The organism is Ferruginibacter profundus (assembly GCF_054783275.1).
The window spans coordinates 1,150,269-1,265,611 of sequence record NZ_BAAGQW010000001.1 but is presented as its reverse complement, the minus strand read 5'-3'; the positions used below and the strand labels follow the sequence as shown (position 1 = coordinate 1,265,611).

108 protein-coding genes and 1 other RNA gene (2 of these 109 cut by a window edge) are annotated in these 115,343 nt (G+C 40.1%); 60 read left to right on the top strand and 49 right to left on the bottom strand.

From position 1 onward, the window contains the following. The 6 genes from ACYVM0_RS05360 to ACYVM0_RS05335 all read left to right on the top strand — a co-directional run. Window positions 1-846, top strand: the 3' portion of a protein-coding gene (locus tag ACYVM0_RS05360) for an MFS transporter (protein ID WP_460553603.1). Its footprint begins 447 nt before the window's first position; 846 of the gene's 1,293 nt are visible here — the last part of the coding sequence; the start codon falls outside the window, past its left edge; it ends in the stop codon at window positions 844-846. Window positions 847-863: 17 nt separating this feature from the next. Further along, entirely contained in the window at window positions 864-2,573 is a 1,710-nt protein-coding gene (locus ACYVM0_RS05355; protein WP_460553600.1) for a hypothetical protein, read from the top strand. 94 nt (window positions 2,574-2,667) lie between these two features. Then, window positions 2,668-3,699 (top strand): DUF6807 domain-containing protein, encoded by a 1,032-nt coding sequence (locus ACYVM0_RS05350; RefSeq protein ID WP_460553597.1) that lies wholly within the window; start codon window positions 2,668-2,670, stop codon window positions 3,697-3,699. 150 nt (window positions 3,700-3,849) lie between these two features. Further along, window positions 3,850-4,473: a hypothetical protein gene (locus ACYVM0_RS05345; protein ID WP_460553594.1), complete on the top strand. Its 624-nt coding sequence runs from the start codon at window positions 3,850-3,852 to the stop codon at window positions 4,471-4,473. Window positions 4,474-4,558: 85 nt separating this feature from the next. Further along, entirely contained in the window at window positions 4,559-6,142 is a 1,584-nt protein-coding gene (locus ACYVM0_RS05340) for an aldehyde dehydrogenase (NADP(+)) (RefSeq protein ID WP_460553591.1), read from the top strand. Window positions 6,143-6,159: 17 nt separating this feature from the next. After that, window positions 6,160-7,197 (top strand): phosphotransferase enzyme family protein, encoded by a 1,038-nt coding sequence (locus ACYVM0_RS05335; RefSeq protein WP_460553588.1) that lies wholly within the window; start codon window positions 6,160-6,162, stop codon window positions 7,195-7,197. A 4-nt stretch (window positions 7,198-7,201) separates the two neighbouring features. Here the strand turns inward: ACYVM0_RS05335 and ACYVM0_RS05330 are convergent, their stop codons facing one another. Beyond that, on the bottom strand, window positions 7,202-7,993 hold the full coding sequence (locus ACYVM0_RS05330) for a DUF4846 domain-containing protein (protein ID WP_460553585.1): 792 nt from the start codon (window positions 7,991-7,993) through the stop codon (window positions 7,202-7,204). A 75-nt stretch (window positions 7,994-8,068) separates the two neighbouring features. Here ACYVM0_RS05330 and ACYVM0_RS05325 point away from each other — a divergent pair, with 75 nt between their 5' ends. From ACYVM0_RS05325 to ACYVM0_RS05315, 3 genes are all read left to right on the top strand, one after another. After that, on the top strand, window positions 8,069-9,235 hold the full coding sequence (locus tag ACYVM0_RS05325) for a sigma-54-dependent transcriptional regulator (RefSeq protein ID WP_460553582.1): 1,167 nt from the start codon (window positions 8,069-8,071) through the stop codon (window positions 9,233-9,235). Between the two features lie 194 nt (window positions 9,236-9,429). Then, window positions 9,430-10,935 carry a S26 family signal peptidase gene (locus ACYVM0_RS05320; protein ID WP_460553579.1) on the top strand — a complete coding sequence of 502 codons (1,506 nt, stop codon included), beginning with the start codon at window positions 9,430-9,432 and terminating at the stop codon, window positions 10,933-10,935. A 143-nt stretch (window positions 10,936-11,078) separates the two neighbouring features. Next, window positions 11,079-11,564 carry a cytidine deaminase family protein gene (locus tag ACYVM0_RS05315; protein WP_460553576.1) on the top strand — a complete coding sequence of 162 codons (486 nt, stop codon included), beginning with the start codon at window positions 11,079-11,081 and terminating at the stop codon, window positions 11,562-11,564. Between the two features lie 70 nt (window positions 11,565-11,634). Here ACYVM0_RS05315 and ACYVM0_RS05310 read toward each other — a convergent pair whose 3' ends face one another. Next, window positions 11,635-12,147, bottom strand: coding sequence for a methylated-DNA--[protein]-cysteine S-methyltransferase (locus ACYVM0_RS05310; protein WP_460553574.1), 513 nt, complete (start codon window positions 12,145-12,147; stop codon window positions 11,635-11,637). 95 nt (window positions 12,148-12,242) lie between these two features. Then, complete coding sequence (locus tag ACYVM0_RS05305) at window positions 12,243-12,572, bottom strand: tRNA-binding protein (RefSeq protein WP_460553571.1); 330 nt, start codon at window positions 12,570-12,572, stop codon at window positions 12,243-12,245. A 55-nt stretch (window positions 12,573-12,627) separates the two neighbouring features. On the opposite strand from ACYVM0_RS05305, the gene ACYVM0_RS05300 reads away from it, so the two are divergent. Continuing rightward, a complete protein-coding gene (locus ACYVM0_RS05300) occupies window positions 12,628-13,074 on the top strand; it encodes a GNAT family N-acetyltransferase (RefSeq protein ID WP_460553568.1) in 447 nt (148 codons plus the stop codon). Between the two features lie 11 nt (window positions 13,075-13,085). Here the strand turns inward: ACYVM0_RS05300 and ACYVM0_RS05295 are convergent, their stop codons facing one another. From ACYVM0_RS05295 to lon, 4 genes are all read right to left on the bottom strand, one after another. Beyond that, entirely contained in the window at window positions 13,086-13,664 is a 579-nt protein-coding gene (locus ACYVM0_RS05295) for a hypothetical protein (RefSeq protein WP_460553565.1), read from the bottom strand. 119 nt (window positions 13,665-13,783) lie between these two features. Then, entirely contained in the window at window positions 13,784-14,077 is a 294-nt protein-coding gene (locus tag ACYVM0_RS05290) for a DUF952 domain-containing protein (protein ID WP_460553562.1), read from the bottom strand. After that, window positions 14,058-14,942: a transglutaminase-like domain-containing protein gene (locus ACYVM0_RS05285; protein WP_460553559.1), complete on the bottom strand. Its 885-nt coding sequence runs from the start codon at window positions 14,940-14,942 to the stop codon at window positions 14,058-14,060. Before ACYVM0_RS05285 ends, ACYVM0_RS05290 begins: the two co-directional genes overlap by 20 nt. Before the next feature lie 441 nt (window positions 14,943-15,383). After that, window positions 15,384-17,783 carry an endopeptidase La gene (gene lon / locus ACYVM0_RS05280; protein ID WP_460553556.1) on the bottom strand — a complete coding sequence of 800 codons (2,400 nt, stop codon included), beginning with the start codon at window positions 17,781-17,783 and terminating at the stop codon, window positions 15,384-15,386. A 252-nt stretch (window positions 17,784-18,035) separates the two neighbouring features. Between lon and ACYVM0_RS05275 the strand changes: the two genes are divergently transcribed. The 3 genes from ACYVM0_RS05275 (at window position 18,036) to miaA (ending at window position 21,234) form a co-directional block, all read left to right on the top strand. Next, complete coding sequence (locus ACYVM0_RS05275) at window positions 18,036-19,451, top strand: CCA tRNA nucleotidyltransferase (RefSeq protein WP_460553553.1); 1,416 nt, start codon at window positions 18,036-18,038, stop codon at window positions 19,449-19,451. Window positions 19,452-19,556: 105 nt separating this feature from the next. Next, window positions 19,557-20,135 carry a plasmid pRiA4b ORF-3 family protein gene (locus tag ACYVM0_RS05270; RefSeq protein ID WP_460553550.1) on the top strand — a complete coding sequence of 193 codons (579 nt, stop codon included), beginning with the start codon at window positions 19,557-19,559 and terminating at the stop codon, window positions 20,133-20,135. A gap of 199 nt (window positions 20,136-20,334) precedes the next feature. Beyond that, window positions 20,335-21,234, top strand: a complete 900-nt coding sequence (gene miaA / locus ACYVM0_RS05265; RefSeq protein ID WP_460553547.1) for a tRNA (adenosine(37)-N6)-dimethylallyltransferase — start codon at window positions 20,335-20,337, stop codon at window positions 21,232-21,234. On the opposite strand, the gene ACYVM0_RS05260 is transcribed toward miaA, so the two are convergent. The 3 genes from ACYVM0_RS05260 to ACYVM0_RS05250 all read right to left on the bottom strand — a co-directional run bounded on the left by ACYVM0_RS05260 (window position 21,182) and on the right by ACYVM0_RS05250 (window position 24,031). After that, window positions 21,182-21,592: a hypothetical protein gene (locus ACYVM0_RS05260; RefSeq protein WP_460553544.1), complete on the bottom strand. Its 411-nt coding sequence runs from the start codon at window positions 21,590-21,592 to the stop codon at window positions 21,182-21,184. The genes miaA and ACYVM0_RS05260 overlap by 53 nt on opposite strands. A 69-nt stretch (window positions 21,593-21,661) precedes the next feature. Continuing rightward, window positions 21,662-23,242: a hypothetical protein gene (locus ACYVM0_RS05255; protein WP_460553541.1), complete on the bottom strand. Its 1,581-nt coding sequence runs from the start codon at window positions 23,240-23,242 to the stop codon at window positions 21,662-21,664. Between the two features lie 96 nt (window positions 23,243-23,338). Beyond that, the gene (locus ACYVM0_RS05250) at window positions 23,339-24,031 is read right to left on the bottom strand and encodes a hypothetical protein (RefSeq protein WP_460553538.1); all 693 of its coding nucleotides are present in this window, start codon (window positions 24,029-24,031) and stop codon (window positions 23,339-23,341) included. A 203-nt stretch (window positions 24,032-24,234) separates the two neighbouring features. On the opposite strand from ACYVM0_RS05250, the gene proS reads away from it, so the two are divergent. From proS to ACYVM0_RS05235, 3 genes are all read left to right on the top strand, one after another. Beyond that, window positions 24,235-25,713 carry a proline--tRNA ligase gene (gene proS / locus ACYVM0_RS05245; RefSeq protein WP_460553535.1) on the top strand — a complete coding sequence of 493 codons (1,479 nt, stop codon included), beginning with the start codon at window positions 24,235-24,237 and terminating at the stop codon, window positions 25,711-25,713. A gap of 101 nt (window positions 25,714-25,814) precedes the next feature. Further along, window positions 25,815-26,264 carry a hypothetical protein gene (locus tag ACYVM0_RS05240; protein WP_460553532.1) on the top strand — a complete coding sequence of 150 codons (450 nt, stop codon included), beginning with the start codon at window positions 25,815-25,817 and terminating at the stop codon, window positions 26,262-26,264. Between the two features lie 22 nt (window positions 26,265-26,286). Then, window positions 26,287-26,730 carry a hypothetical protein gene (locus ACYVM0_RS05235; RefSeq protein WP_460553529.1) on the top strand — a complete coding sequence of 148 codons (444 nt, stop codon included), beginning with the start codon at window positions 26,287-26,289 and terminating at the stop codon, window positions 26,728-26,730. 20 nt (window positions 26,731-26,750) lie between these two features. Here ACYVM0_RS05235 and ACYVM0_RS05230 read toward each other — a convergent pair whose 3' ends face one another. Further along, complete coding sequence (locus tag ACYVM0_RS05230; RefSeq protein WP_460553526.1) at window positions 26,751-27,524, bottom strand: RDD family protein; 774 nt, start codon at window positions 27,522-27,524, stop codon at window positions 26,751-26,753. A gap of 111 nt (window positions 27,525-27,635) precedes the next feature. On the opposite strand from ACYVM0_RS05230, the gene ACYVM0_RS05225 reads away from it, so the two are divergent. The 7 genes from ACYVM0_RS05225 to truB all read left to right on the top strand — a co-directional run bounded on the left by ACYVM0_RS05225 (window position 27,636) and on the right by truB (window position 34,453). Then, window positions 27,636-28,658, top strand: coding sequence for a stage II sporulation protein M (locus ACYVM0_RS05225; RefSeq protein WP_460553523.1), 1,023 nt, complete (start codon window positions 27,636-27,638; stop codon window positions 28,656-28,658). Next, window positions 28,651-29,451, top strand: coding sequence for a hypothetical protein (locus ACYVM0_RS05220; protein ID WP_460553519.1), 801 nt, complete (start codon window positions 28,651-28,653; stop codon window positions 29,449-29,451). Before ACYVM0_RS05225 ends, ACYVM0_RS05220 begins: the two co-directional genes overlap by 8 nt. A gap of 8 nt (window positions 29,452-29,459) precedes the next feature. Further along, a complete protein-coding gene (locus ACYVM0_RS05215; protein ID WP_460553516.1) occupies window positions 29,460-30,653 on the top strand; it encodes a DUF4350 domain-containing protein in 1,194 nt (397 codons plus the stop codon). 2 nt (window positions 30,654-30,655) lie between these two features. Further along, on the top strand, window positions 30,656-31,633 hold the full coding sequence (locus ACYVM0_RS05210) for an AAA family ATPase (protein ID WP_460553513.1): 978 nt from the start codon (window positions 30,656-30,658) through the stop codon (window positions 31,631-31,633). Window positions 31,634-31,650: 17 nt separating this feature from the next. Continuing rightward, window positions 31,651-32,994: a DUF58 domain-containing protein gene (locus ACYVM0_RS05205; protein WP_460553510.1), complete on the top strand. Its 1,344-nt coding sequence runs from the start codon at window positions 31,651-31,653 to the stop codon at window positions 32,992-32,994. Between the two features lie 30 nt (window positions 32,995-33,024). Beyond that, window positions 33,025-33,582 carry a GNAT family N-acetyltransferase gene (locus ACYVM0_RS05200; protein ID WP_460553507.1) on the top strand — a complete coding sequence of 186 codons (558 nt, stop codon included), beginning with the start codon at window positions 33,025-33,027 and terminating at the stop codon, window positions 33,580-33,582. A 61-nt stretch (window positions 33,583-33,643) separates the two neighbouring features. Continuing rightward, window positions 33,644-34,453 carry a tRNA pseudouridine synthase B gene (gene truB, locus ACYVM0_RS05195; protein WP_460553505.1) on the top strand — a complete coding sequence of 270 codons (810 nt, stop codon included), beginning with the start codon at window positions 33,644-33,646 and terminating at the stop codon, window positions 34,451-34,453. 15 nt (window positions 34,454-34,468) lie between these two features. On the opposite strand, the gene tamL is transcribed toward truB, so the two are convergent. Continuing rightward, window positions 34,469-36,964 (bottom strand): translocation and assembly module lipoprotein TamL, encoded by a 2,496-nt coding sequence (gene tamL / locus ACYVM0_RS05190; RefSeq protein ID WP_460553502.1) that lies wholly within the window; start codon window positions 36,962-36,964, stop codon window positions 34,469-34,471. Window positions 36,965-36,982: 18 nt separating this feature from the next. Between tamL and ACYVM0_RS05185 the strand changes: the two genes are divergently transcribed. Further along, entirely contained in the window at window positions 36,983-37,726 is a 744-nt protein-coding gene (locus ACYVM0_RS05185; protein ID WP_460556296.1) for a TrmH family RNA methyltransferase, read from the top strand. A gap of 118 nt (window positions 37,727-37,844) precedes the next feature. Here the strand turns inward: ACYVM0_RS05185 and ACYVM0_RS05180 are convergent, their stop codons facing one another. Further along, window positions 37,845-39,092, bottom strand: a complete 1,248-nt coding sequence (locus ACYVM0_RS05180; RefSeq protein ID WP_460553499.1) for an ABC transporter permease — start codon at window positions 39,090-39,092, stop codon at window positions 37,845-37,847. 231 nt (window positions 39,093-39,323) lie between these two features. Between ACYVM0_RS05180 and ACYVM0_RS05175 the strand changes: the two genes are divergently transcribed. From ACYVM0_RS05175 to fsa, 3 genes are all read left to right on the top strand, one after another. Continuing rightward, complete coding sequence (locus tag ACYVM0_RS05175; protein WP_460553496.1) at window positions 39,324-40,505, top strand: type IX secretion system plug protein; 1,182 nt, start codon at window positions 39,324-39,326, stop codon at window positions 40,503-40,505. A 141-nt stretch (window positions 40,506-40,646) separates the two neighbouring features. Beyond that, window positions 40,647-40,745, top strand: an RNA gene (gene ffs / locus ACYVM0_RS05170) — signal recognition particle sRNA small type. A gap of 35 nt (window positions 40,746-40,780) precedes the next feature. Beyond that, window positions 40,781-41,434: a transaldolase family protein gene (fsa, locus tag ACYVM0_RS05165; protein WP_460553493.1), complete on the top strand. Its 654-nt coding sequence runs from the start codon at window positions 40,781-40,783 to the stop codon at window positions 41,432-41,434. A gap of 126 nt (window positions 41,435-41,560) precedes the next feature. Here the strand turns inward: fsa and ACYVM0_RS05160 are convergent, their stop codons facing one another. From ACYVM0_RS05160 to ACYVM0_RS05150, 3 genes are all read right to left on the bottom strand, one after another. Further along, window positions 41,561-41,965: a hypothetical protein gene (locus tag ACYVM0_RS05160; RefSeq protein ID WP_460553490.1), complete on the bottom strand. Its 405-nt coding sequence runs from the start codon at window positions 41,963-41,965 to the stop codon at window positions 41,561-41,563. Window positions 41,966-42,104: 139 nt separating this feature from the next. Further along, window positions 42,105-42,461: a hypothetical protein gene (locus ACYVM0_RS05155; protein ID WP_460553487.1), complete on the bottom strand. Its 357-nt coding sequence runs from the start codon at window positions 42,459-42,461 to the stop codon at window positions 42,105-42,107. A gap of 62 nt (window positions 42,462-42,523) precedes the next feature. Next, entirely contained in the window at window positions 42,524-43,105 is a 582-nt protein-coding gene (locus ACYVM0_RS05150; protein ID WP_460553484.1) for a Crp/Fnr family transcriptional regulator, read from the bottom strand. A gap of 108 nt (window positions 43,106-43,213) precedes the next feature. Here ACYVM0_RS05150 and ACYVM0_RS05145 point away from each other — a divergent pair, with 108 nt between their 5' ends. Beyond that, window positions 43,214-44,221: an acyl-ACP desaturase gene (locus tag ACYVM0_RS05145; protein ID WP_460553481.1), complete on the top strand. Its 1,008-nt coding sequence runs from the start codon at window positions 43,214-43,216 to the stop codon at window positions 44,219-44,221. Between the two features lie 7 nt (window positions 44,222-44,228). On the opposite strand, the gene ACYVM0_RS05140 is transcribed toward ACYVM0_RS05145, so the two are convergent. The 3 genes from ACYVM0_RS05140 to ACYVM0_RS05130 all read right to left on the bottom strand — a co-directional run bounded on the left by ACYVM0_RS05140 (window position 44,229) and on the right by ACYVM0_RS05130 (window position 46,200). After that, window positions 44,229-44,642 carry a DUF1801 domain-containing protein gene (locus ACYVM0_RS05140; protein ID WP_460553479.1) on the bottom strand — a complete coding sequence of 138 codons (414 nt, stop codon included), beginning with the start codon at window positions 44,640-44,642 and terminating at the stop codon, window positions 44,229-44,231. 95 nt (window positions 44,643-44,737) lie between these two features. Beyond that, on the bottom strand, window positions 44,738-45,001 hold the full coding sequence (locus tag ACYVM0_RS05135; protein ID WP_460553476.1) for a 4Fe-4S dicluster domain-containing protein: 264 nt from the start codon (window positions 44,999-45,001) through the stop codon (window positions 44,738-44,740). 2 nt (window positions 45,002-45,003) lie between these two features. Further along, window positions 45,004-46,200, bottom strand: a complete 1,197-nt coding sequence (locus tag ACYVM0_RS05130; RefSeq protein WP_460553473.1) for a geranylgeranyl reductase family protein — start codon at window positions 46,198-46,200, stop codon at window positions 45,004-45,006. 353 nt (window positions 46,201-46,553) lie between these two features. Between ACYVM0_RS05130 and ACYVM0_RS05125 the strand changes: the two genes are divergently transcribed. From ACYVM0_RS05125 to ACYVM0_RS05115, 3 genes are all read left to right on the top strand, one after another. Next, on the top strand, window positions 46,554-47,432 hold the full coding sequence (locus ACYVM0_RS05125; protein WP_460553470.1) for a DUF4382 domain-containing protein: 879 nt from the start codon (window positions 46,554-46,556) through the stop codon (window positions 47,430-47,432). 141 nt (window positions 47,433-47,573) lie between these two features. After that, window positions 47,574-49,889 (top strand): GH92 family glycosyl hydrolase, encoded by a 2,316-nt coding sequence (locus tag ACYVM0_RS05120; protein ID WP_460553467.1) that lies wholly within the window; start codon window positions 47,574-47,576, stop codon window positions 49,887-49,889. A 57-nt stretch (window positions 49,890-49,946) separates the two neighbouring features. Continuing rightward, entirely contained in the window at window positions 49,947-50,732 is a 786-nt protein-coding gene (locus tag ACYVM0_RS05115; protein WP_460553464.1) for a ThuA domain-containing protein, read from the top strand. A gap of 2 nt (window positions 50,733-50,734) precedes the next feature. Here the strand turns inward: ACYVM0_RS05115 and ACYVM0_RS05110 are convergent, their stop codons facing one another. Further along, window positions 50,735-51,550, bottom strand: a complete 816-nt coding sequence (locus ACYVM0_RS05110) for a VOC family protein (RefSeq protein WP_460553461.1) — start codon at window positions 51,548-51,550, stop codon at window positions 50,735-50,737. Window positions 51,551-51,709: 159 nt separating this feature from the next. On the opposite strand from ACYVM0_RS05110, the gene ACYVM0_RS05105 reads away from it, so the two are divergent. From ACYVM0_RS05105 to ACYVM0_RS05085, 5 genes are all read left to right on the top strand, one after another. Further along, a complete protein-coding gene (locus tag ACYVM0_RS05105; RefSeq protein WP_460553458.1) occupies window positions 51,710-51,985 on the top strand; it encodes an ArsR/SmtB family transcription factor in 276 nt (91 codons plus the stop codon). A gap of 100 nt (window positions 51,986-52,085) precedes the next feature. Beyond that, entirely contained in the window at window positions 52,086-53,426 is a 1,341-nt protein-coding gene (locus ACYVM0_RS05100) for a TolC family protein (RefSeq protein ID WP_460553455.1), read from the top strand. A gap of 45 nt (window positions 53,427-53,471) precedes the next feature. Then, complete coding sequence (locus ACYVM0_RS05095) at window positions 53,472-54,617, top strand: efflux RND transporter periplasmic adaptor subunit (protein WP_460553451.1); 1,146 nt, start codon at window positions 53,472-53,474, stop codon at window positions 54,615-54,617. Between the two features lie 48 nt (window positions 54,618-54,665). After that, window positions 54,666-57,860 (top strand): efflux RND transporter permease subunit, encoded by a 3,195-nt coding sequence (locus tag ACYVM0_RS05090; RefSeq protein WP_460553448.1) that lies wholly within the window; start codon window positions 54,666-54,668, stop codon window positions 57,858-57,860. A gap of 126 nt (window positions 57,861-57,986) precedes the next feature. Then, window positions 57,987-59,432, top strand: a complete 1,446-nt coding sequence (locus ACYVM0_RS05085; RefSeq protein WP_460553445.1) for a gliding motility-associated C-terminal domain-containing protein — start codon at window positions 57,987-57,989, stop codon at window positions 59,430-59,432. An 8-nt stretch (window positions 59,433-59,440) separates the two neighbouring features. On the opposite strand, the gene ACYVM0_RS05080 is transcribed toward ACYVM0_RS05085, so the two are convergent. From ACYVM0_RS05080 to ACYVM0_RS05070, 3 genes are all read right to left on the bottom strand, one after another. Beyond that, the gene (locus tag ACYVM0_RS05080; protein ID WP_460553442.1) at window positions 59,441-60,013 is read right to left on the bottom strand and encodes a pentapeptide repeat-containing protein; all 573 of its coding nucleotides are present in this window, start codon (window positions 60,011-60,013) and stop codon (window positions 59,441-59,443) included. Window positions 60,014-60,114: 101 nt separating this feature from the next. Then, entirely contained in the window at window positions 60,115-60,612 is a 498-nt protein-coding gene (locus ACYVM0_RS05075; protein ID WP_460553440.1) for a hypothetical protein, read from the bottom strand. An 80-nt stretch (window positions 60,613-60,692) separates the two neighbouring features. Further along, on the bottom strand, window positions 60,693-61,016 hold the full coding sequence (locus ACYVM0_RS05070) for a hypothetical protein (RefSeq protein ID WP_460553437.1): 324 nt from the start codon (window positions 61,014-61,016) through the stop codon (window positions 60,693-60,695). 211 nt (window positions 61,017-61,227) lie between these two features. On the opposite strand from ACYVM0_RS05070, the gene ACYVM0_RS05065 reads away from it, so the two are divergent. Then, entirely contained in the window at window positions 61,228-62,559 is a 1,332-nt protein-coding gene (locus tag ACYVM0_RS05065) for a DEAD/DEAH box helicase (protein ID WP_460553434.1), read from the top strand. Between the two features lie 8 nt (window positions 62,560-62,567). On the opposite strand, the gene ACYVM0_RS05060 is transcribed toward ACYVM0_RS05065, so the two are convergent. Then, entirely contained in the window at window positions 62,568-64,277 is a 1,710-nt protein-coding gene (locus ACYVM0_RS05060; protein WP_460553431.1) for a tetratricopeptide repeat protein, read from the bottom strand. 203 nt (window positions 64,278-64,480) lie between these two features. Between ACYVM0_RS05060 and ACYVM0_RS05055 the strand changes: the two genes are divergently transcribed. Then, window positions 64,481-66,229 (top strand): tetratricopeptide repeat protein, encoded by a 1,749-nt coding sequence (locus tag ACYVM0_RS05055; protein ID WP_460553428.1) that lies wholly within the window; start codon window positions 64,481-64,483, stop codon window positions 66,227-66,229. Between the two features lie 24 nt (window positions 66,230-66,253). Here the strand turns inward: ACYVM0_RS05055 and ACYVM0_RS05050 are convergent, their stop codons facing one another. Next, on the bottom strand, window positions 66,254-66,754 hold the full coding sequence (locus ACYVM0_RS05050) for a hypothetical protein (protein WP_460553425.1): 501 nt from the start codon (window positions 66,752-66,754) through the stop codon (window positions 66,254-66,256). 440 nt (window positions 66,755-67,194) lie between these two features. On the opposite strand from ACYVM0_RS05050, the gene ACYVM0_RS05045 reads away from it, so the two are divergent. Further along, complete coding sequence (locus tag ACYVM0_RS05045; RefSeq protein ID WP_460553422.1) at window positions 67,195-68,862, top strand: right-handed parallel beta-helix repeat-containing protein; 1,668 nt, start codon at window positions 67,195-67,197, stop codon at window positions 68,860-68,862. 188 nt (window positions 68,863-69,050) lie between these two features. Further along, a complete protein-coding gene (locus ACYVM0_RS05040) occupies window positions 69,051-69,305 on the top strand; it encodes a hypothetical protein (protein ID WP_460553419.1) in 255 nt (84 codons plus the stop codon). Window positions 69,306-69,401: 96 nt separating this feature from the next. Here ACYVM0_RS05040 and ACYVM0_RS05035 read toward each other — a convergent pair whose 3' ends face one another. The 5 genes from ACYVM0_RS05035 to ACYVM0_RS05015 all read right to left on the bottom strand — a co-directional run bounded on the left by ACYVM0_RS05035 (window position 69,402) and on the right by ACYVM0_RS05015 (window position 74,486). Further along, window positions 69,402-71,807, bottom strand: coding sequence for a S9 family peptidase (locus ACYVM0_RS05035; RefSeq protein WP_460553416.1), 2,406 nt, complete (start codon window positions 71,805-71,807; stop codon window positions 69,402-69,404). A gap of 196 nt (window positions 71,808-72,003) precedes the next feature. Next, entirely contained in the window at window positions 72,004-72,633 is a 630-nt protein-coding gene (locus ACYVM0_RS05030; RefSeq protein ID WP_460553413.1) for a hypothetical protein, read from the bottom strand. Next, window positions 72,633-73,166, bottom strand: coding sequence for an RNA polymerase sigma factor (locus tag ACYVM0_RS05025; RefSeq protein ID WP_460556293.1), 534 nt, complete (start codon window positions 73,164-73,166; stop codon window positions 72,633-72,635). Before ACYVM0_RS05025 ends, ACYVM0_RS05030 begins: the two co-directional genes overlap by 1 nt. Before the next feature lie 68 nt (window positions 73,167-73,234). Beyond that, window positions 73,235-74,080, bottom strand: coding sequence for a hypothetical protein (locus ACYVM0_RS05020; protein WP_460553410.1), 846 nt, complete (start codon window positions 74,078-74,080; stop codon window positions 73,235-73,237). Window positions 74,081-74,090: 10 nt separating this feature from the next. Beyond that, the gene (locus tag ACYVM0_RS05015) at window positions 74,091-74,486 is read right to left on the bottom strand and encodes a BACON domain-containing protein (RefSeq protein WP_460553407.1); all 396 of its coding nucleotides are present in this window, start codon (window positions 74,484-74,486) and stop codon (window positions 74,091-74,093) included. Window positions 74,487-74,687: 201 nt separating this feature from the next. On the opposite strand from ACYVM0_RS05015, the gene ACYVM0_RS05010 reads away from it, so the two are divergent. Next, window positions 74,688-75,137, top strand: a complete 450-nt coding sequence (locus tag ACYVM0_RS05010; protein WP_460553403.1) for a lipocalin-like domain-containing protein — start codon at window positions 74,688-74,690, stop codon at window positions 75,135-75,137. 65 nt (window positions 75,138-75,202) lie between these two features. Here the strand turns inward: ACYVM0_RS05010 and ACYVM0_RS05005 are convergent, their stop codons facing one another. Continuing rightward, window positions 75,203-75,832 (bottom strand): NAD(P)-dependent oxidoreductase, encoded by a 630-nt coding sequence (locus tag ACYVM0_RS05005; RefSeq protein WP_460553400.1) that lies wholly within the window; start codon window positions 75,830-75,832, stop codon window positions 75,203-75,205. Between the two features lie 342 nt (window positions 75,833-76,174). On the opposite strand from ACYVM0_RS05005, the gene ACYVM0_RS05000 reads away from it, so the two are divergent. The 13 genes from ACYVM0_RS05000 to ACYVM0_RS04940 all read left to right on the top strand — a co-directional run bounded on the left by ACYVM0_RS05000 (window position 76,175) and on the right by ACYVM0_RS04940 (window position 87,104). Then, on the top strand, window positions 76,175-77,593 hold the full coding sequence (locus tag ACYVM0_RS05000; RefSeq protein ID WP_460553397.1) for an anthranilate synthase component I family protein: 1,419 nt from the start codon (window positions 76,175-76,177) through the stop codon (window positions 77,591-77,593). 81 nt (window positions 77,594-77,674) lie between these two features. Next, window positions 77,675-78,265 carry an anthranilate synthase component II gene (locus tag ACYVM0_RS04995; protein ID WP_460553394.1) on the top strand — a complete coding sequence of 197 codons (591 nt, stop codon included), beginning with the start codon at window positions 77,675-77,677 and terminating at the stop codon, window positions 78,263-78,265. Between the two features lie 30 nt (window positions 78,266-78,295). After that, window positions 78,296-79,288, top strand: coding sequence for an anthranilate phosphoribosyltransferase (trpD, locus tag ACYVM0_RS04990; protein WP_460553391.1), 993 nt, complete (start codon window positions 78,296-78,298; stop codon window positions 79,286-79,288). A gap of 85 nt (window positions 79,289-79,373) precedes the next feature. Further along, window positions 79,374-80,171, top strand: a complete 798-nt coding sequence (gene trpC / locus ACYVM0_RS04985; RefSeq protein WP_460553388.1) for an indole-3-glycerol phosphate synthase TrpC — start codon at window positions 79,374-79,376, stop codon at window positions 80,169-80,171. Next, window positions 80,168-80,797, top strand: coding sequence for a phosphoribosylanthranilate isomerase (locus tag ACYVM0_RS04980; RefSeq protein WP_460553385.1), 630 nt, complete (start codon window positions 80,168-80,170; stop codon window positions 80,795-80,797). Before trpC ends, ACYVM0_RS04980 begins: the two co-directional genes overlap by 4 nt. Window positions 80,798-80,916: 119 nt before the next feature. Then, the gene (locus ACYVM0_RS04975; protein WP_460553382.1) at window positions 80,917-81,540 is read left to right on the top strand and encodes a phosphoribosylanthranilate isomerase; all 624 of its coding nucleotides are present in this window, start codon (window positions 80,917-80,919) and stop codon (window positions 81,538-81,540) included. Window positions 81,541-81,550: 10 nt separating this feature from the next. Further along, window positions 81,551-82,336, top strand: a complete 786-nt coding sequence (locus tag ACYVM0_RS04970) for a hypothetical protein (protein WP_460553379.1) — start codon at window positions 81,551-81,553, stop codon at window positions 82,334-82,336. 182 nt (window positions 82,337-82,518) lie between these two features. Then, window positions 82,519-82,839: a CPCC family cysteine-rich protein gene (locus tag ACYVM0_RS04965; RefSeq protein WP_460553377.1), complete on the top strand. Its 321-nt coding sequence runs from the start codon at window positions 82,519-82,521 to the stop codon at window positions 82,837-82,839. Between the two features lie 156 nt (window positions 82,840-82,995). Continuing rightward, window positions 82,996-84,171: a tryptophan synthase subunit beta gene (gene trpB / locus ACYVM0_RS04960; protein WP_460553374.1), complete on the top strand. Its 1,176-nt coding sequence runs from the start codon at window positions 82,996-82,998 to the stop codon at window positions 84,169-84,171. Between the two features lie 136 nt (window positions 84,172-84,307). Next, window positions 84,308-84,688, top strand: coding sequence for an endonuclease domain-containing protein (locus tag ACYVM0_RS04955; protein ID WP_460553371.1), 381 nt, complete (start codon window positions 84,308-84,310; stop codon window positions 84,686-84,688). Window positions 84,689-84,800: 112 nt separating this feature from the next. After that, window positions 84,801-85,163: a hypothetical protein gene (locus ACYVM0_RS04950; RefSeq protein WP_460553368.1), complete on the top strand. Its 363-nt coding sequence runs from the start codon at window positions 84,801-84,803 to the stop codon at window positions 85,161-85,163. Between the two features lie 2 nt (window positions 85,164-85,165). Then, window positions 85,166-85,936, top strand: a complete 771-nt coding sequence (trpA, locus tag ACYVM0_RS04945; RefSeq protein ID WP_460553365.1) for a tryptophan synthase subunit alpha — start codon at window positions 85,166-85,168, stop codon at window positions 85,934-85,936. Between the two features lie 46 nt (window positions 85,937-85,982). After that, window positions 85,983-87,104, top strand: coding sequence for a redoxin domain-containing protein (locus ACYVM0_RS04940; RefSeq protein ID WP_460553362.1), 1,122 nt, complete (start codon window positions 85,983-85,985; stop codon window positions 87,102-87,104). Between the two features lie 187 nt (window positions 87,105-87,291). Here ACYVM0_RS04940 and ACYVM0_RS04935 read toward each other — a convergent pair whose 3' ends face one another. The 10 genes from ACYVM0_RS04935 to ACYVM0_RS04890 all read right to left on the bottom strand — a co-directional run bounded on the left by ACYVM0_RS04935 (window position 87,292) and on the right by ACYVM0_RS04890 (window position 95,452). Further along, window positions 87,292-88,053 (bottom strand): hypothetical protein, encoded by a 762-nt coding sequence (locus ACYVM0_RS04935; protein WP_460553359.1) that lies wholly within the window; start codon window positions 88,051-88,053, stop codon window positions 87,292-87,294. A 4-nt stretch (window positions 88,054-88,057) separates the two neighbouring features. Then, window positions 88,058-88,609, bottom strand: coding sequence for an SMI1/KNR4 family protein (locus ACYVM0_RS04930; RefSeq protein WP_460553356.1), 552 nt, complete (start codon window positions 88,607-88,609; stop codon window positions 88,058-88,060). A gap of 24 nt (window positions 88,610-88,633) precedes the next feature. Next, a complete protein-coding gene (locus ACYVM0_RS04925) occupies window positions 88,634-89,158 on the bottom strand; it encodes a hypothetical protein (protein ID WP_460553353.1) in 525 nt (174 codons plus the stop codon). Window positions 89,159-89,208: 50 nt separating this feature from the next. Further along, on the bottom strand, window positions 89,209-89,928 hold the full coding sequence (locus ACYVM0_RS04920) for a pyridoxine 5'-phosphate synthase (RefSeq protein WP_460553350.1): 720 nt from the start codon (window positions 89,926-89,928) through the stop codon (window positions 89,209-89,211). A 111-nt stretch (window positions 89,929-90,039) separates the two neighbouring features. Further along, window positions 90,040-92,250, bottom strand: a complete 2,211-nt coding sequence (locus tag ACYVM0_RS04915) for a putative Ig domain-containing protein (protein WP_460553347.1) — start codon at window positions 92,248-92,250, stop codon at window positions 90,040-90,042. A 39-nt stretch (window positions 92,251-92,289) separates the two neighbouring features. Continuing rightward, window positions 92,290-92,754 carry a hypothetical protein gene (locus ACYVM0_RS04910; RefSeq protein WP_460553344.1) on the bottom strand — a complete coding sequence of 155 codons (465 nt, stop codon included), beginning with the start codon at window positions 92,752-92,754 and terminating at the stop codon, window positions 92,290-92,292. A 60-nt stretch (window positions 92,755-92,814) separates the two neighbouring features. Continuing rightward, on the bottom strand, window positions 92,815-93,240 hold the full coding sequence (locus ACYVM0_RS04905) for a hypothetical protein (RefSeq protein ID WP_460553341.1): 426 nt from the start codon (window positions 93,238-93,240) through the stop codon (window positions 92,815-92,817). An 85-nt stretch (window positions 93,241-93,325) separates the two neighbouring features. Continuing rightward, window positions 93,326-94,090: a hypothetical protein gene (locus tag ACYVM0_RS04900; protein ID WP_460553338.1), complete on the bottom strand. Its 765-nt coding sequence runs from the start codon at window positions 94,088-94,090 to the stop codon at window positions 93,326-93,328. A gap of 113 nt (window positions 94,091-94,203) precedes the next feature. After that, on the bottom strand, window positions 94,204-94,923 hold the full coding sequence (locus tag ACYVM0_RS04895) for a YARHG domain-containing protein (protein WP_460553335.1): 720 nt from the start codon (window positions 94,921-94,923) through the stop codon (window positions 94,204-94,206). A gap of 88 nt (window positions 94,924-95,011) precedes the next feature. Next, a complete protein-coding gene (locus ACYVM0_RS04890) occupies window positions 95,012-95,452 on the bottom strand; it encodes a hypothetical protein (protein ID WP_460553332.1) in 441 nt (146 codons plus the stop codon). Window positions 95,453-95,582: 130 nt separating this feature from the next. On the opposite strand from ACYVM0_RS04890, the gene ACYVM0_RS04885 reads away from it, so the two are divergent. Beyond that, window positions 95,583-96,083, top strand: coding sequence for a YqgE/AlgH family protein (locus ACYVM0_RS04885; protein ID WP_460553329.1), 501 nt, complete (start codon window positions 95,583-95,585; stop codon window positions 96,081-96,083). 61 nt (window positions 96,084-96,144) lie between these two features. Here ACYVM0_RS04885 and ACYVM0_RS04880 read toward each other — a convergent pair whose 3' ends face one another. The 4 genes from ACYVM0_RS04880 to ACYVM0_RS04865 all read right to left on the bottom strand — a co-directional run bounded on the left by ACYVM0_RS04880 (window position 96,145) and on the right by ACYVM0_RS04865 (window position 101,134). Then, on the bottom strand, window positions 96,145-96,618 hold the full coding sequence (locus tag ACYVM0_RS04880; protein WP_460553326.1) for an anthrone oxygenase family protein: 474 nt from the start codon (window positions 96,616-96,618) through the stop codon (window positions 96,145-96,147). Window positions 96,619-96,666: 48 nt separating this feature from the next. Continuing rightward, the gene (locus tag ACYVM0_RS04875) at window positions 96,667-97,473 is read right to left on the bottom strand and encodes a helix-turn-helix domain-containing protein (protein WP_460553323.1); all 807 of its coding nucleotides are present in this window, start codon (window positions 97,471-97,473) and stop codon (window positions 96,667-96,669) included. Window positions 97,474-97,651: 178 nt separating this feature from the next. Continuing rightward, window positions 97,652-98,161: a YybH family protein gene (locus ACYVM0_RS04870; protein WP_460553320.1), complete on the bottom strand. Its 510-nt coding sequence runs from the start codon at window positions 98,159-98,161 to the stop codon at window positions 97,652-97,654. A gap of 180 nt (window positions 98,162-98,341) precedes the next feature. After that, a complete protein-coding gene (locus ACYVM0_RS04865; RefSeq protein WP_460553317.1) occupies window positions 98,342-101,134 on the bottom strand; it encodes a T9SS type A sorting domain-containing protein in 2,793 nt (930 codons plus the stop codon). A gap of 253 nt (window positions 101,135-101,387) precedes the next feature. Between ACYVM0_RS04865 and ACYVM0_RS04860 the strand changes: the two genes are divergently transcribed. Then, window positions 101,388-101,789 carry a cupin domain-containing protein gene (locus tag ACYVM0_RS04860; protein ID WP_460553314.1) on the top strand — a complete coding sequence of 134 codons (402 nt, stop codon included), beginning with the start codon at window positions 101,388-101,390 and terminating at the stop codon, window positions 101,787-101,789. An 8-nt stretch (window positions 101,790-101,797) separates the two neighbouring features. Here the strand turns inward: ACYVM0_RS04860 and ACYVM0_RS04855 are convergent, their stop codons facing one another. The 3 genes from ACYVM0_RS04855 to ACYVM0_RS04845 all read right to left on the bottom strand — a co-directional run bounded on the left by ACYVM0_RS04855 (window position 101,798) and on the right by ACYVM0_RS04845 (window position 107,003). Then, a complete protein-coding gene (locus tag ACYVM0_RS04855) occupies window positions 101,798-105,475 on the bottom strand; it encodes a sensor histidine kinase (protein ID WP_460553311.1) in 3,678 nt (1,225 codons plus the stop codon). Window positions 105,476-105,892: 417 nt separating this feature from the next. Continuing rightward, window positions 105,893-106,492, bottom strand: coding sequence for a hypothetical protein (locus tag ACYVM0_RS04850; protein ID WP_460553308.1), 600 nt, complete (start codon window positions 106,490-106,492; stop codon window positions 105,893-105,895). A 4-nt stretch (window positions 106,493-106,496) separates the two neighbouring features. Next, on the bottom strand, window positions 106,497-107,003 hold the full coding sequence (locus tag ACYVM0_RS04845; protein ID WP_460553305.1) for an RNA polymerase sigma factor: 507 nt from the start codon (window positions 107,001-107,003) through the stop codon (window positions 106,497-106,499). Window positions 107,004-107,214: 211 nt separating this feature from the next. Here ACYVM0_RS04845 and ACYVM0_RS04840 point away from each other — a divergent pair, with 211 nt between their 5' ends. Both ACYVM0_RS04840 and ACYVM0_RS04835 read left to right on the top strand, forming a co-directional pair. Then, window positions 107,215-108,342 carry a DUF2911 domain-containing protein gene (locus tag ACYVM0_RS04840; protein ID WP_460553302.1) on the top strand — a complete coding sequence of 376 codons (1,128 nt, stop codon included), beginning with the start codon at window positions 107,215-107,217 and terminating at the stop codon, window positions 108,340-108,342. Window positions 108,343-108,440: 98 nt separating this feature from the next. Next, window positions 108,441-109,055, top strand: a complete 615-nt coding sequence (locus tag ACYVM0_RS04835) for a hypothetical protein (RefSeq protein ID WP_460553299.1) — start codon at window positions 108,441-108,443, stop codon at window positions 109,053-109,055. A 39-nt stretch (window positions 109,056-109,094) separates the two neighbouring features. On the opposite strand, the gene ACYVM0_RS04830 is transcribed toward ACYVM0_RS04835, so the two are convergent. After that, window positions 109,095-110,996: a choice-of-anchor X domain-containing protein gene (locus ACYVM0_RS04830; RefSeq protein ID WP_460553296.1), complete on the bottom strand. Its 1,902-nt coding sequence runs from the start codon at window positions 110,994-110,996 to the stop codon at window positions 109,095-109,097. Window positions 110,997-111,161: 165 nt separating this feature from the next. Between ACYVM0_RS04830 and ACYVM0_RS04825 the strand changes: the two genes are divergently transcribed. Continuing rightward, a complete protein-coding gene (locus tag ACYVM0_RS04825) occupies window positions 111,162-112,223 on the top strand; it encodes a hypothetical protein (protein ID WP_460553293.1) in 1,062 nt (353 codons plus the stop codon). Window positions 112,224-112,477: 254 nt separating this feature from the next. Continuing rightward, window positions 112,478-115,343, top strand: partial view of a DUF7379 domain-containing protein gene (locus tag ACYVM0_RS04820; protein ID WP_460553290.1) — the 5' portion only. It continues 2,480 nt past the right edge of the window; the window shows 2,866 of its 5,346 coding nt (coding positions 1-2,866); its start codon is at window positions 112,478-112,480; the stop codon falls past the right edge of the window.

Genomic DNA, 115,343 nt, shown 5'->3' with positions numbered 1-115,343 from the left:
ACATTGTTTTATACCATTATCTCTGTTATCATTCCTATTACCATTGGCTTGTTCATCGATGCCCAGATAAGTGATGCACAAAAACACACCGCTTACCTGTTGATAACAGGAATTGTGTTTGTTATTACTATCTTGGCATCAATAGTTTGTTTCAGGGGTACTTTTAAAAATCCCGGGGAGAAAAAATATATCTTTTTTAAATTTCATCCGCTTTGGTATAAGCTTTTAACATTAGCCTCATTAAAAGGATTGGCGCAGGGATTTTTAGTAACAGCTCCTGCAATGCTGATATTGAAATTTTTTGGTAATGAAGGCGCTTTAGGTTCGGCCACTTCAATAGGCGCTGTTATTGCTGCTATCATCATGTATGTATTAGGCCGTATCTCCAAACCATCCGACAGGATAAAAATATTTGCCGCCGGTCTTTTATTATTTGCCGCCGGTGCTGCTATTAATGGCGTTCTCTTCAGCCAGGTGGGGGTGGTGATATTTATTTTATTATTACTGATCGCAAAACCATTAATGGACCTGGCTTATTTTCCTATTCAGTTCCAGGTTATTGATATTGTTTCTAAAATAGAGAAAAGAAGTGAGTTTGCTTATATCTTAAACCATGAAGCCGGATTATATGTAGGCCGTTTCTCCGGCGCAGCAACTTTTCTGCTGATGGCAAAATATGGTTCTGCTGATATTGCCTTACGATATGCGGTGATCATCATTGGAGTATTGCAATTGTGTTCCATCTTTGTGGCAAAAAACATCATCGCACAGGGAAAAATTCTAACTTCAGGTGAAAGTCCTGCAGATAATAAAGTTCTCTATGAAGTAGCTTCAGACATTGCTTAATTAAAAATAGATTATTCATGAAATTCAATATTAAAATTGCTGCCTTCTTTTTGTTTTCAGTAACCGGTGCAATGGCGCAGGTACAACAACAGGCTATTCCCCGTGTTGATGCCATGCCTAACCTGCCATCGCCTTTACAGATCATTGATTACAAAAAAATGTCGTTGAATTTTGATAAGACGGTGTATGATTTTAATGCCACAGGCAAATTCTGGCCCATGGTATGGATCGACAGCAGCAAGAAAAATTTTCCGCAAAATGTAGTGGGTTTATATACTGCTGTTGCAGATGTGCGCCAGGGCATTAATAACAAAGGGATGTTTCATGAAGCACTGGCCACTATGGGTGCTACGCTGGGTGCCAGTTTGGTAGGTATCGATAAAAGTAAACAGCAGTACAATTATGTAGGCATGTTGAAAAATTATTTTAATAAAGAAACGGGCTGGGATATTATGATGAACAATACCTGCCCCGAGGTAGCGTTGCTTGGCGGCGGCTATGGGCGTGACTGGTGGTACGATGTTTATCCTAATGTATTGTTTTATGCTATCTGCGATAAATATCCCAAAGAACCGGGCTTTACAGCAATTGCAAAAAGCATTGCAGAAAAATTCTATGCAGCAGATTCAATATTAAACGGCAATTACGAATGGTCATATTTTGATTATGGCAAAATGCAACCCATGAAAAACCAGATCTGTGCTCAGCCCGATGTGGCAGCAGGGCATGCATGGGTATTGTATGCGGCCTATAAAAAATTTGGCGATGCAAAATATTTAAAGGGAGCTGTCAGTGCTTTAAATGCATTGCAATCGCAATCACATAACCCTACTTACGAGGTATTGATGCCCTTTGGTGCTTACCTGGCGGCAAGAATAAATGCAGAGCAGGAAAAAAATTACGATGTCAATACAATGCTGCACTGGAGTTTTGACGGTACAGCCATCTGCCGGGAAGGATGGGGCGTGCTGGTGGGCCGATGGAACGATATTGATATTTCCGGTATCGTAGGCAGTACTGCAGATCATGGCGGTTACGGCTTTTTAATGAACACTTACGATGCCGCATGGCCGCTGGTGCCCATGGTACGTTACTACCAGTCCTACGCCACTGCTATTGGAAAATGGATGCTGAATGCAGCCAATGCCGCAAGATTTTTTTACCCGCAGTACATGCCCGATGATCATGAAACCATTCCGCAGTTGGCAGCAGTTACTAAGGGTGTAATTGGTTATGAAGGCATCATCAAAAGCTCTTCGCACCCGGGAAATGAAAATTTAAAAGGCCCTGTAGCGCAGGGAGATGGCCCGCTTTGGGTGCCCGGTAAAAATCCTGATGAATCTCAGTTCAGTGTTTATGGCAGCGGCCATGCTGGTATCTTCGGGAGCATTATTACAACGACTAATGTAAAGGGGGTATTGCAATTAAATTTATTAGCCACAGATTTTTATCATGATAAAGCATACCCTTCGTTTTTATATTACAATCCTTATACCACCGGCAAAACCATTATGATAAAAACGGAGCCCGGTAAAAAAGTTGACTTGTATAATACTGTTACAGGAAAATTTATAGCCCGTAATATTGTTTCTGCTGCTTCCATACAATTGGCACCGCAAAATGCAGCAGTTATCATCTGCGTTCCCGCCAATGGTAAAATAACTTATGCTGCAAATAAAATGCTGGTGAACGGCATTGTGGTGGACTATATGTTCAGCAAAAAATAACATAAGCAGGGTGCACTGATTAAATCTTTACATTTGTAATGGCTTTATGCATTGCCTGCAGTTACGGGCATTCTCTTACCATTATGTTGCTGATATGAAAAAAACACTGCTGCTTTTATTGGGTACAATTTCCGGTTTTTGCGCAATGGCTCAAAAAGGATTTACCATAACAGAAAAAAAAGATGCCAAAGAAGTTGCCATTGAATTCAATGGTAAATTACTTACTGCTTATTGCTATTATGATTCCGGCAGAAAGCCGGTACTTTTTCCGGTAAACACCATTGAAGGCATCACCATTACCCGGCAATATCCATTTCATATTGTACCCGGCGAAAGAACAGATCATCCCCATCACACCGGTATCTGGTTAAATTACGAATCTGTAAACGGCCTTGATTTCTGGAATAACTCTACTGCCATTGCACCCGAAAAAAGAAACCAGTATGGAACGATACGGCATCAGGAAATCATCAGCAAAAGCACAAAAAATAATGCAGCTTCTCTTACTGTAAGTGCCGTATGGATAAGGCCCGATGAAAAAATTTTACTGAATGAAGCCACCACTTTTAATTTCGCTGTAAACGGAAAAGACTTTGTCATCGACCGTATTACAAAATTAACGGCGACTGATACAACAGTTATTTTTAAAGATGTAAAAGATGGCATGCTGGGTATCAGGGTGGCTAGGGAACTGGAATTGCCCTCCAAAGAAAAAAGCAGTTTCATTGATGATAAGAATAACATTACCACAATACCACCATCCGGCGCCGGTGTTACCGGTATGTACTATGGCAGTAATGGATTAAAGGGAGATTCGTTGTGGGGCACCACCGGAACGTGGGCAATGCTTACAGGTGTAAAAGAAGGTAAAAATATTACGATCGGTATTATCGATCATCCGGCAAATATTGGCTATCCTACATACTGGCATGCCAGGGGCTATGGATTATTTGCTGCCAATCCCTTGGGCAGAAAGATATTCAGCAACGGAAAAGAAGAACTCAATTTTTCTCTGGTACCCCATAAGTCGGTTACCTTCAGGTACAGGATAATTGTACATTCGGGAGATTTTTTAACCAAAGAAGAAATGGATAAACAGGCTGATGCCTTTGGGAAAATAAGGTAAAAAGGCTTTTGTTTAAATTAAATGCCATTTATCCTGCAAATTTTTAAAAGGCGTTTGCAGTAAGAGGAATTCTTTTGTTAAAAACTCAACTTCAGCTTCAAACCAAAACAAATTCACCCAATTTCCCTTAGGTTTGCAAAAAAAATACAAATGAAGAAAATAGCTGGTTTAGTTGTGATTATGTTTTGCAGCTTTGCTGTAACAGCACAAACCGATTTAAAGAAAAAAATTGTAGATAGTACCTGTGCCTGCCTGAGCGAATTACCCGACATCAGCAAAAAATCGCAGGAAGAACTGCAAATGGCCATCGGGCAGTGTATGATGAAAAAATCACTGGAGGATTTTATGGCACTTGCGCAGGAACGCAATATCGAAATGACTGATGCCGAAGCGATGCAGAAACTGGGTGCCGAAATAGGTATGGACCTGATGAAGGCAGACTGTAAAGCAATGACTGAGATCATGATGAAAATGGCACAAAGCCAGATGAAATCTCCCAGCCCCGAAAAAGAAGAAGTGATCAGGGATACCCGTATGGTAAAAGGAAAGGTTACCAACGTGGAGGTGAAAGATTTTATTTACATCACGGTATTGTCCGGCGCCAAATCTACACAGCTGGTGTGGAGCGATTATGTTACCAATGGTAATAACTACGCTAAAAATCTGTTGTCACTTAAAAACAAATCGGTAGAGTTTTCTTATATTGAAAAAGAAGTGTACAGCACAAAATCAAAAGCTTATATCAACGTAAAAATGATCTCCGGAATAGAATAATCTTTCTGTTGAAACGAATAAAAAAAATAGCCCGTTTAAAAAATGGGCTATTTTTATGTTCAGTAAGCCTTCAATAATTAATACTATGACAATAACAGGAAATAATTTAATCGGCAATACCTTATCTGCCTCAGGCACTGAAATATTCTCAGCCGTTAACCCCACAACTGGCGCAATGCTGCCCGGCGGGTTTCACCTGGCTACTGCAGCCGAAGCCACAGCAGCTGCAGCAAAAGCCACAGCAGCATTTAAGTTATACAATAAAAAATCAGTAGAAGAAAGAGCTGTTTTTTTAGAAACCATTGCAGCAGAAATTTTAGCTGTGGGAGATCAGCTGATTGACCGTGCCATGGCCGAAAGCGGCCTGCCTGCGGCAAGGCTAACAGGAGAGCGTGGACGCACTATGATGCAGCTGAAAATGTTTGCACAATTATTAAGGGAAGGGTCGTGGGTAGATGCAAGAATAGATACTGCCATACCCGACAGGCAACCATTGCCCAAACCTGATTTACGCAGCATGCTTACACCGCTTGGCCCCGTGATGGTTTTTGGTGCCAGTAATTTTCCTTTTGCTTATTCTGCTGCCGGTGGCGATACGGCTTCTGCATTGGCGGCCGGTTGCCCGGTAATTGTAAAAGCACATCCGTTGCATCCCGGTACCGATGAAATGGTGGCACAGGCCATCATCAGCGCAGCAAAGAAAACCAATATGCCCGATGGTGTTTTTTCATTGGTGTGCTGCAACGAAGCCACAGCTATACAACTGGTAAAAGATCCTGCCATTAAAGCAATAGGTTTTACAGGTTCAAGAAAAGGCGGTATGGCAATTTATGATGCTGCTGTTAACCGTCCGGAACCTATTCCTGTATATGCAGAAATGAGTGCAGTGAATCCTGTTATTTTATTGCCGGGTGCCCTTGCTGCCAATGCAGCCGGCATTGCACAAGGCTTTGCCGCTTCGGTTAGTATGGGAGTGGGACAGTTTTGTACTAACCCGGGCCTTGTATTTATGGTGGATGATGATAACGCAAAAATATTCCTGCAATCATTGGCAGTACAAATTGAAAAGATCGCTCCGGCAACAATGCTCAGCAAAGGCATATATACCGCTTGTAATGATGGTGTGCAGCAATTAAAGGCAGCAGCAACAGTAGCAGCAGAAAGCAAAGCAATAGCCGATGCAAATAAAACAGAAGCAGTACCGCATATCTTCAGTGTTACGCAAAAGGAATTTATCGCCAATAAAAATTTATCGCATGAAGTTTTCGGGCCGGTAAGCCTGGTCGTATTATGCAGCAATACCGGCGAGATCTGCGAAGCCTTGCAAGGTTTAGAAGGACAATTAACTGCTAGCGTTCATGCCAATGCCGCAGATGAAGCTTACCTGTTACCTGTAATTGACCTCATGAAAGAAAAAGCAGGAAGAATATTATTCGGGGGTTTTCCTACAGGGGTGGAAGTGTGTGATGCGATGGTGCATGGCGGCCCTTTTCCTGCCACCACCGATTCCAGGTCAACCTCCGTAGGAACAGCGGCTATACTGCGTTTTGTAAGGCCCGTAGCGTACCAGAATTTTCCGCAACCGCTATTGCCCGATGCATTAAAAGATAACAATCCGCTTAATATCCTGCGTATAATTAATGGCAGCTACTCAAGGGAAATAATATAAAATGATAATTGATCATAATGATTGCAACCGTTTTAAAAGAATATGGTTTTGATAAAGATGCCTGTACTGTGCAGGCTTTTGGCAGCGGACTTATCAACAGCACCTGGAAAATAATAAGTGGTGATAAGGCCTATATACTGCAACGCATCAACCACAAAATATTTACACAACCGGAATATATAGCCCGCAATATTCAGCTGGTAGCAGAATATTTACAGCAGCATTATCCCGGTTATTTATTTGTGGCACCACTTAAAACAACAACGGCAAAGGAAACGGTATTTTGTTTTGATGATGGCTATTTCAGGATGTTTCCGTTTGTGCAGCATTCCCATACCATTGATGTGGTTTCAAAACCAGCGCAGGCTTATGAAGCTGCCAGGCAATTTGGAGCCTTCACCAAAAAACTAATCGGCTTTAATGCCGCTCTCTTAAAAATTACATTACCCGATTTTCATAATCTCACATTACGGTTCCGGCAATTTGAAAATGCATTGATCAGTGGCAATGCAGAAAGGATAAAAAATGCGGCCGGGACTATTGCAGTAATTAAAACCTATAAGAATATTGTTGATGAATTTGAAAAAATAAAGCACGACCCGGATTTTAAAATACGTGCCACACATCACGATACCAAGATCAGTAATGTGTTGTTTGATGAACAGGATAAGGGGCTCTGTGTAATTGACCTGGATACAATGATGCCGGGTTATTTTATCAGTGATGTGGGAGATATGCTGCGTACGTATTTATCACCCGTGAATGAAGAAGAAAAAGATTTTACCAAAATTGAAATAAGGAACGACTACTTTACTGCCATTAAAAAAGGATACCTGGATGAAATGGATGATGAATTGACAGCAAAAGAAAAACAATCTTTTGTATATGCAGGTAAATTCATGATCTATATGCAGGCCCTTCGTTTTGTTACCGACTATTTAAATGATGATGTGTATTATGGTGAAAAATATGCCGGGCATAATTTGATACGGGCAAAAAATCAATTAGTGCTGTTGGAAAAATTATCGGCAAAAGAAACTACAGGTAACATATAAAAATTTACCAGCGTTTCAATTCGTTCTGGTAAAACCAAAACTCCGGTGTTATAATTCTTTTTACCTCATTTACTGCATACCATGGCGAAATATTTTCATTGAGCGGGTTAACCAGGATATGAATATCCTGTGCCGGCATATAACTCTGTGCCAGCATAAACATCTTTTTGCCTGCTGCATTTTGTGCAACATCCATCACAATTACTGCATGGCCCGGAAAGCCGCCCCGTATCAATACATCACCGGGTTGTATGCCTGAAAAATCAGTAACTGTATTTAATTGTTTGGCTAAAGAGGCTGAGCCACACATGCCAAAAACTTTTTGCATATAAGTCATAAAATTTGCCCTGGTATAGGGCGCATGAAATGCATATTCTGTAAGTTCGTTGTCAGTAAAATGTATGGCAGCATATTCTTTTCGGGCAAAAAGATATTCTGCCCTTAACCGCATTACTGCATCGGCACATTGCTGCAGGTCTTTGTTGGGCACAGAAATGTCGAGCACAGCATACTGCGCCAGCTGATTCACTTTGGCCCTGCCATCAAATAAATACACGGTCTTATTTTCTTTTAAAGGTACATTTCGCAGCCAGCCGGCAAAAGAATTGCTATCGGCAGGTACTCTTGTAAAGCTGTCTGGTAATGGAATAGCAGCAATGGTATGAAACGGGTTTTTACTTGTTGCTTTTACTATTTCGGGCTGGCCGCCACCTGATTTATTTGCTGATGAGCTTGCTGTATTGTTACAAGACTGCGAAAGCAACAAACAAAAAAATAACAGCGGTTTAAAGGGCATAAAATGCTAATTTTGACGTTAACGGGTACAGATGCGAAAACGCATCAACTCCACATAAAAATTTTGTTAAAGCGTATGGCAACTATTTTAATTATTGATGACGAAAAGGCGATCAGGAAAACTTTAACCGAGATCCTTAGCTATGAAGGCTATAAAATTGATGAAGCCAGTGATGGCGAAGAAGGTTTAAAACGTTTCAGCGAAAAAGCCTATGATATTGTATTATGCGATATCAAAATGCCCAAACTGGATGGTATTGAATTTTTAGAAAAAGCAAAAGAGATCAATGGCGATGTGCCGGTGATCATGATCAGCGGCCATGGTAATATTGATACCGCTGTGGAAGCAGTAAAAAAAGGGGCATTTGATTATATCAGTAAACCACCGGATCTCAATCGTTTACTGATCACCCTACGTAATGCGGTAGACAAACAAAGCCTGGTTACCGAAACCAAAGTGCTTAAGCGCAAGGTGAGCAAAGTGCAGGAAATGATCGGTGAAAGTGATCCCATAAAAAGAATAAAGGAAACGATTGAAAAAGTTGCACCAACCGATGCCCGTGTTTTGATCACCGGCGAAAATGGTGTGGGTAAAGAATTGGTGGCAAGATGGATTCATGAAAAAAGCAACCGCAACACCGGCCCCATGGTGGAAGTGAATTGTGCTGCTATCCCATCTGAGTTGATAGAAAGTGAATTGTTTGGCCATGAAAAAGGTTCGTTTACTTCTGCGGTAAAACAACGTATTGGTAAATTTGAAACGGCCAATGGCGGTACTTTATTCCTGGATGAAATTGGTGATATGAGTTTAACGGCACAGGCAAAAGTGTTACGTGCCTTGCAGGAAGGAAAAATTACAAGAGTAGGTGCAGAAAAAGATATTAATGTGGACGTCAGAGTGATCACCGCTACCAATAAAGACCTGTTGAAAGAAGTAGATGATAAAAATTTCCGGCTGGATCTCTATCATCGTCTTGGCGTGATCATTATACACGTACCATCACTAAACGACAGGAGGGCAGATGTGCCTTTGCTGGTGGATTATTTTCTCGATATTATTGCGGCAGAATATGGCCAGCCTAAAAAAGCGATTGACCAAAAAGCCATGGATGCATTGCAACAACACAACTGGACGGGTAATATCAGGGAACTGCGTAACGTGGTAGAGCGCCTGATCATACTTTCAGCCAAAACCATTTCTCTGGAAGACGTTCAGAATTATGTACTACCAAAAAGTTCATAGTTCATGGATGATCGTTCAAAGTAAAAGGGGAAGTGAAATAGTAACAGGGGCCTCTCTGAAGAATGTATTTCCATGAACCATCAACTATGAACAATGAACTGCTCTGTTAACGAACTCCCAACAAATTATGAACGGTTTTAGCCTTTAAAATATATTATGGTACTTTTGGCACTCAAAAAATATAAAAAATAACTATGGGTTGGATAATTTTTATTGCTGCTGCATTAGGCTGGCATATTGGTTTATACGGGATGTTTAAAAAAGCAGGCATTGATGGCTGGAAGGCTTTTGTTCCTTTTTACAATACCTGGTGCATGGTGCAAAAAATGGAATTACCCAAATATTGGTTCTTCCTCCAGCTGATACCTATTGCAGGCCAGTTTATCACCATCTGGATAGCTATAAAATTTGTAGAGCATTTTGGCCGCTTCGGTTTCTGGCATCATGCGGCTACCGTGTTGTTGCCTTTCATATATTTCCCTTATTTAGGATTTTCAAAAGGAGAAAGATATGCCGGCATACCTGTGGTGAAAAATTACAAAAAATCTGTTGCAAGAGAATGGATAGATGCAGCTGCCTTTGCAGTAGTAGCGGCAACACTAATAAGAACTTTTGTTTTTGAAGCCTATGTTATTCCAACACCTTCCGAAGAAAAAACATTATTGGTAAACGACTATTTGTTTGTAAGTAAATGGGCTTATGGTCCTCGTATTCCCAATACACCGGTGGCAATGCCTTTTGTACATCATACCATTCCCGGTTTAAATGTAAAATCTTATGTGGAGTGGATCCATATTCCTTATACAAGATGGTTTCCTTCTCCGGTAAAAAGAAATGATGCGGTAGTATTTAATTTCCCCGCTAATGATACATTGATCAATGACCCGGAACAAAAATTTGGTTCGCAAACTACTTATTATGAAGCAGTGAGGGCCTGGGGCAGGGAAAAAGTATGGACAGATTATGGAAGTATGATCATTACAAGGCCGGTTGATAAAAGAGAAAATTTTATTAAACGTTGTGTGGGTATTGCAGGTGATACCATTGAGATTGTAAATGGAAATCTTTTGATCAATGGTAAACCACAGGATTATTTCCCTAATGCACAAAGGCTTTACAAAGTGGTTGACCCAAAGAAAACACCAACTGATGCCGAGAGCTTAGCTAAACTGGGTATTCATGTAAGAGAATCACAGGATGATGTTACATCAAGAGGAGGGGCAGATGTACTAGTAAATATTACCAATGAAGAATGGAAAAATTTATCACCTGAAAATGCTGCAAGGTTTGCATATTATTATGAAGGGCCGGATGGAAGATTATTTCCATATTATGATCATGCTGATTCATTGCATGTATGGAGTGCAGACAACTATGGTAAACTCTGGATACCGAAAAAAGGTGCTACCATTTCATTAACTCCTGATAATATTATCCGTTATCGTCGCTGTATTGAAACTTATGAAGGAAACGAATTTGTACAGCAGGGTGCAAAGGTATTCCTGAATGGAAACGAAGCCACTTCATACACTTTTAAAATGGATTACTTCTGGTTGATGGGAGATAACAGGCATAACTCATTAGACAGTCGCTTCTGGGGTTTTGTTCCCGAAGATCATGTTGTGGGTAAAGCATCTTTGATCTGGTTCAGCTGGGAAGGTGGCCCGAGATGGAAACGTATTTTCCGTTGGATAAAATAATACCGTAGGAATTCGCCTTTGGCGAATTCAAAAGAACACGCCGCAGGCGTGATCATACAGAAAATTTTCGTATATTTAATACATCAAGTCCTTACTGGCAGTAATGCAGTAAGGATTTTTTATCTGTAATAAAATCTAACAGTATGAACCAGGAACAATATAATTTTTCATTTGATGTATACAATTCCATTGATGAATTAGCGGCAGAAGATGCAAGGCTTGTAACCGAAGCCAGGAAAGTTACAGCCAATGCGTATGCGCCCTATTCTCATTTTAATGTGGGCGCTATTGCACAATTAAAAAACGGGCAAACTGTAACCGGCACCAACCAGGAAAACGCAGCTTACCCCGTTGGTATTTGTGCCGAAAGAGTGCTGTTGTCTTCTGCAGCCACCTTATTTCCCGGTATTGCAATTGATACATTGGCCATCAGCTACGACAATAAGAACGGTAAAAGTAATCATCCCATTTCGCCTTGTGGTGTTTGCCGCCAGACCTTAGCTGAATATGAAGAAAGAGTAAAACAACCTATACGCCTTATCTTAAGCGGGCAGGAAGGGAAAATTATCGTTATTAAAAAAGCAAGTCAGCTATTGCCATTATCTTTTGGCGGAGAGGATATGAAGTAACGATACTCCCGCAGGTATCACCAATTTCCGTTGGAGTAAATCTGCGGTATCTGCGTGATCAGCGGGCACATTAAAAAAGCTGCTGCACCCCATACGCATACTTCGCTTCATGCTCCAGCAGCCATTTTTTTCGCCACAGGTCTCCGCCATACCCAACAAGACTGCCATTGCTTCCAATTACCCTGTGACAGGGAACAATAATTGAAACATGGTTGGTGCCATTGGCTGTACCCACAGCCCTGATGGCTTTTACGTTTCCAATTCTTTTACTCAATTCCAGGTAGCTGATCGTTTTGCCATAAGGGATATGGCATAATGCTGCCCACACGGTTTGTTGAAAGGCGGTGCCTTCCTGAGCGATGTCTATTGTAAATGCCATGCGACTGCCTGCAAAATATTCATCTAATTGAGTGATGCAATGCTGAATTACGGTGGATGGAGGTACCGTAAAATTGATATCAGCTTCATTTACAGCATTACCTTTCCAGCTATTGCAGAATAATAAATGTGATAGCGAATCGCCATTGCTTCTCAGCTCTAATACACCAACAGGTGATTGATAATAGGCAATGTTGGTACTCATTTGTGATTTTTTAATTTTATTCAGGTGTCGCGTCTGTTACAACCGTCAGACACCTAATGCTAAAAGGGCCTAACGGCCCGGAGCCGTCCCGACCCTTAACCGATCTTGCAACCATTCTTTACCTGCAACGATGGCTGTAATAACACCACATCGTTGCTTTCGTTATATACCCCCAGTACCAGGCATTCACTGAAAAAATTAGCGATCTGTTTTACCGGAAAATTTACTACTGCAATTACCTGTTTGCCCACCAGTTTTTCTTTTTCGTATAAAGCAGTAATTTGTGCCGATGATTTTTTAATACCCAGTTCACCAAAATCAATCGTTAATTGAAAAGAGGGTTTCCTGGCATTGGGAAAATCGTTCACCTCTGTAATCGTACCTGCTCTTATATCTACTTTTTCAAAATCACTCCAGCTGATCATTGTATTTTTTTTATTATAAATAAATGAAGTAGTATTGAAAACTAAATTAAGTAAAATGCCCGTAGTAATAAAAAAAGCAGGCCTGGAAGATGTAAAACTGGTAGCGCCCTTATTCAATGCTTACCGTATATTCTATAAACAACCTTCTGATGAAAGTGCTGCAGCCGATTTTTTGTGGCAAAGATTATTGAATAAAGAATCCGTGATCTTTATTGCTTTTGATGATGATATTGCTGTCGGCTTCTGCCAGTTGTTTCCTGTCTTTTCATCTGTAGGTTTAAAACGCAGCTGGTTGCTGAACGATCTGTATGTAAACGAAACAGTAAGAGGCAAGGGAATTGCCGCTGCTTTATTGCAAAAGGCAAAAGAATTTGGCATTGAAACCAATTCAAGATGGCTGATGTTGCAAACCGGTGCTGATAATCTTACAGCACAATCAGTGTACGAAAAGAATGGCTGGAAGAGGGTGGAGGATTATTTTTATGAGTTGGGGTTGGAATGAAAATAGTTGATTTATCCCCTGGCTTTTTCCAATTCACTTTTAATTAGAGTATAAAATTTTTCAACAGTTACTTTTGAAAACCAATATTCTTCATTAAGTTTTGATTCAACTGCATAGGGAAGATTTGTTATGCTGTCAACTTTTTCTTTAACAGCTAATAATAAATCAAGCGGTTTTGCTTCCCCCATCGCAATAAATTCAAAATCATCAAGTAAGTCACCTGCAACAGTATTATCGGCTATTGCAATTATATACGCAAAAAGGTAACTTCTTTCAGCAATAATACTTTTACTTTGATTAAGTTTGTCTCCTTGTACTAATGCAGTTGCAATGATTAATAGTTGTTCTGGTGTCCAGTTTATCAGGTCGTTTTCTAAAGCCGTCCAGTCAAAATGTTCAAATGCTATTAATTCGTTTATAATTAAGCTATTTCCTCCGGAACACCAATAGTCACTATCTGAATCTTCATTTTCAATAATGATATCATAAACTTTTAAAACCCTTCTATAAGTAGATTTTGTTTTTGACCTGGTTCTCATTTTTTTATGAAATGCATCATAATCCGGATTATTGTCAGATGTGTATTCCATTGAAGTTTTCTGTTAGCAGGTTTTAATTTATTGTATGTGGCTCGTTGCAAACATGGCCCCGACGAAGATAACAGCGAAGATCGACTGTATAAGCGCCAATCCTGATTACCAAGTCCTTCTCACCACTTCGTAATATCCACCACTGCATCCAGATTTATCCTGCCGTAAATATGCGGAAACTCTTCATTAATAGAAGGTGCTAATTCAAAAATATGTGGCGACTCTAATTTGCCTTCATCAATATGTAATATTAAAAGGTCGGTTTGATTGGCATAGTATCTTTCAATTACGCCCTGCACCTGCTCTTTCATACTGGCATGTATAAAACCTTCTTTAGCTAAAGAGGGATGCTCGTAAAAGCCCTGTGCAACAGCTTCCTGCCATTGCGGGTAATTAACTACGTGGTATATCATTATCTAATAAATAAGACAGTGAAAGTAACTCGTCCATCTTGTAGCGGTTACGGTCGTTATCAAAACATTTACTCAGTTCTTCCAATAAAAACTGGATAATTCTTTTATTGCTGAGTTGACGGAAATAAGAATTGGTTGGCGGAACGGAAATGCGTTTAAAATAATTCTCTACATCTTTATGGCTATACATTTGCCCGTTCAGAGGGTCAATATAAAAATTTATTTTTTCAGATGAATGGCCAACAGGATTTAACAGGTCATGCTGCTGATCAAAATACGCCATGATGAATTGCCGGGGAATATTGATGGCTTTTACCGGCACATCCAGCATTTCGCAAAGCACTAAATAGATGATACCATTGTTTACCGCATTACCTTTTTTACTTTCCAGGCCTTTGTTAATTAAATAATCATCAGGATTATTGTAGGCAAATTCAACGCCCTTTTGTTTGTAGTAATTGTACAATATACTGGTGATAACGTTGATCTGTTCCAATGGTGTAAGATAGCTGTTCAGCTCCAGCCAGATATTTCGTTTCAGTTTTTCTATCTCCTGGTACACCGTATTATTATTTAAATCGGGATAATGATATTTTGCCACCAGCAATGCGCCTTGCAACAGATCGGCATCACCTTCAGCCCAGGCAGTAAAATCATTGGTAAGGTCGCGGAAATGCAAACGGTGAATCAGTAATTCAATTCTTTCCTGCAATTCTTCATTGGTAGTACTCTCCCAAAGGTTTTCCAGGTTGGGTATAATTGCTTTACCAAATGAAATAATTTTATCGCTTACGGTGCTGTAAACAAATTCATCCGGGTCGTCGATCAAATGGAGTAAGGCTGATATTTCTTTGTTTTCCTTCATCGGTAATTGAAATTCGGAAAAGGAAACTGAATAAAGAAGTTAAAATTTTCCACAACCGTTATTAACTTTAATAGAACACGGATTGAACGGGTGAAACGGATGATACCGGATTTTTTCTGCTTTACAAAAAAGTTGGACTATTTAACCAGCATTGTATTCTGCGTACCAGAAAAAAACTACTAAGCATGTCGAAATATTATCCTTTTTAAAGTGCGGTGAGTTCAATTGCAGCGTTTAAAGAATATCATTTTTTTATCCATACGATCCGTGTGCCCTAAAAAAATTCCCCCCGAAGAATCGGCGGGAATTTCTTTAACCCTTAAAACAACCAACATGAAACATGCTGATAATTGTAAAACATCAGATACGAGGTTTTGTTTGTAAAGGTTTTATATTTTTAAAAATACTTTGTTAATCTGGTAAATATTAAATGTTTCAACATTATACAAGTGCCAGTTCAAGTACCTGTTGCATGGTTTTTACATAATGAAATTTAATGCCTTTAATATACTGGCTGTTGATCTCTTCCACATCCTTTTCATTTTGCCAGCACATAATAATTTCTTTTAACCCTGCACGCTTTGCTGCCAGTACTTTTTCTTTAATACCACCCACGGGCAATACCTGGCCACGTAAAGTAATTTCACCCGTCATGGCTAAGTAAGGTTTTATTTTACGTCCTGTAAAGGCACTTGCCAATGCAGATAACATGGTGATGCCTGCGCTTGGCCCGTCTTTAGGCACAGCACCTTCAGGCACATGAATATGAATATCTTTTTTATTAAAAGTTGCAGGATCGATATTTACTTTTTTGCAATTGGCTTCTAAATAAGTTAATGCGGTGCTGGCGCTTTCCTTCATCACATTGCCCAGGTTGCCGGTTAATTTTAATTCGCCTTTGCCTTCGCTCAATTGTGTTTCTATAAAAAGAATATCACCACCCACATAGGTCCAGGCAAGGCCTACCGCTACGCCGGGCATATTGGCAATTTTGTACAGGTCATTGCTGTATCTTGGTTTGCCTAATATTTTTTCAATATCATTATTGGTGATGGTGGCTTTTAATTTCCCTTTTATCACCAGTTCTTTTGCCTGGTAGCGCATTACGCTGGCTAACTGACGGTCAAGTTCTCTTACGCCACTTTCTCTTGTATAATCTTCAATAATTTTTTGGAGTACGCTATCGCTTAATTTAAAACTGCTTTCGCTTAAGCCATGCATTTCTTTTTGCTTGGGCATTAAATGCCTTTTAGCGATTTCAATTTTTTCTTCTACAGCATAACCACTCAGGTCAATAATTTCCAGGCGATCTCTTAATGCCGGTTGAATATTGCTGATATTATTTGCTGTGGCAATAAACAGTACTTTACTCAGGTCATATTCCAGTTCTAAATAATTGTCGTAAAAGCTATTGTTTTGCTCAGGGTCCAATACTTCCAGCAATGCAGATGAAGGGTCGCCATGAACAGTATTACCCACCTTATCAATTTCATCCAGTATCATTACCGGGTTGCTTGATTTTATTTTACGTATCGACTGAATGATCCTGCCGGGCATGGCACCAATATAAGTTTTACGATGGCCACGTATTTCACTCTCATCGTGCAAACCACCTAAACTTACCCTTACATATTTTCTGTTGATAGCGGCTGCAATACTTTTTCCCAAACTGGTTTTACCAATACCGGGAGGGCCTAAAAAACAAAGTATCGGGCTCTTCATATCACCTTTTAATTTCAGTACCGCCAGGTATTCTAAAATTCTTTCTTTAATTTTTTGCATCCCGTAATGATCATGGTCTAAGATCTTTTTCGATTTCTTAAGATCATACTGGTCTTCGGTATACTCTCCCCAGGGCAGGTCAAGCATCAGGTCAAGATGATTGTAGGTAACCGAATAATCAGGTGTGGAAGGATGCATGCGTTCCAGCTTTTCCACCCCTTTGGTAAACATCTCCTTTGCAGCTTTAGGCCATTTTTTTGTTTCGGCTTTCTTCTGCATATCCTTAACCTCAGCTACATTATCGCCACCCAATTCTTCTTTGATGGCTTTCATCTGCTGTTGTAAAAAATATTCTCTTTGTTGTTTATCTAATTCGTTCCTTGTTTTATTGGTCACTTTATTTTTTAATTCGGCATACTGCAATTCAGTCTGCATCAAATTCATCAACAACTCAGCTCTTGCTTTTATATTACTGATCTCTAAAAGCTTTTGTTTTTCTTTAATATCGCTGTTTAAATTGCTGCTTACAAAGTGAATTAAAAACGAAGGGTTTTCTATATTTTTTAAAATGATAGCGGCTTCGCTGGGCAGGTTGGGAGAGAGGCCCACAATTTGCCCGGCAAGGTCTTTAATACTGCCCACCATTGCTTCAAAATCAGCATCTCCTTTCAGGTTCTCTTCGGGTAAAACTTTTATGATAGCTTTAAAATACGGGTCGTCGGTAGTTATTTCCTCAATCTTAAAACGTTTGCGGCCTTGTATGATGATGGTAGTGCCGCCGTCGGGCATTTTTATCAATTTTACAATTTTAGCCACAGTGCCAATATCTTCCAGGTCGCTCACCACAGGCTCTTCCACGTTACTGTCTTTTTGCGCTACTACGCCTATCAATTTGTCAGCCTTGTAAGCGTCATTTACTGCCTTTATGCTTTTATCTCTGCCCACGGTAATGGGTATTACCACACCGGGAAAAAGTACGGTATTTCTTAAAGGCAGAATCGGTAATTCCGCTGGAATAGCCTGTTCATCAGCATTTGCCTCTTCTTCTTCATTCAGGGGAATGATCGGCATAAACTCCATTTCATCTTCCGGCCCCTGTAAATAAAATTTCTTATCCATAATTAATTAAATATAAAGTCAAATTGTCAAACCACACAGTTAAAACCCTGTTTTTTGTGCGAACGTGTATATAGTCAATATTGATGCCAAGCCCCAAACCCCTGCAGGCGCTTACGAAGAGTAAAATGACTAATGACTCTTTTTATAAGTAAAATTCTAATCAGGTTGTTTTATTGTTTGTCTGATTTGATAAAAGAATAAAGTAACTTTTTAAGTTCCCCTTTAGGGAACAGGGGTTTATCTTTGCACTCCATGTATATTAACTGCACCAATAAAGAACTCATAATTTTAGAAAAAATTGCAGCTGCGGCTAAAACAATCCGGGTACCCTGTTATTTAATTGGTGGTTTTGTAAGAGATAAGATCTTAGGCAGAAATTCCAAAGACATGGATGTGGTTTGTGTAGGCGATGGTATTGCTTTGGCACATGCGGTGGCGCAACAATTTACGCCCAAACCGGAAGTACATTTCTTTAAAAACTTTGGCACTGCACAAATAAAATTTGAAGGGCTCGAAATAGAATTTGTTGGTGCCAGGAAAGAAAGTTATGATTTCAGCAGCCGTAAACCTGCAGTGGAATCGGGCACATTGGAAGATGACCAGAACCGGAGAGATTTTACCATTAATGCTTTGGCTATAAGTTTAAATGCAGCTGATTACGGCGTACTGATCGATCCGTTCAATGGTATTAAAGACCTTGAACAAAAAATGCTGCAAACACCTTTGGCACCAGGCATAACTTTCAGCGATGACCCTTTGCGTATGATGAGGGCCATCCGTTTTGCCACCCAATTAAATTTTACCATTGAAGAAAAGACCTTAGCTGCCATTAGCGAAAATGCGGGGCGTATAAAAATTGTAAGCGGCGAAAGAATTGCCGATGAACTGAATAAAATTGTTCTGGCATCCAAACCTTCTGTTGGTTTTGACCTGTTGTACAAAACCGGCTTGCTTAAGATTATCTTTCCGCAAATGGTGGCATTAGCTGGTGCCGAATACGTGGATGGAATGGGGCATAAAGATAATTTCTATCACACCTTACAGGTATTGGATAATATTTCTGAAAATACCAACGACCTGTGGCTGCGCTGGGCTGCCATTTTGCACGATATTGCAAAGCCGGCAACAAAACGATTTGAAGAAGGCCATGGCTGGACCTTTCACGGGCACGAAGCATTAGGTGGCAAGTGGGTGCCAAAGATATTTGCCCAGTTAAAACTGCCACAAAATGAAAAAATGAAGTTTGTGCGTAAGCTGGTGGAAATGCATTTGCGCCCCATCAGTCTTACCAAAGAAAATATTACCGATAGTGCCATAAGAAGATTGCTGGTAGATGCAGGTGAAGATTTTGAAGCCTTGATGACTTTATGTGCTGCCGATATCACCTCTAAAAACAAACAAAAAGTACAGCGTTACTTAAATAATTTTGATATGGTGCGTAAACGCTGTGCCGAGGTAGAGGAAAGCGACCACCTGCGCAACTGGCAGCCACCCATCACCGGCGAAATTATTATGGCCACATTTAATTTGCCTCCATCCCGGCAGGTAGGTGATATTAAAACGGCTATCAGGGAAGCCATTTTAGATGGTGTTATTCCCAATGAGTATGATGCGGCATTTGCCTATATGTTGGATAAGGCCCGGGAATTGGGAATCATTAACGGGTAACCAGGTTACTAATGCCGGGTTCGCTTCATTTTTAACCCCGATTCCGGATTCCTGAATCCAAATTCCTTTTTTATTAGTTAATGCATATTTCCTTAATTTTACAATATGGCTATTTTACGTTTCAGAGTTTATTGGGAAGATGACGACAGTATTTACCGTGATATTGCAATCCGTCATACACAAAATTTTTCGGACCTGCACGGATGTATCTTAAAAAGTTACGAGTTCGATAACAAACATAAGGCAACTTTTTACCGCAGTAATGATAACTGGCTTCGTGGCAGGGAAATTTCATTGGAGAAATATGATAAGCCCTATAAGGCAGAGCCGCTGATCATGTCTGAAACACCTATCAGCTCTGAGATCAGCAACCCGAACCAGAAATTTATTTACGAATACGATTTTAATAAGTTCTGGCATTTTATGGTAGAACTGATCAATGTAGATAAAGAAGAAAATAAAAAATTAACCTATCCCGTTTGTGTAAGAACGGAAGGCATTGCCCCATCTCAATATGGCACCAAAGGATTAGTAGACAGCCGCCTGGCTGAAATGGAAGAAAAATACGACCTGCAACCTGATGCACTAAGAGAAGGCTTTAGTGAAGAAGGTGACGATGATGGTATTGAAGGAGGAGAGGAAGAAGAAACAGCAAGTGCAGATGAAGGCAACGATGGTTTTTAAGAGCATGGATAATTGATAAATGAAGCATGAATGATTTTTCAATTAATTCATTACTGTCATCCCTTTAACCAGGTAATATTTTTTCTGTTTTGCTGTTGCTTTTCAATTAATGATGCCACAACTTTCTGCCATTATTAATTATCCGTTATAAAATTATTCATTCATAAATAAGGGTTCTTTACAAACTCAATTATTTACAATGACCAAAACTTGCATTGTTGTAGCAGGGCCAACAGCTGTTGGTAAAACTGCCTTCGCCATTCAACTGGCACAACAACTACACACGTCAATAATTTCAGCCGACAGCCGCCAATGTTTTAAAGAGCTTAATATTGGAGTAGCAAAACCTTCTGCACGGGAATTACAATCGGCGCCGCATTATTTTATTAATTCTCATTCAATACAGGAAGATGTAAATGCGGTAGTATTTGAGCAATATGCTTTACAAAAGATCGATGAGGTTTTTAAACAGCATGATACAGCTATAATGGTTGGGGGTACAGGTTTGTACATCAAAGCATTTTGCGACGGTATTGATGAAGTGCCTGTGGTGGATACAGCAATAAGAGAAAGTATCATTGCAGGCTACCAGCAAAAAGGGTTGCTATGGTTACAGGAAGCAATAGAAAAAAACGACCCGGTTTATTTTGCGCAGGGAGAGATAAAAAATCCGCAACGTTTAATGAGGGCACTTGAAGTAAAATTATCGAGCGGAAAATCTATCCTTGATTTTCAAACCAGGCAAAAAAAGCAACGTGATTTTAATATCATAAAAATCGGATTGGAGCTGCCCAGGGAAGAATTGGTAAAAAATATTAACCAACGTGTTGATGCCATGATGCAGGAAGGTTTGTTAGAAGAAGTAAAAAACCTGGAGCCATATAAAAACATGAATGCATTGCAAACAGTAGGGTACAGGGAATTGTTTGATTATTTTGAAGGCAATTTATCGTTGGAAAATGCAGTGGAAAGAATAAAAATCAACACCCGCCAATATGCCAAGCGGCAAATGACATGGTTTAAAAAAGATCCCCAAATAAAATGGCTTACTCCCCATCTCCCGCTAACATGGCCGGCAGATTTTTTATCGGGAATGTAGATTTATACACAGGGGGCACATCAATATCAGTGCTTTTTTCTTCCTTGCTTCCTTCAAGTGAAATATTCTGTACCGCAAATTTGATCCCGGTTATCTTTTTCCCCTCATTTCTTAAAAAAGTTACTGTACCGCTGTTAGCCGGCATATAAAATTTATCATCACCGGTTGTTTCCAGGGAGGTTGTTCCCAGCGAAGAATTCAGGTGCAATACCCCATTTTCAAAAACAACATTCACTTCACTGATAACACTTCCCTGCGGAAATTTGTACCTGGCAGCATATTGCCCTAAAGATTCTTCTGCTTTAATAGTTAAGCAGGATGCAATAAAAACGGTAAATAAAATGGTGAATTTTTTCATGGCAGGTGAGTTTATCATAAAAATACGCCTTACCTGGCAAAATAGTTACACATGTCAAAAAAAAATATTTTAAAATTTGAATCCTACAGTAGCCACTATATTACCACGCTGCTGCTTAAGGCTGGCATAGGTATTGGCCCTGTCTTCCAGGCGGTAGGGCAGGTCAATATCTTTGGCAATATTATGTACATAGGTAAGGTCGATAAACATACCCTTGTTCCTGTAACCCAGGCCGCCGCTCAGCAACATTTTATTTACTTTTGTTGGGGCGTCTTTGTAAGGATTGCTGTAATAGGCAAAACCTAATCTTCCCATAATGGTATTGAACTTTAACTCGCCACCCACCCTGAAATTGAAATTGCCTTTATATTCACTCTTTACCACCGAATTGAGTTGTTTGTAATACAGTTTTTCATCATCACTAGGGCTTTCGTTATTGCTGCCAAACCTGGACCCGCCGTAGCTTACATACTCTATATCTGCACTTATAAATGCTCTTTGTTTTTTTACATTGCTCACTTCACGAAATACATACGAAGCACTTAAAATAGCTTTAAAAGGAGTGGTTTGTGTGTATTTGCTTTCGCCGGGTTGGTTATTGGTAAAGGTTTTTGAAGTTTCAATTACGGTAGTATCCAGGCTGTAGTTACTTCTCCAGAAAGGACTTTCCGTTTGTGTATTTAAAGTAGTTACCCTGGTATCGGTAAGCAGCATATAAGTAGGTGTGTGGATTGCTAAACCAATACGCACATATTCCTGTGGTTTGTAAATGGCACCCAGCTTAAGATTAAAGCCTACACCTTTAGTGGTAAAATCGTCGGTATATTCAAATTGTTTAAACCCATTCCTGTTATTGGCAGAAGTATCAAATTCTTTAAAATTGGTATAGCTTTTATAGTTTACCAGCGGAACACCAAATGTGCCACCAAAAAACCATTTGTCTTCATGATTATGTGCAAAGCCCAATGCCAGCTCTGTAATACCACCGCTTGTGGTATGCAGCATTTCCTGCCTGATGGCATTGCCTGCATCTAAAATAAATTCAGGGGCCGCTTTTACCTTGTATACCCTTTGCCCGTTTACAACGGTAGAAAAAGTATCTATCAGGTAAGTATTTAAAGCAATGGCCGAACCATAAGGCAAAGGCGATTGTGTGGTCAGCACTTCGTTTATGGTACGGCCGCTTTTTGCAAATTCTTCTGCAAATTGTTCACCGAACGAACTGTAATTATTTAAACCTTTGTACTGTATGCTATTGTTGAAATTAGCTGTTTGTGTTACCACTAAACTTATGGCGTTACTTACTTTTGGTTTATACCTGTCGCCAAAACCCCAAACCCATCCGCTGGTGCCAAATCCAAAACTGTTCTTTTTACTTTGGTTGGCTGTTTCCCTGAAGTTGGCTTTGTTATTATTCAGCACAAAACCCGGGGTTAAAACAAATTCACCGGTTTTATAAAAACCAAGGCCTGCAGGGTTAACAAAAGTGGCATTGATATCTCCGCCTAACGATCCCATGGCACCACCAATAGCCATATTACGTGCAGTACCATTTTGTGGGTAATAGGAATAGCGTAATGCATCTTCGGGTGTTTGAGCAAAAATTGCAGAGCTGATACAAAGATTTATAAGGAGTAAATATTTTTTCATGGCGTATAAGTTTTACAGTCCAATAATTTAGTTTGGATAATTAAGTAGTGCAATTGCTTTGCGGAACAATTGCGTTGCTATAGTCAATAGTTACTATCAACCTCTTCCGGGCCTTGGAACACTGGTGCCGGAACTGCTGCCACCAGATGAAGAACCACTGCTGCTGCCGGAACTGTTGTTGGTAGATGGAGTGTAGGTCCTGGTATTGTTATTATTGGATGAGGAATTGTTATTACTGTTATTACCACTGGGTGTAAACACTTCTCTTATAATATTACCAAATTTACTACCTCCGTTATTGCTGTTGTTATACTGCCTTGATGAAGATTGTGTAGTGGTAGCGCCGGTTTTAGGATTGGTTACAATAGCGCTCGAATAATTTTTATACGTATTTAAATTCACCATTCTTGGAGTGCTGTTAACGGCAACTGCGGGTACTACCCGGGGATAGTACAATGGTTTTGAATAATAGTAAGGGTTGTAATAATACCCATAATTATTGCAGTTGCAATGGCAGTAATGGTAAGGGCTATTGTTATAGCTGTAATCGTAATCGTTATCCAGGTCTCTCCACCTGCGGTCACGTATCGTCATTCTTATCCTGTTATTATCTGCAGTATTTTCGGCAGGTTTTGCTTCTTCTCTGTTACGGTCATTATCTTTTCTTTCTTCTACAGGTCTTACCGGGCTATAATAAACATCATCGGGTGTTTGGCCACTTTTGTAGGCAGTACTGCAACTGGTAAAAGCGGCTGCAGATAAGGCAATGAGTAAAATTTTAGCATTCATGGCAATAGTTTTAATGATTTAAAAATGAAGTTACTACTTTTGTGCTGGTTTTAAAAGCACTTTATGGTTAATATGTATCAAACTGTTTGCCATAAGACAGCCGGGTTTAATGTTTTGCTGTTAAAGATGTGCTAAATGGTTTGGCATTAATGATTTATAATTACTGAACAATAAAATACCTGCCACGGGCAGTACAAAGGAAAATGGCAAAAGAACTAACATCAAGGGCAGAAGATTATTCGCAATGGTATAACGACCTGGTTATAAAGAGCGGCCTGGCCGATCATTCGGCGGTACGTGGTTGCATGGTGATAAAACCTTATGGCTTTGCCCTTTGGGAAAACATGAGGGACCAGCTGGACAGAATGTTTAAAGACACCGGGCATGTAAACGCCTACTTTCCGTTATTTGTACCCAAAAGTTTATTTGAGGCAGAAGAAAAAAATGCAGAAGGTTTTGCAAAGGAATGTGCCATTGTAACACACTACCGTTTAAAAAATGACCCTGATAATAAAGGGAAATTAATGGTTGATCCCGAAGCTAAATTAGAAGAAGAACTGATCATCCGCCCCACAAGCGAAGCCATTATCTGGAATACGTATAAAGGCTGGATACAATCTTACCGTGATCTTCCCCTGCTTATTAATCAATGGGCAAACGTAGTACGTTGGGAAATGCGTACCCGTTTGTTTTTACGTACTGCCGAATTTTTATGGCAGGAAGGTCACACTGCACATGCAACCAAAGAAGAAGCTGTGGAAGAAACCACAAAGATGCTGGATGTGTACGCCGACTTTGTGGAGCAGTATATGGCAGTGCCGGTTATTAAAGGTGTAAAAACACCTAATGAACGTTTTGCCGGTGCCGAAGATACCTATTGCATTGAAGCATTGATGCAGGATGGTAAAGCATTGCAGGCAGGTACCTCACACTTTTTAGGACAAAATTTTGCGAAGGCATTTGATGTAAAATTCAGCGATAAAAATAATAAACTGGATTATGTGTGGGCTACATCATGGGGTGTTTCTACCCGGTTGATCGGCGCATTGATAATGGCACATAGTGATGACCAGGGGTTGATAATGCCGCCAAGGATCGCCCCTACGCAGGTAGTAATTGTTCCGGTATACAAGGGAGAAGAAAGTAAAGCAGTGATTGATGACAAAGCAAATACCATAGTAAGACAGTTAAAAGCATTGGGTATAAGAGTAAAATACGATAACAACGATAACAGCCGCCCCGGATGGAAATTTGCAGAATACGAATTAAAGGGCGTGCCGGTAAGAATTGCCATGGGCCTGCGGGATATTGAAAATAATGTGGTGGAATTAGCAAGAAGGGATACCAAAGAAAAAAGCAGCGTTAGTATTGATGGCCTTGCCGGCTATGTATTACAATTGCTGGATACCATTCAGCAAAATATTTACAACAGGGCACTTGCATTCAGAAATGAACACATTACCAACGCCAATACCTGGGATGAATTTGTAAAATTACTGGATGAAAAAGGTGGTTTTGTAGCAGCACATTGGGATGGTACAGGCGAAACTGAAGATAAAATTAAAGAACAGACAAAGGCAACCATCCGTTGTATTCCATTGAACAATGAACAGGAAGCCGGCGTTTGTATTTTAACAGGCAAACCAAGTACGCAAAGAGTGTTATTTGCAAGAGCTTATTAAAAAGCGTTTGATAAATAGTGTAAAAGGCATTGAAATTTCAATGCCTTTTCTTTTGTACTTTAAAGAAAGTTATACATATTCGCAATGCTTAAATATAATTTATGGATCAGCTACAGGAAGATTTCCTTTCGTCAGAAACAGAACTTACAATTGACAACGAAGCTTCGGGCTACCTGGTAGAAACTTCCAGGTGGGCAAAGTTTATTGCCATAACTTTTTTCAGCATTGTTGGTTTGATCGTTTTGTTTTTTGCGTTTTACAGCGATACTTTAATTAACAGCAATACCTTTTCCGCCAGTAGTTATGAAAACCCCGATGATTTCAAGACGGCTTTTATTATAGGGCTGGTAGTAGCACTGGTAGTTATTGTAGCGGTAGTAGGAGTTACCTATTATTTTCTTTTAGCCTTTGCCAACAGGATACGTAAAGGGCTCGCTGCTGAAAATATTACCATGGTGAATGATGGTCTTAAAGCATTGAAAGTGCATTATATCATCATCGCTATTCTTTCCATGATCAGTATATTGATCAGTATTTATAATCTTTTTTAAAACCATCTTTCAATCATTTGTAATGACAGAAGAAGAAGTACAACAACAATCGATAATCAGTTTCAGCTTTGATGACAAAAGCAAAGACCATATTAAAAGCATCGGCCAGTGGGCAGCGTATAACGCCATCCTGTCTTTTATTGGTTTAGGCATAAGTATCTTTCAATTTATGATTACCTCGTCTGAAGTGTACAACAGCCCCGCTTTTACCCTTGGCATAAAAGCAAATAACGGGCTCACACTTTTTTTCCAGGTGGTATTATCTGTACTGCTGAATGTTTACCTGTACAATGCTTCAGTTAAGTTAAAAAGGGGGATTGATGGAATGGATAGCAGTATGCTGACCAAAGGCTTTGGCCTTTTACGCACGTATTACAAAATTTACGGCATATTGCTCATCGTTATATTAATACTTTGCAGCCTTGGCCTTGTTTACATGTATACAATGAGGCAAACAGGGTTTTAACAAAGGAAAATAAGTATTCATTATTCCCTGGTGGCTAAATAATTATAATCCTCCAGCAGTTTTTCTAAAAACATATCGGGGTGCATATCGGTGTTTATTTTTAAAACGTCCTTCACCTTCATGGCTACACGGTTGCACATATCGTAATTGCCGGTTTTATTGGCTTGTGTTACCACGCCTTTAATCGTATTGATATCCCTGTCGCTCAGCCGCATTACATCCGGAAAAGTTACTTTGTAATCTGTTTTGTTGATCTCCATAAAGATGGTATCGTCAACAGATAATTTTGTTTTGGTATTCACCACTACTGTTTCGGCAGCAAGGTCGCCCAGGCGCTGGCCCTTAGCGGTAACGGCTATTACAATTACACAAACAATGCCGCCAATGAATAATACCATTAAACCGGCACCACTGCGCCAGAAAACTACCAGGATAATTGAACCCCATTCGTAAAAACGTATGAAGGCCCTTAATAAATATTGGCCCAGCGTGGGTTCTCCACCATCTAAACTCACCACTTTTATTTTTAAGATCTTCTTCCCCAATGTTTGCCCGTTGAAGAAAAGCTCTGTAAGCAAAGTATACAAGAGCATGGGTAACAATATAACCACATAAGCAAACCCAACTTCGCCATAACCAATTTCTATGCCGTCTAAAAAAAGTGACCTCATGCTTAAATAATAGATACCCAGGATGGCAAAGTCTATCATATACGCCAGCAACCGTTTGTGGAATTCGGCTTGTTCAAATTCAATATCAATATTAAACGGAGTGGCTATTTGAATGATTGACATAAGTATTCCAAATATCGGAATAAAATAACAGAGTTTTTTACGGATACAATTTTTTTATTCAAATAAAAAGTGAGAATTTCAATAATTATAAATAAAGTTTATTTTTAGCCCATGAGAGAGGCGATGTTTATTAAGAAGAATGCGGCAAAATGGAAAGAATACCAGCATTCTGAAACCGATAACCCTGATGAAACAGCAGAACGCTTTATCACTCTTATCGACGATCTTTCTTATGCCAAGACTTTTTACCCGAAAAGTAAAGTAACCCGTTGGATCAACGGGATAGCTGCGGGTATCTATCAAAGTATTTATAAAAACAAAAAAGAAAAATATACCCGGATATTCGCTTTCTGGAAATTTGAACTGCCTTTATTATTCAAAAGATACCACCGCATTTTATTGTTCACTTTTTTACTGGAAGTATTTATTGTTTGCATAGGGTGGTGGGGCTCGGCCACCAACGACGAATTTATGCGTAATGCATTACCGCCGGGATATGTGGATATGACAGAGGAAAATATTGCCAAGGGTGATCCTTTTGGCGTTTATAAGGACGACAATATGTTTACCACTTTTGTTCGTATAGCCATGAACAACACTTTTGTGGCGCTGCTAATGGTAATTGGTGGTGTTGCGCTGGGGATATGGACACTGATCTCGGTATGGCAAAATGATATTATGCTCGGCGCTTTCCAGTACATGTTCTTTAAAAATAATTTAGGCTGGCAATCTGTTTTAGTAATATGGATACATGGTACATTGGAAATTTTATCGTTTATCATTGCAGCAACTGCGGGGCTTATTATTACACAATCCATACTTTTTCCCGGCACTTATTCAAGAATGCTGAGCTTTAAAAGGGGGATCAAAGATGCGATGAAAATAATGATCGTACTGGTGCCGCTTTTTATATTAGCCTCTTTTTTGGAAACCTATGTTACCCACCTGATGAGCCAGTCGTTCGACAAAGAGAAAAACTTTGGTTTACCGGTATGGGCAGGTGTTTTAATACTGGCGGCATCCCTCAGTTTTTTAGTATGGTATTTTGTTATCCTCCCTATACGTTTACATAAAAAAGGTTATTATCTTCAGCCCGATGGTATTATTGGCAGGCTGAAACAACAAAATGCATAAACATATTCTCATATCATTTTTCATGTTGCTTTTTTTTACTGCGGCTGATGCCCAGCAAAACAAAGGGGATGAAGATTCCGTAGTGGTGGAGGCGCCGGTAGTGGAAGACCAGGTTATGGAAGAAAAATCCGGCGATACTTTATTTGTTGATACCACATTGAATTACAACAAACCTTTTGTTGCGGCTGACTCTGTAAAAGCATGGAAAGAATTAAAAGACTTTGCTTACGTTAAGCATATGGATAGTTTACTGGAGGCTGCAAAACGAAATAACCGGCAAAAAGAAAAGGTTGCAGAAGCGCCAAGGGATAGCAGCGGCAACTGGTTAGAAAGATTGTTTTCTTCTAAAGGCCTGCAGGTTTTTTTCTGGGCACTGGCTGTACTTTTTGTACTCTTTATCCTGTATAAATTATTTTTAACAGAAGGTGTGTTCAGAAAAAAATCTACTGCTGCAAAACCCAACACACCCGAAGCTGCCGAAGAAATTATAAGTAACGAAAGCGACCTTACGGTAATGATAAGGCAGGCAGTACTTGCCGGTAATTACAGGCTGGCCGTTCGTTACCAGTATTTGCAAACCCTGTTTAAACTATCTGCAAAAAATCTTATTGAAATGGCAGCAGATAAAACCAATAACCAGTATGTAAGAGAAATTACCAATATTAATTACCAGGTTGATTTTGCATCACTTACTTTAAATTACGAGTATGTGTGGTATGGCGAATTTGCTATTGACGAAAATACTTACAGGCGGCTGGAATCGGGTTTTTCACAATTCAACAATAAATTATAACCTTTAATTTGAGTAAAAGATACCTACATATTTTTTTAATACTGCTTGTTGCAGGCTGTATGGCAGGCTGTAGCAGTGATGATGGCAAAAGATTACCCAGCCTGGAAGAGACCTATTCAAGAACTGACAAAAATCCATTTGGCACTTATATCGCTTACCAGCAGTTGGAAAATATGTTCAGCCGCAATACCATCAGGGAAAAAAGACAACCTTTTGATAAAACCTGGGCTTCAATATCAGATACAGGCTCATTGTATATCAGCTTTTCAAAATTTTTATTTGTAAATGAAGAGGAGGCAAAGGCAATGATGGATTATGTATATGCAGGCAATACGCTTTTTATTGCGGCTAATTATTTTGATACCGTATTGCTCAGCAAAATAAAGTGCAAGGAAAATTACTCGCCGCTTCCTTACCTGCAATACGATTTTTTTGATTCCATCCGTACTACCAATACATCCTCTAAAGACAGTGCGTTTTCCTATTACTACCATCCTTTTAAAAGTGATTTTGAATACAGTGATAGTGTGTTTACAAAAGTGCTGGGTGTAAACGACGAGCAAAAGCCTAACTACATCCTGTATTTTTACGGAAAGGGGAAACTCTTTTTACATTGCGATCCCAAGGCTTTCAGTAATTATTTTTTGTTGAAGAATGATAATTATAAATACCTGCAAAACAGTTTTGCGTACACTGCTAATTACCCCGATCATTTATACTGGGATGATTATTACAGGAAGATAGGCTCACGCAGAAACAATGAAAGTTCACTATCTGCAATATTAAATAACCCGCCATTAGCCTGGGCATTCTGGCTGATATTGCTTTTAGGATTACTGTATGTTTTATTTGGGGGCAAGCGCAGGCAACGTATCATTGATAAAATAAAACCCAATGAAAACACAACGGTTACCTTTACCGAAACCATTGGCCGCCTGTACCTGCAGCAAAAGGATAACAAGAATATTGCAGAAAAAATGAGCACTTATTTTAACGAGTATGTGCGTAATAATTACTTTTTAAATACCAATCTTGTTAACGATGATTTTATAACTTCATTGAGCAGGAAGAGTGGTGTAGACAGGAATAAAGTAGAATCACTTTACCGTGCTATACATCATGTGCAGAACAATGCAGCGGTGGACGACTATCAATTATTATCTTTAAATGAGCAAATACAAAACTTTTATAAACAGAAGTAATTATGGAAGAAAATATTTTTGAACAAAGGATCGATCTCAGCGGACTGAGCAGGTCGGTGTATGAAATAAGAAATGAGATTGGCCGTGTGATCATAGGCCAGCATAAAATGGTGGACCTGCTGCTGATCGGTTTGCTTTGCGACGGGCATATCCTGATTGAAGGTGTACCCGGTGTGGCAAAAACCTTAACGGCAAAATTGATTGCCAAGATCATTGATGTGGATTTTTCCCGCCTGCAGTTTACACCCGACCTTATGCCGAGTGATGTGGTGGGTACTTCTGTTTTCAATCCCAAAGAAGGCGACTTTCGTTTTAAATCGGGGCCTATATTCAGCAATATTGTTTTGATAGATGAGATCAACAGGGCGCCGGCAAAAACACAGGCGGCATTATTTGAAGTAATGGAAGAACGCCAGGTTACCGTTGACGGGTATACGCATATTATGCAAACGCCGTTTATTGTATTGGCAACGCAAAATCCCATTGAGCAGGAAGGTACCTATCGTTTGCCCGAAGCACAATTGGATCGTTTTCTTTTTAAAATAGAAGTAGCTTATCCAACGCTGGCCGAAGAAATTAATATACTTACAAAACAACAAGGAAAAACGCAGGGGCAGATGCTGGAAGATGTAAGAAAGATATTATCTCCGGTAGATATCCAGCATTACCGCAACCAGATACAGTCTGTGATCATTGAACCCAAACTGATAGAGTTCATTGCCCGTATTGTTAACGAAACCAGGAACAATCCTGCATTATACCTGGGTGCATCGCCGAGGGCATCGCTGGCAATATTAAAATCGGCCAAAGCCAATGCAGCTGTAAAAGGAAGGGATTTTGTAACGCCTGAAGATATTGTGGAAATGGCACCACATGTGTTACGCCACCGCATTATACTTACCCCCGAAAAAGAAATGGAAGGTATTACAGCAGACGACCTGATTGAGATTATTTTAAAAGCGATTGAAGTACCACGTTAAAAAATATTTTACAGCAATTGAGCTTTACAAAAAAATATATCGGCAACTTATACCTCACTACCAGGTTTTACCTGGCTACAGGTTTGTGTATAGTACTGTTTATTGTTTCTTTTTTTTATAAACCCATTGCCCAGTTGCCACCGGTTTTTTTAGCGGTTACTGCAATGCTGGTAGTGATAGATTACCTGTTTTTATTTATCATCAGTAAAAGCCCTGCTGCAAAACGTATCATGGCCGACAGGTTAAGTAACGGCGATGAGAATAAAATTGAATTGCAGGTAATTAACCGCATGCCATTTACGGTATCAATGGAAATTATTGATGAATTACCGGTACAGTTTCAAAAAAGAGATTGGATATTAACGCACCGTTTTGCTGCCAACGAACAAAAAAATATCATTTACAAATTAAGGCCGGTAAACAGGGGCGAATATAATTTTGGTAATATCATTTTATATGTACGGTCGCTACTGGGATTACTGATGCGGCGGCATGATATGGATGCTACCATTACCGTGCCGGTATATCCTTCCTTTTTGCAATTGCGTAAATACGAACTGCTCTCTCAAACCACTATACAAACTGAGCATGGCAATAAACGCATGCGCAAGATCGGCCACAGCATGGAGTTTGAGCAAATAAAAGAATATGTTCGTGGCGATGATATCCGAACGATTAACTGGAAGGCCACCGCACGTAAAGGCAGCCTGATGGTAAACAACTATACCGATGAAAAATCGCAGCAGGTATATTGCATTATTGATAAAGGCCGTTTAATGAAAATGCCTTTTAATGAACTCACTTTACTTGATTATGCTATCAACAGCACATTGGTATTAAGCAATGTTTGTTTGCAAAAGCAAGATAGGGTAGGTGTGCTCACCTTCTCTAACAAAATGGGGTCTTTAATAGCAGCTGATAAAAAGCCGGTACAGCGGGAAAATATCCTGCAATTACTCTACAACCAGGATACTGCTTTTTTAGAAAGCGATTATGAAATGCTGTACCTGCAGATACGCAGCCGCATCAAGCACCGCAGCCTGCTGGTGTTATATACTAATTTTGAATCGCTGTCTGGTTTACGCAGGCAATTGAACTATTTACGCACCATTGCCCGTCATCATTTGCTGATGGTGGTATTTTTTGAAAATACAGAATTGAAACAACTCACGCATTTAAATGCCAGTAATGTGGAGGAGGTTTATATTAAAACCATTGCAGAAAAATTTGAGTTCGAAAAAAGACTGATCGTAAAAGAATTGCAAAATCACGGTATATTGGCTGTATTAACTTCTCCCGAACAACTTACGGTGAATGCGGTAAACAAATACCTGGAACTTAAAGCAAGGCAGGCAATTTAAATGGCACGTTACTTTTAAAGCTGCGCTCAAATGACATCCCTGGTTTACACTACCGCTAATTCTCAATCTGACCTGTCGGGCATCATTGCATTGCAACAACATAATCTTCAACACAATTTATCCGGGGAAGAAATAAAGGAGCAGGGGTTTGTAACCGTGGTACACAGTTATGAAGCATTAAAAGAAATGAATGCTGTCGAACAACATATTGTGTGTAAAGATGGCGATACCATAGTTGCTTATTTGCTGGCTATGACGGTGGCCTCTCAAAATGCTATTCCTGTACTGAAGCCCATGTTCGGGGTTTTTAATTCAGTGTTGTATTGTGGAAAACCTGTTTCGGAGTATAATTATATTGTGGTTGGGCAGGTTTGTGTAGATAAAAACTACCGAGGCAAAGGGATACTGGATAAATGTTATGATACGTACCGGCATTGTTTTCAGTATAAATATGATTTTGCCATTACTGAAATTGCTACCAGGAATCAACGATCAATAAAAGCACACCAGCGAATAGGGTTTACTGAAATTCATCAATATACTTCGCCGGATAAAGAAGAGTGGAGCATTGTAGCCTGGCAATGGTAAAATTGAATTGTAGTATAAGAGTAGTTTATGCTTTAAGTTTGCAGAAAAATAACCATTCATTTTGGCGAGAAAAAAAACATACCGGTTAAGATATACCAATCAGCTTATTGAAGCAGGCGAAGCACCGGTTAAAACGGAACGTGTAAAAAGGCCACCCATCAATCCCGCAATACAGGAACCTTACCTGGAGGGCAAAGTAATATTGATAGATAAGCCCGTTCACTGGACCTCGTTTGATATCATAAGAAAGCTCAGGAGTATTTTACAAATAAAAAAGATCGGCCATGCAGGTACGCTTGATCCTTTAGCCACAGGTTTACTGATTGTGTGTACGGGAAAATTCACCAAAAAAATAAACGATTATATGGCAGCCGAAAAAGAATACACCGGCTCCATAACATTGGGCGCAGTAACGGCCACCTACGATATGGAAAGTACCCCTGAACAGCAAAAAGATTTTTCGTTTGTAACCAACGAAATGTTACAGGAAGCCACCCAAAAATTCATCGGGGATATTGAGCAGATGCCCCCCATTTATTCTGCCATAAAAAAAGATGGCGTGGCTTTATATGAACTGGCAAGAAGAGGTGTGGATGTGGAATTAAAAACTAGGCTGATCAACATTAGTTCGTTTGAATTAACCGCAATTGAATTACCTGTGGTGCATTTTAAAGTAGTATGCTCTACCGGCACTTATATCCGCAGCCTGGCACATGATTTTGGTGCCACATTAGGTTGTGGTGCATACCTCAGTAGTTTACGCCGTACAAAAATCGGTGAATTTAAAGTGGAAGATGCAGTTACTATGGAAGTGTTTGATCAGTTAATTGAACCAACAATAAAAACTGGTAACGATAAAACAGAAAATTAAACAGGTATTGCCATCCTAAAACTGAAAAGGATAGTTAATGCCAATTGTAAAATTAAAATTCTCATAGCGCCATCTCCTGTATTCTTCATTAGGGCCTTTGGCAAAAATTTTGGGCAATACATCATTAAAGCTTAATGCCGGTATTTTCCATCCATCATTAATGTAGCTTATTTCCGGCCGTTTAAACCTGAAACCAAAATCAAGACGTACAACAAAATAATTAAAATCAAGCCTTAGCCCGGTACCGGCATTAATGCCCATTTCTCTCCAGAAATTTTTAAATTTAAATTGTGCACTGTCAGTACCGCCGCCAGGTTTGGAATTACGGAGATTCCATACATTGCCTGCATCAATAAATAATGCACCTTTAAGCACCAGTGTATTGGGAATTATCTGGGCAATATTAAACCGGTATTCAGGGTTTACTTCAAATTGAATATCACCTGTACGGTCATTAAATTTATTAGTGCCATAAGGTGCCAATGGTTGTGAACCCCGGCCGATACCACGGATGGGCCACCCCCTCATGCTATTACTTCCTCCGCCATAGTATTGTTTAAAAAAGGGCAGTGTGGTATCTTGCCTGGAAGCTAGTCCAACACCACCGAATACACGAAAAATAAAGGCAGATTTCGGCCTGCTTTTGGAATAAATGTACTCAACATCCAGTTTTGCATATTGGCGGAGGTATTTGCTGAGCACATTCATTGATCTTAAAGGAAGCGGTATGGGTAAAACTGAAATAAACGGAACCGGTATTGGTAATACCGGAGCACCGGATTCTTCAAAATCTATTTTAAAGTTATGCTGCCTGTTGGGATGCCTGGCGTTAACATGCGAAATAGAATAAATGGCAGATACACCTGCTACCAAAGCTGTATTAAAGGAATATCTCAAAAAAGGGTTATCCTCCAACGTCTTTTTAAAAGTATCAGTTGCATTATACAATCTTGTAAATTCAATATTCAAGGGTTTTACTATTACCTGGCCACCTTTCCTGGTACGCCAGCTATAGCCGATTCCAAGGTTTGTAGATTGAAGGTCGAACAAATTAATGCGGTTGATATAAGATAGATTGGTATTGATAAATGTTTCGGGAGCAATGAATCTTTTGTCTGAATTTAATTTCTTGAAGGGAAAAATAAATCTTGGAAACAGGATACTGTTAGACAAACTTAGTTCATTAGAGTTAATGATGTTCCTGGTGTTACTGCTATCTGGTTTGATATTTAATTCAACACCAGCCCTTAATGCAGTAGTCATTTTAATACCTTCTTTCAACCAGTTTCGGTTGGTAAAGGATACATTGCCCGAAAGCCCCAGCAGGTTACCGGCATTTGCTGCGGTAACACTGTTGGTATTACTTGTTGCAGAATAACTGGCCTCAATAGAGGTTTCAAAAGCATATTGCTTTGCCGGCAATAACTGTACAATAAGATTGATCTTATTAACGCTGTCTTTTTCTTTTACCTCCACAATTTCAATATTGGTATTTTGCCATACGCCTGCCCGGGAAAAATTATTTAAAGTTTTGTAAAATTCGTCCTGGTTGTACAGGTCACCTTTTTTCAGCGTCATTTTGCGTACTAAAAACCCGGTACGGAATAACCTTTTGTGGTAGCGGATAGTATAATGGCTTCTTGTAACCCGTTCGGTAAGCGAAGGATCATTTAATGTATCCAACGGAATGTAATCGGGCAGAATATAAATATTATTGATGTAGTATTGTTTTAACCTGTTGCTGTCGGCAGGCGGATTTAATACCAGCGCTAATTTTATTTTGGGAGAATCTTTTTTTTGCTGGGCTTCTGCCAGTAAACGCAATTGTTCAAATGGATCGTCATTGATATTAGTTAATACATCCAGGGTAGTATCGCCTCTCATTTTTAATTCTTCGGTGCTGAATTTATAATACCCGTTGTTCCTGTAAATATCAACCAGGCGGCTTATTTCACCCAGAACAGCGGCTTTGGTTACCGGTTTATTTTCTTCTACCAGGCTTTTATCGCTGTTTACACGGGCAATTTGTTGCAGATCGGGCTTTTTAAGGCTATAGCTAAAAGTGTCTATCAGCGTGGGTTTGCCGGGTTCAACAATGTACTGTACGTGTATCCGCTGCTGGCTGCCGGCATGCACGGTATCTACTTTATAACTGGCCTGCGCCCTGTAATAACCAAGGTGCAACATTGATGCCTGCATGTTCTTAGCCGATTTTGAAGCATAGCTGGTATCAAAAGCCGGAGGGTTGGTATAAAAATGCCAGAAAAAAAGTTTATCCACCACGTTTATTTTTGAGCTGTCATCCAATTGCGCATTCAACCGTGATTTTAAGGCGATCAGTTCGTCTTTGGTAAATTTTCCTCCCTTAACTTCGATGCTGTTTTTAGTAACAAAAGGTTTACCTTTTTGGTGCTTTTTTAAAACGGTGCAGGAAGACAGCACCAATGAAAGAAAAAATAGATTCCTTAACTGCTGGAAAAACCTTGTTTTAAGAGGGGCGCTTATCGGCATAAATTGTATTAGTCTGTGATGTTAAACAAAACACATACCAAATATATCCAAACTTTACACCATAAAAAATTCAGGGACGAAAATGGGGTGTTTATTGCAGAAGGGCCAAAGGTGGTACTGGAACTTTTAGACAGTCGTGAATTTGTGTGCCGGCAGTTGTTTGCAGTTGAAGAATGGCTGCTTGATGCAGGTAAAATATTACAACAATATTCCGGTACAGAAATATTTACTGTCAAAGATTTTGAACTCGAGAAAATCTCACTGCTTACCACACCCAACAACGTTTTGGCAGTTTTTAAAAAGAAAGAACCACATGAGCCCACGCAGCTGAAAGGAAAGATAACACTGGCATTGGATACCATACAGGACCCCGGAAATTTAGGCACCATCATCCGTACTGCCGATTGGTTTGGTATTGAAAACATCATCTGCTCGCCGGCATGTGCCGATATGTATAACCCTAAAGTAGTGCAGAGTACCATGGGCAGCCTGGCAAGGGTAAATATTTTTTATACTGATCTGCAGGAATGGCTGAATAAAAATGACACAATAAAAAAATATGCCGCTGCACTGCATGGAAGAAATATCAATACTTTAAAAGCTGATAAAGAAGCCATAATAATTATTGGCAATGAAGGAAAAGGTATCAGCGATACAGTGATGAATATGGTGGACGAAAAAATTACCATTCCCAAAAAAGGGGAGGCAGAATCTTTAAATGCAGCGGTGGCAACGGGGATAATTTTGGCGGCTTTTAGTTAACTGGTGAATTAGTTTATTGGTTAATCAGGTTAGAACTTAAGTAAACAATAGGCTTTTACCGGTGAAATAATGCTGTGTTTGGCCTCACAACTATTAAACAAATTAACCAATAAACTAATCAACGAAACTGTATTGCTTTTACGGGTTTTATTTTATTGATCAAAAATGTGGGGATCACCAGGGTAGCAAAACAAATCACCAGTGTTCCGCCACAGATCAGCAATACCTGCCACCACACCACATCTGCATGCGCCTGGCTCATGTAGTACGCATCTTCGTCCAGTTTTATAAAACCATATTTTTCCTGCAGCCAGCAAATGGCTAAGCCAAATGCAGCGCCAATGATAATGCCGGCAACGGCTATAAAAGAAGTGTTGAATAAAAATATTTGTTGCAGGCTCCAGTTACTGGCACCCACAGCTTTTAATACACCGGTCATTCTTGTTCTTTCCAAAACTAAAATAAGCAGGCAGGTAATAAGATTTACTACTGCAATCACCACCATTATTACCAGTAAAACATTTTTATTTTTTTCCTGCAGGTTCAGCCAGTCGAAAATATTAGGATAAGTTTCCTTAATGGTTTTGCTGTACCAGGTTTGTGGTAATATGTCGGGGCCTTTATCGTAAATAAATTTATTTACGGCCTCTGTTTCCCTGTAATCTTTTAAAAATATCTCGTAGCCGCCTATCTGGTCGGGCTGCCAGCCATTCAGTTTTCTTATCAGGTTAATATCACAAATGCCAAAATGCTTATCGTAATCTTCTATAGAGGTTTTAAAAATTCCCGATACCCTTAATTTTCTTTTTCTTGCTTTTTCAATACCCCGGCTATCAATGAACACTACAAAAATGGTATCATTTACCGTAAGTCCTAATTGGTTGGCAGTATAGGCAGATAACACCACTTCGTTACTGTAACTGCTGTCGTTGGTATTCATCCACAGGCCTTGTTTTAACAGGTTGTTCATCCTGCTGAAATCAAAAGAAGAATCAATTCCTTTTAAAAGCACACTTTCAATTTCACCTTTGTATTTTAAGATGGCCGATTTGGTTGCAAATCGTTCCACCGTTTTTACCTCCGGCAATTTTTTCAGGTTATATTCTACCGTATCATTTTTTGAAATGGGAAATTCTTCTGCGGTGCTCACTTTGTTTTCCAGGTCCTGCTGCACCCGTATATGGCCCCAAAAGCTGAATACCTTATCGCTGATCACATGCTGAAAGCCATTTACAAAACTCATGGCCACAATCATTACTGCAACACTTATAGCAGTAGCTGCCACAGCAAGCCGGATAATGAAACGGGAAAATGTTTTTTGCCTGTTAAAAGCTATTCTTTTTGCTATAAAAACGGATATGTTCAAATGGCATACTTTTGGTATCTTACAAATGTATTTTATTTAAACGTAAAGATTACCATTAACATGATAAAAGTTCGGGCTTGCTATCCGTTACTGCATAGTAACAAAAAAAATACCGCCATCACAAAAATGCCCATCATAAAAAGATACTTACTAACAGCCTTTTTCATTGTATTTAGCTTGTCGTCCTTGGCCCAGCAGCCCGACATGGTGTACAAACCCAATATTCAATGTGTGCGTTTTCATATGTATGGCGATCAGTTGTCGTTACCAATTTTTAATTTAAACAGCAGTGATCAGCTGGAACTGAATTTTGATGACCTGGATGGCAATGTAAAAAGTTATTACTATTGTTTTCAGTTATGCGATTATAACTGGAAGCCGGTTGATATCAGTCCCTTTATGTACATTAAAGGATTTACGCAACAGCGTATTACCACCAACCGTTACTCTTCTATTGCTTTTACTAGGTATACGCACTACCAGGCGATGGTACCCGATAGAAATACCACCATCACCTTATCCGGAAATTATTTGCTGAAAGTTTTTTTAGACGGCGACACTTCCAAACTTGCATTTACAAGGAGGCTCCTGGTACTGGATGCTAAAGCTGCCATCACTGCAAAAGTGATTCAGCCTTTTACGCCGCAGTTTTTCAGCACCCATCAGAAAGTGCAGTTCAATGCCAATATTACCGGTGTAAACACTTTTAGCGCTGCACAACAGGTTAAGGTAGTGATACTGCAAAACAACCGGTGGGATAATTCATTAAAAGATATTACACCCACTTTTGTGCGTGGCAATACTTTAGAATACAGTTCAGAAAACAATTGCATTTTTCCCGGTGGTAAAGAATGGCGTTGGCTGGACCTGCGGAGTTTTCGTTTACAAAGCGATAGGGTAGATAGTGCACATTATACTAAAACCACCACAGATGTTTTTGTAAAACCTGATAAAGACAGATCGGGAGAACGGTATACCTATTTCCGTGATCTTGATGGGATGTTTTCTGTAGAAACCTACGAAACCATTAATCCTTACTGGCAGGGCGATTTTGCAACGGTGCATTTTACACTGGCTACACCCAATGCACAACCTGTTGCCGGTAAAGACATTTACCTGGCCGGGCAATTAACCGATTATGCCATTACTGATAAAACCAAAATGGTATTTAATGCCGAAAGAGGGGCGTACGAAGTAACCGCTTTCTTAAAACAAGGCTATTATAATTATACTTACATAGCAGTGGATAAAAATAATCCGCAACAAAAAACTGACCTGGAAGGTAATTACTGGGAAACTGAAAACAGCTATACTATTTTAATGTACTACAGAGGATTTACTGACCGTGCCGATCAATTGATCGGGATTGGAAAAATTAATTCCAGGACGGACAGGCCGGGAGTAAGTTTTTAAGATAGCGTGAGCTTGCTTGCATCTGCAGCTTATATACGCTATATTATCAGCTTTGTATGTTATCTGTTATTCGTTCTGAACTTTTGATATTTTATATTAAAAATTGAACCGGATATTTGTCATTAAGCCGTATATTTGCGGCGGCAAGTCTTATACGGCCAGCTCCTGTTGAACTCCCCCAGGGCCGGAAGGCAGCAAGGGTAGATGGTTGAGCGGTGCGATGTAAGTAACTTGCCATTTTTTATTTATACTATCACTTAAATATACTGATTGCAATGAAATTTTTTATTGACACGGCCAACCTGGCCCAGATCAAAGAAGCCAATGATTTAGGAATTTTAGATGGTGTTACCACCAACCCCTCTTTAATGGCTAAAGAAGGTATTAAAGGTACCGAAGCTGTAATGGCACATTACAAAGCTATTTGCGAAATGGTAGATGGTGATATCAGTGCCGAAGTAGTTTCTACCGATTTTGATGGTATTATTGAAGAAGGTAAAAAGCTGGCTGCAATCCACCCGAATATTGTAGTAAAAGTACCGATGATAAAAGAAGGTGTTAAGGCAATCAAATGGTTTACTGATAATGGTATCAGAACCAATTGCACATTGATCTTCTCGGCCGGCCAGGCCATACTTGCTGCAAAAGCAGGCGCCACCTATGTTTCTCCGTTTATAGGCAGGATAGATGATACAGGATGGGATGGCATGGACCTGATCCATCAGTTGCGCCAGATATTTTCTATACAAGGATATAAAACAGAAATTTTGGCCGCATCAATACGCAACCCCAATCACATTATTAAATGTGCAGAAGCCGGTGCTGATGTGTGCACTTGTCCTTTAGCCTCAATTTTAGGTTTATTAAAACATCCATTAACTGATAGCGGACTGGCAACTTTTTTAGAAGATGCCAAGAAGTTTGCATAATTATTTTGGGGTGAGTCACCTTCTTGAGGTGACTCACCCCAAAATAATTAAAAATGCCCCCCAACTGGTTGGGGGGCATTTTTATGCTCAGTAATAAAGGTACGATGGACCTGAACTGCCAGCCAATCAGCCTTTCTTACGTTTTGAATTGGGCGACTGCATATCATTCATCAGTTCATCCACCGTTTTTAATTTTTCGTCATCGGGCTTTTTCTTGATGTACAATACAAATTCTTTATGCAGGGCAGGGTTGCTTTTCAGCACTACTTTAATAGCAATCTTTTCTTCTTTGGTATCCTTATCTACCAATAAAGTATTACCATAAAATTTACCGGCAGATGCGGTAAAAAGAATGTCGTTGCTATCCAGGGGCAAATACCTGCCGTTACTTAAAAGTCCGTCGATATTAATATAATTATAAGTGCCTTTTTTAAGGCTGTCGGTATACAAATGCACGTAAATACTATCTATTTTTTGTGCAGTAGCTTTGCAGGAGAGGAACAATAAAAAAGCTGGTAAAAATCGTTTCAATCTTTTTGGTTTTATACAAAGATTGAAAAAATTATGCCAGCGTTGCAAAAAGGGGGAATATTAAATGTTAAAATATACTTTATGTATATCATACAGTTAAGGCAAGATATAACCTGAATGGGATAAAAATCTTGCGGGCTTATTCCGCCGCCGGCACATCTTCAATGCGATAATAAACCTTTAAACCTCTTTCAGTAGCTATCCGTACATCTTCATCAGCACCTTTGGATGCCCCTTGCAGCCTTAATACTGCATCGCATTTTGATAATAACCGGTGAGCCACCGGATACAATATCTCTTCATAAGCCGCATCTCCGGGTTTGGTGGAACCAGCAAGATGCAATAATGGTAAAGCCACCCATTCGCCGATCATGGGAATATGGCCCAGGCGAAACAACGGCAAGGCTGCTGCTTCTAAACGGTTAAGATTTTCCTGCATCAGTTTGGGATCGTCGTTGGTGCCGCTACGGTAAGGGCCTGCAATAAGTATAAGCATGTTTTAATTTTTTACAAAGAAAAACATTAGCGGTGAGTATGGAATTAAGGTAGCTTAAGAAATTATTTTTTTGTTTTATTGGCCCTGATGGCACTTAAAAATTCGGGGGTGATACCTAAATAAGAAGCAATTTGTTTTTGCGTAACCTGTTGTACCACCTGTGGATACTTATTAATAAAACTGTAGTAGCGCTCTTCGGCAGACAGCGACAGGTTTTGTATTACCCTCAATTGCTCCCGTATATAGGCATTCTGCATAATGATCCTGAAGAAACGTTCAAATTTGGGCACCTCGTTACAAAGTATATCAAAATTATTTTTTGTTAGTTGAAGAATACTGCTGTTTTCAATAGCTTCAATGTTCAACATGGCAGGTTGCTGGTTGATAAAACAAAACATATCTGTTACCCACCAATCGGCAATAGCAAACATTATTGTAGATTCTTTACCTTCTTTATCTACGTAATAAGCCCTTAAAGTTCCGGAATGAACATAATTAAAATTTTTACATAACTGTCCTTCTTTTAAAATAAATTCTTTTTTAGTTACCTCCTGCTGTTGCAATAAGGAAATAAAAAAAGCAGTTTCTTCATCAGTAAGTGCAATATGTTTAGCAATGTTTTTTAGGATAAGTTCATACAGCATTGATGATGTTATTTTGATTGAAATGGTAAGGTATAAAATTTTTAACAGTGAAAGCTTGTCAACATAGACTACCTTTAGTGCTTAATTTTTTTTAACAGCACAGATCCTATGGAAACAGGCGATAGAAATGAAGTAGCAAAGAATATGGAAGTAATTGGAATGTTACAGGGTTTTGTTGGAGAAACCGTTGACAACTCGCTCTTAGATCCTGATGATTGCTGGCAACCCACCGATTTTTTACCCGACCTTACACAGAAAGATGCAATGGATGAGGTAGTGCTGTTAAGGGACCGTTGTGCTGCTATTCCTGATAGTGTGATCAGTTCTTTGGTTGGCAATATGATCACTGAAGAAGCATTACCCAGTTACCAGACCTATTTTAACCTGATAGTAAATGAAGAGCGGGAGCTCACCAGTACTAATGGTTGGGTAAGATGGTCGAGGGCATGGACTGCAGAAGAAAACAGGCATGGCGACCTGTTGAATAAATATTTGTATTTATCAGGAAGGTGCGATATGAAAAAAGTAGAAGAAACGATCCATCGCTTAATTTATAATGGCTTTAATCCTAATACCAATCACGACCCTTACCAGGCTATTGTATACACTTCCTTCCAGGAAAGGGCAACAAAAATTTCTCACGTAAATACGGGTAAGCTTGCGGGTAAGGCTGGCGACGAAACCTTATCTAAAATTTGCAAAACCATTGCAGGTGATGAAGCAAGGCATGAAAAAGCGTATAAATCTTTCATGACAAAAATATTGGAAATTGATCCCAACGGCGGATTAAAGTCATTTGAGCAAATGATGCGTAAGCAAATTGCCATGCCTGCAGTATTGATGGTAGATGGAGGTAAAGACCCTGATATCTTCAGCGATTTTTCTGCTATCACACAAAAAATAGGGGTGTACACTACCTGGGATTATGCCAATATTATTGAGCACCTGGTATCACTCTGGAAAATTGAAACTTTAACGGGCTTAAAAGATGGCGTTGCAAAAGCCCAGGATTATTTGTGTACGCTGGCAGACCGGTACAGAAGAATTGCAGACCGCATGAAAATTCCGGAGGATATTAATTTACACTGGCTGAGCAATAAAAAACTGGCGTTTTAAAAATAATTTATTTTTTAGCAGGCTTTTTAAATTGATCATCTAACTGCACCGCTTCTTTCAGCAACTTAACAATGGCTTTATCATTGATCTCCTCTGCAGAATAATATATTTTATAAAAGATCTGTTTATTGGTACCATGCATAAGGTAGCGATCAGCGTCCTTTAATTTATTGCCGTACCAAAATCCCAGCAGCACACCTTTTTTTATTCCTCCCCGTGGAATGGAGGAAGGCCACACAATACAAATGCCTTTGTTGCCGTAGAAGAAAGGTACATTATAAGCAATTTTTTCTTTACCGTTGGCAGGCAAATGCGCTGTAATGAGCTGTCTTAAAACATCAACGATAATTCTTTCTTCATCAGGAAGTACTTCATACAATTGAAGGAGCGATCTTATTTTTACAGGAGAGGAGCGTGCCATCTTGCTACAGAAATATGATGCAGTTTAATTTCTTTTTTGCAGGATGCAAAATTTATAAGGGCAGGATAGTATTTTAATTTAAAAAGATGCCCGGTTCAGCTTGTTGAAACCGGTATCGTTCTGCTTGAGCCTGTATTTGCCATTGGTTCTGCAGAAGCTGTAAAAAGGGTATGTGTAATAGTACTTACAGGACACACTGCTTCGCAAAACATGCAGGCGATATCGCAAGGAGTGTTTACAGCAATAGTATCAAAATTACTTACAAAGCCGGCCTCCTGGGGACACACGGCTACACAGGCACCACATTTAATGCAGGCATTCCAGCCTATTTCAAAAACCACCGCTTGTTTTGTTTTCATGCTTATATTTTTTTATACTCCGATTCAGGGCTGAAGTAATTTGACATCGTTGCATACAGCTGTTCATCTCTTTGTATTACATCTGCGGTATCAAAAATTTTACGTTTCACCCGGTATAATTTCCACATATTATTACCCATTGCTTTTAGCCAGTTATCATGGTATCCTTTCAGGTTTTCAGCAGTGGGGGCATCGCCGTTTAAAATTAATGCAGATAAAAATTCACCTGCAATTTTTCCGCTGCTTAATGCGGTATGTATGCCACCTCCTGTAATAGCATTTACATGCCTGGCAGCATCACCCACCAATATTAAATTATCTGCGTACTGTGTTTTTAATGGCGCCGCCAGCGGTACACCACCTCCCTGTATCTCTATTATTTTGCAGTTTTTAAAGCGGTCTTTAAAAAACGAATCCTTCAAAAAATGATCCAGGTATTCCTGTGCATTACCGGTACACATGGTTTTGGTAATGCCTAAACCAATTTCAGCATAGCCATGCCCTTTGGGAAAAACCCAGGCATAACCACCGGGTGCCCACTCATGGCCGGTAACAATTTCCAGCAGCCCGCTGGTTTCCACACCATCAACCACAAATTGTAAGCAACTGGCCAGTTCGCTTAGCTTGATATGCGTTTTTATGCCTGCCCATTTGCCCACCTGCGATTGTACGCCATCTGCACCTACCACTACTTTGGCTTTAATAGTAACAGGGATATTGAATTTTATAAGATCCACTTCGCAACTACCGTTATCCAGTACACGATACCCGGAAGCTTCGGTTTTTAGCCAGATGCTTACTCCGGCACGTTCGGCCTGTGTGGCCAGGTAGCGGTCGAAGCGGCGCCTGTCTACCACGTAGCCTAAAGGTTTGCAGCCCTCAGCAGTGCCATAATCAGCAGGCTTTATTTTTCTGTAATCAATTACTTTTTTTTCGCCGGTACCATTGTAAATGGCAAAACCGTAAATGGCTTCCTGTATAAATTCCGGGGCGGGATATACGCCGGCATTTTCCAGGGCATTATGACTTACAGCACCGGAGCACTGGATGGGCGCACCCAGTTCCTGCTTTTTGTCGACCAGCAAAACGCTCAATCCATTTTTTGCTGCATACAGAGCGGTAGTGGCTCCTGCAGGGCCTGAGCCAATTACTACAATATCATATTCCTGCATTATTTCCGAACCGGTATTATTAGGCATATTTGATCCATTCATTTTTACAGTGGCATAATAAGTATATACGAAAGCTTTTACTACTTAGTTGCCCATATCAGCAATAAGGTAACATGAAATGACTATAAATGTTTAAATAATTGGTTTTGATGTGGTGTTTTGCAGCATAAACTGCTTCTGCAACCAGGAGTTGATCTCAATCCCGGGGCTCCATATTGTACCTGCAGGGGCTTGCAGAATAAAATTTGTTATGCACATTTTTCCAGACTGGCACTTTTTTTGAATTGTGAATAAAAACCAAATCCATAGTATACGATTTATAATTCTACTCGTTTTTCTTACGGTTCATTTAATTAAACAACTTTTTAAAAAGAAGACTTATGAAATCTACTACATCCCGTTTATGGGTTGCTGGCATTGTCATGCTTACACTCAGTTTATTTTTCTATTCCTGCCAGAAAGAAACATCAGATAGCGGAGGTAATATCCCTCCCGGCAGTACCAAATATTCAATCTACTTAACGGACGGACCAACGGACTATCAAAAAGTATTGATTGACATAAAAAGTATAGCCATTAAAATAGATACCTGTCATCGCAATCATGATGATGATCATAATTTTCCCGGTTGCGATGATGATCATGACCAGATCAACAATCATTGCGAAATATGGGACACTTTAAGTATAAGGCCGGGTGTATATGACCTGCTTACATTAAGAAATGGCTTAGACACTCTACTGGCAACAGGTTTTGTGTTGAATGGAAAAGTAGAAAGAATAAAATTTACATTGGGCGACAGCAATAGTGTAATGGTGGATAGTATTTATCATCCTCTGCAATTGGTGGCTAACCAGCATTACGTTTTTGTAAATGTTGGAAGAGAACACCTGGATTCTATTTCTTCCAATAACTTTCAACTCTTCCTTGATTTTAATATTTCACGTTCCATCTGGTACGTTGGTGGCAAATATTGGCTGAAACCTTTCTTAAAACCTTTCGGCCGTCATAGCAGTGGCGAAATAGAAGGTAAAGTAAGGCCATCACATTCATTTGGATTGATAAAAGCCTACAACGCAACAGACACAGCTTATGCATGGCCCTGGAGCGAAGGAGAATTTAAGATACGTGGATTGAAAGAAGGTACCTACAGCCTTTTCATTGATGGCATCAACGGTTACCAGGATTCTACAATCACCAACATAAGTGTACTGCGGAACAAGGAGACAGATGTAAACACTATTGTTCTACATAAATAAATACAGTTAAAAACCAAAAAAAGCTATCTTCCAAAAGGGGGTAGCTTTTTTATTTGATAAAGGAGATAAGAGATTGTGCGATAATTAGTTTTTGCAACATAAATTTGCTGCTCACTACTTATCCATTTTTAAAAGCGATCAATGACCAGTCAATTCAGGCAACTGCAAAAAAAATATCTCTTTCTATCTTTTTTAATGATCTCGTTACAGGCCCAAAGCCAGACCATGCCTGATCTTATACAATATGCCAGGCCCATTATCGGAACCGAAAAAATGGGACATACCTTTCCCGGTGCAACTGTTCCTTTTGGTGCGGTGCAGTTAAGCCCTGATACAGATACCATTCCCTACGAATCGAATAATAAATACAATCCTGATGTATATAAATATTGTGCAGGCTATCAATACACCGACAAAACGATCGTGGGCTTCAGTCATACACATTTCAGCGGCACCGGCCATTCTGATTTAGGTGATTTTTTAATTATGCCGGGCACAGGTGTGTTACAATTAAATCCGGGTACGGCCGATCATCCTGAAAACGGCTATCGCTCTGCTTTTTCTCATGATAACGAAATTGCCGAACCCGGTTATTATAAAGTAAAACTGGATGATAATAATATTATTGCAGAATTGACTACCACAGCAAGAACAGGTTTTCATCAATATACTTTTCCAAAATCAGACCAGTCGCATATTATACTCGACCTTATAGCCGGCATTTATAATTATGAAGATAAAGATGTGTGGACATTTGTTAGAATTGAAAACGATACTCTGGTTACTGGTTATCGCCAAACCAATGGGTGGGGCCGCACAAGAACGGTGTATTTCGCTATGTCGTTTTCAAAACCAATGTTAAGTTATGGTTGTAAAGATTATTCAAAGAAACAACCGTACCGTGGCTTTTGGGGTAAATTTAATCAAAGCAAAAATTTCCCCGACCTGGCAGGCAAGCAATTGCGTTTGTATTTTGATTTTAAAACAGAAGAAAATGAAAAGATAAAAATAAAATTTGCATTGTCTCCTGTAAGCACAAAAAATGCATTGGAAAATATGCAGGCCGAAATTCCGCATTGGGATTTTGAAAAAACAAAACAGGAAGCGCAACAGGCATGGAATAAGGAACTGAATAAAATCACAATTACTGCAGATAGTAAAGAAGAGCTGGTTAATTTTTATACTGCCATGTATCACGCCGCATTAATGCCTACAGTGTATATGGATGTAAATGGCGAATACAAAGGCCTCGATCAGAATGTACATAAGGCCAACGGGTTTACCAATTACACTTCTTTTTCTCTATGGGATACTTACCGTGCTTTTCATCCTTACCAGAATATCATTAATCCCAAACGTAATGGCGATATGGTGCAATCCATGATGGCACACTTTGATCAGAGTGCGTTGCATATGTTGCCGATTTGGTCGCATTATGCCAATGATAACTGGTGTATGAGTGGTTACCATAGTGTTTCTGTTGTGGCAGAAGCTTATTTAAAAGGTACGCTGACAACGGGTGCAGACAAGGCATTGGATGCCTGTGTAACCACGGCACGCCAGCGTAATTACGAAGGCATTGGAGCGTATATTGATAAAGGTTATATACCACAGGATAAAAATGGCGTATCCGTTTCTACAACTTTAGAATATGCCTACGATGACTGGGCCATTGCACAACTGGCAAAAAAATTGAACCGGCAGGATATTTATGAAGAGTTCAGTAAACGTTCGCAGAACTGGCGCAATGTATATGATGCCGCTATTGGTTTTATGCGCCCCCGTTTAAGTGACGGCAGTTTTAAAAGAGATTTTGACGTATTGAAAACAGACGGGCAGGGATTTATTGAAGGCAACGCCTGGAACTTTAGCTTGTATGTGCCACAGGACCCTGCAGCTATGATTGCAGCAATGGGCGGAAAGAAAAAATTCACGGCACATTTAGATTCTTTATTTACCATGCATTTGCCCGATGCTTTTTTTGCAGAAACAGAAGATATTACCCGTGATGGTATTATCGGTAATTATATTCATGGAAATGAGCCGGCGCATCATGTGGCCTATTTATACAACTGGACAGATGCCGCCTGGAAGACGCAGGAGCGAGTGCGTATGATATTAAAAAATCAATACCACAATGGCCCGGCAGGTTTGGGAGGAAATGATGATTGCGGGCAAATGAGTGCTTGGTATATATTCAGTGCATTGGGTTTTTATCCTGTGGCACCTGCATCTGACCAATATTGGTTTGGAAGCCCGTCAATAAAAACGGCCACTATTAATTTAGAGAGTGGAAAAACTTTTTCGGTAGAAGCCGTTGACCAGGGCGATAAAAATGTGTATGTAAAAAAAGTGATGTTGAACGGACAATTATTAAACAGGAGATACATTACCCATGATGAAATAATGAATGGCGGGAAACTGGTTTTTTATATGTCGGCAAAGAATGCTAAATAAAATATGATGATCAGCAGGTCAATAGTATTAAGGTGTGTAGCTGTAATAACATTTTTTTTGTGTTGTTATTTTGTTACCGCACAAAAGAATAAAGCATCGTTTAAAGTAATCGGATTTTATACTGCTAAAAATGACCTGGCACATATAAGTTTTGTACATGAAGCCAATCAATGGTTTAGTAAAATGGGAGCGGCGCATCATTTTACTTACGATTCTACCAATAACTGGAATAACCTGGATGCTGCATTTCTGGCTCAATATCAACTGGTGATTTTTTTAGATACCAGGCCTGATTCATTGCCCTGGCGCCAGGCTTTTGAAAACTATATGAAGCATGGCGGTGCATGGATGGGATTTCATTTTGCTGCATTTGCATTAACGCCTTCTGCCTTTCCACAAAACTGGGATTGGTACCATAATGATTTTTTAGGTTCAGGTGAATATGGCAGTAATACCTGGAGGCCAACTAAAGCTATTCTTACAACAGAAAATAAAAAACACCCGGTTACAAAACACCTGCCCCGAACTTTTACTGCTGCACCTAATGAATGGTATCGCTGGCAAAATGATCTGCAAAAAAATCCTGCTATAAAAATACTGGCCGCAATTGATACTGGCAGTTTTCCTTTAGGTACCGGCCCCAGGCCAAACGAAATATGGCATAGTGGTTACTATCCTGTGGTATGGACCAACACCCAATATAAAATGGTATATTTTAACATGGGCCATAATGATATGGATTATGAAGGACATACCAATGCGGCATTGTCTTCAACATTCAGCCAACCCCAACAAAATAAAATGATCCTGAACGCTGTGCTGTGGTTAGGCCGCAGAAAATAATTTTACATGCCCAATGAAAAGATGAAGAAATGTTGCCCTTCCCAGGTTTTAAGCGATACATTGTTTTTACCCTGTACTTCTGTAAAATTGTTTAAGCCTTTTGATTGCAGCTCCTGTATTCTTTTATCGGTATGCAATCCAAAATAAGTTATTGCAGGGTAATCAAAATATTTGGTCTGATGAAGGCCGATGATCATCAATCCATCAGAAAGTATGGCATAGGGATAGGGCTCTTTCATCACCGCCTTTGTTGTAAAACCTAATTTTTTCCAAAAGGCAAGTGATACAGTAATATCGGTTACGGGTAATGCAAATTCGCCAAAGGCACCGCATTGTTTATTGGGAAATTTATCTGCGCTGGCATAATCAGTTTGCTGCATGGTCAGCAATGTACGCCCTGTGGGCTGTTTAAATCCGCCAAGGTTGGAAGCCAGCATAATATTCCATCCATCAGGGCTTTTAAAATAATATCTTTTTATCGGGTCGCCGGCTTTGGGCTTCTGTGTAAACACGATACTATCTTTTTCTAATGCTGCTGCCAGCTTTTCCACATCTGCAACATAATAGGTAAGTCCGATGTACGGCGTGGCATCTTTCCGCAGCATGATCAGCAGGCTGCCATCACTTAGCTGCATCCAGGAAGTTGGAAAATCGTTAGCACCGGTTTTTGCAAATCCTAATTTTTCATATACAGCAAACGACGAATCGAGGTTTGATGTGGTAACATATACACAGGCAACATCACCCAGCCTGGATTGTGCATGCGCACACATGCAAAACAAAAAAGCGATAGCAAGCAATAATGACGAACGTAGCATAAAAATATTTTATAATCACATATAATAAAAAATCAATGTTGCAGCTTTGAAGTTTGAACATTAATCTGGCTGCAGGTATTAAATTGGTATTAAAATTATAAAAAATAAGACACCCTCTTTAAAATAATTGATACATTTGCATCCATCAATGTATTTTAGGTGAATTTAAAACAATTAGAGAAAATTTCGAAGGCATTGGCCGATACGACACGGTTGCAGATTTTGCTGGATATGTCTAAGCGCAAAGGCTGCATTCAATGTTCGGAGATCATGAACATTACCAAACTGGCACAACCCTCTGTAAGCCATCACATAAAAACATTAACTGAAGCAGGATTGATTGAGGCTGAAAAAGAAGGCCGTAACCATTCCTACAATCTTAACCAGGAATTGCTGCAGCAGTATGCAGGCTGGCTAGGTAAAGTTGCCGGGTAATGCCGGCACTGCTCAAAACGATTCTTGCCGATTTATTACCAGGGTTTATTGCATTTATTATGCAGTAAGCGTATTTTTAGTACAGGAACAAACCAACAATATGACCGATTTTTTTAAGCAATGCAGGCCAGGTATAACAATAGTTTTTTTATTATTGCTTGCACCGTTTTTTACAACAGCGCAAACGGCTGCACAGGATACTTTACTTAAGGAAGTGACTTTAAAAGCAGCTATTGATTATGCCATCAAACATCAGCCAAAGATTCAGCAGGCTTTAATAGATGAGCAGATCACAGCATCTACAATTAAAAGTAAACTGGCAGACTGGTATCCGCAGGTGAATTTTAATTATAACCTGCAGCATAATTTTCTTTTGCAATCCACTGTTATAGGCGGCAATACCATCAAGCTGGGAGTGGACAATACTTCGGCAGGGCAGTTCACCGTTTCGCAAACCATTTTTAATAAAGATGTATTGCTGGCAAGGCGTAGCAAGGATGATGTGTTGCAACAAACCAAACAAACTACCTCAAACAATAAAATTGATCTTGCTGCAAATGTATCCAAGGCTTTTTATGATGTACTTACCACATTGCAGCAAATTAAAGTAGCGGCAGAAAATATTGTACGCACCGAAAGAAGTTTGAAAGATGCTACCAGCCAGTACAAAGCCGGTGTTGCAGATAAGATAGATTATAAAAGAGCTACCATCAGCCTCAATAATATTAAAGCGGCAAAAAGAAGTAACGAAGAACTGGTGAAAGCAAAAATAGAATACCTCAAATCATTGATGGGGTACCCGGATTCTTCCGTTTTAAATATTGTATACGACAGCACTGCAATGGAAAGCGAAATTTTTATTGATACCACCCAGCGCCCCGATTATAAAACAAGGATTGAATATAAATTATTAGAAACGCAAAGGAATTTATTACAATCAAATGTATTGTACAACAGGTGGAGTTACCTGCCTTCGGTTGCTGCCAACGGCGCTTATAACCTCAATTTTCAAAATAACCAGTTTACTAAATTGTATAACACCAATTACCCCAATTCATTTGCAGCACTCACATTATCACTACCCATTTTCCAGGGTGGTAAAAGAAAGGCCAATTTGTATACGGCGGAATTGCAGCTGAAAAGAAGTGAGCAGGATATAGTTACTTTAAAAAATGCAGTGAATGCACAGTATGCCCAGGCTTTGGCCAATTACAAAAGCAGTATGGAAAACTACCTGGCATTAAAAGATAATGTATCGATCGCTAAAGAAGTTTATGATGTAATACAATTGCAATATCGTTCGGGCATTAAAACCTACCTGGAAGTGATCACATCAGAAACAGATCTGCGCACATCGCAGATCAATTATTTTAATGCACTAAACCAGGTGCTGTCTGCCAAGGTTGATGTGCAAAAAGCATTGGGGCAGATCATTTATTAAAAACAAATTCATTTACATTTTATTTCAGTTTTATAACCAACCAATATGTACAGCGCATTTACAAAACAAATCACAAAATATACAAGCATAACCGCCATAGTATTGCTGGCAGCATGTAATAATAAGCAGTCTGCACCACCGCCACCACCACCGCCAAAAGTTACGGTGCAGGAAGTAACTGTAACTAATGCCGTTTATTTTGATGAATATCCTGCAACAGTAACAGCATTAAACCAGGTGGAACTGAGGCCACAGGTAAGTGGTTTTATTACCGGTGTGCATTTTGCCGATGGGGCAAGGGTAAGAAAAGGGCAGTTGTTGTATTCGATTGATCAGCAATTGTACGCCGCTAATTACGAGCAGGCTGTTGCCAATTTAAAAGTGCAGGAAGCTAACTTAAACAAAGCGCAGAAGGATGCTAATCGTTATCATGAACTGGATAAGAATGATGCCATTGCCAAACAATTAGTGGATAATGCAGATGCAGCTGTTGAAGTAAGTAAAAAACAGGCAGATGCTGCAAGGGCAAATATCCAGGCGGTACAAACCAGTGTACGCTATACCAAAGTATTTGCACCGTTTGATGGTGTTATTGGTATATCAGCAGTAAAAGTGGGCGCTGCAGTTACAGCGGGCCAAACCATTTTGAATACAGTATCAACTGATGGCGACCTTGCCGTAGATATTAATATTGAACAAAAAGATATCTTTCGTTTTTCAACTTTATTAAATGAAAAAACTAAACCGGCAGATTCAACATTTACCTTGGCTTTTGGCAGCGACATTTATCCTTACCCCGGCAGAATTGTTTTGTTAGACAGGGCTGTTAATCCGCAAACCGGTACACTTAAAGCAAGGTTAAGTTTCCCCAATAAAAACAGTTTATTAAAAGCCGGTATGAACGGAACCATTCGTATTAAAAACGGGTCGGCTGCACAGGCAGTGGTTATTCCTAATAAAGCAGTGGTGGAACAGCTGGGCGAATTCTTTGTATACGTTCCGGGTGATAGCAATAAAGTTTCGCAACGTAAAGTAACCTTAGGTACAGTATTGGGTAAAAATATTATTGTAAAAGATGGTTTACAGCAAGGCGATAAAATTGTAACCGAAGGCGTACAGAATTTAAGGGAAGGCGCTAAAGTTACTATTGTAACACCTGGCGCTCCCGGTGCTGCACCAGAAAAAAAATAGCTTAATAAATTATTGCTGTAATTAATTGCAGCATAAAGTAATGATATAATGATAGCAGAAACTTTTATAAAAAAACCGGTAACGGCAATTGTAATATCGGTGGTGATAGTGCTGGTGGGTATTATTGCCATGTTAACTTTACCAGTTGCACAATACCCGAATATTACACCGCCTACTGTAACGGTGAGTGGAAATTTTATTGGTGCAGATGCACAAACGGTAGAACAAACCACTACTACAGCAATTGAAACACAGATCAATGGCACGCCGGGCATGACCTATATGTCCAGCAACAGTACCGGTAGCGGGCAAAGTTCCATCAACGTGAATTTTGATATTGGTACCGATGTAAATATTGCGGCACTGGATGTACAGAACCGTGTGAGTGTGGCACAACCCACTTTACCGGATGCAGTAAAGCGTTTAGGCCTTACCGTTCGTAAGCGTAACCCCAGCATCATGGTGGCGCTGGCATTATATTCTCCCAACGGAACGCATGATGCCACATTTATTGGCAACTACGCCAATATTTATTTAAAAGATGCCTTGCAGCGTGTGAAAGGGGTAGGGGATATTGTTTCCCGTGCAGATGATTTTGGTATGCGTATCTGGCTCAACCCTTCTAAATTAGCTGCGCTTGAAATGACTACAGCCGATGTACTGGCAGCATTAACCGAACAAAACCTCCAGGTTGCCGCCGGTACGATCGGTGGAAATCCGCAGCCTAATACACAAAGTTTTGAATATAGTGTGTTAACCAACAGCCGTATTAATACCAGGGAACAGTTTGAAAATATTATTGTGCGTACGCAACCTTCAACCGGTACAATAGTGTATTTAAAAGATATCGCAAGAGTAGAACTTGGAAAATTTGATTACGGCAGCAATGCTTACGTAAACGGAAAGCCGGCTGCTTTTATTCTCATCTACCAGGCTCCCGGTGCCAATGCATTGGAAACTTTTGATGGTCTGAATGTGGCTTTGGCGGAATTAAAAAAATCTTTTCCTAAAGACATTGATTATTTAATGCCATTGGAAACAGTGACTGTTGTAAAAGTATCTATCAGGGAAGTATTGCACACTTTGGTGGAAGCGTTATTACTTGTGGTGCTGGTGGTATTTTTATTTTTACAAAACTGGCGGGCTACATTAATACCGGTACTTGCCATCCCCGTTTCACTGATCGGTACATTCATCTTATTTATTCCTTTTGGCTTTACCATTAATACACTCACCTTATTTGCCTTTGTATTGGCTATTGGTATTGTGGTGGATGATGCTATTGTGGTAGTGGAAGCGGTACAGCATTATATCGATCATGGAAAATTATCTCCCAAAGAAGCTACTAAAAAAGCGATGAGAGATATTTCGGGGCCTGTAATAGCTATCGCATTGATATTGGCAGCGGTATTTGTACCGGTTGGTTTTATACCGGGTATTGTAGGGCGTTTGTACCAGCAGTTTGCTATTACTATTGCAGTATCTGTGATCATTTCTGCCTTTGTTGCATTATCGCTTACCCCAGCATTGTGCAGTATCATGCTTAAACCATCTAAAGACGCATCTGCAAAGAAAAATATAATGGAAAAATTCTTTGCATGGTTCAACAAAGGTTTTGGAAAACTCAACCGTTCTTATACCAGCCGTGTTGCCAAATGGATAAAGGCAACCCCGATGGTATTGGTAATGCTGGTTTGCTTATTTGTGGGATTGATATTCATGTTCAAAGCAAAACCATCAGGATTTATTCCTTCAGAAGATGAAGGCCGTTTATATGTTACTTACGAAATGCCTGAAGCCACATCAACCGCCAGGAGCAAGGAGATGCTGGTGAATATTATGCAGCGTGTACAATCTATACCCGGTGTAAAAACAGTGGGTGGTTTAGCGGGGCTCAACATCATTACATTCTCCAATAAATCCAATGCCGGCACCATGTTTGTGCAGCTGAAGCCATGGGATGACAGGGAGACAAAAGAGACCCAACTGCAGAGTATTATTGCAGAAGTTCAGAAGAGAACCAGCGACATCAAAGAAGCAAGGATATTGGCTATAGGCCCGCCGGCAATACCGGGCTTAGGTGCAACAGCCGGCTTTACTTTTGAACTGCAGCAAACTACCAGTACTGATAACATTCAACAGTTTGAGGCCGTTACAAGAAAGTTTTTAGCAGAAGTAAACCAGCGCCCCGAAATTGCAATGGCCTATACTTTCTTTAGCTCTCATACACCCAGTTACCAGGTAGATGTTGATAAAGAGAAAGCAAAAAAACTTGGAGTGTCTGTTGCTGATGTATACAGCACTATGTCTACATTACTGGGTAGCAGTTATATCAATGACTTTAATTTATACGGCAGAAACTTCCGTGTAATGGCACAGGCAGACAGCAATTTCCGTTCGTCCATTGCAGAGCTGGGCAAATATTATGTACGCAACAGCCAGGGTAGTATGGTGCCGCTGAGTTCGCTGGTTACCTCTAAACTGGTAGAAAGCCCTTCGCTGATATCGCATTATAATATTTACCGGTCAATTGAAATTAACGGTTCCCCTAAGCCCGGGTACAGCAGCGGACAAGCTATTGATGCATTAAAAGAAGTGGCGGCTAAATTGCCGGTTGGATATGGCTATGAATTTTCAGGATTAAGCCGGGAAGAAATTTCCGCAGGCAGCAGTTCAACGATCATATTCGGTATCTCCATTGTATTTGTATTTTTATTCCTGGCGGCATTATACGAAAGCTGGTCGATACCGTTTTCTGTATTGTTTGCAGTACCTATCGGAGCATTCGGGTCTATCCTTACCTTATTGCTCCTGCCTAACATCACTAATAATATCTATGCCCAGATCGGTTTAATTACTCTGATAGGCCTGGCTGCTAAAAATGCTATTCTTATTGTAGAGTTTGCCAAAGAACGGGTGGATCATGGCGTTGAAATTATAACGGCCACACTGGAAGCTGTGAATCTGCGTTTACGCCCCATTGTGATGACGTCGCTGGCATTTATCTTAGGGGTGTTGCCATTGGCTTTTGCAACCGGTGCAGCGGCAGAATCACGTAAAACTATCGGCTGGACGGTATTTGGAGGTATGTTAGCCGCCACCACGCTGGCCATATTTGTAGTGCCGGTATTGTTTGTACTTATCACCAAAATATCTTACGGTAAAAAAATAAAACGCTTAAAAGAAGAGCATCAGCAAATAGCGGATGTTGACAAAGCTATAATTGACGAAGGAAGAGAATAAGACTTTGATCGCTGCAGCATATAGTTGCTGCAGCGATCAAAATACAACGTCATTCAGCTAAAATATTATCGCTGTGCTGTGTGAAAAAGCGATAAATTTGTTGTTCAATAATGCTTGCCGTTGCTTATGAACAAGGCTTTTTACTTCAGAACGATGTGTATTGTTGCTGTATTATGCATGGCAATTAATGTACAGGGCCAATTATGCAACGGCAGTTTAGGCGATCCTGTTGTAAATATCACATTTGGTTCGGGAGGCGGCAGTACCGGCTTTACACCTACCAACGCTTACACCTACACCAGTTCTCAATGTCCCAACGACGGTTATTATACCATTACCAATTCCACAGCCGGTTGTTTTGGTAATTCATGGCATACAGTAATGTCAGATCATACTGGAAACGGCGCTTTTATGTTAGTGAATGCTTCTGTTGAGCCCGGAGATTTTTTTCTTGCTACGGTAACTGATCTCTGTCCTAATACTACCTACGAGTTTGCAGCCTGGATCATGAATGTATTGAATAAAGGCGGCATCAGGCCCAATATTACTTTTACCATTGAAACTGTCGGCGGAACAGTATTGCAACAGTATTCAACCGGCGATATTCCCGAAACCTTTCAACCAACCTGGAAACAATACGGGTTCTTTTTCAGCACACCGGTAAATAATGCCGTGATCGTTTTACGCATGCGCAATAATGCCCCCGGTGGTTTGGGTAACGACCTTGCCATGGATGATATCACCTTCAGGCCCTGCGGTGCTGCAAAGATCAGCTCAGCTATCCAGGGCAACAGCAATGATACCGTAAATGTTTGCGAAGGCAATACCACCAATTACACTTTTGCAGCAACAGTTACATCGGGTTATATTTCTCCTGTATATCAATGGCAGGTAAGTACAGATTCAGGAACTAAATGGAAAGATATTACCGGTGCCACTTCACTTAATTACCTGCGCAAGCCAACCACGGCAGGGGCGTATTGGTACAGGATGACAATAACAGAGGCCAGTGCAGCAGGTAACCTGGCCTGCAGGATAGCTTCCAACTATGTAGTGATTAATGTGCATGCCAAACCATTGGTCAATGCAGGGCCGGACCTGGTTATATTGTCGGGAAATAACGTGACCATCAATGGATCGGTAAGTGGAGAAAATCCTGCCTATTACTGGGATCCGCCCGATCACCTGAGTGATACAAAAATCATGACACCTGTGGCATCACCCGCTGCAGATATCACTTATACGCTTTACGCAACATCTTCATTCGGATGTGCCAACCAGGATGCCATGGCAGTAAAAGTGGTGGCAGGTATTTTTGTACCCAATGCATTTACGCCTAATAATGATGGCCTTAATGATCACTGGAGAATACCTTTTCTTGATCCCTTATTTGGTGCAACAGTAAGCGTATACAACCGCTTCGGGCAACAGGTGTATCATACAGCTGCAGCAATTGTAGACTGGGATGGAAATTATAAAGGACAGGCACAACCTTCAGGAAATTATGTTTATTATATCCGTTTTAATAGCGGGTACCACGATATAAAAGGAAGTATTTTACTGATAAGATAAATTTCTTGCTATTCAATTTCAATATCGTATTTGCTTAATAATCCGGCAATGCCTGCAGCGGAAAATTTTGCTTTTTTAATCCTGTTTAATTCGGGATCGATGGCATAATGGTATGCCGTTCTCAGATCTGCCTTTTCTAAAATTGTTCTGTCGAAAATAGCGCCTGCTAAATTGCATTGGTTAAAAATACAACCGGTTAAATCTGCTTCTGTAAAATCAGTCTCGGTAAGTGTTGAATTATTGAAGCTGGTATTCTTTAATTTGAGTTGATAAAAGGAAGCCATGTCCATGATGCAATGATCAAAATGAACCGCCATACCAATGGGGTTGCAATGTTCAAAATGCAGGCCCAGTAACTTGCATCCTTCAAACCGGCAATCCCTGAACGCTGTTTTTCCCAATGCTGCCATACCCAGGTTTGAGCCTGTAAATACACAATCACTAAAATGCTGTCCGCTGAGGTTAGTGCCGGAAAAATCACAGTTTATGAAACTGCAATTCTCATAATCACCTGTAGCAAGAGGGGTGTCAGAAAAATTAATCCCCTCAAATTTTTTATCTTCAATAAAAATTTTTTCCATTTTTTTTAACCGTGCATTTTTTGAATTTACCGGCAGCAATTTAGTTGAAATAATAATATCATTAACCGGTAATTGTAATAATAAGTGACATGGCCTTTAAATTAAAATACTATTTCTGTATTGTCGAGCAATAAAGTGTTGCCTGAGAAATATTGTTTGCCGGTTGCACCATAGCTGTACCCGCCATAACTTACAATTTTTACCTGCTTAATGCGGCGCTTTGTAAACTTATTAAAGGCAGCACATTGCCCGGCGCTTAATATATCTCCTGTAAGAAAGTTATAGCGCTCCATCAGCCCCGCTTCAACAAATACTTCATTTACTTTAAGGGTACTAAGGGAATCGGCCTTTATCTTTTTAAGAAGGGCAGTACAGATTAAAGCAAGGGAAGTATCTTGTTTAGTTAAAGATTTTATTTTGTAAGATAAATATGCGAAGGTGGTTACAACCGTAATGCTGTCTGTGTCGATTAAAATTAACAGTCTTTGTTGCTGTATTGACGATGAATGCAGCAGATTTTTTCTTACAACATTGGTAATATGCTGTGCATTGCTTTGCAGGCAGCAACACAATAGTATACAACTGAAAAATAATTTCATTTGGCCAGGCGGGTTAGTTGTCATTAAGATGCATCACACACTTTATTTCACAATAGTGCAATGACATCTTTACACCCGGGCTAATTATAATCCTTCACCTCCATAAAAATATAGGGGTTAATAGAAAATTCATTTTCACTTGGAGCTTCGCCGTCCCAGAAATCAAGGTCGATAAAAGCCACAGTATCTGTAACTTCCCAAAGCGCCAATTCATTGTCGGTACTGTTGTTAAAACATTCCGGCAACATTTGCGGTGCCAGGCCATTCCAGCAGGCATCAATTAATTTTTCTTTTTGGGTAAAACGTTTGTCTTTTTCAGATTCATTTCTTTTTACCCAATGCCTGGAGAAAAAACCGGCATTGGCTACCAGTAAAATTTCCTTTTGATGAGTAGAGGTGTTCATATAATTTGCTTTGTAAGTTAGACGGTGGATGAGGCAGGAATTCATATCTCATCCTTGTAAAGTAAAGTTAAATACAGCCCAGTAGGGTGCTTGTAGTAGGCGGATTTTAAACCTTGTAGGAATATTACGATTTTGATCATTTAACACACTGAATTGTAAGCCCATGGGCTCTTTGTAATTAAGAGTTATCTTCGCCGGATAATTGCACAACATGTTATTTACCGATTTAAATTTAAATACCCCGCTGCAGAACGTTTTAAACGACCTGGGCTTCACTGTTCCAACCACTATACAACACAGGGTTTTTCCCATTGTAATGTCGGGTAGAGACGTTTGCGGTATTGCCCAGACGGGAACCGGTAAAACATTCGCTTACCTGTTGCCTTTATTGCGATTGTGGAAATTCAGCAAAGAAAAAGTACCCACCATTTTAGTGCTGGTTCCTACAAGAGAATTAGTGGCGCAGGTAGTGCAGGCAGTAAAAGACCTTACGCCTTATATGAGTGTGGACGCAGTGGGTGTATACGGTGGTGTAAACATTAAAACGCAAATTGCAGAATTGGCCAATGGTGCAGATGTGGTGGTAGCAACACCCGGCAGGTTATACGACCTGATGCTGAATGGCGCTTTTAAAACAAGGGCAGTAAAAAAATTGGTGATTGATGAAGTGGATGAAATGCTGAACCTGGGTTTCAGAACACAATTGAAAAATATACTGGACCTGCTGCCACCCAAAAGACAGAACCTTTTATTTTCCGCCACCATTACCGAAGAAGTGGAAACATTGATTGATACTTATTTTAATGATCCCGTAAGAGTGGAGGCTGCACCCACCGGAACACCATTGGAAAATATTGTGCAAACTGGATATGAAGTGCCCAATTTTTATACCAAGGTAAACCTGCTGCATTTATTATTAACGGCAGATGAAGGCATGACCAAAGTGCTGGTATTTGCGGCTACAAAAAAATTAGCAGATGATCTGTATGAACAATTGGAAGCAAAATTTCCCGGCACCGCAGGCGTGATACATAGTAATAAAGAACAGAACCATCGCTTTAATACCGTAGAACAATTTAAAAATGGTACCTACCGCTTTATTATTGCAACAGATATTGTTGCCCGTGGTATTGATATTGCCGAAGTAACACACGTAATAAATTTTGATACACCGGAAGTACCGGAAAATTATATGCACCGTATTGGCCGTACCGGCAGGGCCGATAAAAAAGGTATTGCCATTACTTTTATTACTGAAAAAGAAAAACCACTTTTAGCAGCAATAGAAGCTTTAATGAATTACCAGGTGCCGATTACAGCACTGCCCGAAAACCTGGAGATATCTGATGTATTAACGGAAGATGAGAAGCCTAAAGTGTATATGAAAACGATCCAGTTAAAAGTTCCGTCACGTGAAGGGAGAGGAGCGGCGTTTCATGAAAAATCTGCCAAAAACAGTAAGGTGAATTTTATTGTAAGAAAAAAAGACCGGATGATGGCCAAGTATGGCAAGCCAAAAACAAGGGGACAGAAGAAGAAATGATCTTCCGGTCAATGATTAAAACTATGCTTTTTCAAAAATAACTTTGCTCTTTCCATTTCGGGCCTCGTTGCTGCCGGGCTATTTGCAAGCACCAGTAATTGATTGTAATAGTATTTTGCTTTTTCTGTATTATTTATTTTTTCGCAGGCCAGTGCTGCTCCATACAAACCATTAAACCGGTTGGGATGCGTTTTTAAATTGGCCTCATAGGCGGTTAACGCTTCCGCTGGCTGATGCAGTTCCATCAGCATATCAGCCAGCAATTCTTTTGCCGGTATTACCTCACCGGGCGTAACAGGGCTCTTTTCTGTTTTATCTTCCATAGCAGCCGCCTGCTGCATCAGCTGTAAGGCTTCACTTGTTTTTCGTTCTGCAAGGCATATCCATGCTTCACCGGTCTTCATTTGTATCAGCACCTGGTTGGCTTTATACAAATCTTTTTGTGCCGTTAAAGTATCGTAACTATTGTTCAGGTTTTTTAATTCCCCCTTTGCCTGGTTAATATTGCCCGTATGTGCAGCACCTAATAATTTTGCAAAATGCAGGATAGCTTTTTGCCAGGGAAATTTTTGCCACTCAAAATTGGCCGACAGCATTTGAAGGTTTGCCGCCTGCTGCCACATTTTATTTTCTACATAATATCGTGAAGGGATAGCCGCAAATGCATAAGCCACTTTAAAGTTTGCCGGTTGTACCACTGTGATGGTTTTAAGATAATCGTACTGCTGCCTGGCAAGATCATTCTCACCTTTTTGTAGGTAAGCATACACCAGGTAGTCCATACCATGCAGTTCTTCATCCCAATGCCCTTTGATACCGGCATTTTCTGCATAACATTTTGCGGAGGCAGTGGAAACAAGATTAGACTGGATACATTCATCCCATAAGCCCAGCCTTGTAAAAATATGCGAAGGCATGTGCTGTGCATGTGCCGACGCCGGAGCTATTGAAGCATATTTTTTTGCAGCAGGCAGTGCAAGTGCCGCCAGTTCGGGATAATCGTAGCTGTGGATGATATAATGTACAATACCCGGGTGATCGGGCTCGCCGGGATACAAACCGGTTAAAATGGCGCCCGCTTTTTTTTGATTATGATACAATTTATCTGCCGGGTCTGCTGCACCATCAAGCGCCAATGCATAAAATATGGCCGCTTCTTTATCACCGGGATATTTCCGGTAAAGTTTTTCCATAGCAGTTTCAAATTGCAGGGAACGGGTGCGGTGGTCAATGGTTTTCCAGTCTTTATAAAAAACGGCTATAGCGTTGATATAGTCCGTTTCTCTTGGCGATTTTTGTTTGATGGATTGCGCAATGGCAATAGCTTTATTTCCTTTATCCAGGTCGGCTGGCGAAGGCGGCGAAGGCCACACCTGGTGATAATTGCACATCGCCACACCCCAATACGCCATAGCACAACCGGCATTACCGTCAATAATTTTTGCAAAAACTTTTTCGGCTTCGTCATATTCAAATGAATGCAGTAAAGCTATAGCAAGGTCAAAATCTTTTTTTGCACTATCTGTACATGATGTTTCAAATGCTACGGTGCCAAATTGTTTACCCGGGGGGCTGCACAATACCACCTGGCCCCGTTTTAGATTCATGGCATTGATAAGATCAGTTTGAGGGTCTGCATTTTTTCTGTTGCAGGTAATAAAAACTCCCGCTGCCAGGATACATACAACAAAAACCATTGCTGTTATTATTTTTTTCATTGCTCCGGGTTAAATTTTGCAGGAAGAAGTATTGCTGTAGTTGAGGGAATTGCTGCTTAGAAAGATAGAAAAAATTAATGACAGTACAAAGAGCCCGGACCGGTATACTTATGCACTTTATCCGCAATGCAGCAGTGTACTGAAAAAAATATTATATAGTTTACTAAGTAAATTGTATTTTTTACCTGCTAAAACTACTGACTATGCTGCGCAATTTAACCTTATTGGCCATACTGGCATTTGCCACTGCATTTATTGCTTCAAGAATGATAAAAGGAAACGGAAGTAATAATATGGCCACCATTCTTCAACACAATAAATCAAAAAAACTTACTGCAATATCATGTGGCCCCGATTGGGCTGCCATTAATGGGCTTACTGAAGCAGCAATACCCGTTATTCCCGGGGCAGGAAAATACAGCTGGAAAATTTCCACGCAAAATGATAGTGCACAGGTTTATTTTAACCAGGGCATCAACATGTATTACAGCTTTCATATTATTGAAGCTATGGCTTCATTTAAAAAAGCGGCAAAGTTTGATTCCGGTTGCGCCATTTTGTATTGGGCACAGGCATTAACTTACGGGCCCAATATCAACGACCTTGGTTATGTAGCTTCGCCTGAGGCTTTGCAGGCCACCGCAATGGCCGAAAAATTATCAGGCAAAGCAAGTGCAATGGAGAAAGCATTGATCAATGCGATGTCGGTAAGATACACGGCAGATTCTGCCGATGCCACCCGTGCAACATTAAATGTGCAATACACCGCAATGATGAAAAAAGCATATGACGATTTTTCACGCAACGCAGATGTACAGGCTTTATATGCCGATGCCATGATGCTGGAGCATCCCTGGGACCTGTGGAATATTGACGGTACACCCAGGCCATGGACGCCATTAATTGAAACCGTACTGGAAAAATTACTGGCAACAACTCCTGACCATCCGGGTGCCAATCATTATTATATTCATGTGATGGAGCCATCGCCTTTTGCTGCAAAAGCCTTGCCCAGCGCCAATCGTATGGGCAGGCTTACACCCGGGCTGTCGCATACTGTGCATATGCCTTCGCATATTTACCTGCGTACGGGCCAGTATAATACCGGGGCCACCGTAAATGAAAATGCATTGAATGATTATAAAAAAGTATTTGCATTATACAATCCTGTTGCAGCAAGCGATTTTTTATACGTGATACATAATATTCACATGCAGACTACGGTGGGCATGCTGGCAGGGCGCAAAACGTACAGTATGCAATCTGCACAGGAAACTGCGGCCAGTGTTCCAGAAACCTATTCGCTGGCACCGGCCCCTTTTGGTTCCGGCGCCCAATATGTGCTGATGATACCAACGTTAGTGAATATACGCTTTGGCAACTGGAATGAATTGCTTACTGGTAAACAGCCCGACCCTAAAATGATCTATGCCAATATACTATATCATTTTGGCAGGGGCATGGCACTGGCGCATGCATCAAAAATTGCTGATGCCAATACTGAGTTACAGCAAATACAGGCGGCCATGAAAGATTCCGGACTGTATATTCCATTCGGTGTTTTTTCGCCGGCCATAGATGGAGCAACAGTAGCAGAAAACCTTTTGTCGGGCAGTATCGCCATGGCAGAAAAAAATTATCCTGCCGCTATTACTGCATTTGATAAAGCCGTAACCACCGAAGAACATATGGTGTATACCGAACCAAGAGATTGGTTATTAAATCCTAAACATTACCTGGGCAACGCATACTTAAAAGCAGGCCAGCCTGCAGCAGCAGAAAAAGTTTTAAGGAAAGACCTGCTGAACAATAGTGAAAACGGCTGGGCCTTGTTTGGCATTTACCAGGCTTTGCTGGCACAACATAAAAATGCAGCGGCAGGGGTGATGCTGGCAAGATATAAAAAAGCTTTTGCCCTGGCAGATGTAAAATTGGATGGCCCGGTATTTTGATGATTGTAAATCCTGCAGCAAACCTTACTTCCTGTCTTTTTCTTTTACTTCATTTCTTATGCCATTGTCGTAAGGTTCGTGAGGTTTATATCTTCTGATGTTTACAATATATGTGTAAGGTTTTTCTTTGGGCCCCATCACCATTAAGGAGTAGCTGAATATTTTATTTTCTAAAAATATTTCACGGATGGAACCATCGCTTTTGTCAAGCAGTATTTTGTTACCGGCACTTTCTTTAATGGCTTTAAACAATACATTAAAATGTGTTGCATTGCTAAACTGGTAATTTATCAATGTATCATACGGCGAACTTGTTCTTGAGACCGTTTCAAATACTTCAACGGTTTCTTTTTTCCAGGTAATATTGCCACCGGGTTCAATACTTTCATTATTAAAATCCTTTAGCATTTTTTTTACTTTGGCAGGGTTTGCCGTTACTATTTTTTCCAGCACTTTTAAGGGTACCTGGCTAAATAAACTATTGGAAAAAATAAATCCTGTAAATAAAAAAATAAATGCTTTCATGATGCAATATAAAAGGTTAAAGTGAAATGAATATAGATAAAGTTGTACAGACGATGGCGCAATATCCTGAAACTCATAACAGATGTAAGGTTGTAGTGTTTTTATTATTGCAACTATTATTTCTATTGTAGTTGTTAATGCCGCAGGTAGAATTTCTACTACTAAAAATCCGGCAATTCGTTTTGTATTTTTCTTAACTAATTATGGCGTGGTATATGCAAATGTGAATCCGATTATGAAAAACCGTCACGTTGAACATTGCTTCCAATAACATTATAAAAACTTAACCAGTTTTTAATCCGGGAAATTCACATTTCCATCGCAATAATCTTCCAGCCGGTAATACAATTTCAATAAACTCCATCCAACTGTAATAATTCTTTTTCGGATAAACCGATACAGGGAATCTATTATTTATTAATTAAAAAACAAACACACCTATGAAAAGTGTAACATTAAAAAAAAGAGTGGCCATCTTTGCACTTGCAGTTACCAGCTTTACGGCATGTAAAAAAGGCGACGTAATTCAACCTGATGCTGCAGCAGCAACTGATTCGGCCATGACAGACCGCAGGATTAGAACCGGCGGTACAGGAACCGGCGCTGCCAATACTTTTTACATCAGCACCACAGGTAATGATGCCACCGGTACAGGCACCATTAGCGCCCCATGGAAAACCTTATACAAAGCTACTGCTACCGTATCGGCAAGCGGTGCCATCATTCACGTAAATGCAGGTACTTATGTGGAAACACAGCAATCTGCTTTAAAACCCGGTGTAAGTATTGAAGGTGATGGCGTTACATCAATATTAAAATCCACCCTTACGGCAGATTGGACTGAACTGTTATCATTGCGTTCTCCCGAGGGAACAAACGGTAATCAGCATGTATCAAATTTAAAATTCGACGGGCAAAATCTTTCCACCTTCTGGGGTATTTATGTAGGTGGCAGAAGTAATGTAAGTATCCATGATATTACGTTGGTGGATTTTAAAGACCGTGGCGTTTTATTTGGTGGCAGAAATGATGGCAATGGTGCGCCACCATCCATTTATGCAACAGGCAATACTTTTTATAACAATATTGTAAGTAATTCTGCAGGCTATAATTTATCTACGGGTACGTATGGCCGTGGGTGTTTAAATATCGGCGGGCAGGATGGTATGCTGATCTATAACAATACTATTTCTCAAACCAGCAGGCCGGAGGGATACAACGGCTGGCCCATTAAAGGCTGGAACGAAGGTTATCTTAAAGGTTGCAAGATCTATAACAATACCCTTAATAAAATTCCAATGGGCAACTCTTCCGGAAGTACCGGGTGGAATTTTGCCATCGAATTGTTTAATGAATCAGGATTGGAAATTTATGGCAATACCATTACCGGAGGTTCAATCGATTTAAATTTTCAAACCAGGGGCTCTTATGCATATAGCGTGTATATACATGATAACGTGATAAAGCAAAACAGTATAAACAGCTGGATCGAAAGCGGTATTGTGTTAGAATATAATACTGATGGCGCTATTATAGAAAATAATACTATTGACAAAAAAGCTCATGGTATTGAATTTAATCCACGTTCGGGTAATGCAGTGCAAAATATAACCATCCAGAAAAACCTGGTGACCAATATTACAATGGCGCAGAATACCGGCGGATTGATCGGCATCTTTAATAATGATGCCAACTACAGCGTCAATAATTTTAATGTTTTTAACAACACACTGGTGGCATCTGCTACTGATGCGCCATGGTGGGGTATTAATTTAGGCGGCCTTAATACCGGCTTTGCTAAAAATATCAATATCAAAAACAACATCATCGGCAATATAAAAAGCGGATGGCTGGTGCAGGGTGGTACTGTTGGTATGGACTTAGTGTCTATTCAAAACAATGATATTTATAACAGTGGTAATGGTAATACTCCTAAGTATAACGGGTTACTACCAACCAACTACAGTTACACCGGTAATTTAAATTTGTTGCCCGTTTTTGGTACCAATTATGCTTTAACCAGCGGCAGCCCGCTTATTGATGCAGGTGTTAATGTTGGCCTGCCTTTTCTGGGTACCAGGCCGGATATGGGGTATAAAGAATTTTAATGGCGTAAACAGATCATAACAGTGTACGTTTGATAAAACAATTGCAGCAATAATTGTTATTGCAAAGAGCCCCATACCGGGGCTCTTTGTTTTTGTACCAATGATCTTAATCATATGCCCGCCTGCGAATGATTAGTGCGTTAAGGGGTAAGGGCAGTTTAAAAAATCGTATCTTGAAAATAAAAATTATGCCTCAATCTAAAAACCGACATCCGCACAAGCATACACCTCATCACGATACTCCTGCAACAGCTCATCCAAAGCATAAAAAAACAAATCAATCAATTATAATCGGGGTATTATTTTTTGCATTGATTGGTTTAGGTATCAGTTATTTTACCGGCGCTTCCAGTGTTACCGGATTGTTGATTGGTTTATTGATAGGCGGTGTAGTGGGCTATATTTTTGCCTGGCAGGTAAATAAGAGTTTGACGAAGAAGTAGTGTGCAATAAAATGGCCGGTAATTTACCGGCCAAAAAAAATTAGTTAATAAATGTTGTAACTAGATCTGAATGATAATTCAGATGTACCGAACAAATTACTTCACATACTTCCCTCCATTTTTCACATATTTCTCCAGCCACTGATGCTGTTCCCAAAGCATGTGTAAGATATTTTCTTTAGCCGCATAACCGTGGGCCTCAAAAGGCAGCTGCACAAAACGTACGGTGCCGCCGTGGCCTTTAATGGCATTGTATAAACGTTCGCTTTGAATAGGGAAGGTGCCGGGATTGTTATCGGCCTCGCCATGTATCATGAGCAACGGCGTTTTAATTTTATCGGCAAACATAAAAGGACTCATGTTATTGTATACTTCCGGCGCCTGCCAGTAAGTGCGTTCTTCATTCTGAAAACCAAAAGGAGTGAGGGTGCGGTTGTAGGCTCCACTGCGGGCAATGCCGGCTTTAAACAGGTTCGTGTGTGCCAGCAGGTTAGCGGTCATAAAAGCACCGTAACTGTGGCCGCCTACGGCCACACGGCTGCTGTCGCCAACACCCATTTCTGCAATTTTGTTAATGGCGGCTTCAGCACTCCAGGCCAGTTGGTCAACAAAATTATCATTGGGTTGTTTATCGCCTTCACCTACAATAGGGAATTCTGTATTATCCATAATGGCATAACCCTGCGTTGCCCAAAAAACAATGGAGCCATACCCAACACGGGTAAAGGTATATTTGCTGCCACGCAATTGTGCCGCATCGGCAGCGCTTTTAAATTCACGGGGGTAAGCCCACATCATCACCGGCAGAGGGCCGTCTTTAGCTTTATCGTAGCCTTTAGGTAAGTACAGGTCTGCCGCAAGATCAACACCATCTTTACGTTTGTAAGTAATCTTTTGTTTGGTGATACCACGCAATCCGGGTTGCGGATCGGCAAAGGTTGTAATGGCTTTGCTGCTGTTGTCTTTTAAATTACGGAGATAATAATTCGGTTGTTCGGTCTGGCTTTGTTTATTGGTAATAATGATCAGTTTGTCAAAGTCCAATACATCAGTGAGGGTTTCGTAATAAGGTTCTTCGCAGCGCCAGAGTTGTTTGGTTTCTTTAGTATTGATGTTGAAGGTATTTAAAAAAGGGAGATCACCTTTTGATGAAGCTCCGATACCTCTCATAAATAATTGTGCGCCATTTACCAGTTTTATGGTGTTGCGTCCATATTTATTTTTTTCGGTGAGGGGAGTACCGGGATCGTTGTAAGCATCGTCGGTACTGCGGTCTATCAATACGTCCATTTTTCCGTCAGCAGTAAGCTTGCTCATTTTCTGGCGATGCTTGGCTCTTGAACCTTCAGTTACAAAAAACAGGTCAGTAGTAACATCAGTAACATTGTACATACGCTGTGCCGTTTTCACCAGTTCTTTTGGTGCGCCGGTAAACGGTGCAGCCAAAGTATAGGCAGCATCATGAAAATCCATTTTCTTTTTAATGAGGCCGCTGTCCAGTGGTTCAATCCATTGTACGGTGGCAGGAGAGTTGTCTAACCAGTTAAAGCCCCGTGGTGCATTCAATACATTATCATTGCCCGTGGGAGCCAGTTCGCTGCTGGGTAATTTGGCCAATTGTTTTACGATGCTGCCTTTCATGTCGGTGATCAGCATAGTGGAATTGAATCCTCCTGCAGTTACCAGGTAAGAAAATGGTTTATCAATTCTTTCAATCAATACATATTTTTTATCGGGAGAAATATTTACACTGCTGTAAATAGCTGGCGTGCCAATCTTTGTTTCGGTACCATTGGTGTTTTTTACCAATTGTGTGGTGCCGTAAAATTCAAACTGACTTTCGTCAAAAGGGTTTTTTATTAAATCCTGGTAAGTAACACTGGCAGCAACTTTACCTAAATTTTCCTGTACCGTTGGCCCTTTGGGTGCCAATGGTTTTTTAGGTGCCATCGATAAAGGTTTGTTTACAGCTGCGTACAATAAACTGTTGTTATCTATCCATTCAAAGGCTGCACCTAAAACCAGGTTCACAGCAGCCTTATTTACTTTGCCGGCCTGGTGTGTTTTAATATTGATCACATAAATATCAACTGTGTTGTTGGTGGTATTGGTGAAAGCTGCTTTATCTTCATCGGGGCTCCATTGTAAATTGCCCGCTTTTAAATTGGCCGGTAAACCGGTAACGGCAAATTCTTTTCCGGTATTTACTTCTTTAATGGTGATGCCGGTGAAATAGGCTGTTCTGCTCGGCGAAAAATTATTGGGATTAATACGTAAACCTGCAATGCGTAATTCAGGCTGCGCCAGGTCTTCTACAGAAGGCATACTGCTGCGGTCCAATACCAGCATGTATTGTCCCTTACTATCAAAACTTACGCCGGGTGTGGGTTTGGCCATTACCAGGTCATAAATTTCTTTAGGTGGGATTTGGTATCCGATGGCATCCTGTGCAAATAACCTGCAGGTTGCAAAGAGCATTGCAACAAAAAGAAATTTTTTCATAACAGTTTAATTGGTTTACGTACAGGTGTAAATTAGTAAAACTCCGTTGCTTTGTGAATTAAAAATGCAGGAACCCGGGATCCACCGGAGTTTGTGTTTTCACCATTTAAGACATTTAAGTTTGGCCGCAGCTGCTATGCCTCTTTCTATTTGCGTTAAATGATAAGATGGTATGGCGTATTTGCAAGTGAAGTTTTTAACCGCCCTTTTTTGTACTATCTTTTTTACCGGTCCTTATTTTATAATCATCATCGGTAATGCCTTTTACACCTCTGGGTTTGTTTATTGGCGGAAGGGTAACGGAATCCAAAGCGGGCGGCGCAATTTTATTTTTCAGCATCGGTAATGATGAATCGGGTTGTGCCAGGGGAATTGCCTGCTGTGTAAGGGAATCGAAAATGATTTTATTGCCGGGATGCAACGGATCGGCAACGGAATCTTTTGCTTTACTACTCCCTGGTAATGTGTTACTGTTTTTTTCAACAGGATATTGCAGTGGCCCACTGCTGTCTGTTACCGGCACCACTGTTTCTGTTTTGGGTATTACCGGTAATGTGTTGTTCTTATTTTTTATTTTTTTATTTTCTTTATAAATAATTACTAGTGCAATAATGATGGCAGAAAGAATGGAAAAATAAAATCCTTTACCCATACCAGGTTTTACCGTAGTGGGATTACCTGAGGGTTTGTTATCATCATTATCCAACGACAGGCCGGCATCCAACTGCGTTTCAATACGGGCCCATATGCTGTCGGCCATATCAGGCACAGGCAACTGTTCCAGCTTTGCTGCAATTAAATTTTCGTATGGTGTGGGTGTGTTCACTAAGTTTTTACCGATGTTAATTTTTGTTGTAAGATTTTTCTTGCTTCACTCAAATGCCATTTGCTGGTGCCCTCACTGATATTTAATTGCGCTGCAATTTCTTTATGGGCAAATCCATCAATGGCAAATAAAACAAAAACGGCATGAGTGGCTGGTGGCAATTGTTTGATGAGCTGCATAATTTCGGCAGCATCTGTTTTTTCAATCACGGCATTATTGATCGCAGGTTCGTCGGTGGTATCTATTTCCTGTGTGGTAAAGCGGCTGCGTTGTTTGATGTGGTCTAATGATTCGTTGATGACAATTCTTTTAAGCCAGCCATGAAAATTGCCCCTGGTTTCGTCGAAAGTGCTGATACTGCGGAACATTTTCACAAAAGCATGACTCATAATATCTGCTGCTTCGTGTTCATCAATGGCATAGCGCATGGCAATGGCCATAGCAAAGCCATAAAGCTGCCGGTACAATTGTTCCTGCGCCTTTCTGTTGCCATTGCGGCATTCGTTGATGATATTATGTAGGTTCTGTTCCAGTAAAATTAAAAATCCGCTTTGTAAGCACTAACGCCGACAGGGTTTACAACCATTGACGGGGTTGGTGGTTACCATTTTGTATCATTCACTTTTCTTGCAAATATGGCTGTTGAAATTCCGGCCACCAATAATTTATCCGCTTCACTCAGCTCATTGTAAAACCAGATGTTTCGGTCAATAGCATCAATTACTGCAATCACACCATCCCTGGTGCTCAATTCGTAACCGGATAGCATTTTTACCAGCAATCTTCCCTGTTTGCCATTGGCAGATTCTGTATTTTTTAAACTGATAGGTTTTATAAAAATACTATCCTTACCATTGGTTGCCATACCATCATCATCGGGCCTTATTACGGTGAATAAACTCCTGGAAGTATCTTTTTTTCTGTCGTACACATTACTCATGATCAGCTCCCAGGTTTTATCATTTTGTGCGGCATCGGTTTGCAGTATGGCAGAAAAAATGTATTGGTGGTCCTGTATCCGTTCAAAACTATTGAAGATACCCGGAGCACCTGAAAGTTTATATTCCAGGCTTCTCGTCAATTCTCTTTCCTTACCAAAAACATCTACATTATTCTTTCCATCACTCAGGGAATAGCGGAATTGTGCTTTTTCTTTTTGTACATGCTCCGATTTCTGCAGGCCAATATTATTGAGCAACAAATTCTCCAGGAAAAAACCACGGCCCCAGCCGGGATAGGTTAAATGCATGCCCCTTTTTATCCTGGAGCTTTTATAATTTCCAAAAGACATTTTGTTTCCCCTGGCACCGCTTACATGCATCATGGTGGCCTGCTCTTTAAAAACAGTGGGCACCGCCAACTTTATTGAATTACCGCAGGATGCCAGTACTACTATACACAACAATATGGCTAAATTTTTCATGGCTAAACTTTTATACTTACGCATTGCAATTTATTTATTTTCCCTTGTATGAAGAATCGTATTGTACTATTGTTACTCTTACCGGAGCCAACAGGCTGTCATTTACCGGTGTGGCAATAATGTTGGCAAATTTATAACCGCCGGTAGTATTGTCCTTTGTTGCAAATACTATTAGTGAATCATTATTAGTGCCGGCCATTTTATTCACCGTCATCCAGTCCGGGGCCGGCGCTTCTATACTCAGCTTCCAGCCGGTATTGGATTGCACCTGCACTGCACCTCTTGCTCCTTGTGTATTCTTTAATGTTAAAGTGGCATTACTGAATTTTAAATAATTGCCGTTGCTGCCTGCAACAGGATCTTTAAAGCAACTGGTAGTAACAATGGTAGTTACTGCCAGTAAAATTGCAATTGTTTTTTTACCTGTCATGGGTATACTGTTTTAATTGTTAATAATGTGGTTTGAAAGCGGCCGATCGCTGTACCGGTTGTCTTTCATAAACAATACCCCCGCTTTCCGGCAAAGGTTGGGTAAAAGAAAAAAAAATATTTTTTAGCCTCTACCCAACCTCCGGTAAAATCCGGGGGTATTACTATCAAACAAAAAGTATAACCATTAAAAACAAAATGTATGAACACAGTAAAAATGAAATGGGCTTTAACTGCCCTTGTATGCAGCACCATGCTGTTTGCCTGTAAAAAAGATCCTGTTACACCACCTGAGCCGGATTGCAGTATTAACCTGACCAATCTTTCCGGCGCTTACAAATTAACCGCATTACAGTATAAGCGCAGTGCCACTGCCACACCGGTGAATTACCTGGATTATATGGATGCCTGTGAGAAGGATGATATTGTTACGTTAAAAAGCGATGGTACTTATCACTACAATGATGCAGGTACAGTGTGTACTCCAAACGGAAGCAATGACGGCACATGGTCTGTAACCGGCAATACCATCAACAGCGATGGTACAGTAAACGGCACTATCAGCAGTTACGATTGCAAAACATTGGTGTATTATGCCGAAAATGTTAACCTGCCGGGCGACAAGTTCACTTTTACCATGGTGAAACAATAATTGCAGGCATTAAAAAAAAATACGGCGCAGTGTTTAACTGCGCCGTATTTTTTTATTTAAACAAATCAATTTGAAATACCTACTCTCTTTTTTACATATTCATTCTTTTCCAACTCACTCAGCATAAATAAAGCCAGGTCGCCGGAGTTGATGGTATAATTATTAGGTTCGGGTAAATAATCGGCGCTGGTAGTAAATGCACCGGTTGCTTCGTGATCTTTGATTGTTGGCGGGCAAACAAATGTAAAATCCACACCACTTTCTTTTAAATACTGATAAGCCTGCTGGTGTTCTTTACCTACCGGGATCATTTCTTTGGGAAAATTTTCGGTATCCTGTATCAGAGTATGTTCATCGGCATTTAAAACACCCATGCCGCCGATGGCCACAATTCTTTGCACGCCATTTTTTTTCATTTGCGCAATGATATTTTTAATACCCAATGTCCTGGTTTTATCGTTACCATCAAAACCGCCGCCCAATGCAGATAACACAGCATCGCAACCTTTAATGGCATCCTGCACTTCGCCCTCATCAAATAAAGCTCCTTTAATCAATTCCAGGTTTTCAGTGTCCGTCTCAAATTCGCTGAATACGTTTCTGCCAAAGGCTTTTACAGTGTAGCCCTTAAATAAAGCCTGCTGAACCAATTGCTTGCCCACCATTCCGGTAGCACCAAATACGATAATAGTCATGATTGTATTTTTATTTAAAGGTACGGTGTAAAAAAATTTGCCTAATTAAAATTTTGCCCTCATATTTGCACTGTAAATGAAAAATATCAACACAAATAACAATAGCTGGTGGTGGAGCATAGTCAACTGATTGTGCCTTTTTTGCTATTGATATCTGTATAAAATAGTTTAAGCCCGGCACAAGTGCCGGGCTTTTTTTATGCCCCTCCCCCCAGAAGGGGAATCATGGAGGAGATAGAAGAGTAGGTGATGTTTTATTTTTAGTTTATGAAATTAGAAACACAACCAAATTTATAATTAAGTAACAATCTAAGTTCTCCGCAGCGGCGGAGACAGGGGCTTATGAAAAAAATAGCAATAAAAACCACATTCAAAAAACTCCTTGCCGATGTATACACACCGGTGGGTATTTACCTGCGTTTGCGTGACAGGTTCCGTGATACCATTTTACTGGAAAGTACCGATTTTCATGCCGGTGAAAACAGTTATTCCTTTATTGGTATCAATGCCATTGCAGGTATCGAAATTTCCAACACGGCATTTATTGAGTATAAATTGCCCGGGCATAAAGCAGAGAAAATTGCGATAGCTAAACCTACCGATGTGCCTGATCATTTATGGGAGTTTATGAACCGCTTCGATATTCAACCCACGGATCAAAAGCAGGTGAATATAGCACAGGGTTTATTTGGTTACACTACGTATGACGCAGTGCAGTTTTTTGATTCTGTCAAACTTACCTCTCAGGCCTCATTACTTGCGCCGGGTATTCCGCTGATGCGTTACCGGCTGTATCAATACATTATCGTGATCAATCATTTTAAAGATGAATTATTCATCTGCGAAAATGTGATCAATGGAATGGATAGTGAAGCAGCTGTGGTGGAGAGTTTAATTAAGAGTAAAGACGTTCCCACTTTTCCATTTAAAACGGCCGGGGAAGAAACTTCCAATCTTACCAATGAAGCCTATATTGAAATGGTAAAAAAAGGAATTGCCAGCTGCCACAGGGGAGACGTGTTCCAGATTGTATTAAGCAGAAAATTTGAGCAGCAATTTACCGGGGATGAATTTAATGTGTACAGGGCATTGCGCAGTATCAATCCTTCTCCGTACTTATTTTATTTTGATTACGGCGATTATAAATTAATAGGATCATCACCCGAAAGCCAGCTGATCGTACAAAACGGCAAAGCTATTGTGCATCCTATTGCAGGAACATTTAAAAGAACGGGCGATGATGAAACAGATAAGCAATTAGCCATTGCACTGGAAGCTGATGAAAAAGAAAATGCAGAACATGTGATGCTGGTTGACCTTGCAAGAAATGACCTCAGCCGTATGTGCAACAAAGTAGAAGTGACGCAATACAAAAAGATCAATTACTACAGTCATGTGATACACCTGGTAAGTGAAGTAACGGGTGCTGTTGGCCCCGAGGCCAATCCGTTTAAATTGATCGCCACTACTTTTCCTGCCGGCACATTAAGTGGTGCGCCAAAGTTTAAAGCGATGCAACTCATCAATGCATTTGAACCCACCGCAAGAAGTTATTATGGAGGTGCCATTGGTATCATTGGTTTTAATGGTACTATCAATCATGCCATCATGATCAGGACATTTTTAAGCCGCAACAATACATTGGTGTACCAGGCCGGTGCCGGTGTGGTGGCCGCCAGCAAACCCGAAAGCGAATTGCAGGAAGTAAACAATAAATTAAACGCATTGAAACAAGCTATTGTACTGGCGCAAAATATTTAGTAACCTGTTCATGGTTCATAGTTCATGGTTCATAGTAAAAGCAACCATCAACAACTGACCATGAACTATGAACCATGAATCATGAAGATTTTAGTTTTTGACAATTACGATTCCTTTACCTACAACCTTGTTCACCTGGTAGAAAAAATTACTAATGAAAAAGTGGATGTGTATCGTAATGATGCCATCAGCCTGGAAGCAGTGAACGCCTACGATAAAATTATTTTATCCCCCGGCCCCGGTATTCCGTCTGAAGCAGGTTTGTTATTGCCGTTGATACAACAATATGCAGCAACAAAATCTATACTGGGTGTTTGCCTGGGGCACCAGGCAATTGGCGAAGCATTTGGCGGCACACTTACTAATTTAAGTAAAGTGTATCATGGTGTGGCAACACCCATTAAGAAAGTTGCTGGGGTGGGTCACCCCTCAAGGGTGGCTCACCCTGTGCTGAACGGGCTGCCTGAGGAAATATCAGTAGGCCGTTATCACAGCTGGATCATCAGTAACGAAAATTTTCCCGAAGCGTTGGAAGTAACGGCAACAGATGAAAACGGTTATATCATGGCATTGCAACATAAAACCTATGATGTGCAGGGCGTGCAGTTTCACCCGGAGAGTGTATTGACACCTGGTGGAGAAAAAATGTTGAGGAACTGGTTAGGGAAATGATTTTTAATTAGTGTAATTCGTAAAATAAAAATGAAAAAAATTCTTAACTACTTATTCGAGCATAAAACGCTTTCCCGTGCGCAGGCCAAAGAAGTGTTACTCAACATTTCTAAAAACATGTATAACGAAAGTGAGATCGCTTCATTTATTACCGTGTTTTTAATGCGGAGTATTACTATTGATGAGTTGCAGGGTTTTCGTGATGCGCTGCTGGAACTTTGTGTAAGGGTGGACCTGAATGGCCATGATGTAATTGATATAGTAGGCACGGGTGGCGATGGAAAAAATACCTTCAATATTTCAACACTCAGTTGTTTTATTGTGGCGGGTACAGGCAATAAAGTAGCCAAGCATGGTAATTATGGTGCAACATCTGTAAGTGGCAGCAGTAATGTGATGGAGCAGTTGGGATACAAGTTTAAAGCTGAAAGCGAAAAGCTTAAAGCTGAAATTGAAACAGCGAATATTTGTTTTCTGCATGCACCTATGTTTCACCCGGCATTAAAAGCTGTTGGGCCGATAAGAAAAAATTTAGGCGTCCGCACATTTTTTAATATGCTGGGCCCGATGGTAAATCCTGCATTTCCCAAATATCAGTTGGTAGGGGTTTATAATTTAGAGATGGCAAGGATCTACAATTATTTATTGCAACAGGGAGGGGGCAAGTTTACCATCATACATTCACTGGATGGCTATGATGAGATTTCTTTAACGGGTGATACAAAAGTGATCACCAATGAAGGCGAAAAAATTGTAACCGCCGAAACATTAGGCAAAAGAATGGTAAACCCCGAAGATATTTATGGCGGCAATACTGTGGAAGAGGCGGCAAAAATATTTTTAAAAATCTTAAAAGGCCAGGGCACCTGGGCACAAAATGCCGTGGTATTTGCCAATTCGGCCATGGCATTGCAAAGCACGGGGCAGTATGCTACGTATGAAGATGCTTATCATGCCGCAGTAGAAAGCCTGGAAAGCGGCAAGGCATATGAATCTTTACAAAAAATAATTGCGCTGCAATAAAACCTGAAAATCAATACTGCACTCTCGTTTCGCAGGAATGCAGGGTGCTGATGCAGCGGGTAAAAAAGATAAGACAATTCTTAAAATGAAAAATATTCTGGAAGAAGTTGTAGAACAACGAAAAGCAGCAGTACAACAATTGAAAAGCATTGTGCCGATGCAGGCCTGGGAAATGATGCCCTTATACCAGCGGCAATGTATTTCCCTGCAGCAAAATTTGCTTGATGCAAACGGGACAGGCATAATTGCAGAATTTAAAAGGGCATCGCCATCAAAAGGGATTATTAATAACGACGCTGATATATTTGATGTAGTATCCGGATATGAATTGCACGGTGCTGCCGCCGCTTCAATTTTAACCGAGCCGGTTTATTTTAAAGGCAATAATGACGACATTATCAATATCAGGGCATCCATTACCATTCCAATACTGCGTAAAGATTTCATTTTTGAAGAATACCAGATTGCGGAAGCCAAAGCCATTGGCGCTGATGTAATTTTACTGATTGCGGCAAGTTTAACACCGGCTGAAGTAAAACGATTGGCTACTTTTGCTATTGGGATTGGTTTAGAGGTATTACTGGAAATACACACCGAAGAAGAATTGGAGCATATTTGTGACGCCACAACTATTGTAGGCATCAATAACCGCGACTTAAAAACCTTTACTGTAGATATTAACAGATCTATAGAATTGGGGAAAAAAATACCTGCTGATAAAATAAAAATCGCAGAAAGCGGCATCAACAATATTGAGACAATTTGTACCTTCAAAAATGCAGGGTTCAAAGGTTTTTTAATTGGTGAAAACTTTATGAAGCAACCCGACCCAACGATTGCTTTTGCTGAATTTGTACAACAACTAAAAGCAAAAGATAAATGAGAGTAAAAGTTTGCGGCATTACACAGGAAGAGCAGTTGTTGCAATTGCCCGATGCCGGTGTATCGTTTGCCGGGTTTATTTTTTATCCTAAATCGCCAAGGTATGTGTTGCGGCACATGACCACCAGCCAGATAAAGAAAGAAAATAAACTGAACAAAGTGGGGGTTTTTGTAAATGCGTCGGTGGATGAAGTATTGCAGATGGTGGATGAATGCCGCTTACACATGGTGCAATTGCATGGCGATGAGACACCGAAGTTCTGTGAAAAAATTGCGGATTATATTTCTGTGGTAAAAGCTTTCCGTTTTAGCGAAACAGATAATATTGGTTACCGGGTGCAGGAATACATGGACTATTGCGATATGTTTATGATTGATACCGAAGGTGTGGGTTATGGAGGTACCGGCAAAAAATTTAATCTTGAAAAATTGCATGGCGTGCAAGTAGGTAAGCCTTATTTTTTAAGCGGATTGATTGACCCGGGGGATGCACCAAAGCTGAATGAATTTGCTCAATTGCCGGAAGCCAAAGCATTATTTGCCATTGACATCAGTACTAAATTTGAAGTATTGCCGGGAATAAAAGATATTAATTTAATTAAAAATTTTACACAGCAGTTGAAGTAGCCACCGATTACACGGATTTACAAGGATGAATACAATTTGGCCTTTTCCAATCCGTGAAAATTGGTGTAGTCCGTGGCAAACATTTTACGAAATAAAAAAAGAAAAACAATATACAGATTATGAACATTAAAGTTTGTGGCATTACACAATTAAAACAATTGCAGCAGTTAGACGGGTTAAACATTGAATTTGCAGGATTAATTTTTGTAAAAGATTCTCCCAGGTATGTAGGAGATAAATTAGATAAAGAAGCCGTAAAGAATGCAGACTTCGATTTAAAAAAAGTAGGTGTATTTAAAAACCCAGAAATGATCGATGTGCTGGATGCCATTGACGAATATGGTTTGGATGTGGTGCAGCTGCACGGAGAAGAAAGCCCGGAGATGTGCGAAGACCTGAGTGATGAAGTAGAAGTGATAAAAGTGTTTAACATTGATGAAACTACAACCGACATTGATGCCCTGGTAGCAGATTATGATGCCGTTTGTGATTATTATTTGTTTGACACCAAAGCTGATGGCGAAACCGGCGGAACAGGCAAACAATTTGACTGGAAGATATTAGCTAAAGCAAAAATTGAAAAACCATTTTTTTTAAGCGGTGGTATCAGCGTGGATGATATTGCTAAAATAAAAAAGTTTAAACATCCTGATTACTTTGGTGTTGATATTAACAGCCGTTTTGAAAAAGAACCAGGTGTAAAAGATATGGGACAAGTTTTATTGTTTAAGAAAAGTCTTTAATTATACGGTTATGTATTTCGATAAAGATGATTACGTGCTGATCACTTTTAAAAGGATGATAGAAGCCAAAGGCTTTGTGATAGATGATATTGACGAAGCGGAACTGATCTATCTCTCCAAAGGCGATTATGAAGTGAGGGTGAGCCTGGATAATTTAAGAAAGGATTACGAACAAACGCCGGAGGATATTATTATTGAAGAATTTGTGGAAGCGGTGGCGAGTGCCGAAGAAGAAATGCCGGATTGGGAAACAGCCAAAACAGGTATCTATCCTTCGCTTTGTCCTTCTGACTTTGAGTTTGGAGCATATATCAACTATCCCATCACTGATGATTTTAACATGGTGATCGTATACGACAGCGGTAATAAAAAAGTGTGGATCAATGAAGATCAGTTAGATGCCTGGAAGATCGATAATCAGACCATTTTACAAACGGCGTATAAAAACCTGGATATTGTTTTGGATAATGCGGTGTTGGAAGTGGAAGATTTTGAAGGAAAGAAACTGGCTTATTTTACATTGGAGGATGAAACCATGAAATCGGTATTGGTATTATCTAAAAATTTAAGAAAGAAAGTAGAACCGCAATTAGGCTGGCCGATAGTAACCGTAATTCCGGTAAGGGATTTCAGTTATTTATTTGCCGAAAAAGAGTTTGATTTTTTTGCAGAGAAGCTGGCAGATTTGATCATGGATGAATACAAAAATTCGGGCTATCCTGTCACAACAGAAATATTATTGGTGGATGAGGCGGTGAAGGCAATTGCGAAGTATGAGGCGAATGAGGAGGAATAAAATCCTTCCGCCCCTTGAAGGGGAAACATGAGTATAGAGAAGATTATTGCGTAGATCAAAACCGATAACTGTTTATGCAACCCCGATAGCGGTTGCAAACCCTGTCGGCGGTTGACTAGAGGAAATAAAAATTAGCTGAGTAGTTATTTTTCCGTTAACACTGTATTAAAAGCATTGTAGTAATGAAAATAATACAAGCGAAAGACAAGAATTTATTTACTTGCCCATGTTGTGGTTATAAAACACTTAAAGAAAAACCTCCCGGTACTTTTGAAATATGCAGGGTCTGTTGGTGGGAGGATGATAATTTGCAATTCGATAATCCTGATAGTACAGAAGGTGCAAATAACGGCATGTCGTTAAGGGAATGGCAAAAAGATTTTTATGAAGTTGAAGAGAATAAAAAATTGATATTTAAAAATTTAGCGCCGGTACCCGAAAACAAATGGTATGACTTTGATGAGAACTGGAAACCTTTGGATGAATCGTCTACGTTTCAATAAAAGCTCAATAAAGAAATCCAGTTGAAGAGTGCCCCGAATACTTTTTGGATGAACTCAGCCAATGCAGCTGAACAAAGAAATTCAGTTTGTATCAAAACATCATCCCGCCAGGCGGGATAAAACTTTTGACAAGTGAAGGATGATAAAAAAATAAAGATGAACTACACAGTAAACGAACACGGTTATTACGGCAATTTCGGCGGGGCTTTTATTCCCGAAATGCTTTTTCCCAACGTGCAGACCTTGCAGGAAAATTATTTGAAAATAATTTATGCCGAAGAATTTCAAAAAGACTTCTGGGACTTGCTGAGGGATTATGTGGGCAGGCCAACGCCTTTGTTTTTAGCTGAGCGGCTGAGTGCCAAATATGGCGCTACCATTTATTTAAAACGTGAAGACCTGTGCCATACCGGTGCACACAAGATCAATAATACCATCGGGCAGATCTTATTAGCCGAACGTTTGGGTAAAAAAAGGATCATTGCAGAAACCGGTGCCGGTCAGCATGGCGTGGCAACAGCAACCGTGTGTGCATTAAAAGGATTAGAGTGTATTGTGTACATGGGCGAAGTGGATATTGCCCGCCAGGCACCCAATGTAGCCCGTATGAAAATGCTGGGCGCCACCGTAGTGCCCGCCACCAGCGGCAGCAAAACATTGAAAGATGCCACTAACGAAGCAATACGTGACTGGATCAATAATCCGGTGGATACGCATTATATCATTGGCAGTGTGGTGGGGCCGCATCCTTATCCTGATATGGTGGCAAGATTTCAAAGTGTGATCAGCGAAGAGATAAAAAAACAATTGCTGGAAAAAACGGGTAGTGTAAATCCTGATTACGTAGTGGCATGTGTGGGTGGTGGCAGCAATGCAGCCGGAGCGTTCTATCATTTTTTAAATGACGCTGCTGTAAAATTAATTGCTGTAGAAGCAGCCGGATGTGGTATTGATAGTGGCATGAGTGCTGCAACAACGCAACTGGGCAAGCCTGGTATTTTGCACGGCAGTAAAAGTTTGCTGATGCAGACTGCAGATGGACAGGTGGTAGAGCCACACAGTATTTCTGCAGGATTGGATTATCCCGGTATTGGCCCTTTACATGCACATTTGTATGAGAGTGGCAGAGGTACCTTTATGAGTGCAACAGATGAAGAAGCATTATCGTCCGCCTTTGAATTGAGTAAACTGGAAGGTATCATCCCGGCATTAGAAAGTGCTCATGCATTATTTGCGTTAAATAAAATGAGTTTCAAAAAAGATGATGTGGTGGTGGTTTGTCTGAGTGGAAGAGGGGATAAGGATTTGGATACGTATATGAAGTTTATATGACCTCTCCCAGGTGTGCTCCACTCGTACGCAAAAGCGAACTCCCGGAGGAGAGGGAGCCAGCCTCTGATGCTTTGAAGAATTTTTGTTTTGTAACTGTTGTGATTTTTATTCTTAAGACTCTTTTATACTTTTAAGTATGACTGATTATAACGGTAAACTTCATGGAAACTCAAGGCCTGCAACTTATGAAAATGCGAGAGATTTGCGTAAGGAGCAAACAAAAGCTGAAGCAAAAATTTGGCAGGCTTTAAGAAATGAAAAGATTAGTAATTTGAAATTCCGGAGGCAACATGCGTTTGATGATTATATTTTAGATTTCTATTGCCATAAAATGAAACTTGCGGTTGAAGTGGATGGAGAAGTACATAATGAACCGGAAGTTGTAGTTTATGATAGTTTAAGAACTAACAACCTGGATGAAAATGATATAACTGTATTGAGATTTACCCATGAAGAAGTTTTAAAAAAAATAAATAAAGTAATTAAAACAATTGAGGAGTGGTATAATAAGAATTGAGTACAAAACACTTAAACACACTGTTCAATAAAATAAAAAAGTCATAAACTCGCCGGGTCAGGCTCCACTCTCCAACAGGAGAGGTGTTAGGGGTGAGGTAAAAAACAAAAACATGAAATACTTTTTAACAGCACTAACTATCATCCTCCTTTCTTCCTGTGGACCGGATACTTTCATCAACCACGAAATGAAAGCAGAAAAAATAGGTGCCTGCACCAATGATGTGGTACCTGTAAAAATGACCGGCAATATTAATGGTGAACGTTACGAATTTCAATATTGCCTGGATGAAGGCTTTGATGGAAAAAATTATACCATCGAAAGAAGTGGTGATAGTTTGCTGGTTAAATTTCCGGCCGCTACTAAAAAAACAGCCTTATATAAATTGATATTGGATGTGGATGCAAAGCCTGCATACCACCATATTAAATTAGGAGAACAAACTTTGGAGATTGCGCCTACAGATAAATTTTAAACATGAACAGATTAGACCAGTTATTTACGGAGAAAAAGGAAAAAGTGCTGAATATTTATTGCACTGCAGGGTATCCTCAATTAAATTCCACCACAGAAGTGATTGCGGCATTGCAAGACAACGGTGCTGATATTATCGAACTCGGCATGCCATACAGCGATCCTTTGGCAGACGGAGAAGTGATACAAGCCAGCAGCAGTATGGCTTTACAAAACGGAATGACCATTGAAACCTTATTTGAACAACTACAAGATATCCGCCAAACAATTCAGGTACCAATCATCTTAATGGGATACATGAACCCGGTATTACAATTCGGAATGGAAAAATTTTGTGCCGCAGCTCATGCAGTAGGTGTAGATGGCATTATCTTACCCGACCTGCCGATGTACGAATTTGAAACCCTGTACAAACCGCTGTTTGATAAAAATGACCTGAAATTTATTTTCCTGGTTACACCGGAAACCAGTGAAGAACGCATTAAAAAGATTGATGCACTTTGCAACGGCTTTATATATGCGGTTTCCTCATCTTCCACCACCGGGAAAAATAAAGCGATAGAAGGGCAGGAGGAATACTTTAAAAAACTGCAACAGCTGAACCTGAAAAATCCTATACTGGTAGGATTTGGTATCAAAGACAAGGCTACTTTCAGTGCTGCCTGTAAATATACCAATGGCGCCATCATTGGCACTGCCTATATTAAAGCATTGGAAAACAGTAGTAATATCGGCCAAACCACTAAAGAATTCCTAAATACAATTTTGGGGTAATCCAATCTGCAAAAAACCAAGTAAATTGCGGGTTCAAATAACAAATATGAAGCGGATCTTTCTTTTAATAGTACTGTTGCCGGTGCTGGCTTTTGCACAAACCTCTCCAAAAGTAAAAGCAAAGCCTAAAACTGTTGCCAAAGCAAAAGTTGCAGTAAGGCCCACTATGGATAATACCACGGGTGGTTTTACCATCAATGGCGAAATGAAAGGTATGGAAGATGGTGCCCCGGTATCTTTATGTAACGGGCAAACCGGCGCTGTAGAAGCAGAGACCACTGTAAAAAAAGAAAAATTCACCTTAAAAGGAAAACTGGCCGCTCCCGATTTTAAACTGTTATTATTTTATAAACAACCCAGTGTTACCAATCCTTATACCACGATCTTTTTAGACAACAGCGTGGTTAAAGTTACCGGTAACAAACAGGCGTTGGATAAGATTTACATCACCGGTTCAGCATCTCACCAGGATTTCCTGGAATTCAATAATTTAATGGCACCTTATCAATCGGTATTTGCAGAGAATGCACCATATGATTCTGCCGCATCTGCAAAAGCTGCTGCATTGTGTTATGATTTTGCCAGTAAACATGCGGCATCCTATATTAATCCGCTGGCTATTTTCAGGTACAACCAGGTATCGGAAGATATTGTAAAGACCGAAGCTTTATACAACCAGTTAACAGAGCCCATTAAAGTAACTCAAATGGGTAAGGCCCTGGCAGGATTTATTAATGATGCCAAATTAAATGCCATCGGCACTTTGCTGCCCGATTTTACACAAACCGATACTGCAGGTAAACCGGTTAGCCTTTCCTCATTGCGTGGCAAATTTGTATTGATAGATTTCTGGGCCAGCTGGTGCAGGCCATGCCGCCAGGAAAATCCTAATGTAGTTGCGGCGTATAATAAATTTAAAGACAAAAATTTTACCGTGCTGGGCGTATCATTAGACCAGGCCAAACCATCATGGCTTGATGCCATTGCAATGGATGGCTTAACCTGGACGCATGTAAGCGACCTTAAAGGATGGCAGAACGAAGTAGCTAAACAAAACCAGATCTTCAGTATACCACAGAATTATTTAATTGATCCCGAAGGAAAAATTGTAGGCAAAAATTTAAGGGGTGCTGCGCTGGAAAGAAAGCTGGAGAAGATACTGAGGTAGGCTGGTGTCAGGACGGTTATAACCGTCAGTCACTTTTACCAAAATGCTGCAATAATTCTGTTATGTACAATATTTTTTTGGACAAGCATTTGTTTTTCATCCCCAATAAGTTGTGGATCATTATGTCACTCTTTTGTACCACATAGTACTGTTGAACATTTATTAAAGCCTATTTTAGTAGCGAAAACTAGTTTTTTCCAGCCTTGATTTTTTCAAGCTCCATCTTAACCAATTTTATTGCCTCTTTATCTTTTTTATCAGCAGGCTGGTGATTGTAGTATTCTAAAAGCTGTAGTAAGGTACTTTCTTTTTTTGCCAGATTTTTAGCTTGTGTATTTTTTAAATCGGGTAAAAAATCTATGGGAACATTATGTAACAACATTTGATTGATATGATTGCTCACCATATGTTTAGATGCAAGTTTTTTGGGATCATCTTTTAAGGTATATGTAAAATAAACAAACCTTACCGGCTCCCGAATATTATTGATGACAGTATCAACATCCAGGTAACTCCATTGCTGCAACCTGATTTCATTCTTATCTCCGATTTTATCTTCTAACAAGTGAAATGTTTTTAGAGAGAGCGTATCACGATATCCCTCAAAACCTCCGCTTTCCAAAAAATCTCTATTATAATCTATGTTTTCCTGGTAATTGCTGTAATACCAGTCCGAATAAGTATGGTATCCGAAAAAACTCAGGATCAAAAGCGTTATTGCAATCTGGGGAAAAAGGTGAAACTTACCGGCGGGTTCTTTGCCGCCTGTAAAAACAAAATATAAAAGCCAGCTGATTAAGAATACAGCACCACAAACTATCGCAATTACTACTGCTACAATTAATACCACCCAGCTTTCCCTGTGTGCACCTCTCAGTAAAATAAAAAAAACAGGTAACAGGCTGTTGATGGCAATGAGAGTATAAAAATATTTTTTGTATCGGCCCATAAAATTAATTGGTCAAAGCGTCGTCTTCAGCATCAAGTGCAACCAGCATTGCTGTAAAATTTTCAAATTTAAATTCTACCTCATCCCACCTTTCATGATCCCACAATAGAATTTCATATTCATTGTCTTCTGCTTTTTTGGTAGCGTTAAAACATAATAATCCCCAGTCACTGTAATTGGCAAAGGGAATTAAACCTTTATCAATTAAAAATTCTTTGGGGTAGCCATCAAATACCATTGCTTTTAAACCATTTTGCCAGGTATCAACTATATGTGCCGCAAAGGAAACATTGGCTATATTAAGTTCATAAAAGTGCCGGTGCTTTAAAAATATCTTGTAAGATTCAGGGAAAAGATATCCGATTTCATTTTCTAAAGTCTGTATTTCTTGATCAGTTACTTTACTTGCAACCGGCGACCAGGTTTTCCATTCTTTAGTATTATCATGCGGATCAATCATTTCAGATTCCGAATATTTATGCGGCAGCATATTTAAACCAAGGCCAATTAATTTTTGCAGGTGTCTATCAACAATAGCGGGAATACTAACTTCCATTAGTTTTCAATTAAACTTTATTTTTTAATCAATGGTGCTGATTTTCTTTTTTAAACTATCAAGCCGTATTATGAAATGAGCTTCATCTGTGGCTATCTGATTATATTTATTGAGCTGGTAAATTTCACCTTTACTGCCCTTGACGGAATCCTGCCATCTGTACTGTTTCCATTTCAGCAAACTATTCGGGGGGTATATGTTTTTCCAATATAAACTGTCTTGCCCACTATTACGTAAAATCAGTAACCGGTTATATTTAAGTGCAGATGATGCGTCAAGATTATTAAAAATAATCACATTGTCATTTAATGAATAAGTACCGGTACAAACATTTTCGCCAATTCCTCCTGAATTTGAAATGCTGTATGTACTATCGTTGTAGAGTCCAAAACTCAAAGAACCTATCCCTCCTGAACTTGGTCCTGCATGTAATATTTTATTCTCTTCCTTAAATTCCTTTTCATGCTGGCTACATGCAAAAAACAACATGGGTAAACCGGATAAAAAAATTAAACAGTTACAAAAGGATAAACAGTTATTAATTTTCATGTACAGTAAATTTTAATTCTTCAAGAGCTTATACAACACAAGAAAAAAAATTACTGCAAACACCTCTTATACAACTGCACCGTATTCTCCAATCCCAAATAAATTGCATCGCATATCAAAGCATGGCCGATCGACACTTCCAGTAAACCAGGAATATTATCAGCAAAATATTTTAAATTATTCAGATCCAGGTCATGCCCTGCATTGATACCTAATCCTAATTCCTGTGCTTTTTGTGCAGCTGCAATATAAGGTGCAATGGCTTGCTCTTTATTGCCACCGGCGTATACGCTGGCATAACTTTCGGTATACAATTCAATGCGGTTGGTGCCTGTGGCTTTGGCGCCTTCCACCATTTCCACCACAGGATCAACAAAAATAGAAACCCGTATGCCTGCCAGTTGAAAAGTAGTGATCATATCAGCCAGGTACTCTTTATGCACTATGGTATTCCAGCCATGATTACTGGTTAATTGATTGTGGCTATCGGGTACCAATGTAACCTGTGCAGGCCTGTTGGCTAAAACCAGGTCCACAAAACTTTGTTCGGTACAGTTGCCTTCAATATTAAATTCGGTGGTCACTATTTTTTTAAGGTCGTATACATCTGCATAACGGATATGTCTTTCATCGGGCCTTGGATGTACGGTGATGCCATCTGCACCAAAACGTTCAATATCTTTTGCAGCTTGAATCAGATCAGGATTATTGCCGCCGCGTGAATTGCGGAGTGTGGCTAATTTATTAATGTTTACTGATAACTTCGTCATGTTATACCAATTGCTAAATAAATAATGTTAATAGCTACGCCGTTACATTTTATGCCTGTATAATGCTGCAGCAACGGCAGCTTGTATACTGTACACTTTTTTTTAACGGTATTAGTTTGCCGTAACTTTTATCAAAGTTACGCCGTGTGCCGGAACCCTTGTTGAAAACATCCCATCAAAATTACCGAGGTCTTTTTGTCGCCACAAGTCCCTCACTTGTTGTTTGGGCAATAGGTACAGTTCGTTCCAGTGAAACCTTACCACTTCGCTTTTATCAGAAGTATTAAAAATACCAATGGCCTGGCTGCCACCTTCAAGCTCTTTCACCCATACCTGGTAATCACCTTCATTGGGGTTACTTCTGATAAGAATTTGTTTGGCCTGCCTGCCCAGTACATCCTGGTTCACGGCAATTACCTCATCATTGGTTAATAAGTTCAAGGTGAAATCATCCAGCTTGCTTAAATCGCAGCCGATCAATAACGGCGCACTTAATAAACTCCACAAACTTACATGCGTGTATTGCTCATCAGGTGTAAGCCTTGTATTGTGCAGGTAATCGCCCCAGCCAACCTGCCCAACAATCATCATATCCGGGTCATTCCACCTGCCGGGTTTTGCATACGGGTATTGTTTGGTTTGGCTAAAGCCAATACTGCTCAGGCTTTGCCAGGTATCTGTTATATCGCCGGTTGTTCTCCAGCAGTTGCCATTCACCGTTTCGCCCCATTGCCACACATCTTTCATTCCATACTGGCAAAGGCTGTATACAATATCACGATTTTGTTTTTGCAGGGCCGCCTGCATTACTTCATATGGTTTTTTATATGACTCTAAAGAATTATCATTCTTATCATGAATGTCTCCGTAACTGCACCAGTCGTATTTTAAATAGTCAATACCCCAGCTGGCATAAGTAGTGGCATCCTGCATTTCGTGTTGGTAGCTGCCTAAATAATCGCCGCAGGTGGTAGTGCCGGGAGAGGAGTAGATACCAAATTTTAATCCGTTGCCATGCAGCCAGTCGCCCAGTTTTTTCATATCCGGGAATTTTTTATTGGCTGCAATTTCGCCATTGGCATTTCTAACTGCAGCTTCCCAGCCATCATCAATATTCATATAGGCCCAGCCATGGTCTATCAAACCTTTATCCATCATGGCTTTCGCCGAAGCTTTCAATCTCTCGTCACTAACACTCAGCCCCCAGCAGTTCCAGCTGTTCCAGCCCATCGGCGGCGTGAGAGCCAATACATCGCCGCATTTTATGGTAAATTCTTTTTTAGCAACACCGGATTTGTTTTTTACCACCAGAGTAACTTTGTAGTCGCCACTTCGTTTAAGCTTTCCTGTTATTACGCCATTAAGCGCATTCACTTTAAAACCTTCCGGTAAATTGTCCACACTGTATTGCAATGGTTTTTTGCCCGTAGCAGGAATTTTAAAAATGAAGGGCGAGTTAGGGCGAACGCCATACACTTTTGCAGCATTGATCTGTGGCGCATCGCCTGGCTTTGGTGTAAGAATGTAAGGCAGGTATTGTTTGACCGATACTGATTTCTTTGTAGTGTTTTCGATAAATGTAAAAGCATAGCTGCTGTGGCTGTTGGCTTTTACTGCCGGAATATCAAATTGTTTTACCTGGCCTTTAGCTAATGAAATTTCGGTGGTGCTGGTGCTGATCACAGATTGACCCTCTTCATCAATGCTTTCAATAATACATTTGCCGCTGATAGTGGAGGCAAAGGTATTGGTGAACAATACTTTTCTTTTGGTGGCAGCAACAGGATCAGGGCTGATCTTTATGCCATCTATAAGGTCCATTACATTGATATAAGGCATGGGGCCAAACAACCCGCCGAGGCCGTTGCCGTCATACACTCTTACACTGATCACATTATCGGCATCCCATTTAATTAAGGGGTTGTTGGATTCCAGGTGAAATTCCAGGCCCTTATCCCAGGTAGTAACGTAGCCGCCTTTATCAGAAGGAAAGGCACCGGATTTACCGATCAATGTGCCATTGAAATATACTTCGCAGGCATCATCGGCCCGGCCTAAATAAAGGCGGACAGGATTGCCGGTATTAAAAAAATGCGGCATCACCACATGAATGCGGTACCAGCCAAATCCATCATAAGTACCAAAGCCCTGGTTATCCCAGTTGGTAGTGGTTTTTAATTCCACCCATTTACTGTCGTCAAATGCGGGGGCGCTGTAAGCACTGTTGTCGTTATTGATAAATTTTGCAGCAGGTAATTCAACTTTTTGTGCCGCTGTTACAAAAACAAAACAACAGCAAAAGCAGGCCAGTAAATATTTCATAAGCTTAGTTTAAGCAAATTTAATGATTTGTACAGTAAACTATTTCTTATAAATGTAGCGTTCTAAAGTTCCTGCAACAATGCTTTTTGAAATTCGGTCGGTAAAGAACATGGCAATAAATAGCAGGGGATAGATAATCCATGATTTAAAATTTGTCCAATCCTTTTGTGTTAACCAAACTACTATCATGACAGCAATAGATAGAATGGCAATAAGAAGAAAAAGAAGATTCGGTTTTGTGGTAGCAACTATTTTTGTATTTTCTCCTTCAGGTATTAATATGGTTTTTATCTCCGTTCTGAAAGGTTTTATTTGTGGTATATTGGTAAAGAAAGCAGCAGGAACATAGAACTCAAATTCTGCCGGCGCTGCAGCTAACTGTCTGCCACAAATAGAAGAACGTTCTTTAAAATCTGCTGCTGTTATACTGCTAAACTGCTGTACTATTTCCGCAACAGGTCTTTTTAGTAAATATATTTTTGTAGAATTTGAGAAGGCCGTCATCTGGTAGATTAATATAATGTAAAAAGGCATGCATCAGTTATCAGTGTAATACTGATTTACTTAAAAACAAGGCGTATCCCTGTATGGCGAAAAATTCTCTCCCGCCAGTGATTCGATAATGGTGAATGAAGTTTTTTTACGGGTTCTGTAATCAGTATAGGTCAGCTGCAATTCGTAGGCTCCGGCGTTTGTAAAAATATAAGTGCCGGTAATTTTTTTACCTGTTTTTACCAGGTAGGTTTCTGTCCAGAAAAACGAAGGAGCGCCGGCACCTTCACCGGTTTGTTGCGTAGCAGAATATAGTAAAGGAATATTTTTTTTCTGCCCTTTGTATTTTATAAAAACGGCTTTCTTCTTTTTAAAATAAACAGACAGTTGTATTTTTTTATTGGCTTCGCTTTTAAAACATGCATATTTGTATTGTGCAAACAGCCCGGGCATTACTGTTAATAACAATACACAAATTAAAAGGATTGATTTTTTCATTTCCGGATTTTAGGTAAATAGTTTTGTAAATGTAACTACTATTGTTTTAAATCAAATGAATTAGAAATTCAACGGCCTGCAGTCGTCATTTATAATCATCTTGTTCCACCAGTATCCAGTGCTTTCCCAATCTTTTTCCTTTTGAAAATTTATCTACCCATTTAAATAACGCTGTATCCTTAATGGTGAGATCGTCAGGCAGGTAGTATAAAATATTTTCGTTGCCGGTATCATAAAATACAAAGCGTATAAAATTACCTTTAGCAGGTTCATAACTGCAATATCCTGTACTGAACTTATTCGCATTCTGATTAACCGCTTTTAATACAGTAAATGGATTGGCACCGGGAAAAACAGCATTTATTAAAACAGGTGTATCCAATAAATTTTTGCTGCCACTGATTCTTCCATTGGGGTAAATGCTGGTAACAGTATTCTTATAAGCAGCAATCCTGTAAAATCTAACGGCAGGAGAGCGCCTGGCAGTTGCAGTGTCAAACCCGGGATAAACAGTATCTAACCTGGCATACGAAGTGTCAATACTAAAGTTCACCTGGTAATCACGTAAGAAATTTTTAATATCGTAAATTTCTATGTTCACCGTATCTCCAACGGGTTCATATAAGATTGCATATTCCAGGCTATCCACTGCATTTACTTTTGTCCAGGTAACATAATGTGGCGGCCTGATGGTATAATTCCATTCTTTCAGAAAATTGATGGTAGTGCTGTCGATGTTCTTTATTAATTGGGTGGCTTTGCTTTCGGCATCGTCAGCAGCAGGTTTTTTTATGGCACAGCCTGCTAAAACAACAATGCCAAAAAGGAGCAGGAGTGAAATTTTTTTCATAGACAAGAGTTCACCCTGAAGGTATAAATTATTTGCCGGAATATAATACACTGCTTACTATTGAGTACCTTTTTAAGCATTGTAAAATAATCTTTCCCGGTTGAATAGTAAAACTAATTTTGTAATTGCTCCAGCTTTAAGATCGTTGCAATATTTTTTTGTTCAATGGTAGTTAAGCAATCTCCCACCTCTTTTTTAAAAGGCCTGTACCATTCTTTCTTCCTGAAATATTTTTCCATTTCCCCTCCGGCCTGGAATAGCAATCCGTATTTGGCAAGAATTGAATTCCGCATGATCTTCAATTGTTGTTTTGTTTTGCCTGCAAAATAAGTGTCGGGCTGTACGGACAATGATAACTGGTAATATTCTTTGTTATCAAAAAAAGTAGCAGCAGTGGAAGAATAGAAACCGGCTTCAGCACTATCCTTACCATATGTTCTTTCGCCGATCGGATCACCAAAAAGTAATATAGTATTGGTAGCAATCTTGTCTTCTTTGTATTCGGTAAATTGCCCGCTGTATTTGCCAAAGTAAAATTTGTTGCCATCAACAGTTACGGTATTAAAAGTACTGCACAGGTGAAACCACTCCTGCTTTTTGCTGTAATAATTATCGCCCCAAAAGCCACTCCACAATTGTATAATTAAACTGTCGTTATTGCAAAGCACTACTAAATCCCATTCGCCTTCTGATTCACCAAAATGATATACACCGGATCTTTGTTTAACCGGTTTGATTTTACTGGTAAAATTTTTGGAAACAAACTCTTCCCCAGAACTTTCATTAAAAATATGCTTGGGCACCTGGGACATAGCAGGGAGGGAGCAGACCATAAAAACAAGTATTGCTATAAGGCGAAATATTAACATGAAACTTTTATTTATTCTAAAGAAACGAATTTTTACATCAAAAACCAACCCGTTATCTCCTGTAATAATACTCAAAAGCCAGCGTATCTTTTGCCCAATCAGCCGGTAACATACTTAAAGCATAACTGCATGCTCTGTTATCTGTTCTAAGGCTGATCACTATTTCCTTGTCTTTATAATTTATAAGGGTGTCCATTTTATAAGGAAAGCTGATGGTTTTATGCAAGTCAATTAAAGTAAACCTGTCCCTCGGGCCACCGTTGATTATTTTAATGGTATCATATTTTACATTAACCTCTAAAGCAGTGATAGCAGTAAAACTGCCATCATTACAAACTTTAATTATTTCCTTTGTTTCAGGAATAAAAAAAACGCAGCTGGCTTTTTTGTTCCGGTCCAGCAGGCCATTGGGCATAAAACAGGAGGAACCATAAAGTAGTATGCATAATGCAATACATAACAACTTTGCTGCAGCCCGCTTAAAATTTTGCATCTGTAAATTTAAGTTATAAGCGAAGAATAATAAAATTCAATACCTTGTAACCGGCAGAGAATATTGTAACAATGATATTGTTGCATTTTAACCTGCATATTTGTGATACTCTTATTATCTTTCCGGTACCATGACAGTATGCGCCGGAAAAATATTGATCAGCACACCATCGCTTGATGATCCAAACTTTGATAAGGTAGTGATCTTAATTGCGGAGTATAATGCCGATGGTGCATTAGGTTTTGTGATCAACAAAATATTTCCCCGTGTATTTAATGAGTTAACAGAATTTAAACAATCGCCACCCCTACCGTTGTATGAAGGCGGCCCAGTTGAACAGGAACATCTTTTTTTTCTGCATCGCCGGCCCGATGTAATTGAAGGCGGAATTAAAGTGGATGAGGCTGTTTATTACGGCGGTAATTTTAAACAGGCAGTGCAATGTATTAATGACAAAATGATCAGCACAGATGATATTAAATTATTCATTGGTTATAGTGGTTGGGATAACGGGCAACTACAGGATGAAATAGCGGAAGGCAGCTGGCTGGTGTCGGATGTTGTTCCTGCAGCAATCTTCTCCGGCAACATGGCAACATTGTGGGAAGAAATTTATAAATCGAAAGCATAAAGTAAAAGTATACAGGCTCCTGTAGTAATGAAATACATGACAGGAGCCCGTACCATTTGTTTTAGTGAAGGGAATAAATTTTATGCAGCGACAGGAAAGAAAAAAAGAGGCCTGTCAAAAGCACCAGAGAACGCACCCAATTCATCAGTTGCCATTCTGATACGGTTCTTTTCAGCAACTCAATATCGGTGAGTTGGGCAGTTCTGAACATAATGTCATTCCTGGGATAAAAAAATCCAAACGTCATTGCTTCTGCTACCAGGTACATCAGCAGGGCGCCGCCTAAATAAAACCTTACAGCAGGAGCATACTTCCAGAATAATACCAGTACCAGCAAACCCAGCAACTGGTTTACAGGCGAAAATATCCTGAAAAAATTTCCGGGGTTTACGGTTTTAAAATAGTCTCTTGCCGTGGCAATAGAAACCGGAACATCGCTTCCCCACGATCTGGCATCAATTAAGGAAGTGTACACATTTACCAGCAGTACACCGCTGGCAATGCTGATGGAAAGAAATAAAATAATTGTTTTCATGATTTTTTTTCTGCAAAGATCATTGCAGCATCATGCGCAAAATTGTATTTAACGGACATCTTCATAAAGATGGCCCTGTACCGCACTCTTATTCCGTTTGTATGCTCCGGGTGTCATTTTACTGTAAGTTTTAAAAGTTCGTATAAAATGCGATTGATCAGAAAACTGGCTTTGATAAGCGATCGCCGTCATCGGTAAATTGGTGTGGTGAATAAGCTGTACTGCATGCTGGAATTTTTTATATAACAGAATTTCCTCCGTATTCATACCTGTGGCTTCCTCTATTTTTCTTGATAAATGCCGGGGAGAATAACATATTATATGGGCTAATTGTTGTACTGATAATTCGTGTTGGTGTGCAGCGTACAAAAAATTATTGATCAGTTGCTCCTGTGGCAACCAGTCAATACATTTCCTGCTGATCCAGTTAAGAAAAACAGCAACCCTTGTATCAAAATTATCTTTTTCTGCTAATTGATGCCAGAGAGCATTTAAGGATTTGTCTATAAGCGGAAGCTCCACTGTAGTGTCTGCAAATTCTCCTGCCGGGCAACCAAATATTTTTTTTATGGACAGTGGCTGTAACACCACACCAAAAAATACCTGTTGCCTGGGTAATCGTATTTGTACAGGTGTTGTGTTAAAGCCGTTGATAAAACAATGCGGTAATTGTTGCACCGTATTTTGTAATTGTGCCAGTATCGGCGCACCATCACTGAAGTTGAAAATAATTTCCACTACACCCTTGGGTAAAATATATTCTTTACTAAAATTGCTGTAGTGATCCACCTGCCAGATGGAATGTAGTACAGATTTAAAACAGGCTTCTCCAGGTGTATAAAAATTGTTTTTCAAATAGCAGGTGCTTTACAGGTTTGCTCAAAAATATGAACCCGTCGTTTAAAATGTATGATCGTAAACGATGAATTGTAAAAATCAAGTAATGAAATGTAGGCTTTTGTGGCAATTGTAAAGCAAAACTGCGTTTACCGCTGTTAAGCGACAGGGATTTCAGGTGCAATTAATGGTTCCTTTATTTACTAGTGGCTATCCCCGATGCATGCAAGTGAATAATGAGCCATTGATCGTTTTTCTTCTGTAGTACAATTGTCCGCCTTCCCAGCATATCCGGGTCTTTCAGGTGAAATGTAACAATAGCGATATTTCCTGTTAATTGTATTTTCAGGTCTTCGGGCACAATATCGAGATAAGGCGGTGCTGTTTTTTGCCCTTTTGCATTTTCAAATACTTTTTTAAAAATAATGCCGATCGCCGCTTTGTTATCGGCACGTGCAGGTGTTTTAGTCGAAGGCGGAAAAAATGCGGTGGCAGCATCATCAAAAAAAGTCATAAATTTTTCCCATTCCAGGTAATTGAAAACATGCACAAACTCATTCATGGTTTTTATAACTGCTGCGGAATCTGCCTTTGATTCTGCAGTTTGCGCCATTGATGCATTTGCCCGGCATAACAAAAAGCAAAATAATAATAACAGGCGGGTAATTTTTCCGGTTTTATAGCGGGATAATTTTAATGGCTTCATAATTTATTTGTATCAGGTTTATCTGCAACGGCCAGGAGAGTTACCCGGCTTTTTTCAAACGATAAAAATACAACAAAAGCTGGTCAAGAAATAACAGCTGACTATACACAATATTACCCGTAATAAAAAATCTCCCCTGCAGCAGGAGAGATTTTTATCGTTTTAGCTGTAGTATATCAGTTATTGAACCAATAGCCGCGACAGTCCTAACCTTTTGCCATCTTTGTCTGTCAGCTCAATCCAGTAAAGGCCTTTGCCATTGCTTCTTACATCAATATCAATTCTTTCGTATGACATGGTTTGGGTGTAAGACCTTGTGATCAACCGTTGCCCGGTATTATCATAAACAGTCAAAGTTCTTGGTGATGCAGTATTGGGTGCATTATAAAACCTTAGCTGGAACCTGCCGCCGGAAGGATTGGGGAAAACAAACATTTTGCCATGTGCAGAATCCCTGATGCTCATGGTATCAGAAAGGCTGGTACATCCGTTGATATCGGTTACCCGTAACTGGTATAACCCTATATTGTTAAAATCTACCAGGAAGGTATCGGCAGTTGCACCCGCCACTACTGATCCGTCATGCAGCCAGGTGTAGGTTGCGGCAGCATTAGGAGCTACTATAGACGATATGGTAGTACTTAAACCGGGCAATAGTTTGTGGTAAGGATGCGAATAGATAGTAATAACGGGCAAAGGGTTAACGGTAAGTGTTGCTGAATTGGATACCGTCGCGGTGCATGCCGAACTACCGTTAATGATTACCCTGTATCTGTAACCACTCATGCTTAAGGGCGGTGCTGTAATAGAAAGCGTGGCAGTAGTGGCACCGCTGTACACGCCGCCATCAGTGATATTTAAATAAGTGGCGCCGCCATTGGTGGTTACCTGCCATTGATAGGTTAACCCGGTACCGGCCGCAACTACGGTAAAGGACGCAACTTTATCAGTACATACGGCCAGGTTAACCGGTTGTGTGGTAATAGTAGCGGGCATACCAACGGTTACAACCACCGTTCTTGGGGTGGAAGTACAGCCGGGTGATCCGAGGTCAAAATTAATGGTATAACCACCGGCAATGGCTCCCTGGTCTGCGGTGCCGTCATCATCCAGTACAAACAATTTCCAGGTGCCGTTAAAATTACCTGTAAAAGTATTTATTGCAGGGGCTGCCTGCGATATTGCACCCGGCCCCGGTGCAGGAAAATTATCCGGTGTACCATTGTTGGTAGGTTTATAAGTGCCGGTTGCATTTGCTGCAGTAATACTCATTGCCGGGCCGGAATCCATAAAAGTATAAGTAGCATTGGTGGAAGAACCACTGCCCACATCAGACATCAATATCATATTCTGTCCTGTTGGGGATTGCAATACAATATCCACATCCTCTGACCTGGTATGGCTGAAATTATTAAGCACTACCGATTTAATGGTAACACCAGTAGCAGGCAGGCCACTCACCGTTAAATTGGCGGGATAAGTTGTTGCAGCGCCTCCCGCAGGAATTGTAATTGCTGAGGAATTTGAGAATGCAACAGGTGGTAAAGGCAAACCCTGGTTAACTACCTGGTACGTGTATACGCCTGCTGGCGCAGGCTTTACCCAAACCGAATCTGTTGTATTGCCGGTATAGGGTATTGTTGCTGCGGCATCAATAAATAATCCTGCCAACGGCGACCATACAGCTGCTGTTGTGGTTACATTGCTGCTGCAGGAGTAAGTTAAACTCAGGCACCAGGAAGTTAAAGTACCGGTTTCTCCTGTGGCAGCATCATAAAAGCCTAAGGTCCAGTTCCCGTTTGGAATGCTCAACAGAGCAGCCCAGTTTGTTACAGTTGGTAGCATTCCGGTGGGGCCTGGCACTCCTAGTCCACCAGCAGCCCCGGTTTGTGCGTCAGCTTTGAAAACACCTGTGTAAGGACTGGTACCAGTGCTTAATGCTGCCGTTCCGTTTGAACTGAAGGTAGTGTTGATAAAGCCGGAAGTGGCTGCAGAATTTCCTGTGGCGCCAATGCGGTAATCGAGATTGAGTACCTGGTTGTTGGGCGCTTTCAATACAAATACCATATCGCCTATTCGGGTATGCGTCATATTTATATTTACAAAAACAGCGCTGACCGGGCAACCCGCCGGCACCCCGGTTACAGTAACATTGCCCGATGCACCTGCAACATTATTATCAGGCACCGGAATATTTACAGGTCCGGAGCAAAACTGGATTGTTGAGGTGGGTGCTACTACTTTTAATTTTACCGGTGCATCATTCAGGCACATAAAAACCGAAGCAGGTGTTACCACCGGGGCAACAGGGGTGTAGTTTATAAATGCCTTTGCTGTATTTAAACAGCCTGTGGCTGCTGTAGTTCCCGTAACCGAATATGCAGTATACCCTTGCGGTGCTGCGTAAACGGTAGCTACATTTGCTCCGGTATACGGAATAGTAAAAGTACAATTGGTATACAATCCTGTAAATGGCGACCATGTGTAACTATCCGCACCACTTGCTGTGATCGGGTTACAGGGGCCGGGGCCTCCCGCCACAGTGCCGCAACTGGTAACGGGTGTAACTACAACTGCCGGCGAGGGGTTTACGGTGATGGTAAAACTAACCGGAGTACCGGTACAGGCACCTGCTACCGGGGTTGCAGTAACAGTGGCTGTAACAGGGCTTGCGGTACCATTTAATGCGGTAAATGAAAGGATATTACCCGTACCGGCGGATGCAAGGCCGATTGAGGCATCGCTATTGGTCCAGTTATAACTGGTGGCAGTACCCGAAAATACAATAGTTGTAGTTGCGGCCTTATTACAAACCACCTGGCTGGCAACCGTATTTACAGTAGGGGCGGGTATGCACTGTGCAGTAGCACGTGTACCCGGATGCACAATAAAAAAGAGTATTAAGCCGGTACTTAAAAACTGCTTTTTAAAATTTTTATTTGCATTATGTAGGTGTAGGTAGAGTTTATCCATGCATATGTTTTGGTGATAAAATATTTTGCTGAAAACAAAGTACAAATTATTTATCAAAAAATAACAATTTATCATAATAAGAATTTTGCACAGCATGTTCATCCTGGAAATCCTGTAATGGTAATTCCTTTTATATAAAATGAAGCCGGGTATAAATTATGGGAAAACGACAACTTGCCCTGTAATTGGCGGATGATAAAAAGCAGGGGCATTTTTAACTTCATTAAATTCGTATTCAAAAAAAATCTTCATTATGGAAATAAAACGAGCAGGCTCGCAGCCATCGGCTAAAGGCCCGGAGGATTGGTTTACCGGCAGTGTACGTATCGACCCATTGTTTCAGCCCGTTGCACCTGCGCTGGCTGCAGGCAATAGTGTAACCTTTGAGCCCGGCGCAAGAACGGCATGGCATACACATCCGCTGGGGCAAACATTAATTGTAACGGCAGGCTGCGGCTGGGTGCAGCATGAAGGCGGGCCTGTAGAAGAAATTCATCCCGGGGATGTGGTATGGTTTGCAGCAGGAGAGAAGCATTGGCATGGCGCTACTGCTACTACTGCAATGACACATATTGCAATACAGGAAAATCTTAATGGCAAAATGGTTGAGTGGATGGAAAAAGTGAGCGATGCCGATTACAACCTTTTAACCTAAACGGATGATCACTTTAAGGCTGGTGCAGGCTGTTCATTTATTTTATTTTGTAACGGAATAATTACAGTGATGCAGCAGCCTCTGCCCGGAGCTGTATCAAAATCAATGGAGCCTGAAAATAATTCAGCCCGGCGTTTCATATTGGCAATACCAATACCATTGTTGATTGCTGCCAGGTTAAAACCAATTCCGTTATCAGACGTTTGCATTTCCAGTTCGTTTTTAGCAGTGATCATTACATCGATGCAAATTTCAGAAGCATGGGCATACTTAACAATATTTCTTAGCTGCTCCTGTAGTATACGGTATGCTGTAAGTTGTATATCCCTGCTCAACAGTTCATCCCTTACAGAGTCATAAAAATAAACCGAGATCTCATACTTTTTATCAATATTAATGGATGCTGCCAGTTTACTAATAATATCTTCAAATTTTGCCTCTCCTAAAAAGGAGGGTGCCAGCCGGTGAGAAAGATTGCGTATCTCGTCCAATGCCTGTTTGGTATACATTTTACTATTTTCATAATACAGCTTCAGGGAATCCGGTAATGAATGGTTCAGCATGGATATATTCATCTGGCTGCAGGCGAGTATCTGGCATATATTGTCATGAAGTTCGCTGCCTATTTCATATCGTTCATCCTCCTGTGTTTTTATGATGGCTTTGGCCAGCTTATTTTCAAAGAGTATCTTTTCAGTAATGTCTATTGCAATGAACAATTTGTATTCTTTATTATTAATACTGATAGTACTGCCGTGTAATTCTACTTCAATGATCTCACCGCATTTTTTTATATGTTTTTGTCTTGCTGTAAAAGCGTTTTTATTGGTATTGCACCTGAATAGTGAATCAGCGGCTTCATTCAGCTGTTCGTCATCCGGAATAAGGTCAATTACAGTTCTGGTAAGAAATTCCTCTTCGCTGTAACCGTAATGTGCTACAGCAGCTTTATTTACCTGCACTATCCTTAATGAATCAATATCGTATACCCATTTGGGTTGCGGGCTTTCATGAAACAAAGTACTGTACCGGTATTCTGATCTTTCCAGTGCGGCATTGGCAAGTATAGTTTCCACATGTGCATTTTCCGCTTCCTGCCTGGCTTTCCGTTCCTGCAAAGCCGCAACTTGTAATTGATAAGTTTGTGCATTAACCTGCTTTTCCAATTCTTTTTTCTGCTGTTTAATTGCTTTTACCCTGAAGGTGTAGATAACCAGGAAAATACCAATAATAGTAAACACCACTATTATCCTGAACCACCAGGTTAGCCAAAACGGAGGTTTAATTGTAAGTTGTATGGTAGCAACACCGGGTGATGGATTGCCTTCATTATTTAAACCCTTTACCTTAAAGATATACGATCCGGGATCGAGATTAGTATAGGTGGCGGTTCTGGAAATACCTGCTTCTATCCATCCTTTATCAAAACCTTCAAGCATATATTCATAACGTTTTCTCTCTTTACCGGTATAATTAAGCGACGCAAATTCAAAAGAAAAAACAGAACTTGAATAGGGCAGTATTATTGATTTTGTTTCGCTGATGCTTTGCGTTAGCGTAGAGGGCATATTGCTGTTGAGTGCTACCGGTATTTTTTTATTGAATACCGTAAAGTCAGTAAAGACCAATGGCGGGTCGAATGATTTACGCCTGATACTACCAGGTAAAAATTGGTTAAACCCATTAATGCCACCAAAATACATCATGCCATCACCGGTTTTACAAACTGCCAGTTGTTTAAACTCGGTAGATTGTATGCCATCGGTAACAGAATAATTCTCAAAAGTTCTATTCAAAAGATCAAACCGTGAAATACCATTGTTGGTGCTGATCCAGAGATTTTTTTTAGCATCCTCCAAAATGCCAAACACGTAATCGCCTGCAAGGCCATTACTGACTTTGTATATAGTGAACAAGCCGGTTTCCCGGTTATAAAAATTCAATCCGTCCATGGTGCCAATCCATAAATTGCCTTTATCATCTTCGTAAACGGAATTGATGTTGTTATTACTAATTGAATTGCCCCGGTCATTATGCCTGAAATGGGTGAATTTGTTTTGCTTTCTATCCAGTAAATCCAGCCCCTTGCTCTCGGTACACAGCCATAGGTTACCTTGCCTGTCTTCAAGAATATTCACAATATTTTCTCCTGCAATACTATTGTTGTCGGCATCACTATGCTTAAAATGCGTAAAGGTTTTGCCATCCGGGTTCAATAATTCCAATCCTCCGCCATAAGTGCCTATCCAGATGTTTTTATCCCTGTCTTCAAATATTTTCCAGGCATTGTTGCTGGAAAGACTTGCAGGATCAGCAGGGTCATGTTTAAAATGTTTGATCACCTCTCGTCTGGCATTCATCACGGTGATGCCATTTACCCATGTTCCTATCCAGGTATTGCCCTTACTGTCTTCCAGTGTATTCAATACATTATCTCCGGCTATAGTATTTGAGTTGTTTTTTTTGTGCCTGTAATGTTCAAAGTAACCCGTTGCCGGATCAAATACATCCAACCCGCCGCCATCTGTTGCCAGCCATATTTTTTTCTTGCTGTCTTCCATTATGCTCAGCACCTGGTTATTGCTAAGGCTGTTATTATCCGTTGTGTGTTTGTAATGTGTAAACAATAATTTGTCGCTGATGGCCATGTCTATCCAGCCGGCAAAATTGCCCAGCCACATATTTCCTTTATCATCTTTATAAATACAATACACCGAATTATTGCTGATGCTTTCTTTATCAATTTCATCGTGCCGGTAAGTAAAATATTTACCAGCAACATCATTAAAAACAGACAGCCCCCCGTTTTCTGTGCTTACCCATACATTATGATCAGCATCTTCATTAATAGCCAATACTACATTGGTAACAATAGAATTCACATTATTATCATCATGCTTAAAATGCCTGAAGCTGCCGGCAGATGCATCATAAAGATCCAGGCCGTTGCCATTGGTACCAAACCATAACCTGTTCCTGCTGTCTTCAAAAATGGTATTTATGTTATTACCACCAATAGAGTTGCCGGATGCAGTATGCCTGATATTAAGAAAGGTATTCCTGCCCTGGTCAAACAAACTAATGCCGTTTTCATTTAAATTACACACCCATATGTTTCCGTGGCTGTCCTCATATATTTTTTTCACTCCGCAAGTAGTATTTAAACTGCCTCCACTCCCCAATACATTAAGGTGCTCGAATTTATTTTTCACAGGGTCGTAACGATCTAATCCATCCATTGTACCAATCCATACTTTGCCCTGCCTGTCGGCTAATACCGAATTGATAATATTGTGCCGGATACTATTTACGTTATTGTCGGCATGCCTGAATCTTCTGAATACTTCTTTATAACGGTCAAAATAATTCAGGCCTTCATTTGTAGCTACCCATAGATTTCCATTTTTATCCTCGGAGATTTCGTTGACATAATTATTACTGATCGAAGAACTATCACCCGGCTTATTTTTATATACCGTTATTTTATAGCCATCATATTTATTAAGTCCGTCCCACGATCCAAACCACATAAACCCCCTGTTATCCTGTACAATACTCAGGATATTACTTTCAGAAAGACCTTCTGCAATTCCGATATGTTCAAATGGAATACGGTTGCTCTGTGCGCTGCAGAAAAAGCTATTGCATTGAAGCAAAATTAAATACCACAGCCATGATTTATTCATACAAGCGTTTAATACTGGTTATTACAATTGCAGATTTAATGAAGTTGATCGGGTAGTCAGATGCAATCTAATAGTAATATGCTTGTTTGCTGATAGTACATTCAGCCTGTTACAGGTAGAGTTTATACTACCGGTGATGTTTTAACGAAAGTTGATTTTTACAGGAGTATTTACGAACGTTCTACATAATGAAAGAGTTGATAGTAGTTGGTAAAGGGTAAACCTATCTCAAAATTCATATGGTATTGCAGCCGTGCAAAACAACTCACGAAAGTTAAACATACAAATATTGCTATCGCAATGCTCATGTTTAAAAATAACCTTTTTAAATAGGCAGCCTTACGCAAAGTGACGGGTTTTAATAATGAAATGATATATCGGAAAGAAAGAATGAAAACCTATGCGGTGTTTAGAAGCTTAATTTTCCAGTTCGCCCAGCAAGAGCGCTGCACTCCTGGCATTGCGCCGGTACCAGTGGTAGCCCCATACAGAGGTTACCACAAAAATGAGTACTATTGCAGGGATGATCCAAAACCACATCGGGTTATTCATTTCAAAAATATCTTTATTATCAATGAGCTTTATGGCTACAGGTAAAACCGTAAGCATTAAAATAAAGTTGAGAAAAATGGCCAGCCGCTGTACAAACAAAAGCCATTGTTTAGCTTTTGCAAAAGCCAGTAAAGTTTCTTTATAATTTTTATTGCTGATGCTGATGTTCTTTATCCTGTTAAGAGAGGATAATACCAGCGGTGGTAAAATTAAAAGATGAGCCGCCGTAAAAATGCCGCAGGCCATCAGGTACCAGGTATTTAACTTACCCAGGTTTAGCAATACAGCAATAGCCATTATTGCAGCCACAAAACTGGCCATGGTTTCGTAATGCTGTATGGTTTGAAACCTGTTTTTATACCGTTCTTTTGTCATGGTTATAATCAGTTGATCAGTTAAGGCCTTTTGTTTGTCTGCTTTGGCCGATAATTCGTTCCACAGCGTTTGCATTTGTTCAAGTTCCATACTATTATTGTTTTATTTGTGATCTTAATTTTTCTTTGATGCGCCCCAGGCGTGTGCCGATATTTGTTTTGGTGAACCCTGTTATAGCTGCTATCTCTTCATGGCTGTTGCCATCCAGGAAAAGCAGTACAATACCTTTTTCCACAATGCTGAGTTGCTTAATGGCAGTGTATAAAACTGTAAGCCGCTCTTCGGTTGCTTTATCTGCCTCACCGGCTGTATTTAAAAGTTCAAAATCGATAGGTACTTTGTAACCTTGTTTTTTTTCTTTGTTGATATGTGCAATGGAAGTATTTAAAGCAATGCGATAGATCCAGGTACTTATTTTGGCGTCACCTCTGTAAGAATCATGTGCTTTCCAAAGCTGGTACACAATTTCCTGGTACAGGTCTTTCTGATCTTCGGCATTACCGGCATACACGGCAGTGATCTTATAAATGATGCCTTCATTCGCTTTTATGAGCTGTACAAAATCCTCTTTTTTATCCATCAAAAATATATTACCCTTCATTAGTGTGTGAATTACAAAATAAATCACAAAAAATGGAAGGTATTTTTTATAATGGAGTAAAGTTACTCTTCTGCGTAGCTGTGCCCGGCGGCAATAAAATCATTGCCGGTAGGCCCGGCTACTGCTGCTTCCTTTTATATGAACGGAAATAAAGTCTGCCGTTTTCAGGTTACTTTTATACTGCTTATTCATTCAAATTAAATAGCTGTTTATGAAAAAAAGTATCGCCATTACAAGTGTTTTTTATTCCCTCTTATTGTTGTTGATGTACAATACGGCCACTGCGCAAATGATGCGGATGCCCGACGGGAATGTAAATTATAAATGTAAAACCGCCAGGCAGCTGGGTGCCACCGAAATTGCCGTTACCTGGAATGCCCCCGGCGTAAAAGGTCGTGAAGGAAAAATATGGGGCACCGATGTGGCTTATTATGGATTTTCTGTATTGGGTTTTGGTTCCTATGTACAATCGCCGTGGAGGGCCGGAGCCGATGAAAGTACCACCATTTCTTTTTCAACCGATGTTACTATTAATGGTGTGCCACTGGCTGCAGGTAAGTATGGTTTCTTTATTGCATTGTATCCCGATTCCTGCACACTCATCTTTAACAAAAATACCGCCGGCTGGGGCAGCTATTTTTATAAAAGTGATATGGATGTGTTACGTGTAACCACACACCAGCAAAAGGATATGAAAGAAAGTAAGGAAAGATTAGAGTATACTTTTTCAAAACAAACCAATACATCTGTTGAACTTAGTTTAGAGTGGGAGCGTTGGCGCATTCCTTTTACGGTGGAAGTTGACCTGGTAAAAACCACGCTGGCCTATATACGTGCACAAATGAGCGGTGCTGCAGGTTTCGATCCTCCAAGCCTGGAGGCCGCAGCAACCTGGTGCTTACAGAATAATGTAAATACAGATGAAGCACTGGTGTGGATCAACTCTGCTGTTGACCCTGCTTTAGGTGGTGTTAACTCTTTCAGGGCATTATCTACCAGGGCCGGTTTATTAAACAAACTGAATAAAAAAGAAGAAGCGGCAAAAATGATGCAGGCTGCAATGGACAATGCCAGTGTTACAGAATTGCATAATTACGGCAGGCAATTACTTACCGAAAATAAAGTAAAGGAAGCCATTGAAGTATTTGAATTGAACTATAAAAAATTCAAAGGGATATGGCCTACCAATGCAGGATTAATGAGAGGCTACTCTGCAGCCGGTGATTTTAAAAAGGCTTTGGAATATGCTAAAGCTGCCATGGCACAGGCACCAAATGAAGAAACTAAAAAAGTGATGAGTAATGCAGTAGAAACCTTATCTAAAGGAAAAGCATTGTAATTACAATGCCTGTACCAGCTAATGTAATAAAATATTTAAAACAGCACCTGCATATGAATTGCAGGTGCTGTTTTAGTAAAACATAAAAGCCGTATACCGTGCAAAAAATATTGTTACTTATTTTTTGTTTGCTTGCGCAGCAAATGTTTGCGCAAGACAGCTGCTTTTTAAAAGTACATTTCCTGTATGGCTCAAAACCTTTGAAAGCCTGGAGGGCAACAGAACAAAAATGGTTTGGTGGCATACTGGGCGGCCATGTAGGTATTGAAGGCGACAGCAACAGGATCGTGAATTTTTTACCCAGTGGAAAATTTCACTGGTTTGCTAAAAACAACAACCGGCATAGTCATTACGCAATTCATTCCCAAAATGATTTTTATGGAATCCTGGGTGGTAACCCCGATAGCGTAAAAAGAACGATCGTTTATATACCGGTAAGCAGGCAGCAAAAACAAAGTTTTGATAGTATTGCTGCAGTATACATAAAACAAACACCTTACGATTATGCACTTGCAGGTATGCGCTGTGGCGCTGCTGCCTACGAAATTTTAGCACAATTAAATATTTTGCCTGCCTATTCATATAGCAAAACCTACCGGAAAATACTGTATCCGAAAAAACTACGAAAACGGTTATTTAAAAAAGCCAGGGCAAATGGCTGGACCATGTTGCAATACAATGGTTCCTCCACAAGAAAGTGGGAGAAGGATTGATTATATTATCAACCCTTTCCGGTATTTATAAAACTGCTATTACTCGGTAAACCTTAGTGGTGCATGTATTAAAATATCACGAATAGTAAATACAGATTTGCACGACGAACTCACCAATACCTGCAGGTCATCAGCCCTTCGTTGCAGGTCGTTAAACCTTCTTAATAAATTAGAAGAAGCCCTGCCTGCAGGATCAGGTACATTCATAATACCATTATTGCCATCGAGGTCTACAGGCGCAATAGCACCAAAGGAACTACCTGGTGTGCCCGTTAAAAAGCCCGACAGGGTTGCCTGCGTACCAAAAGGAACGGGATCTATCATGGTGAATGCAGTTTGCGTTTCGCCGCCATGGCAGCCGCTGCAGGTATTTATGGAAAAAATCTGCCGGGCATCACTGTTATTAATAAACGCAGATCCGGTTGCCACAGTTCCGTTCCAGTGATGTGGTGCAATACCCGAAGGCATACCTACAGGCGAAATGATGGGGAATGAAGTTTGCCCGGTAAATGCGTGCCCGCCTAAGAAAGGATGGCCGCTGAAATTATCCGGCACAGTATAGTTATTGGCTAAAATAGCAGGCTCGTTACCATTGATGTAGGCGGCAAGCCTTTGCACATCGGCATTATTAACTTTTGCATTGTACATATTTGCCGGCGTTTGTTTTACTGCAGCCGGCTCAAGCATATGAGTGGTATTGCTCAAATGAAATTCCCTTAGCTCCCATGGCGGAACAGCAAGTGCAAATTCATCTGTCCTTACCTGGTTAATTGAATTTTGATTGGGTTTGGAAGGGCTGGTGCCCGCTAATGTAAACTGATCGGTAATGGCCTGTAATTTTATATTGTATTGCGGGTCCGTAAAGGCAAGTGTATTCAGATCGTACCATTCCTGTGCAAAAGCTTTTACGGCAGCACAATTTTTTTTAGGTACACCATATTCAAAAATGATAGTAAACGGCATAGGCGTGCAACCATCGGGCCGCATCATGCAAAAAACCAATCTTGCTTCCCCGGCATTAGAAAAACCATATCCCGAATTACCTCTCAGGTCTAAACGGTTTACTATTGCCATCAATTTAAAAGGTATTGCCCTCATGTCCATTTTTCCAACAGGTACTCTTGGTGGTGGCAGTGTCTGGCTTTTGTTAACCCATCCCTGCATGGAGCGGTGCATTTCAATGCGGCCACTTACCGGATCTCCATTGATAGTAGCCACATTTAACCAGGCTGCAAAAAAATGATCCACAAAATCAGATAACTGTACATCAGTAACCACAGCGCCCGGTGAAGTAGCGGCAAGGTTTTTCATTAGTGTTTTAAATGTCCATGCACCGTCAATATTGCCGGTTTGCGTGCAAAAATTAAAAGTTCTTGCAGGGTCTTCTACCACGTTAAGATCTGTTATCATCAGGCTGTGATCTTTTAATGCAGCCGGTGCCGGCGGTGGCGGAAGATTTTTTATCGAAACAAAATCACCATCATTAAATCTGCGGGCATCAAAAGCTGTATTGATTGTATCAGCAATAATTGAACGGCCTTTAAATACAAAACGTCTTGCACCGGCCGCCAGTTTGTAATAGCCCCGGGCAGTTTGTTCAAACTCTTTAACATTGGTATTTACTTTGGCAGAATACAAGCCATCACCGGCTTTTTCATCTCCCTCTTTACCATCATCCCTCATCACCATTTTTGTTGTGTCAAAGTTAAAAGCTAAAAAAGGCTCTTTTAAACGGGTATCAGTAAATGTAGCTACCATCAGTACATTATTGTCATCGCCCTTAATTTTTTTGATCATCACATCATTGGCTATTGGCGGGTCCATCTCAAAGGCTGCATTTATTGGTACATCTGCAGCAGCATCTTTCCTTGTACAGGAAACCAATGCAAAAAAAATCAAAAAGGAAAAAAATAAAGCACTGGTAATTTTATTGAATTGCATGCTGTTGAATTTAAAAGTTAAAAAGGTTAAAAGGGAAGGCGCCGGTAAAATAGACAGAATAAAATGCCCGGGCAATACCCTGATAGTAGTATTTATGATCTTTTGAATGTTGCAGTATATTGCTACTGTAATTTTTTTTATCTTTCAATAATTAAAGCCCCCGATATGAAACGGCACTGCTTTTTACAAAGTATACTATTGATAGTATCAGTTGCAGCTTGTACCACGGCACAAAAAAAGCAAATGAACAAACAGGAAAAAATACAAACAGAACTCACCAAGCTAAATCACCTGTTAAGAGATTCTTCATTGGCCATTGCCATTGCAGCAACGCAGGATTCAGCCTATTACACCGCGTTAAAAAAAACAATGCCCGCCTTTGATGCAGCAAAAAACGAAACCATTGCCAAAAGCGTAAAGGAAGAAAAGATTGCTACCAGCATCGGCTGTTTTTATGCACTGGAATGTGGTATTGGTGTATTAACAGCACAAAAAGGAAATACACCGGTTTACTGGTTAAAGAAAATCATCAATAAAGAACTGGACTCGGCAGAAGTGTTATTGCTGAATCGTTTTGCCAATGCCACATGGAAGGCGGCACAACCTTTCAGGAGCCTGCAACGCATTACAAGGGATAATTTTATGGTGGCTTCTTTTTTATCTGCAGCAGAAATACAAAAAGACCATGACCAGGTTTTGGCTGCGGCAGTAAAGTTGCTGGCAGCAATAACAGCTATGGCAGATCAGTCAAAAGAAGAGCAGTTTAAAAAGATAAGCCAGCTGATGCAGGATAAAACATTTGCGCTGGAAATGGCCGCTCATCTGGAAGCTGCTTACTATACTGATTTAAACAAACCTGTGCCACCATTTCTTACACCCGGGGACGATACTGCAGTGAAAATGAAAAATCTTTTTGAAGAAAAAGTAGCCACCAACCTTGCCGGTTTTTATGCATTGGAATGTGGATTGGCCTACCTGGCCGACGCAGAACAAAAATTGCCTTCTGCTATTGTACAATCGATACTAGATGGCACCATTAATAAACAAGACAAGGAATTACTGGAGCGCTTTGCCAATGCTACCTGGAAGGCCGGCCAGCCTTTCCGCAGCCTGGACAGGATTACCAAAGATAATTTTACGCCTTTTTATTTTTTAAACGGGGAAGAGGTTGATAAAGATTGGGTGCAGATAAGCACGGTGGCCAAAAGGCTGATCACTCTGCTATAAAACATACCCCCAAATATTTAAAAAAGAAAGCGCATTAAAATTTGATTCTTTCACATAAAGTTTTACATTTATATGTATAAACCCCTTCGAGAGTACTACCTCTGACTCCAGTTAAGAGCTTTTATCCGATTCTTATTTTAAACCTCAATGTTAACCTGCGTAGCGCAATAGCATTTGTTCAAAGCATCCGGATCATCTGCCTCATTTATTTTATAAAAGGGTAAACCTGTTTTGTATAAATAATTTTAATGACCATGAAAATTAAAAACATTGCTATTAAAGGCGAAAAGCAGCCGGTACCTGTCGCTTCAATAACTCCCAATCTTGTACCTGTTGCAAGTTATATTATCAGTGGTGCCAACAGGGATGTGCAGCAAACTCATGTGATAGACGTTAAAGACAATGATAAGTTATTTGAATTTGTATTTGATGATGGTACTACCTGGATGTGCGATCCGGCAACATTACATGAATTATTTCCCGAAGTGGAAATGGCATACAACCGGTCTGCGGATAATGCGTTTGAATTACCCGTTAATATTTCAAACGCCAATAGCGACAGGGGGATATTGGGCAGTTTAGCGTTAAAGCTGCTGAATGTTTTTACAAAGAAAAAAATTGCAGGCGGCATTGGCGAAATAGCAGGCAGGCTGGAAGATAAATTAATGATTGACGGCGAAGGCCTATTCAGGCTTGAAAAGGATTTTAAATTATCAGGCTTTGAAAATAAAACTCCCGATAAGCCTTTTTTACTTTTTATACACGGCACCAACTCCAATACAATTGGTGCATTTGGCCAGCTTAAAAATGCTGATGTATGGGATTTTATTTACAGCAGGTACGATAAAAATGTACTGGCATTTCAACATCGTACACTTTCAAAAAGCCCTTTGCAAAACGTGCTTGATATGGTAAAGCAATTACCGGATTCGGCCGACCTGCATATCATCAGCCACTCAAGAGGAGGGATAGTTGGGGATATTCTTTGCCGTTATGCTATCAACAGCGACGGTAGTAAGATCGGTTTTGCGGATGATAATATAAAACTGCTTAAAGCTGAAGGCAGGCAGCAGGATATCGATTGTATTAAAGCGCTTGATAAAGCATTTCTGAATAAGAAAATAAAGGTCAAAAAATTTATACGGGTAGCATGCCCGGCTGCAGGTACCAAACTGGCATCAAAGCGGCTGGATACAATCATGAACGCTTTCTTTAACCTTTTTGGCGGCCCGTTAAATCCTGTTGCAGATATCATTAAAGAATTGATAGCAGAAACTATAAGAACAAAAGATAACGTTAATGTATTGCCCGGTGTGGAAGCACAAAGCCCGGATTCTCCTTTTATAAAAATATTAAACGACAGGGCAGATGATGTTGCCATTGATGGCAGTTCACTGGCTGTAATATCTGGCAATGGTAAAATAAGCCTTAGTGTAAGCGGCTTACTGGTAATATTGGGAAAACTGTTTTACAGCCAGCGCAACGACCTGGTGGTAAATACAGACTCTATGTACCTGGGTGCAAACAGGAAAGGAAAGATCCAGTATTTTTTCGACCAGGGCGAAGAGGTGAACCATGTAAAATATTTTTTCAACAATAAAACAAGGCAGGCCATTGCATTGGCATTAAAAACAGGCGATGGCGAGCTGATACCCGGCTATACAATTGTATCGCAATATGAAGTGCCTGCAAGCGACAGGGGTATATTTGGCCTGGAACATGGCGAACTCTATCCCTACAAAGATCTTTCATTAGGTAAAAGGCCGATTGTTGTTCTACTGCCGGGTATAATGGGGTCTAATTTATCAAACAAAAAAAATAAGATATGGATCGCTTATTTAAGAGCGGTATTTGGAGGATTGATGGACCTGCAGCATGTGGATGATAAATCTATTACCGCTACTTCACTTATAAAAACATCTTACGGGCAACTGGCTAACAGGTTACAACAAACCTATGATGTGATTATTTACCCGTTCGACTGGCGTAAGCAGTTAAATGATTGTGCAAAAGAATTCAACGACAAAATAATTGAGTTGCTTAAATATGAGCAGCCGATAAAGATCATCGGCCATTCTATGGGTGGTGTGCTTGTACGCGACTTCATTATTAATTATGATGCCACCTGGCAGCGGTTAAATGCATCCAGCGGATTTAAATTATTATTTCTTGGTTCACCGCTGGGTGGCTCGTTCCGCATACCCACCGTTTTATTTGGTAATGATGCCATCATTAATTCACTGAATATGCTGGACAGGAAACATACTAAAAAAGAATTGCTCACCATGTTCTCTGCCTTTCCCGGTATATTAAGTTTATTGCCGCTTACAACAGAAGCCGGCTACGATTTTGCAGAAACCGATACCTGGAAAAAAATGGCCGATGCAAACGGAGACAGCACCTGGCCAATACCTGATAAAGACAACCTTAAAGTGTTTAAAGATTATAGAAATAATATTATTGCAAAGAGAGATGCTATTGATTATTCCAACATGATTTACATAGCTGGTAAAGATAAATCCACGCCATGCGATTATTACAACGATATCATTCCACCGAGAACTGAATTGGTTTTTTTATATACCGGCGAAGGCGACCAGAGTGTAACCTGGGAATCCGGTATTCCCAAACAGCTGATTGCAAATAATACCGTGTACTATGTTAATGTTACACATGGTGCACTGGCAAATGAGCCTTCTATATTTGAAGGTATTGAACAGCTGCTCGAAAAAGGAAGTACCGGTATGTTAAGTAAAATAAGGCCCGTGGTAAGGGGTGAAGAACAAAAATTCAGAATGCCGGAACTGTATAATTTTGATTTTTCTGAACGGGGCATTTCCAATGCTGTTTTTGGTATAACCGAAAAAAATGAACCCGCAGTAAACCAGGTTCCCATTTCGGTTTCGGTAAGCAATGGTGATCTTGCATTTGCTTCCTATCCTGTACTTGCGGGGCATTTTACCAATGATGGAATTCTGTATGCCGAAAAATCTATTGATTATAATGTAAAAGGAAGTCTTTATGCAAGGCATCACATGGGTATTTATCCCGGCGATATTGGTACCAACACGATCATAGTAACAGATCCCGTGGAAAATGATTTTCCAGGAACTATAGTGG

Excerpts from the sequence above, each read along its gene's own strand:
- ACYVM0_RS05355 (WP_460553600.1), top strand. The coding sequence starts at position 864 with ATGAAATTCAATATTAAAATTGCTGCCTTCTTTTTGTTTTCAGTAACC.
- ACYVM0_RS05350 (WP_460553597.1), top strand. The coding sequence starts at position 2,668 with ATGAAAAAAACACTGCTGCTTTTATTGGGTACAATTTCCGGTTTTTGC.
- ACYVM0_RS05345 (WP_460553594.1), top strand. The coding sequence starts at position 3,850 with ATGAAGAAAATAGCTGGTTTAGTTGTGATTATGTTTTGCAGCTTTGCT.
- ACYVM0_RS05340 (WP_460553591.1), top strand. The coding sequence starts at position 4,559 with ATGACAATAACAGGAAATAATTTAATCGGCAATACCTTATCTGCCTCA.
- ACYVM0_RS05335 (WP_460553588.1), top strand. The coding sequence starts at position 6,160 with ATGATTGCAACCGTTTTAAAAGAATATGGTTTTGATAAAGATGCCTGT.
- ACYVM0_RS05330 (WP_460553585.1), bottom strand. The coding sequence starts at position 7,993 with ATGCCCTTTAAACCGCTGTTATTTTTTTGTTTGTTGCTTTCGCAGTCT.
- ACYVM0_RS05325 (WP_460553582.1), top strand. The coding sequence starts at position 8,069 with ATGGCAACTATTTTAATTATTGATGACGAAAAGGCGATCAGGAAAACT.
- ACYVM0_RS05320 (WP_460553579.1), top strand. The coding sequence starts at position 9,430 with ATGGGTTGGATAATTTTTATTGCTGCTGCATTAGGCTGGCATATTGGT.
- ACYVM0_RS05315 (WP_460553576.1), top strand. The coding sequence starts at position 11,079 with ATGAACCAGGAACAATATAATTTTTCATTTGATGTATACAATTCCATT.
- ACYVM0_RS05310 (WP_460553574.1), bottom strand. The coding sequence starts at position 12,147 with ATGAGTACCAACATTGCCTATTATCAATCACCTGTTGGTGTATTAGAG.
- ACYVM0_RS05305 (WP_460553571.1), bottom strand. The coding sequence starts at position 12,572 with ATGATCAGCTGGAGTGATTTTGAAAAAGTAGATATAAGAGCAGGTACG.
- ACYVM0_RS05300 (WP_460553568.1), top strand. The coding sequence starts at position 12,628 with ATGCCCGTAGTAATAAAAAAAGCAGGCCTGGAAGATGTAAAACTGGTA.
- ACYVM0_RS05295 (WP_460553565.1), bottom strand. The coding sequence starts at position 13,664 with ATGGAATACACATCTGACAATAATCCGGATTATGATGCATTTCATAAA.
- ACYVM0_RS05290 (WP_460553562.1), bottom strand. The coding sequence starts at position 14,077 with ATGATATACCACGTAGTTAATTACCCGCAATGGCAGGAAGCTGTTGCA.
- ACYVM0_RS05285 (WP_460553559.1), bottom strand. The coding sequence starts at position 14,942 with ATGAAGGAAAACAAAGAAATATCAGCCTTACTCCATTTGATCGACGAC.
- lon (WP_460553556.1), bottom strand. The coding sequence starts at position 17,783 with ATGGATAAGAAATTTTATTTACAGGGGCCGGAAGATGAAATGGAGTTT.
- ACYVM0_RS05275 (WP_460553553.1), top strand. The coding sequence starts at position 18,036 with ATGTATATTAACTGCACCAATAAAGAACTCATAATTTTAGAAAAAATT.
- ACYVM0_RS05270 (WP_460553550.1), top strand. The coding sequence starts at position 19,557 with ATGGCTATTTTACGTTTCAGAGTTTATTGGGAAGATGACGACAGTATT.
- miaA (WP_460553547.1), top strand. The coding sequence starts at position 20,335 with ATGACCAAAACTTGCATTGTTGTAGCAGGGCCAACAGCTGTTGGTAAA.
- ACYVM0_RS05260 (WP_460553544.1), bottom strand. The coding sequence starts at position 21,592 with ATGAAAAAATTCACCATTTTATTTACCGTTTTTATTGCATCCTGCTTA.
- ACYVM0_RS05255 (WP_460553541.1), bottom strand. The coding sequence starts at position 23,242 with ATGAAAAAATATTTACTCCTTATAAATCTTTGTATCAGCTCTGCAATT.
- ACYVM0_RS05250 (WP_460553538.1), bottom strand. The coding sequence starts at position 24,031 with ATGAATGCTAAAATTTTACTCATTGCCTTATCTGCAGCCGCTTTTACC.
- proS (WP_460553535.1), top strand. The coding sequence starts at position 24,235 with ATGGCAAAAGAACTAACATCAAGGGCAGAAGATTATTCGCAATGGTAT.
- ACYVM0_RS05240 (WP_460553532.1), top strand. The coding sequence starts at position 25,815 with ATGGATCAGCTACAGGAAGATTTCCTTTCGTCAGAAACAGAACTTACA.
- ACYVM0_RS05235 (WP_460553529.1), top strand. The coding sequence starts at position 26,287 with ATGACAGAAGAAGAAGTACAACAACAATCGATAATCAGTTTCAGCTTT.
- ACYVM0_RS05230 (WP_460553526.1), bottom strand. The coding sequence starts at position 27,524 with ATGTCAATCATTCAAATAGCCACTCCGTTTAATATTGATATTGAATTT.
- ACYVM0_RS05225 (WP_460553523.1), top strand. The coding sequence starts at position 27,636 with ATGAGAGAGGCGATGTTTATTAAGAAGAATGCGGCAAAATGGAAAGAA.
- ACYVM0_RS05220 (WP_460553519.1), top strand. The coding sequence starts at position 28,651 with ATGCATAAACATATTCTCATATCATTTTTCATGTTGCTTTTTTTTACT.
- ACYVM0_RS05210 (WP_460553513.1), top strand. The coding sequence starts at position 30,656 with ATGGAAGAAAATATTTTTGAACAAAGGATCGATCTCAGCGGACTGAGC.
- ACYVM0_RS05200 (WP_460553507.1), top strand. The coding sequence starts at position 33,025 with ATGACATCCCTGGTTTACACTACCGCTAATTCTCAATCTGACCTGTCG.
- tamL (WP_460553502.1), bottom strand. The coding sequence starts at position 36,964 with ATGCCGATAAGCGCCCCTCTTAAAACAAGGTTTTTCCAGCAGTTAAGG.
- ACYVM0_RS05185 (WP_460556296.1), top strand. The coding sequence starts at position 36,983 with ATGTTAAACAAAACACATACCAAATATATCCAAACTTTACACCATAAA.
- fsa (WP_460553493.1), top strand. The coding sequence starts at position 40,781 with ATGAAATTTTTTATTGACACGGCCAACCTGGCCCAGATCAAAGAAGCC.
- ACYVM0_RS05155 (WP_460553487.1), bottom strand. The coding sequence starts at position 42,461 with ATGCTTATACTTATTGCAGGCCCTTACCGTAGCGGCACCAACGACGAT.
- ACYVM0_RS05150 (WP_460553484.1), bottom strand. The coding sequence starts at position 43,105 with ATGCTGTATGAACTTATCCTAAAAAACATTGCTAAACATATTGCACTT.
- ACYVM0_RS05145 (WP_460553481.1), top strand. The coding sequence starts at position 43,214 with ATGGAAACAGGCGATAGAAATGAAGTAGCAAAGAATATGGAAGTAATT.
- ACYVM0_RS05140 (WP_460553479.1), bottom strand. The coding sequence starts at position 44,642 with ATGGCACGCTCCTCTCCTGTAAAAATAAGATCGCTCCTTCAATTGTAT.
- ACYVM0_RS05135 (WP_460553476.1), bottom strand. The coding sequence starts at position 45,001 with ATGAAAACAAAACAAGCGGTGGTTTTTGAAATAGGCTGGAATGCCTGC.
- ACYVM0_RS05130 (WP_460553473.1), bottom strand. The coding sequence starts at position 46,200 with ATGCCTAATAATACCGGTTCGGAAATAATGCAGGAATATGATATTGTA.
- ACYVM0_RS05125 (WP_460553470.1), top strand. The coding sequence starts at position 46,554 with ATGAAATCTACTACATCCCGTTTATGGGTTGCTGGCATTGTCATGCTT.
- ACYVM0_RS05120 (WP_460553467.1), top strand. The coding sequence starts at position 47,574 with ATGACCAGTCAATTCAGGCAACTGCAAAAAAAATATCTCTTTCTATCT.
- ACYVM0_RS05110 (WP_460553461.1), bottom strand. The coding sequence starts at position 51,550 with ATGCTACGTTCGTCATTATTGCTTGCTATCGCTTTTTTGTTTTGCATG.
- ACYVM0_RS05100 (WP_460553455.1), top strand. The coding sequence starts at position 52,086 with ATGACCGATTTTTTTAAGCAATGCAGGCCAGGTATAACAATAGTTTTT.
- ACYVM0_RS05095 (WP_460553451.1), top strand. The coding sequence starts at position 53,472 with ATGTACAGCGCATTTACAAAACAAATCACAAAATATACAAGCATAACC.
- ACYVM0_RS05090 (WP_460553448.1), top strand. The coding sequence starts at position 54,666 with ATGATAGCAGAAACTTTTATAAAAAAACCGGTAACGGCAATTGTAATA.
- ACYVM0_RS05085 (WP_460553445.1), top strand. The coding sequence starts at position 57,987 with ATGAACAAGGCTTTTTACTTCAGAACGATGTGTATTGTTGCTGTATTA.
- ACYVM0_RS05080 (WP_460553442.1), bottom strand. The coding sequence starts at position 60,013 with ATGGAAAAAATTTTTATTGAAGATAAAAAATTTGAGGGGATTAATTTT.
- ACYVM0_RS05075 (WP_460553440.1), bottom strand. The coding sequence starts at position 60,612 with ATGAAATTATTTTTCAGTTGTATACTATTGTGTTGCTGCCTGCAAAGC.
- ACYVM0_RS05070 (WP_460553437.1), bottom strand. The coding sequence starts at position 61,016 with ATGAACACCTCTACTCATCAAAAGGAAATTTTACTGGTAGCCAATGCC.
- ACYVM0_RS05065 (WP_460553434.1), top strand. The coding sequence starts at position 61,228 with ATGTTATTTACCGATTTAAATTTAAATACCCCGCTGCAGAACGTTTTA.
- ACYVM0_RS05060 (WP_460553431.1), bottom strand. The coding sequence starts at position 64,277 with ATGAAAAAAATAATAACAGCAATGGTTTTTGTTGTATGTATCCTGGCA.
- ACYVM0_RS05055 (WP_460553428.1), top strand. The coding sequence starts at position 64,481 with ATGCTGCGCAATTTAACCTTATTGGCCATACTGGCATTTGCCACTGCA.
- ACYVM0_RS05050 (WP_460553425.1), bottom strand. The coding sequence starts at position 66,754 with ATGAAAGCATTTATTTTTTTATTTACAGGATTTATTTTTTCCAATAGT.
- ACYVM0_RS05045 (WP_460553422.1), top strand. The coding sequence starts at position 67,195 with ATGAAAAGTGTAACATTAAAAAAAAGAGTGGCCATCTTTGCACTTGCA.
- ACYVM0_RS05040 (WP_460553419.1), top strand. The coding sequence starts at position 69,051 with ATGCCTCAATCTAAAAACCGACATCCGCACAAGCATACACCTCATCAC.
- ACYVM0_RS05035 (WP_460553416.1), bottom strand. The coding sequence starts at position 71,807 with ATGAAAAAATTTCTTTTTGTTGCAATGCTCTTTGCAACCTGCAGGTTA.
- ACYVM0_RS05020 (WP_460553410.1), bottom strand. The coding sequence starts at position 74,080 with ATGCGTAAGTATAAAAGTTTAGCCATGAAAAATTTAGCCATATTGTTG.
- ACYVM0_RS05015 (WP_460553407.1), bottom strand. The coding sequence starts at position 74,486 with ATGACAGGTAAAAAAACAATTGCAATTTTACTGGCAGTAACTACCATT.
- ACYVM0_RS05010 (WP_460553403.1), top strand. The coding sequence starts at position 74,688 with ATGAACACAGTAAAAATGAAATGGGCTTTAACTGCCCTTGTATGCAGC.
- ACYVM0_RS05005 (WP_460553400.1), bottom strand. The coding sequence starts at position 75,832 with ATGACTATTATCGTATTTGGTGCTACCGGAATGGTGGGCAAGCAATTG.
- ACYVM0_RS05000 (WP_460553397.1), top strand. The coding sequence starts at position 76,175 with ATGAAAAAAATAGCAATAAAAACCACATTCAAAAAACTCCTTGCCGAT.
- ACYVM0_RS04995 (WP_460553394.1), top strand. The coding sequence starts at position 77,675 with ATGAAGATTTTAGTTTTTGACAATTACGATTCCTTTACCTACAACCTT.
- trpD (WP_460553391.1), top strand. The coding sequence starts at position 78,296 with ATGAAAAAAATTCTTAACTACTTATTCGAGCATAAAACGCTTTCCCGT.
- trpC (WP_460553388.1), top strand. The coding sequence starts at position 79,374 with ATGAAAAATATTCTGGAAGAAGTTGTAGAACAACGAAAAGCAGCAGTA.
- ACYVM0_RS04980 (WP_460553385.1), top strand. The coding sequence starts at position 80,168 with ATGAGAGTAAAAGTTTGCGGCATTACACAGGAAGAGCAGTTGTTGCAA.
- ACYVM0_RS04975 (WP_460553382.1), top strand. The coding sequence starts at position 80,917 with ATGAACATTAAAGTTTGTGGCATTACACAATTAAAACAATTGCAGCAG.
- ACYVM0_RS04970 (WP_460553379.1), top strand. The coding sequence starts at position 81,551 with ATGTATTTCGATAAAGATGATTACGTGCTGATCACTTTTAAAAGGATG.
- ACYVM0_RS04965 (WP_460553377.1), top strand. The coding sequence starts at position 82,519 with ATGAAAATAATACAAGCGAAAGACAAGAATTTATTTACTTGCCCATGT.
- trpB (WP_460553374.1), top strand. The coding sequence starts at position 82,996 with ATGAACTACACAGTAAACGAACACGGTTATTACGGCAATTTCGGCGGG.
- ACYVM0_RS04955 (WP_460553371.1), top strand. The coding sequence starts at position 84,308 with ATGACTGATTATAACGGTAAACTTCATGGAAACTCAAGGCCTGCAACT.
- ACYVM0_RS04950 (WP_460553368.1), top strand. The coding sequence starts at position 84,801 with ATGAAATACTTTTTAACAGCACTAACTATCATCCTCCTTTCTTCCTGT.
- trpA (WP_460553365.1), top strand. The coding sequence starts at position 85,166 with ATGAACAGATTAGACCAGTTATTTACGGAGAAAAAGGAAAAAGTGCTG.
- ACYVM0_RS04940 (WP_460553362.1), top strand. The coding sequence starts at position 85,983 with ATGAAGCGGATCTTTCTTTTAATAGTACTGTTGCCGGTGCTGGCTTTT.
- ACYVM0_RS04935 (WP_460553359.1), bottom strand. The coding sequence starts at position 88,053 with ATGGGCCGATACAAAAAATATTTTTATACTCTCATTGCCATCAACAGC.
- ACYVM0_RS04930 (WP_460553356.1), bottom strand. The coding sequence starts at position 88,609 with ATGGAAGTTAGTATTCCCGCTATTGTTGATAGACACCTGCAAAAATTA.
- ACYVM0_RS04925 (WP_460553353.1), bottom strand. The coding sequence starts at position 89,158 with ATGAAAATTAATAACTGTTTATCCTTTTGTAACTGTTTAATTTTTTTA.
- ACYVM0_RS04920 (WP_460553350.1), bottom strand. The coding sequence starts at position 89,928 with ATGACGAAGTTATCAGTAAACATTAATAAATTAGCCACACTCCGCAAT.
- ACYVM0_RS04915 (WP_460553347.1), bottom strand. The coding sequence starts at position 92,250 with ATGAAATATTTACTGGCCTGCTTTTGCTGTTGTTTTGTTTTTGTAACA.
- ACYVM0_RS04910 (WP_460553344.1), bottom strand. The coding sequence starts at position 92,754 with ATGACGGCCTTCTCAAATTCTACAAAAATATATTTACTAAAAAGACCT.
- ACYVM0_RS04905 (WP_460553341.1), bottom strand. The coding sequence starts at position 93,240 with ATGAAAAAATCAATCCTTTTAATTTGTGTATTGTTATTAACAGTAATG.
- ACYVM0_RS04900 (WP_460553338.1), bottom strand. The coding sequence starts at position 94,090 with ATGAAAAAAATTTCACTCCTGCTCCTTTTTGGCATTGTTGTTTTAGCA.
- ACYVM0_RS04895 (WP_460553335.1), bottom strand. The coding sequence starts at position 94,923 with ATGGTCTGCTCCCTCCCTGCTATGTCCCAGGTGCCCAAGCATATTTTT.
- ACYVM0_RS04890 (WP_460553332.1), bottom strand. The coding sequence starts at position 95,452 with ATGCAAAATTTTAAGCGGGCTGCAGCAAAGTTGTTATGTATTGCATTA.
- ACYVM0_RS04885 (WP_460553329.1), top strand. The coding sequence starts at position 95,583 with ATGACAGTATGCGCCGGAAAAATATTGATCAGCACACCATCGCTTGAT.
- ACYVM0_RS04880 (WP_460553326.1), bottom strand. The coding sequence starts at position 96,618 with ATGAAAACAATTATTTTATTTCTTTCCATCAGCATTGCCAGCGGTGTA.
- ACYVM0_RS04870 (WP_460553320.1), bottom strand. The coding sequence starts at position 98,161 with ATGAAGCCATTAAAATTATCCCGCTATAAAACCGGAAAAATTACCCGC.
- ACYVM0_RS04865 (WP_460553317.1), bottom strand. The coding sequence starts at position 101,134 with ATGGATAAACTCTACCTACACCTACATAATGCAAATAAAAATTTTAAA.
- ACYVM0_RS04860 (WP_460553314.1), top strand. The coding sequence starts at position 101,388 with ATGGAAATAAAACGAGCAGGCTCGCAGCCATCGGCTAAAGGCCCGGAG.
- ACYVM0_RS04855 (WP_460553311.1), bottom strand. The coding sequence starts at position 105,475 with ATGAATAAATCATGGCTGTGGTATTTAATTTTGCTTCAATGCAATAGC.
- ACYVM0_RS04850 (WP_460553308.1), bottom strand. The coding sequence starts at position 106,492 with ATGGAACTTGAACAAATGCAAACGCTGTGGAACGAATTATCGGCCAAA.
- ACYVM0_RS04845 (WP_460553305.1), bottom strand. The coding sequence starts at position 107,003 with ATGAAGGGTAATATATTTTTGATGGATAAAAAAGAGGATTTTGTACAG.
- ACYVM0_RS04840 (WP_460553302.1), top strand. The coding sequence starts at position 107,215 with ATGAAAAAAAGTATCGCCATTACAAGTGTTTTTTATTCCCTCTTATTG.
- ACYVM0_RS04830 (WP_460553296.1), bottom strand. The coding sequence starts at position 110,996 with ATGCAATTCAATAAAATTACCAGTGCTTTATTTTTTTCCTTTTTGATT.
- ACYVM0_RS04825 (WP_460553293.1), top strand. The coding sequence starts at position 111,162 with ATGAAACGGCACTGCTTTTTACAAAGTATACTATTGATAGTATCAGTT.